General features: G+C 38.0%; 88 protein-coding genes, 5 tRNA genes and 2 pseudogenes (1 of these 95 only partly in view). 33 read left to right on the top strand and 62 right to left on the bottom strand.

Annotation, left to right across the window (positions count from 1 at the left end):
* Positions 1 to 2634 (bottom strand): ESPR-type extended signal peptide-containing protein (locus ACF8D3_RS03305; protein WP_392470130.1); only part of this gene is annotated, 2634 nt, incomplete at its 3' end.
* A 343-nt stretch (positions 2635 to 2977) separates the two neighbouring features.
* On the opposite strand from ACF8D3_RS03305, the gene ACF8D3_RS03300 reads away from it, so the two are divergent.
* Positions 2978 to 3736, top strand: coding sequence for a hypothetical protein (locus tag ACF8D3_RS03300; RefSeq protein WP_392470141.1), 759 nt, complete (start codon positions 2978 to 2980; stop codon positions 3734 to 3736).
* Positions 3737 to 3807: 71 nt separating this feature from the next.
* Here the strand turns inward: ACF8D3_RS03300 and ACF8D3_RS03295 are convergent.
* Positions 3808 to 3967, bottom strand: a pseudogene (locus tag ACF8D3_RS03295) (IS5/IS1182 family transposase); the annotation flags it as partial.
* 134 nt (positions 3968 to 4101) lie between these two features.
* On the opposite strand from ACF8D3_RS03295, the gene ACF8D3_RS03290 reads away from it, so the two are divergent.
* Complete coding sequence (locus ACF8D3_RS03290; protein WP_392470128.1) at positions 4102 to 4767, top strand: hypothetical protein; 666 nt, start codon at positions 4102 to 4104, stop codon at positions 4765 to 4767.
* Positions 4768 to 5789: 1022 nt separating this feature from the next.
* Here ACF8D3_RS03290 and ACF8D3_RS03285 read toward each other — a convergent pair.
* The 4 genes from ACF8D3_RS03285 to ACF8D3_RS03270 form a co-directional block, all read right to left on the bottom strand.
* A complete protein-coding gene (locus ACF8D3_RS03285; protein WP_392470126.1) occupies positions 5790 to 6080 on the bottom strand; it encodes a hypothetical protein in 291 nt (96 codons plus the stop codon).
* A gap of 122 nt (positions 6081 to 6202) precedes the next feature.
* The gene (locus ACF8D3_RS03280; RefSeq protein ID WP_392470125.1) at positions 6203 to 6586 is read right to left on the bottom strand and encodes a hypothetical protein; all 384 of its coding nucleotides are present in this window, start codon (positions 6584 to 6586) and stop codon (positions 6203 to 6205) included.
* 24 nt (positions 6587 to 6610) lie between these two features.
* Entirely contained in the window at positions 6611 to 7375 is a 765-nt protein-coding gene (locus ACF8D3_RS03275; protein ID WP_392470123.1) for a hypothetical protein, read from the bottom strand.
* Positions 7376 to 7465: 90 nt separating this feature from the next.
* Complete coding sequence (locus tag ACF8D3_RS03270; RefSeq protein WP_002159601.1) at positions 7466 to 8074, bottom strand: hypothetical protein; 609 nt, start codon at positions 8072 to 8074, stop codon at positions 7466 to 7468.
* Positions 8075 to 8933: 859 nt separating this feature from the next.
* Between ACF8D3_RS03270 and ACF8D3_RS03265 the strand changes: the two genes are divergently transcribed.
* The 3 genes from ACF8D3_RS03265 to ACF8D3_RS03255 all read left to right on the top strand — a co-directional run bounded on the left by ACF8D3_RS03265 (position 8934) and on the right by ACF8D3_RS03255 (position 10995).
* Positions 8934 to 9287 carry an antitoxin Xre/MbcA/ParS toxin-binding domain-containing protein gene (locus ACF8D3_RS03265; protein ID WP_392470120.1) on the top strand — a complete coding sequence of 118 codons (354 nt, stop codon included), beginning with the start codon at positions 8934 to 8936 and terminating at the stop codon, positions 9285 to 9287.
* A gap of 507 nt (positions 9288 to 9794) precedes the next feature.
* Positions 9795 to 10142, top strand: a complete 348-nt coding sequence (locus ACF8D3_RS03260) for a hypothetical protein (protein WP_392470118.1) — start codon at positions 9795 to 9797, stop codon at positions 10140 to 10142.
* Complete coding sequence (locus ACF8D3_RS03255; RefSeq protein WP_392470117.1) at positions 10126 to 10995, top strand: hypothetical protein; 870 nt, start codon at positions 10126 to 10128, stop codon at positions 10993 to 10995. Before ACF8D3_RS03260 ends, ACF8D3_RS03255 begins: the two co-directional genes overlap by 17 nt.
* 137 nt (positions 10996 to 11132) lie before the next feature.
* Here ACF8D3_RS03255 and ACF8D3_RS03250 read toward each other — a convergent pair whose 3' ends face one another.
* Entirely contained in the window at positions 11133 to 12080 is a 948-nt protein-coding gene (locus tag ACF8D3_RS03250) for a MobA/MobL family protein (protein WP_392470115.1), read from the bottom strand.
* 490 nt (positions 12081 to 12570) lie between these two features.
* On the opposite strand from ACF8D3_RS03250, the gene ACF8D3_RS03245 reads away from it, so the two are divergent.
* Both ACF8D3_RS03245 and ACF8D3_RS03240 read left to right on the top strand, forming a co-directional pair.
* On the top strand, positions 12571 to 13281 hold the full coding sequence (locus ACF8D3_RS03245; RefSeq protein ID WP_392470112.1) for a hypothetical protein: 711 nt from the start codon (positions 12571 to 12573) through the stop codon (positions 13279 to 13281).
* A 236-nt stretch (positions 13282 to 13517) separates the two neighbouring features.
* Positions 13518 to 13820, top strand: coding sequence for a hypothetical protein (locus tag ACF8D3_RS03240; RefSeq protein ID WP_008941996.1), 303 nt, complete (start codon positions 13518 to 13520; stop codon positions 13818 to 13820).
* A 24-nt stretch (positions 13821 to 13844) separates the two neighbouring features.
* Here ACF8D3_RS03240 and ACF8D3_RS03235 read toward each other — a convergent pair whose 3' ends face one another.
* From ACF8D3_RS03235 to efp, 8 genes are all read right to left on the bottom strand, one after another.
* Positions 13845 to 14867, bottom strand: coding sequence for a tyrosine-type recombinase/integrase (locus ACF8D3_RS03235; RefSeq protein WP_392470110.1), 1023 nt, complete (start codon positions 14865 to 14867; stop codon positions 13845 to 13847).
* Between the two features lie 206 nt (positions 14868 to 15073).
* Positions 15074 to 15150 (bottom strand) — tRNA-Val (locus ACF8D3_RS03230).
* Positions 15151 to 15185: 35 nt separating this feature from the next.
* Entirely contained in the window at positions 15186 to 17174 is a 1989-nt protein-coding gene (locus ACF8D3_RS03225; RefSeq protein WP_392470108.1) for a transglutaminaseTgpA domain-containing protein, read from the bottom strand.
* Positions 17175 to 17176: 2 nt separating this feature from the next.
* Positions 17177 to 18094 (bottom strand): DUF58 domain-containing protein, encoded by a 918-nt coding sequence (locus tag ACF8D3_RS03220; protein ID WP_392470106.1) that lies wholly within the window; start codon positions 18092 to 18094, stop codon positions 17177 to 17179.
* 14 nt (positions 18095 to 18108) lie between these two features.
* Entirely contained in the window at positions 18109 to 19068 is a 960-nt protein-coding gene (locus ACF8D3_RS03215; RefSeq protein ID WP_392470104.1) for an AAA family ATPase, read from the bottom strand.
* A gap of 79 nt (positions 19069 to 19147) precedes the next feature.
* On the bottom strand, positions 19148 to 19450 hold the full coding sequence (locus tag ACF8D3_RS03210) for a YbdD/YjiX family protein (RefSeq protein WP_004880492.1): 303 nt from the start codon (positions 19448 to 19450) through the stop codon (positions 19148 to 19150).
* 2 nt (positions 19451 to 19452) lie between these two features.
* Positions 19453 to 21555, bottom strand: coding sequence for a carbon starvation CstA family protein (locus ACF8D3_RS03205; protein WP_392470102.1), 2103 nt, complete (start codon positions 21553 to 21555; stop codon positions 19453 to 19455).
* A gap of 179 nt (positions 21556 to 21734) precedes the next feature.
* On the bottom strand, positions 21735 to 22304 hold the full coding sequence (gene efp, locus ACF8D3_RS03200) for an elongation factor P (RefSeq protein WP_004652839.1): 570 nt from the start codon (positions 22302 to 22304) through the stop codon (positions 21735 to 21737).
* Positions 22305 to 22390: 86 nt separating this feature from the next.
* Between efp and epmB the strand changes: the two genes are divergently transcribed.
* From epmB to ACF8D3_RS03185, 3 genes are read left to right on the top strand one after another with little or no spacing between them, the layout of a single operon-like run.
* Entirely contained in the window at positions 22391 to 23407 is a 1017-nt protein-coding gene (gene epmB, locus ACF8D3_RS03195) for an EF-P beta-lysylation protein EpmB (protein WP_392470099.1), read from the top strand.
* Between the two features lie 11 nt (positions 23408 to 23418).
* The gene (locus tag ACF8D3_RS03190) at positions 23419 to 25170 is read left to right on the top strand and encodes a hypothetical protein (RefSeq protein WP_061392972.1); all 1752 of its coding nucleotides are present in this window, start codon (positions 23419 to 23421) and stop codon (positions 25168 to 25170) included.
* The gene (locus ACF8D3_RS03185; RefSeq protein ID WP_061392971.1) at positions 25152 to 27248 is read left to right on the top strand and encodes an EAL domain-containing protein; all 2097 of its coding nucleotides are present in this window, start codon (positions 25152 to 25154) and stop codon (positions 27246 to 27248) included. Before ACF8D3_RS03190 ends, ACF8D3_RS03185 begins: the two co-directional genes overlap by 19 nt.
* An 89-nt stretch (positions 27249 to 27337) precedes the next feature.
* Here ACF8D3_RS03185 and rpmE read toward each other — a convergent pair whose 3' ends face one another.
* The 4 genes from rpmE to ACF8D3_RS03165 all read right to left on the bottom strand — a co-directional run bounded on the left by rpmE (position 27338) and on the right by ACF8D3_RS03165 (position 31446).
* On the bottom strand, positions 27338 to 27562 hold the full coding sequence (gene rpmE, locus ACF8D3_RS03180) for a 50S ribosomal protein L31 (RefSeq protein ID WP_004880497.1): 225 nt from the start codon (positions 27560 to 27562) through the stop codon (positions 27338 to 27340).
* 197 nt (positions 27563 to 27759) lie between these two features.
* Positions 27760 to 28728, bottom strand: coding sequence for a bile acid:sodium symporter family protein (locus ACF8D3_RS03175; protein WP_061392970.1), 969 nt, complete (start codon positions 28726 to 28728; stop codon positions 27760 to 27762).
* Between the two features lie 139 nt (positions 28729 to 28867).
* Positions 28868 to 29269 carry a lactoylglutathione lyase gene (gene gloA / locus ACF8D3_RS03170; RefSeq protein ID WP_007483719.1) on the bottom strand — a complete coding sequence of 134 codons (402 nt, stop codon included), beginning with the start codon at positions 29267 to 29269 and terminating at the stop codon, positions 28868 to 28870.
* Positions 29270 to 29271: 2 nt separating this feature from the next.
* Positions 29272 to 31446 (bottom strand): AmpG family muropeptide MFS transporter, encoded by a 2175-nt coding sequence (locus ACF8D3_RS03165; RefSeq protein ID WP_392470094.1) that lies wholly within the window; start codon positions 31444 to 31446, stop codon positions 29272 to 29274.
* Between the two features lie 282 nt (positions 31447 to 31728).
* On the opposite strand from ACF8D3_RS03165, the gene ACF8D3_RS03160 reads away from it, so the two are divergent.
* Complete coding sequence (locus ACF8D3_RS03160) at positions 31729 to 34359, top strand: Lon protease family protein (protein ID WP_392470092.1); 2631 nt, start codon at positions 31729 to 31731, stop codon at positions 34357 to 34359.
* Between the two features lie 37 nt (positions 34360 to 34396).
* Here the strand turns inward: ACF8D3_RS03160 and ACF8D3_RS03155 are convergent, their stop codons facing one another.
* From ACF8D3_RS03155 to surE, 3 genes are all read right to left on the bottom strand, one after another.
* Entirely contained in the window at positions 34397 to 35326 is a 930-nt protein-coding gene (locus tag ACF8D3_RS03155; protein ID WP_004880504.1) for a LysR family transcriptional regulator, read from the bottom strand.
* Between the two features lie 131 nt (positions 35327 to 35457).
* Positions 35458 to 36267 (bottom strand): peptidoglycan DD-metalloendopeptidase family protein, encoded by an 810-nt coding sequence (locus ACF8D3_RS03150; protein ID WP_061397775.1) that lies wholly within the window; start codon positions 36265 to 36267, stop codon positions 35458 to 35460.
* Between the two features lie 111 nt (positions 36268 to 36378).
* A complete protein-coding gene (gene surE / locus ACF8D3_RS03145) occupies positions 36379 to 37149 on the bottom strand; it encodes a 5'/3'-nucleotidase SurE (protein ID WP_007483729.1) in 771 nt (256 codons plus the stop codon).
* Between the two features lie 103 nt (positions 37150 to 37252).
* On the opposite strand from surE, the gene ACF8D3_RS03140 reads away from it, so the two are divergent.
* The gene (locus ACF8D3_RS03140; protein WP_004880510.1) at positions 37253 to 37627 is read left to right on the top strand and encodes an MCR_0457 family protein; all 375 of its coding nucleotides are present in this window, start codon (positions 37253 to 37255) and stop codon (positions 37625 to 37627) included.
* Between the two features lie 94 nt (positions 37628 to 37721).
* Here ACF8D3_RS03140 and ACF8D3_RS03135 read toward each other — a convergent pair whose 3' ends face one another.
* Positions 37722 to 38084, bottom strand: a complete 363-nt coding sequence (locus tag ACF8D3_RS03135) for a VOC family protein (RefSeq protein WP_392470086.1) — start codon at positions 38082 to 38084, stop codon at positions 37722 to 37724.
* A gap of 321 nt (positions 38085 to 38405) precedes the next feature.
* Here ACF8D3_RS03135 and ACF8D3_RS03130 point away from each other — a divergent pair, with 321 nt between their 5' ends.
* The 3 genes from ACF8D3_RS03130 (at position 38406) to ACF8D3_RS03120 (ending at position 40706) form a co-directional block, all read left to right on the top strand.
* Positions 38406 to 38807: an MCR_0457 family protein gene (locus tag ACF8D3_RS03130; protein ID WP_392470085.1), complete on the top strand. Its 402-nt coding sequence runs from the start codon at positions 38406 to 38408 to the stop codon at positions 38805 to 38807.
* Between the two features lie 114 nt (positions 38808 to 38921).
* Entirely contained in the window at positions 38922 to 40070 is a 1149-nt protein-coding gene (gene dacC, locus ACF8D3_RS03125) for a D-alanyl-D-alanine carboxypeptidase PBP5/6 (protein ID WP_004880516.1), read from the top strand.
* Between the two features lie 90 nt (positions 40071 to 40160).
* Positions 40161 to 40706 (top strand): gamma carbonic anhydrase family protein, encoded by a 546-nt coding sequence (locus ACF8D3_RS03120; RefSeq protein WP_392470082.1) that lies wholly within the window; start codon positions 40161 to 40163, stop codon positions 40704 to 40706.
* A gap of 15 nt (positions 40707 to 40721) precedes the next feature.
* On the opposite strand, the gene ACF8D3_RS03115 is transcribed toward ACF8D3_RS03120, so the two are convergent.
* Together ACF8D3_RS03115 and ACF8D3_RS03110 are read right to left on the bottom strand one after the other, a co-directional pair.
* Positions 40722 to 41435, bottom strand: a complete 714-nt coding sequence (locus ACF8D3_RS03115) for a nucleotidyltransferase domain-containing protein (protein WP_392470080.1) — start codon at positions 41433 to 41435, stop codon at positions 40722 to 40724.
* 101 nt (positions 41436 to 41536) lie between these two features.
* Complete coding sequence (locus ACF8D3_RS03110; RefSeq protein WP_392470078.1) at positions 41537 to 42058, bottom strand: hypothetical protein; 522 nt, start codon at positions 42056 to 42058, stop codon at positions 41537 to 41539.
* Between the two features lie 176 nt (positions 42059 to 42234).
* On the opposite strand from ACF8D3_RS03110, the gene ACF8D3_RS03105 reads away from it, so the two are divergent.
* From ACF8D3_RS03105 to purB, 4 genes are read left to right on the top strand one after another with little or no spacing between them, the layout of a single operon-like run.
* Entirely contained in the window at positions 42235 to 42723 is a 489-nt protein-coding gene (locus ACF8D3_RS03105) for an NUDIX hydrolase (protein WP_061397771.1), read from the top strand.
* Positions 42724 to 42727: 4 nt separating this feature from the next.
* Entirely contained in the window at positions 42728 to 43861 is a 1134-nt protein-coding gene (gene mnmA, locus ACF8D3_RS03100) for a tRNA 2-thiouridine(34) synthase MnmA (protein WP_392470076.1), read from the top strand.
* An 18-nt stretch (positions 43862 to 43879) separates the two neighbouring features.
* Complete coding sequence (gene hflD / locus ACF8D3_RS03095; RefSeq protein WP_004770483.1) at positions 43880 to 44611, top strand: high frequency lysogenization protein HflD; 732 nt, start codon at positions 43880 to 43882, stop codon at positions 44609 to 44611.
* A 53-nt stretch (positions 44612 to 44664) separates the two neighbouring features.
* Positions 44665 to 46053, top strand: a complete 1389-nt coding sequence (gene purB, locus ACF8D3_RS03090; RefSeq protein ID WP_392470074.1) for an adenylosuccinate lyase — start codon at positions 44665 to 44667, stop codon at positions 46051 to 46053.
* A gap of 60 nt (positions 46054 to 46113) precedes the next feature.
* On the opposite strand, the gene ACF8D3_RS03085 is transcribed toward purB, so the two are convergent.
* A complete protein-coding gene (locus ACF8D3_RS03085) occupies positions 46114 to 46548 on the bottom strand; it encodes a PaaI family thioesterase (RefSeq protein ID WP_392470072.1) in 435 nt (144 codons plus the stop codon).
* A 266-nt stretch (positions 46549 to 46814) separates the two neighbouring features.
* Between ACF8D3_RS03085 and ACF8D3_RS03080 the strand changes: the two genes are divergently transcribed.
* Positions 46815 to 47282: a helix-turn-helix domain-containing protein gene (locus tag ACF8D3_RS03080; RefSeq protein WP_007483747.1), complete on the top strand. Its 468-nt coding sequence runs from the start codon at positions 46815 to 46817 to the stop codon at positions 47280 to 47282.
* Between the two features lie 48 nt (positions 47283 to 47330).
* Here the strand turns inward: ACF8D3_RS03080 and ACF8D3_RS03075 are convergent, their stop codons facing one another.
* The 14 genes from ACF8D3_RS03075 to ACF8D3_RS03010 form a co-directional block, all read right to left on the bottom strand.
* A complete protein-coding gene (locus ACF8D3_RS03075; protein WP_007483749.1) occupies positions 47331 to 48524 on the bottom strand; it encodes a hypothetical protein in 1194 nt (397 codons plus the stop codon).
* Between the two features lie 158 nt (positions 48525 to 48682).
* Positions 48683 to 50323, bottom strand: coding sequence for a thiamine pyrophosphate-binding protein (locus ACF8D3_RS03070; protein ID WP_392470069.1), 1641 nt, complete (start codon positions 50321 to 50323; stop codon positions 48683 to 48685).
* A 39-nt stretch (positions 50324 to 50362) separates the two neighbouring features.
* Entirely contained in the window at positions 50363 to 51829 is a 1467-nt protein-coding gene (locus ACF8D3_RS03065; RefSeq protein WP_392470067.1) for an aldehyde dehydrogenase, read from the bottom strand.
* A gap of 11 nt (positions 51830 to 51840) precedes the next feature.
* On the bottom strand, positions 51841 to 52632 hold the full coding sequence (locus ACF8D3_RS03060; protein WP_392470065.1) for an aspartate dehydrogenase: 792 nt from the start codon (positions 52630 to 52632) through the stop codon (positions 51841 to 51843).
* A 9-nt stretch (positions 52633 to 52641) separates the two neighbouring features.
* Positions 52642 to 53436 (bottom strand): SDR family oxidoreductase, encoded by a 795-nt coding sequence (locus ACF8D3_RS03055; protein WP_031234625.1) that lies wholly within the window; start codon positions 53434 to 53436, stop codon positions 52642 to 52644.
* 22 nt (positions 53437 to 53458) lie between these two features.
* Entirely contained in the window at positions 53459 to 54274 is an 816-nt protein-coding gene (locus ACF8D3_RS03050) for an alpha/beta fold hydrolase (RefSeq protein ID WP_392470063.1), read from the bottom strand.
* Between the two features lie 29 nt (positions 54275 to 54303).
* A complete protein-coding gene (locus ACF8D3_RS03045) occupies positions 54304 to 54825 on the bottom strand; it encodes a cupin domain-containing protein (RefSeq protein WP_004880546.1) in 522 nt (173 codons plus the stop codon).
* A 33-nt stretch (positions 54826 to 54858) separates the two neighbouring features.
* Positions 54859 to 56082, bottom strand: a complete 1224-nt coding sequence (locus ACF8D3_RS03040) for an MFS transporter (RefSeq protein ID WP_392470061.1) — start codon at positions 56080 to 56082, stop codon at positions 54859 to 54861.
* A 40-nt stretch (positions 56083 to 56122) separates the two neighbouring features.
* Complete coding sequence (locus tag ACF8D3_RS03035) at positions 56123 to 57334, bottom strand: NAD(P)/FAD-dependent oxidoreductase (protein ID WP_392470060.1); 1212 nt, start codon at positions 57332 to 57334, stop codon at positions 56123 to 56125.
* A gap of 26 nt (positions 57335 to 57360) precedes the next feature.
* The gene (locus ACF8D3_RS03030; protein WP_392470058.1) at positions 57361 to 58293 is read right to left on the bottom strand and encodes a VOC family protein; all 933 of its coding nucleotides are present in this window, start codon (positions 58291 to 58293) and stop codon (positions 57361 to 57363) included.
* Positions 58294 to 58305: 12 nt separating this feature from the next.
* Positions 58306 to 59070, bottom strand: a complete 765-nt coding sequence (locus ACF8D3_RS03025; protein WP_007483763.1) for an SDR family oxidoreductase — start codon at positions 59068 to 59070, stop codon at positions 58306 to 58308.
* Positions 59063 to 60130 (bottom strand): aromatic ring-hydroxylating dioxygenase subunit alpha, encoded by a 1068-nt coding sequence (locus ACF8D3_RS03020; RefSeq protein ID WP_278394520.1) that lies wholly within the window; start codon positions 60128 to 60130, stop codon positions 59063 to 59065. The genes ACF8D3_RS03025 and ACF8D3_RS03020 overlap by 8 nt, the downstream gene beginning before the upstream one ends.
* Positions 60131 to 60147: 17 nt before the next feature.
* Positions 60148 to 60447, bottom strand: a complete 300-nt coding sequence (locus ACF8D3_RS03015; protein WP_392470055.1) for a recombinase-like helix-turn-helix domain-containing protein — start codon at positions 60445 to 60447, stop codon at positions 60148 to 60150.
* 25 nt (positions 60448 to 60472) lie between these two features.
* A complete protein-coding gene (locus ACF8D3_RS03010; protein WP_004880559.1) occupies positions 60473 to 60778 on the bottom strand; it encodes a non-heme iron oxygenase ferredoxin subunit in 306 nt (101 codons plus the stop codon).
* 275 nt (positions 60779 to 61053) lie between these two features.
* On the opposite strand from ACF8D3_RS03010, the gene ACF8D3_RS03005 reads away from it, so the two are divergent.
* Positions 61054 to 61866 carry an IclR family transcriptional regulator gene (locus ACF8D3_RS03005; RefSeq protein WP_004880561.1) on the top strand — a complete coding sequence of 271 codons (813 nt, stop codon included), beginning with the start codon at positions 61054 to 61056 and terminating at the stop codon, positions 61864 to 61866.
* Positions 61867 to 61995: 129 nt separating this feature from the next.
* Here ACF8D3_RS03005 and ACF8D3_RS03000 read toward each other — a convergent pair.
* The 6 genes from ACF8D3_RS03000 to ACF8D3_RS02975 form a co-directional block, all read right to left on the bottom strand.
* Positions 61996 to 62069: transfer RNA gene (locus ACF8D3_RS03000), tRNA-Trp, on the bottom strand.
* Positions 62070 to 62134: 65 nt separating this feature from the next.
* Positions 62135 to 62219, bottom strand: a tRNA-Leu gene (locus tag ACF8D3_RS02995).
* Between the two features lie 148 nt (positions 62220 to 62367).
* Positions 62368 to 62441, bottom strand: a tRNA-Trp gene (locus tag ACF8D3_RS02990).
* 68 nt (positions 62442 to 62509) lie between these two features.
* Positions 62510 to 62594 (bottom strand) — tRNA-Leu (locus tag ACF8D3_RS02985).
* A 116-nt stretch (positions 62595 to 62710) separates the two neighbouring features.
* Positions 62711 to 63529: a protein kinase gene (locus tag ACF8D3_RS02980; protein WP_392470053.1), complete on the bottom strand. Its 819-nt coding sequence runs from the start codon at positions 63527 to 63529 to the stop codon at positions 62711 to 62713.
* Positions 63504 to 65012 carry a DUF3336 domain-containing protein gene (locus tag ACF8D3_RS02975; RefSeq protein WP_392470051.1) on the bottom strand — a complete coding sequence of 503 codons (1509 nt, stop codon included), beginning with the start codon at positions 65010 to 65012 and terminating at the stop codon, positions 63504 to 63506. The genes ACF8D3_RS02980 and ACF8D3_RS02975 overlap by 26 nt, the downstream gene beginning before the upstream one ends.
* A gap of 178 nt (positions 65013 to 65190) precedes the next feature.
* On the opposite strand from ACF8D3_RS02975, the gene ACF8D3_RS02970 reads away from it, so the two are divergent.
* Together ACF8D3_RS02970 and ACF8D3_RS02965 are read left to right on the top strand one after the other, a co-directional pair.
* Positions 65191 to 66081: an ATP-binding protein gene (locus tag ACF8D3_RS02970; protein ID WP_004880580.1), complete on the top strand. Its 891-nt coding sequence runs from the start codon at positions 65191 to 65193 to the stop codon at positions 66079 to 66081.
* Between the two features lie 99 nt (positions 66082 to 66180).
* Complete coding sequence (locus tag ACF8D3_RS02965) at positions 66181 to 67281, top strand: DUF6670 family protein (protein WP_392470049.1); 1101 nt, start codon at positions 66181 to 66183, stop codon at positions 67279 to 67281.
* A 67-nt stretch (positions 67282 to 67348) separates the two neighbouring features.
* Here the strand turns inward: ACF8D3_RS02965 and ACF8D3_RS02960 are convergent, their stop codons facing one another.
* Complete coding sequence (locus tag ACF8D3_RS02960) at positions 67349 to 67900, bottom strand: TetR/AcrR family transcriptional regulator (RefSeq protein WP_007480051.1); 552 nt, start codon at positions 67898 to 67900, stop codon at positions 67349 to 67351.
* A gap of 92 nt (positions 67901 to 67992) precedes the next feature.
* Here ACF8D3_RS02960 and ACF8D3_RS02955 point away from each other — a divergent pair, with 92 nt between their 5' ends.
* From ACF8D3_RS02955 to ACF8D3_RS02945, 3 genes are all read left to right on the top strand, one after another.
* Entirely contained in the window at positions 67993 to 68535 is a 543-nt protein-coding gene (locus ACF8D3_RS02955) for an HPP family protein (RefSeq protein WP_392470046.1), read from the top strand.
* Positions 68536 to 68675: 140 nt separating this feature from the next.
* Positions 68676 to 69254 carry a TetR/AcrR family transcriptional regulator gene (locus ACF8D3_RS02950; protein WP_392470044.1) on the top strand — a complete coding sequence of 193 codons (579 nt, stop codon included), beginning with the start codon at positions 68676 to 68678 and terminating at the stop codon, positions 69252 to 69254.
* Positions 69251 to 70165: a DMT family transporter gene (locus tag ACF8D3_RS02945; RefSeq protein WP_392470041.1), complete on the top strand. Its 915-nt coding sequence runs from the start codon at positions 69251 to 69253 to the stop codon at positions 70163 to 70165. Before ACF8D3_RS02950 ends, ACF8D3_RS02945 begins: the two co-directional genes overlap by 4 nt.
* A gap of 230 nt (positions 70166 to 70395) precedes the next feature.
* On the opposite strand, the gene ACF8D3_RS02940 is transcribed toward ACF8D3_RS02945, so the two are convergent.
* Positions 70396 to 70896, bottom strand: a complete 501-nt coding sequence (locus ACF8D3_RS02940; protein WP_061392940.1) for a hypothetical protein — start codon at positions 70894 to 70896, stop codon at positions 70396 to 70398.
* A 197-nt stretch (positions 70897 to 71093) separates the two neighbouring features.
* Entirely contained in the window at positions 71094 to 72101 is a 1008-nt protein-coding gene (tsaD, locus tag ACF8D3_RS02935) for a tRNA (adenosine(37)-N6)-threonylcarbamoyltransferase complex transferase subunit TsaD (protein ID WP_392470039.1), read from the bottom strand.
* A gap of 145 nt (positions 72102 to 72246) precedes the next feature.
* On the opposite strand from tsaD, the gene rpsU reads away from it, so the two are divergent.
* Together rpsU and ACF8D3_RS02925 are read left to right on the top strand one after the other, a co-directional pair.
* On the top strand, positions 72247 to 72462 hold the full coding sequence (rpsU, locus tag ACF8D3_RS02930) for a 30S ribosomal protein S21 (protein WP_004652785.1): 216 nt from the start codon (positions 72247 to 72249) through the stop codon (positions 72460 to 72462).
* 29 nt (positions 72463 to 72491) lie between these two features.
* Positions 72492 to 72938, top strand: a complete 447-nt coding sequence (locus tag ACF8D3_RS02925) for a GatB/YqeY domain-containing protein (RefSeq protein ID WP_004880597.1) — start codon at positions 72492 to 72494, stop codon at positions 72936 to 72938.
* A 74-nt stretch (positions 72939 to 73012) separates the two neighbouring features.
* On the opposite strand, the gene ACF8D3_RS02920 is transcribed toward ACF8D3_RS02925, so the two are convergent.
* The 7 genes and pseudogenes from ACF8D3_RS02920 to ACF8D3_RS02890 form a co-directional block, all read right to left on the bottom strand.
* Positions 73013 to 73372 (bottom strand): hypothetical protein, encoded by a 360-nt coding sequence (locus tag ACF8D3_RS02920; protein WP_392470036.1) that lies wholly within the window; start codon positions 73370 to 73372, stop codon positions 73013 to 73015.
* Positions 73373 to 73412: 40 nt separating this feature from the next.
* A complete protein-coding gene (locus tag ACF8D3_RS02915; RefSeq protein ID WP_392470034.1) occupies positions 73413 to 73778 on the bottom strand; it encodes a GFA family protein in 366 nt (121 codons plus the stop codon).
* Positions 73779 to 73838: 60 nt separating this feature from the next.
* Positions 73839 to 74333: a GNAT family N-acetyltransferase gene (locus tag ACF8D3_RS02910; protein WP_392470032.1), complete on the bottom strand. Its 495-nt coding sequence runs from the start codon at positions 74331 to 74333 to the stop codon at positions 73839 to 73841.
* A 64-nt stretch (positions 74334 to 74397) separates the two neighbouring features.
* Positions 74398 to 75774 carry a M48 family metalloprotease gene (locus ACF8D3_RS02905; protein WP_373278703.1) on the bottom strand — a complete coding sequence of 459 codons (1377 nt, stop codon included), beginning with the start codon at positions 75772 to 75774 and terminating at the stop codon, positions 74398 to 74400.
* A gap of 191 nt (positions 75775 to 75965) precedes the next feature.
* Positions 75966 to 76553: a 1-acyl-sn-glycerol-3-phosphate acyltransferase gene (locus ACF8D3_RS02900; protein WP_392470029.1), complete on the bottom strand. Its 588-nt coding sequence runs from the start codon at positions 76551 to 76553 to the stop codon at positions 75966 to 75968.
* A gap of 101 nt (positions 76554 to 76654) precedes the next feature.
* Complete coding sequence (locus ACF8D3_RS02895; protein ID WP_004880609.1) at positions 76655 to 77617, bottom strand: D-glycerate dehydrogenase; 963 nt, start codon at positions 77615 to 77617, stop codon at positions 76655 to 76657.
* Positions 77618 to 77634: 17 nt separating this feature from the next.
* Positions 77635 to 78021 (bottom strand): annotated as a pseudogene (locus tag ACF8D3_RS02890) (hypothetical protein); the annotation flags it as partial.
* Positions 78022 to 78561: 540 nt separating this feature from the next.
* On the opposite strand from ACF8D3_RS02890, the gene ACF8D3_RS02885 reads away from it, so the two are divergent.
* Positions 78562 to 79662: an MBL fold metallo-hydrolase gene (locus ACF8D3_RS02885; protein WP_023012365.1), complete on the top strand. Its 1101-nt coding sequence runs from the start codon at positions 78562 to 78564 to the stop codon at positions 79660 to 79662.
* A gap of 97 nt (positions 79663 to 79759) precedes the next feature.
* On the opposite strand, the gene ACF8D3_RS02880 is transcribed toward ACF8D3_RS02885, so the two are convergent.
* Entirely contained in the window at positions 79760 to 80356 is a 597-nt protein-coding gene (locus ACF8D3_RS02880) for an FMN-dependent NADH-azoreductase (RefSeq protein WP_392470025.1), read from the bottom strand.
* A gap of 99 nt (positions 80357 to 80455) precedes the next feature.
* Here ACF8D3_RS02880 and ACF8D3_RS02875 point away from each other — a divergent pair, with 99 nt between their 5' ends.
* The 3 genes from ACF8D3_RS02875 to ACF8D3_RS02865 all read left to right on the top strand — a co-directional run bounded on the left by ACF8D3_RS02875 (position 80456) and on the right by ACF8D3_RS02865 (position 82264).
* Entirely contained in the window at positions 80456 to 81373 is a 918-nt protein-coding gene (locus tag ACF8D3_RS02875; RefSeq protein WP_392470022.1) for a LysR family transcriptional regulator, read from the top strand.
* Positions 81374 to 81462: 89 nt separating this feature from the next.
* On the top strand, positions 81463 to 81810 hold the full coding sequence (locus ACF8D3_RS02870; RefSeq protein WP_004880614.1) for a helix-turn-helix transcriptional regulator: 348 nt from the start codon (positions 81463 to 81465) through the stop codon (positions 81808 to 81810).
* Positions 81800 to 82264, top strand: coding sequence for an SRPBCC family protein (locus tag ACF8D3_RS02865; RefSeq protein WP_004880616.1), 465 nt, complete (start codon positions 81800 to 81802; stop codon positions 82262 to 82264). Before ACF8D3_RS02870 ends, ACF8D3_RS02865 begins: the two co-directional genes overlap by 11 nt.
* Before the next feature lie 70 nt (positions 82265 to 82334).
* On the opposite strand, the gene ACF8D3_RS02860 is transcribed toward ACF8D3_RS02865, so the two are convergent.
* Complete coding sequence (locus ACF8D3_RS02860) at positions 82335 to 83633, bottom strand: Y-family DNA polymerase (RefSeq protein WP_392470018.1); 1299 nt, start codon at positions 83631 to 83633, stop codon at positions 82335 to 82337.
* A 5-nt stretch (positions 83634 to 83638) separates the two neighbouring features.
* Complete coding sequence (locus tag ACF8D3_RS02855; RefSeq protein ID WP_004880618.1) at positions 83639 to 84250, bottom strand: LexA family transcriptional regulator; 612 nt, start codon at positions 84248 to 84250, stop codon at positions 83639 to 83641.
* A gap of 291 nt (positions 84251 to 84541) precedes the next feature.
* Here ACF8D3_RS02855 and ACF8D3_RS02850 point away from each other — a divergent pair, with 291 nt between their 5' ends.
* Positions 84542 to 84772, top strand: a complete 231-nt coding sequence (locus tag ACF8D3_RS02850) for a hypothetical protein (RefSeq protein WP_004880619.1) — start codon at positions 84542 to 84544, stop codon at positions 84770 to 84772.
* 200 nt (positions 84773 to 84972) lie between these two features.
* Here the strand turns inward: ACF8D3_RS02850 and ACF8D3_RS02845 are convergent, their stop codons facing one another.
* The 3 genes from ACF8D3_RS02845 to ACF8D3_RS02835 form a co-directional block, all read right to left on the bottom strand.
* On the bottom strand, positions 84973 to 85200 hold the full coding sequence (locus ACF8D3_RS02845; protein WP_004880620.1) for a hypothetical protein: 228 nt from the start codon (positions 85198 to 85200) through the stop codon (positions 84973 to 84975).
* 525 nt (positions 85201 to 85725) lie between these two features.
* Positions 85726 to 86340 (bottom strand): MarC family protein, encoded by a 615-nt coding sequence (locus ACF8D3_RS02840; RefSeq protein WP_392470138.1) that lies wholly within the window; start codon positions 86338 to 86340, stop codon positions 85726 to 85728.
* 87 nt (positions 86341 to 86427) lie between these two features.
* A protein-coding gene (locus tag ACF8D3_RS02835) for a hypothetical protein (RefSeq protein WP_392470016.1) crosses the window boundary here: on the bottom strand, positions 86428 to 86713 show its 3' end. It continues 893 nt past the right edge of the window; only the last 286 of its 1179 coding nucleotides appear in the window; its start codon lies beyond the right edge, outside the window; it ends in the stop codon at positions 86428 to 86430.

The raw sequence follows: 86713 nt of genomic DNA, 5'->3' as shown, positions 1-86713 counted from the left end.
ACCTGTCGCTGAGGTTACGCTTGATACGTTAGTACCTGCTGCAACTTCTTCTTGCGATGCTAGAATTGCGTCATGTATGGTGTTTTGACCAGTACCTCCAATATCAGTCATTGTAATTGCGCCATCAGGGTTTAAAGTTGCGTTACCCCCCAATGTAGTCTCTATACTATTCGATACATTTCCTAACACTGCATTCGTAGCATAAAGTTGACTACCATTAATGGCATCTGTACTAGTAGCGGAAATTTCACCTGAACCTACATTCTTAATTTGGCGCTCACTACCAACAGAACCAACAGAAACCTGCATCCCAGGATCAGTGACTTGACCTGCAAATGTGCCATAGGTTAGACCATTCAAGGTAGCTGAAGATTGTTGAGTAGCGTCAGTTGCAGTGGAAGAATCACTTCCTAAGGCTACAGAATTCACTTTTGTCGCTTGTGCACCTGTTCCTATAGCTATAGCATTTTCAGCACTTGCTACAGATTCACCGCTAATTGCAGTTGAGTTAACACCTGAAGCAAGTGCTGCTTTAATGGTATTACCCCCTATAGCAGTTGCTCCATCTGCTAATGCTTGTGCCCCCTCAAACGTCCCAGGTTGACCACCACTACCAATAGCTACAGAATTTGACCCAGTTGCATTTGTAAAGTTACCGAATGAAGAAGCTCCTATACCAGAAGCTGAAGCTGAATTACCAGCAGCAATAGCATTACGAGCAGATGCATTAGCATAATTACCAAGAGCTGTTGCATAATTAGCATTTGCGACTGCTCTCGTACCAAAAGCACCTGCATCTTCACCTTTAGCTATTGAATCAAAACCCACAGCTACGGAAACTTGAGGTACACCATTCAATAAACTACTTTCAGCATACGCATTTTCACCTATTGCTATAGCTCCACCGTTAATCGATTGAGCGTTATTACCAATAGCAACACCAGCTGCTCCTGTGACTAAGTTATTATTACCAAAACTTAATCCACTCTCTCCGTTAACTGTGGAGTTGTTACCCATTACTGAAACTGAGCTTGCTGTTACTGTATTTGTATTACCTACAATTCGTACAGAATCCAGTGTGCCAGTGATAGTATTATCATTACCAAATACACCGCTGTTATTAGCATCAATTGTTCCGTTGTTGTTACCAACACTGTATGTTCCGGTTCCATTAATTGTTGTTGGATCACCAATTGCACCAGATCCTTGTCCTGTAACCACATTGCCAGTACCGATACTAATAGTATCTTTTGCTGTTGCTTGAGCACCAGTACCTATTGCAATACCATTCTCACCGGTGCTATTAGCATTTGTACCTACTGCTACAGCTGAAGAATTTGTTGCTTTTGAATTTGCACCTACTGAAACAGATTGTCTTCCTGAAGAAATTGTACTAGTGACAGAAGTACCATCCCCCTTACCTGCACCTATGGCTAAAGATTCAAAACCCGTTGCTTGAGCATTTGAACCAATCGCTGTAGCTCCACCTGCTGTTGCCTTTGTTTCACGACCTCCAATTGCTGTACTATTTTGACCTGTTGATTCTGATCTACGACCAATTGCAACAGCACTATTACCTGTTGCTTGAGCATATCCACCCAATGCTAAACCAAAATTATTATTTAGTCCTGTTAAAGCATTATAACCAATTGCTATTGAACCAGCGGTATCCGTAGCAGCCCCTGTACCTATGGCAATTTGGGACCCCCCACCTAAAGGTAAAGCATCTGCAACTCCTGAGGTAACATTTCCAGTTTTAGAACCAACACCAAAACTAATATTATTCTGACCAATTGCTTGTGCACCTTTACCTATTACCATCGCATTTGTAGCTAGAATTGATGCATTTGCAGCCTGTCCTAAAACAATTGTATCTGCGGCATTTGCTTTAGAGTCTTTCCCAATTGCAACAGAATTTACAGCACTAGCTATGGCAGCGTGGCCCAGAGCAGTCGCGCTAATTGCAGTTGCTTGAGCATTCGCACCTATTGCTGAAGAAAAATCAGCAGATGCTTGAGCAAAACTGAGTGCTAAAGAATTTGTACCAGTTGCTTTTGCATCTATTCCAACAGCTGTTGCATTCGTTTTATTGGCTAAAGAACCAGAACCTAATGCACTAGCATTAGCTCCAGATGCGATGCTATCTCGACCAATAGATACAGAATTTGAACCACTGCCCAAACTACCTGCACCAATAGCAACTGCACCTTGTTCTGTGGCTTTACTCTCAACACCAATAGCTGTTGCAAAAGTAGTGGCTAATGCCTGATTTCCAAAAGCAGAAGCACCAGCACCAGTTGCTTCAGCAAATGAGCCAAATGCTGTAACGCCTAAATAACCATTCCCATCTGATCCACAACCAGCTACAGCTGAATAATTCCCCGATCCGTCAATAGCTTGCCCTGTTGGCGTACCAGGATTTGTTTTATAAACAATTGTTGAGGTTCCACCGACACAACCACTACCACCATCAGTATTAAAAGTACTTGCTTGATTACTAAAAGAAAGTAGCAGCAATGGTATTGATACTGTAATTCTTAAAGATTTCGTTTTTTTTGCTCTTTTGGTCAGTTCTGAGACAGCAACCCACGCCCCTAAAGAAGCATTCCATATAACTTTGTAAGCTTTATTCATATTATCCACCGTTAAATGTGACATCTATCACAATTAAAGACAAATATAATTTACATTTTGCGCATTTTTCAACTATAAATGCGCTTTTTACGCATTTATTTTGTAAACGTAAGTTTTTACTTAAAAAAAATTTAGCTATAAGTATGATTTACATAACAATAATAATAATAATTACCTATATGATATAATGATCTGTACAGGGTTATATGTAAATTATATTGTTGCAGAGAAAATGAAAGAAAATTTTAAAAATACTGTAAGCTCAATTGCACAATTTGGTCAAAACGCTAAACTTTCTAAAATTAATTCAAATGAAGAGACGCTTGATAGTGTTTTACAAATTATGGAAATTTTAGCAGGCTGGTTAATAAAGTGTGGTATTGGATATAATGAATTCTCTTCGAGTTTACGTATTCTTTTTTATAATCAAGCTATTAAAGAGCTAGAAAGCATTCCACAAAAGAAAACTGATTCTTCGATCAGTCTTCTATCAGGTCTTCCTCGCCGTGATGTTAGTATGTTTCGTCAACAAAATGACGGGCACACAACCATGTCACTCTACCGACGAGATACTTCAGTAAGCGTGCCAGCAAGAGTAATAGGACTGTGGCTTATCAAAAAACTATCATACAAAATACCATTTTCAAATAGCTCGAATAGTTTTGAAAATCTTGTCAAAGAGATATCTTTAGAAAGACATCCTAGATCTATTCTTTTAGAACTAAAAAGGCTTGGTATACTTTTCGAGGAAGATGATTATGTAATTTTAAATACAAACAGTTTTACTCCTTCTCCTGAAAGTTCAGAAATAAATAAAATATTTACCTCTAATGCATGTGATTTTCTATCAGCAGGCATTGCAAATGTTACAAAAAAAGAAAATAAATTTCTTGAACAAGCTGTTTATGCTGATGAACTGACTGATAAATCCATTAATATATTAAAAGAATTTTCCTATCAAATTTGGGAAAATGCATCAGATAAGATCTTATCTAAAGCGATCGAATGTTGTAAAGAAGACGAAGGTCGGAAAGATGCAACTAATCGATTTAAGTTTGGTGTATATGAATACTACGAAAATTACCAATCAGACAACAATTGAGTAACGTTTTTGGAATTTCACGTTGGTAGCCAAATAAATATACAAGCTAAAGCAACTAAATTTTCATAGCCCTACTTTAGCTTGTCATAACATTTGCTATCTCTCTAAATTGCTTTATTTTAGCAGATGTATTCTCGATAAACTCCTGATTTTATATAGGTACTTGTCCATATAATCATTGTTTAGCCGTGTGTTGGATTTCTTTGAGGTGTTTGCCTTAGTAGCTGTTTTTCCTAGCCTAGTTTCAATTAAAGAGATTTTGAAATAAAAATTAAATTTTTATTTCAAAATCTCTTTAATACTTGACATATTATTTTTTTCTAAATAACAATATATATAAATTTAATATATTATAGTAATGCTGAATGAAAATTTTTAATCTTTTAATATTATTTTTTTTATATCCTCTTTATGGATGCGGTGAAAATATTAATTTTTCTGTTGGAGCTACTAAGGGCGGTTCTGGGACGGGTTCATTACCAGCTCCATCTTCAGGTGAGATAGTCCCCCCTTTTACAACTCCATTGCCTTCTGAAGGTGACGATGATGATGATGTGATCTATTACATTAAATCTCAGGGTATGAAAGAAAATATTTGTGAGAATATTAAGATAACGTTACAGCCTTTAGAACGAAAAACTCTGTCTGTAGTAGCCAAAGATCAGAATATACTAATTCCACCATCAAGTGATTCAGAACCTGCTAATCTTTATTTTGAGGTTAAAATTAAAAACTCAAACAATACAGAAGCTTATGAGTATTATCATAATTGTCAACCAAACATAAAACTTCAAAATCAGTATAATGTAATGTTTGAGTCCAACCAAAATTTTATTTGTTTAAATGATGAAATGACTCTAATGATTCAACCAAATGAAACTAAAGTTTTTACTTACAAAGTTACTATCCCTCAATTAGAACATACTTGGAATATTTTATACACCCCCATTTTTTCAATTGGAAATTTAAAAAAATTTCATGAGAGAACACTTTGCCAAACATTAAGTTATGAAATAAAAGTAATAAAATAACCCCTTTACAAACCTTAACCAATTGAATAATAAAAAATTTTCAAAAAAATCAATTAATATATATTTTTACATTGCAGAAGATAAATTTTATGCTATTATAAATATGCGCAATCAGCGCATTTTTAAAACTTAATCATAGTTTAAAGCCCTGTATGTAACCCTGTATTTCCCAGTTACAGGGCTTTTTTTAAGATCTTTGTCATAGTAATTATTCTATGACAATTAATTTTATTTAAAATTTTTAGTTATATAGGATTTTATATTACATGTGAAAAACTGGGTATGTAAAAAATGTGGCGGTTATATTAAATTTTCTGTAAATAGTATTTCTATTGGAACACGTGTCGTATTTAAACTTCATAAAGATGGATTAAATTATTCTGAATTTAATTTTATACATGCTGTAGTTTTAAATATTGATAGCAACTTTTTTTACTTAGTTAGTTACGGAGATTTTTACAAAGTAGATAAAAGTCTTGTCTACCCAGAAAATGCACCAGCTAAAATTATTTACAATATTTTCTGGTCATGCTATTGTTAATAGTTATAGATCTGCTTGTTAAATTCATTCAATCTAACTTAATTTTTTTGTATACTTAAATCTCAGTGAAGCAGATAAAAAGCAACTTCTTATAAAAATAAGAGAATCCAATTTGGCTACTTGAAGAGGATACTTTAATACCCATTTAAAATATTTGATCTATCAAAAAAGATGTGAACCCATTACTCCAATTCATGCATTATATTTCAGAATATATTATCGCCATATAACTAGTACTTTAATTACTGCTATCTGATTCTATACATAATTTTCAAATTGATATAAATATCAAATATGATTTCACATTCTATTTTAAACACCTAATATTTAATTAAATTTCATCATATTTTTTGTAGCATGTCAAAATTAAAACTTGTTGGTTTGAATAACATATCTTACAAATTTTAGTCACATGCCGAGTATAAGGTCTATTCTGTAAAATGTGACGAGTTCCAATTATTCCAAATAAAAATCACCAGTATCAAATATAATATTGCTTTCGTCTTCTAGAATTATGCTTCCAACTTTTCGCAACTTTATAGACATAAGCAGGTAGGTCATCCCATTCTTCAGGCAAGCCCGTACCTCGTGCAACACGAAGTTTTAAAGGATAGTTCTTATATTCAATCAAATGAAGAAAATAAAAACTACGCTCTTGACGTGTGCTGAACTTTTTATGATACACATTTCTCAGATGAGGATATCGTTCTGGTATACCGTCATTAGGATGAGTATTTTCAGGTTGTAGGTACTGAAATTTCAGCTTTTTCATATTGCCTCCTAGGTCACATTACCTAGAAGGGGTCCTCTGCGTAGTAGTTCATTGTTTTAAACCTTTAATTTATCGTTGATCCATTGTTTTTAACGAATTCTCTAAGCTGCCAATCCTTCTCTTTATTTAAAATAATAACTGATGGTCGTATCTTTATGATCTCCCCAGCCTGTCGAGATATTCGTCAATTCAACACCATTTTTCTGGTAACTTTTTACTCGGTATAAATAAGTACGTGGTGGAGAAATATTATTTGTTCGTACTTTCTCAATCAGAATGAAGGTCTTGTCATCTAACCATCTTACTCTTAATGGTAATGGGTCTTGGCATCGCCCTATTTCTGCATACATTGCAGCATCTTTTCCATTCTTGGAAAAGGACAAGCCTGCACATTCTACATCGGGTAAATCTAAGACTAGTCGTTTACCAACTAAACTTTCTTTTACACCTGCACTAGCCAAGGTTGAAAGACTTAAACATAATCCTGCAAATATTAATTTTTTCATTTGAATAGACTCTTAATTTAGTTGTTAAAACACATTGTCAATAAAGCCACACTGTAAGATGTGTTGTGATGGATTTACTGGATTGTCATAAAGGCTAATAAAAGCAATCATGTCATTCGGATCAGATACATCTCGTTTATAGGGCTGGCTATAGATATAAATTTGTTTGGGGGTATAGACCTTTTGATTATGGAAAACCTCTCCATCAAAGACCTTTAAATGTGGATATTGTTGGAAGACTTTGTGGGTTTTGCTTCTGTTTTGATCATCATGCATTGAAGCTTTATCCCACTGCTGTTTAAAGCTTTTCAATTGTTGTCCGCTATAGCGGCTAAATTGAATATTTAATCCATCCTCAATCTTTTGTTTGGTGTTATTAATGTCATCAGCACGATAGATCGCGGTTCTTGCCCCTGCAACACTGACGTGTACTAAGGTTTCAATTCTTTTGATGGGATTGCTTTTGCTATTGGGTAAATAAACTTCTGTTTCAGGACAATCTTCACAGAAATTTTCATCATCAGGATCATTGATGACGCTGCTCTTTTGTTTGCGGTACTGCTGTTGAAATTGTTGCTGTAATGACTTGATTCCAGAAGGCCATTTCATTTCGGTGCCCATCAAGGCTAAGCGGTTACTCATAGATTGTTCTTTCTTAGCCCAATCCAGACAAGTTAAGCCCTGCTCTAAAGTGAATGGCTTAGATGTAGACAGGGGTTGAGCCGTCACAGTCTGCATCATCAACAAGGTCATACTGCTAATCAGTAGAGGTTTAAATCGAAATTTCATTTTAATAATCCTCGCATCACCTACGGGCTTTGCTGCCCGCAAGAAATGCTCGTGTAAAATACTTATTTATTTTTAATCATTTAACATCAGTTATTGATAATGATCTGCTGATAGTAGCTGACGGATTTCACTGGCCATTTGTGGACTACGCCAAGGAAATAGGACTTTTAGGCTGTAATTCGGTTTGAACGGATCTCGTGTACCGATATTGACTTGAAACTCTCGTTTCATCGGTGTGCGATGAACCTGTTGGTTGACATGTGTTCCCATCATTGGATTGCTGATCACAGTGGTCGTGGTTCTAAAGTTATCTTCGACTAAGTTGTAGTGTCCAACGGAGGTGATGTAATCAAAGGGATATTTGACGAGGCGTTGATCTGGCTGATCAAATAGAATAATGGTTTTATCTTGGCTGTTAATCCAAACACCACGGTTTTGATAATTAAAAGTTTCTCCTTGACGTTTGAGTTGTTCAGTCATTCCGTCAAAGTAGGTATTTCCATATTCATAAAGGTAGTAAAGGATCACAAACCAGAACAGGTCAAAGCCAAAGAAGATGTAACCGAAAGCACCAAAAGAGAAGATTTTGGCAACGATAAGAAAGATCACGATGGGTAAGACCACACATTTTATAAAGAGCTTAGATTTTTGTGGACGGTGTTCAATGGGTATGATTTTGGGTTTGCTTAATTCAGTCATGGTTGTTTCCCGCATGTTCAATGCAATGCACAATCACCAGCAGATATAAAAAGGTTTATTTTTATAGGCGTGACTTAGCCATCCACCGTTGGATTGTTCTTGTAAAAGTGTTGTTTGAATACAGACGAATAATAAAAATTAGCCGTATCGCCCTCGTTGCAAAGCACAACAAGGTTGAACATGGGGTGAGGCTAAAATATGAAAAGTTAAATGCACCATGAGCGGTAACTCCTTTGTTTAAATAAAGGTTCTACCAAATCACTGTCAATTGATGGTGGCAGAACGAAAGAGGGTTGACAGACTGGTAAACAAAGAAACCAGCACGCACAAAGACGTCCCCCTTCCGCCCTACCATAGAGAAAAGAGGGACGAGTGGGTACAGCAGAATACAAAGTCAAACTTTGTACTCTTTCTTTGTTTACAAAGGGCCTGTCAAAACCCGCTGGCAATGTAGGCCAGCGAGCCCATATTAATTTTATCCTGCGCTTTAGTCAATTTTACAAAGCGCTAAAATCTAGACAATTAGATTCGCCAAATGTAATCGCATTAAGTCTTTGATTTTTCCCATGAGGTCAAATTAGTCCAATCGATCGGCTCATTTTGCTTTGATGGATGAGGCTAAAATGGACTGTTGTTCTCTATTAAAATAAAACAATAAAATAAAGAATTAAAACAGGATCAGTTCAGCTTTTACATTCGAAGTATTGAGATGAATTAATGCCTAATGAGCTATTAATGAGAAGGTTGCGATTTACTCAGGCTGATTTAAAGCGATCAAACTGAAGTTCCCCTCTTCTTCAGTAATATCCTATTAAATGCGATAGAATAAATAATCAGCAAAGCTCAGCAGGTCGCATGGATGAACTCAGCCAGTACAGCATCGATTTTAGCAGAAGCCGTATTGAAAACTGCGGATTTACTCGGTCTTAGCCAAACACAACTCGCTGCTGTGATGGGTCTCGATCTCGCGTCAATGAACCAAATCGAATTCTCAGCTGTATTAGAACCCACTTCTGCACAAGGTGAAGCTGGATTATTAGTGATTCGCCTTTATCAAAGCTTATCAGCACTCACGGGCGGTGACTCGGAATGGATTGATTATTTTATGAATGCATTCAATACTGCAACCAATGGTGTCCCCATTCAGCAAATTCAAACCAGAGAAGGCTTAGAAAAAGTCTTAACGGTAGTTGAAGCCCTGAACAATCGATGATTTATTTAACTCATTCTTTTAGCGAATCAGCCTCGATTTGATGGATTAGAAATTCTGATCATCATTTTCATCACTTCTTTTAAAAACACAGCAAACATTAAAGTTTGTGCTCAATACGCCACTATAAACATGGTTCACACCCAATTTTCTAGCCGTCAGAAATTAAAAATATCTTCAGCAGAATCAATAAATTAATTAATGTTAAGATATGTAAAAAGATCCAATCACAGCGTTGACAGCTTAAGCGATACCCAGTTAAGCTAATTGGACACAGCAAAATCTGTGTTCAGGCGTAGGAAACCTGATAATATCACTGAGTGCAAAATAAAATGTCGCACTAGCGGCTATTTTTTTGCCTACTGTTTAGCAGTCGTTTTGGCAGCTTGACAGGGCAGCCTTGTGCTGGCCGAACTCAGTGATCGGTATTTCCTACCCTTGTTAAGCTGCCACCATCACCGTAGGAAAGTGATGTTGGTAAGTATTTAAACTTATCACTGAGAAACGACTATGAACGCAATTCTTCATGGTGCAAACACTTGCACACCTAAAAAACAAGCCTCGCAACTGATTGTTGAACTTGGCAAATCAATTTCAAATCCTCAACGTCAAACACTCGCCAATCTTTATATTGCTGTTGACACTGCAAACTCCTTACTCAACGAGCTTGAGCAAGCGCATCAAATTATTCGTCAATGCATGCATGAAATGAATGATGAGCAAATTCTTGAAGTTGCAAAGCTCAATCAAAATAACAATTTATCGTCGCTCTGGGCATTTCGTACACATCAACGTCACAAGATGATTGAACGTGCACAACGTGTTCTACGTGGGGCGAATCATGTCCAAGACCAATAAGAATAATAAACTCCTCATTACTGGAGACTATCCTCTGATTGCTTCGCCAACGCTTGCCAAAGCGTTTGGCGTGGCTGCCGCCAATTTTTTACAGAAGCTGCATTACTTTCTAGAAAATAACGAAGGAAAAACCTTTAATGGAAAAAAATATTGGTTCCATAGTTATGAACAGTGGCAAACCACGCTCGGTGTGTATAGCATCTCAACGATTAAAAGAATTGTGGCCAAATTAAAACGGACTGGAATTTTAGTGATTGAAAAGTTAGCACAGAATAAATGGCTGCAAACCAATTTCTATACGATTAACTATAAGAAACTCAAACAACTCATCAAAGTCGACAGTCAACAAGATCATCAGGCTAAAGAGAAATCACCCATTTCTGCTCCAGTCGCTGCACCAAGATTACAAAAGCCAGCACCAGCACATACTGTTCATCCGAGTACACTAATTAATTCGATTCAACAGGCATTTCAAAATATTAAGGTTAGATCAAATAGATTTGAACCAACATTAAAAGTGGCAAAGGAATCCCGTCTACGCCCCGACTTTGTCACGCGTGAATCTTATTCAGTAGAAGGATTAAGCCAGCCACTCCACCCTGCGGCATCCAAGGAAATATTAAAAAATATGGATATGGACTACCGCTGCTTTTATCAAGCACTGAGGCAACAACGGGTAGATATTGCTTATGATGATCAGCTTATTCAACAACTGTTAAAGTATCAGAAGCGAATTCTTCAACATATTGTATATATCAAACAAAATTTTGCAGGACATGAGCGTTATCAATGGCACACACTTGAACAATTGCAAATGGAAAACTACTTTAAGAAATTGGTCAAATTGCGCTAAGACCAATTCAGTTGATCCGTCCATAGAGAGTATATAGACAGATCAACTGATTTAATTAAAGGCTGAAGGAGGAATAATACATTCCATTGAGCTTGCTTGTGAGCAGTCATCATCTTTGGTTTATTAATGAGGATATATTAGAAGTCAAAATCAAATTTTTTAGATTGATCAAGTTGTGGCCTATTCTGATTTTCCTGTTCACGTTTTTTCGCCAGCGCTAGCTCATAGTCATTTTTATAAAGTTCATATAGGTTATTTTGACGAACTTCCCGAATGTTCTTTCTATATTCTGCTACCTTGTCTTGATCTTCAGGATCAGTGCTATAGAGTAATGACCTCGGAATTTGTGGGACATCTTTTAAATTGGTTCCATGTTTTTTATTATAATCTTCATTAGATAAGCACGATACTGCACTGCTCACTTCGATTTCCATACCATGAATTTCTATAATTTTTGTGGGTGCATATTTTTCTAAAAATTCATTTATTATTTTTTCAGTTTTTGTTCGGTAGTGAAATAATATATTACGACCAAATCCAAGGACATCAGCCGTGATTTTTAATGCACCTCCTTTTTCAGGATTTTTTTGACGATATTGCTTAAAGAACTGCTCTGGGGAACGTTGAATATTATCCAACATACTTTTTTCTGAAAATAATAAATGTAAATGTGGCTGTTCTGACTGCCCATCGAGCGCAGCCACATGATTATGAATTGCGATTGTTGATGGCATTTTATATTGACCACAAAACTCATACATCAGTCTCTCAGATAATTCGATACGTTTATTTCTATCCAGTTCTTTTGGCAAAGCGATTGTAATATGTGATGAGGTTCGTCTAGTCTCACTTGTATATTGATCTGCTGCATACCAAAACTTTTCAGGATGGTTTTCAGACCAAATCGGCATATTATAAGACGCACAGTATTCAAGTTCTTCAATCTCACTTTTATGCTTTGAAAAATATAAAGTACGCGTAATATAGTGATATGCACTTTTTGAGAGTCGATACTTTGAATCACCATCACTCAATTTTATTTGATTATCACCTTTAACGTTGTGACTTAAATGAAAATAATACATTTTTACTTCCGATATTAATTTAACTGGAATATCGGATCCTACAAAATTTTAAAAATTCATGATTCGTTTCGTGAAGAAAAATGAAAAAAATATTTTTAAATTAAAACGCATGAACAATACCACTCCCATAGTTTCAATTTATATAATAAAAACAATAATTTAGTTGTGTGTTTTTTTGTATGTAGAAACAGTAAATCTAAAACATGAGTAGCGCATAAAATATATAATAATCAATTACTTAAAACTAAAAGTGCTGCGCAGCACGAGGAGAAGTGTCTTTTAAAGAGAGCGAAGCGAAATTTAAAAGACACGGAAACGAGATATAAAAAATCTTTTTTGCATTCGCAAAAAAGATTTTTTATCTGTCCCACCATTAACAGCCAAAAAAACTAACAGAAGAGTAGTTTTTTTTGAAAAACTCAACATATGTCGATTTTTTTTAAGACTCTGTGATATACCAACATTTTCTTAAATGCAGATGGTTTAAAAAATGGTTAGAGCTAGATTAACAGTAGATGAAATTATTTTAAGTGTTGAAACATACTTAAGGCAAATAGCAAAACGTACTCATTCAGATGAGTTAATACTACAATTGATTCGATCAAAAACTGCAAATCAATTTACAGAAGAAGACATTAAAAATTTGAGGAATAAATATCATAAAGTTTTAGAATTAAACAGATTAGAAGAAGTAATGGACGCTATCTGCTTAATCAAAAAGAGTGATCGCTCTGATATTGAAAAGGACATTGTTGATTTTAGTGGATATGAAGACCCTTTCTCTCAAACTGATGAAAGATTAAAAATAGCCTTAAGGATGCTAAAAAATTACAATAGAAAAATTCCAGCTGAAATTAAGCAAAAAGCACACAATGAAATTAAAAAAACTTTGAATAATTCGTATAAGCAAAGAGATCAGAAGATAAAAGATCGAAAGCAAGAGAATCATGAGAAATTTTTTCTTGGAAGTGTGCTTATATCATTTTTTAAATCACAAAATATTGATATGAATTATCTTGAGAATACACTTAAAATGATAGAGCTTTATCAAACTAAAGATTATTTTAGAAAAGAGCTGTTTTTAGAATCAGAAGTTAATGAATTTAAATTCTCAAAAGAAGGAATAGATTTTAATAATAAGAAAAATATTATTTTGTCTGACCCTAAAAATCCTTTTTTTTATAAAAAATCCATAGATTAAAAGAAAAAGTAGTATACGTTAGCTCATTTATTTTAAATGAGCTAAGCAGTCGACGTTGTTATTACCAACAACGAACAAAAGATTATTTACTGATACAATAAAAAAATAAGTATTTTTTTGATTTTTTAAACATATCTCATCTTTTTTTTAATTAATTTGTTAAAGTCAATTTCTGATTAGTTGTATTGCTGACCCTCTGCAACTATTTTTAAATCTATTTTCTAATTGGAAATAATATGGGAATTATAAACAAATATGTCATGGTGATTGAATCTGATGAACCTCCACAAGTTTTCCTAAATGATACTATTCCAAAAGTCGGGAAAGTCATTGAACTTAAAACAGAGCAACTACCCAACCGCGTAGATGCAGCGTGGTTACAAGAAAGATTCAGTATCTCGCGCAAAGCACTTATTGAAAAATTGAGAATTTTTAACAGAGGTACTGATACTAAACATCTTTACGATCCGAAAGAAGTCATACCAATTTTAGAGAATTTTAATGTCACCAGTAGACGTGGTGCACATCGAAAGAAATAAGGGAGCAATTGCTCCCTATTTTCTTTAAGATGCGTTCATCATTTTAGCAATGTCTGAAGCGGTCGGATTATAATATGTATTAATCAGAGTTTTAATATCCCTATGTCCTGTAACTTTAGCCAAGATTTCCACAGGTAATTTGCGTTTATTCACAAATCGAGTAATAGCTTCATGCCGTGTATCATGAAAATGAACTACATTATGCAATTCTGTTTTCCCAATTGCTCTTTGCCAAATTAATCTAAATGAATTTGAATTATGTGGAATTAATTTTACTCTATCCATGTAAGGGATAAGGTTTAGAAGATCAAGGGCTTCTTTAGATAAGGGAACATCACGAGCATCACCATTTTTTGTGATTGGCAAATGTATGTAGTCAGGATAGATATTGTTACACGTAATCCCTAGAATCTCCCCTTTTCTCATAGCAGTTTCAATCGCAAAAAGAAAAGTCCACGCAACATACTGTCTTGGTGTTTGTGGCCTTGTTCCAATTTTATAATTAAGCGCCTTAAGTATGATTTCAATTTCACTATGACTTATTAGTCGATTACGGGCGGGAGGCTTAGTTGGCTTAGTGACCTGTGCGAATGGATTGTCTTCAATCAAGAAAAGTTCATTTTTGGCGTAATTAAAAACTGATGTGTATAAACACATTTGTCGATGTACTGTCCCAGGTGCGACTTTCTCTAAACGTTTATCTCGCCATTTTTTTACGTCAATAGGTTTAATTTCATAAATTGACTTTTCAGCAAGTTCACCAAAATAATTTTTAAATGTTTCTCTTTTTATTTGTTGCTTTATGAAGGATTTACCTCTTTTCTTATATCCAACTTCATCATAATATTTCTGACAAAGGACAAAGAATGAAAAATATGGTTTTTGCATCTGAGTTTTTTTAGGATCATACTCAGCTTTCATTTCAAGTAAACGAATAGCAGCCCATTGTTCACACTCTCGTACAGTATCACGTGTGACACTGTCTCTAAGATTTTTATAGCGTACTTGAATACGCCAAGCATTGCCGCGCTTCACTGGTTTTTGCATAAATCCACCTTGGTGTCGTAGCAGCACCAAACACAAAACCCAAGTCTAAACTTGGGGGCGTTTTGGTGCTAAAACGGAAATAATAAGGTGTTTTTGACGCAGATTTTGACGATTTTAAACCATCAAGCTGACCAATTTAGCATTAAAAACTCTTAAATTACCTTAATTTTAGCGACTTAACTACTTGATAATTAAGTATAAAATTTTGGTAGGTATATCCAGACTCGAACTGGAGACCTCTACGATGTCAACGTAGCGCTCTAACCAACTGAGCTATACACCTAGAATGTAAAGCATCATATTCATTTTTCAGAAGGTTCACAAGTTTTTTTGAGATCGTTTTATCGCAATCGCACAGTCTTTAAGCAACTTCTTAAACAATTGCTTATCACTTGGACTGTAACTCTCTATAAAAACAATTTTTTGATATAACACAATTACTTGCTCGAATGATTTATGATCTTCAACAGAATTCATTAAACGTTGCATCCATGTTTGGAAGGTTTCAGCTTGGCGCTTATGCAACGGCGTAGGTAACTGTTTTTGAAAATTAAAAATTAGACGCTGGTATTCTGCTAGTTGTTGGCGTTGTCTCCACCAATAAAAACCGACATAGAACAATAGCACACTACCAATACCAACGATTAGAATGATGACATATCCATATGTGGAATCTAAACCTAAACGAGATAACCAACTCTTTTGCTTTTTCACATCGTAACCGACAACCTTACTCTGCCATTGATAACTTAAATAATCACTCCAAATCCGAACATTTTTTAGAAATTTGAACTGTTGCAATCGCCACCCTTGCGCTCTCTCATCTCCCCAAACCATCTGATCTTGAGCGAGATAATCTTGCATACCCGTATCAATCCGTTGCGGAGCAATCATGGCTGTTGGATCAATTCTTTTCCATTTACCATCGATATAAACTTCGCTCCATGCATGCGCATCGAGTTGACGTACCTCCCAACTCTGTCCATCGATCGCAAGCTGCCCCCCTTGATAACCAGTTACAATACGAGCAGGAATGCCAACAAAACGCATCAACATCACAAAACTTGAGGCGTAGTGTTCACAGAAACCCTTACGACTGGAAAATAAAAATTGATCAATTCGATCCCCTCCTAATGTTCCGGGAGTCAAGGTATATACAAAACCATTTTTTCGATACCATTTAAGTACAGTTTGGATGTATTCTTCAGGTTGATTTTGACTTTGCTCAAAAAGCTGATGTGCTAATTGTTGTGCCTCTGGGTCCTGAGTTTTTCCATATCGAGTATTTAATTCAAATTGTTTTGTTGACAATACAATGGGTTCAGATGTTGTCCGTCCTAACCATTGCATTTGTATTGGTTGATTACGTTTAATCAATTTACTTGGACGAATACTATCATCCTGATAAAGCTGTAAATATCGTTCCTGCGGAATCGAATACTCTAATCCCATAATCCAATTAGATTGTTCATCTGCTGGTAGATATTGATAATCAACATATCGAGATGCTGATGATGCTGTCTTTAATTGCTGATTGAAAAAACTACTCGTCCAAGTACGACCATCATATTGATCTAGTACCAATGCTCGCCAATATAACTGTTGCCGATTAGGAAGTTGAGACATATCTGCAATCACACGAAATGCTAAAGCTGATGATTGAGACAACTGAGCAATATCACCTGGTGACATTGTGTCACTAATTCCAGTTGTCGCTCGGTCGTTCTGAATAGGTATCGCCCAAAGCGGTGGCAATCGTGGAAAGAAAATAAATAGTAAAATAAAAAATGGTGTAGCAATACCAATGAACTTAACTATTTGCTTTAGATCTTGCTTAAGTTGTCCAGAAGATAATTGACTTTGGCTAAATGCTGCTGTTTGTATTCGATACAGTCCCATCAAGCACATTACAAATGTCAAAAATACAATGACTGCCATCCAAAATGCTTGACTATGCAGTAGCAAACTTGCGCTGACAAATAAAGCAAAGTTGAAGACAATCAAAAGATCGCGTGTATTTTTAGCTTCAAGGCTTTTTGCAAATAAACAAGTGCTGAGAAAAGCCACCCCAGCTTCAACCCCAAATAAAGTCTGATAATTGATATAAATCAGCCCCAATGATAACAAGCTAAATAAAACCAATATTAGCTTTGGGAACGGAGTAATAACTTGCTTGTTGTATCTCCAGACCAAAATCAGCCAGATTACCCCCCACACCCCACTCAAAGTGATTGGAGCGAAAGCAACTTGGCCAAGTAATACTAGCGCTAAGGTAGACAATACACAGAAATAAATTTGCTTCGTCATGATTAAGCCTGCGCTAATAAAAGTTTTGCTTGAATCAATTGTGAATACCCTTGCCCACTTTCTAATCGTGCATGAGGTAAAATTAACGCATAGTCATCACCCAGCTGCTCACATTGCTCAACTAAGCCCATTATAAAGCTCAACTTTTCCTCGTGCCCTAGTGCAGGAATCTGTTGATAATCAATTTCCAAATGCTGATGGTTCGCTTGAGCTTCAAACATTTTAATAAAGAATCCTTGCCCTCGAGCAACTTGTTTCCAAGCCACATTCTGGTAGGAATCTCCCTGTCGAAAAGCACGTAATTCTTTAAATTCATCCAAACTATCATGTGCTGACGTCGACTGGTTTTTATGTTCCTTTTGCCAATCATGAGCTTTAGGTGCAATCCATATTTTTTGTTTAGGATATAAATACGTCCAAGCTCTGACCAAACCCAAAGGATAAGTCGAATAGACTTTGATCACCCCAAACTCATATAGGCCACGTTGTTGAGGCAAAACAGGAAGTTCGACAGTTTGTTGAACTTGATTCAAAAAGATCATTTGTTCTTGTTGCGATGATTCTATCCGTAAATATCGTACCGTCTTATCTTGTTGTTTTAACATTAACCTAATAATTGATGGCTGATTAACCTGACCAACCTCAGGCATGACAATTTCAATTTTTAAGTCATGTAATTGTTTAAACGTTAAATAAAAACTAATACAAAGAATCGCACTTAATAAAAAGCAAAAACCGAGAATCAAGTTATTACCGTAGTTAATTCCAGCGATAAAAGTAATCAGAATCAGAATCAGATAGAGAAAACCTTGTTTGTAAATAAAAACTAAAACATCTTTCTGTAATAGTGTTTTAACACTATCCACCTGAAAACGCTTTGCAATCCATTGACTAACTTGTTGCTTAAGTCCTTTTTGCATGTGCCTTCTCTCAACTACATGGCTTCAACCGACTGCAAAATCTGTTTTGCTTCAACTTCACCAAGACTCAAACGGTGTGCAACTACAGCAACAAAAACAGATTGAACATCATCACTAGTGACAAATCCACGCCCCTCAACCAATGCATAAGCTTGAGTTGCAGCTTTCAACGCCAATACACCTCGTGTTGAAAGCCCATGTCTTTGTTTACGGGTTTCAGCCGCCAAATCTAAAATATAATTCAGCACAGCATCACTTAAATAAACCTGTTTTGCTAACTCTCTTAAATGGAGAATATCTGCTTGCGTAAACACAGCATCTAACTGATGAATTAAAAACTGACGGGAGTTTTGCTGTAATAACAATTTTTCTGCTTGGCGAGAAGGATAACCCAGTGATAGCCGCATCAAAAATCGGTCTAATTGAGATTCAGGTAATGCATAGGTTCCACTTTGGAATAACGGATTTTGTGTTGCGAGTACCCAAAAAGGCTGCGGTAATTCATAGTTCACAGCATCAACGGTAACAGCTCCTTCTTCCATTGCTTCTAGTAACGCACTCTGCGTTTTTGGGCTACAGCGATTAATTTCATCAGCCAATAAAATCTGCGTAAAAATAGGGCCTTTTTTAAACTCAAATAAATGTTCTTTTTGATTAAAAATATTAATACCGATGACATCACTCGCTAGCATATCGTTGGTAAATTGAATTCGTTGGAAATGCAAACCTGCTAAACGAGCCAAGGCACTAGCCAATGTAGTTTTACCCAATCCTGGTAAATCTTCAAACAATACATGGCCACCTGCCAACAAACAGCTTAATGCCAATTTTGTTTGCTGGGGCTTATCTAAAATGAGTTGATTAATCTCAACTAAAAACCTTTCGATTTTAGGGCTAAAGCTTTGAATATCTTGTTCAAGTTCTCGATTTTTTAATTTTTCTTCCTGAACAACAGCTTTGTCAGTACTCCACATTATATTTTCCCCAAAATAAAAACAGTGCATGATTCAACATACACTGTTTTGTTTTTTTTTCAAAGAAATCAAAAGATTTCTAGCAAGGACACTTCTTCATATTTCCACCTGAAGATGGATAACGCGCGTCGATACAATGACGATAAAACGTCTTCGCATCCATCGGTGTCAGATCGGGATGATGTGTCTGCATATGTTTTAGATACGTCTCATAATCTGGCACACCAACCATCAACCGAAAGCTCTGTTGTAAACGTTGCCACAAAATCGCAATCCGAGACCAATTGCTAGGTGAAAAAATCAAATGTTTCTGTGACATGATGGTAAATTTGATGATCTTTACAATCACCGCACCACCCTGTCGAGCAATTTTAAAATCCATGCTTATTCTCCTTTGATGCTATTTGCAGTCATTGGAACATCAGAATAAACCGCTGGCGCTTCATTCACTGTCGGTGTTGGGCTTGCCAAAGCTCGACGAACAATTCCAATCGATGCAATTACCATTACAACAGCCACAATCATAAAGAACGCACACAAAGCTGCATTGATCTGATTTGACATCACAATGGTCTGCATTTCGGCAACAGTTTTAGCAGGTGCAAGTACCTCACCGCGTGCAATCGCATTCGAAAAACGATCTGCCTGCGCAAGGAAACCAATTTTTGGATTTTCATGGAAAATCTTTTGCCAACCCGCTGTCATTGATGTAATGAATAAGAAAATCGTTGGGACAATAGTGACCCACACATACTTCTCTTTTTTCATTTTGAATAAAATCACTGTACCTAGAATCAAAGCCATTGACGCTAAAATTTGGTTACCGATACCGAATAATGGCCACAACGAATTAATCCCGCCAAGCGGATCAACAACACCTTGATAGACAAAGAAACCCCAACCAGCAACAGCAATAAAAGTACCGATTAAATTACCAACAAATGAGCTAGATTGTTTCACTGCAGGTACGACGATCCCAACTGTATCTTGCACCATGAATCGACAAGCACGTGTCCCCGCATCTACTGCAGTTAGAATAAATAATGCTTCGAACAGAATTGCAAAGTGATACCAAAATGCCATCATTGAACGATTATTAAAAATCTCAGAAATGATATGCGCCATACCAATCGCAAAGGTTGGTGCACCGCCAGCACGAGATAAAATTGAACTTTCACCCACTTCATGCGCTAAGACAGTCAACATTTCAGGACTAACAACAAATCCTAAATTACGAACTGCTTCAGCAGCTGTATCAACACTTGTACCTAAAATTGCAGCAGGCGTATTAATCGCAAAATAAACACCAGGATCAAGTACAGTCGCACAAATCATTGCCATAATACCGACAAATGATTCCATCAACATGCCACCATAGCCAATCATACGGATATTCACTTCGTTATCGACTAATTTAGGTGTTGTACCTGAGGAAACAAGTGCATGGAAACCAGAAATTGCACCACAAGCAATTGTAATAAATAAGAAAGGAAATAAACTTCCTGCAAATACAGGACCAGTACCATCAACAAATTGTGTCACCGCAGGCATTTTCAATTCAGGCATGGCAAAAATAATACCAACCGCCAAACCAGCAATAACACCAATTTTGAGGAAAGTAGATAAATAGTCACGCGGTGCAAGTAGCAACCACACAGGTAAAACTGATGCGATAAAACCGTAAATGATCAGTGCCCATGTTAACTCTGTGCCGCTTAGGGTAAACAACTGTCCCCAATAAGGATCTTTTGCAACATCACCGCCATATACGATTGCCATCATCATCAAGACAAAGCCGATAATTGAAACCTCAGCAATTTTTCCTGGGCGCAGATAACGCATATAAACACCCATGAATAATGCAATCGGAATGGTAGCCGCAATACTAAATACGCCCCAAGGACTGTGAGCTAAAGCTTTCACAACAACCAAGGCAAGCACAGCAAGAATAATAATCATGACACCTAATGTACCAAGCATCACGATCACACCCGCAAAAGTCCCAAGCTCTTGCTTTGCCATTTCACCTAAAGAGCGTCCATCTCGGCGGGTCGAAATAAACAGTACAAGAAAATCTTGAACAGCACCCGCGATAACCACACCTACCAACAACCAAATTGTTCCCGGTAAATATCCCATCTGAGCGGCGAGAATAGGACCAACTAATGGACCCGCGCCTGCAATTGCAGCAAAGTGATGACCAAATAATACGTATTTATTGGTTGGAACATAATCTAAGCCATCTGCTAAACGATGTGCGGGGGTTAGACGTCTTGGGTTTAACTCAAAAACTTTGTTTGCAATAAATAAACTATAGAACCGATATGCAATGCTATAAACACAGACTGCAGCGAGGACGAGCCAAACAGCATTAACATGCTCACCACGACTGACAGCCAATATCCCAAATGAAATTGCCCCGACAATGGCAACCAAACTCCATAGGAGTTTTGAGGGAAGTGTTGACTTTGCTTGTGTTGTCTCCATTCAAAACCTCTCAAATACATAACTTGTGGTTATTGTGATTTCCCTTTCTATATTTTCTGTAGAAGAAATATCTTTGTTAGCTTACCTGTTATAAAAAATGATTTATCTAATACTTTGGCATAAAAAAAGGGATGATTCTTCATCATCCCTTCGATAATCGTATACTTTGTGTTTAACGATTATGCACGCTCTAAATAGTCACCAGTACGAGTGTCTACACGAACGCTTTCTTCTTGCTGTACGAATAATGGAACACGTACCACAGCACCTGTTTCAAGTTTCGCAGGCTTACCGCCACCGCCTGAAGTATCACCACGAACACCTGGATCAGTCTCAACGATTTTAAGTACAACGAAGTTCGGCGGGCTTACTGTTAAAGGCACACCATTGAATAACATAATTGTACATTTTTCATTTGAATCGTCTTTTAACCATTTTGCAGCATCGCCCATTGCTGTTTTGTCAGCAGCGATTTGCTCAAAAGATACAGGATCCATGAAGTTCCACATTTCGCCATCGTTGTAGAGGTAATCCATTTCAACTTCTACAATATCAGCTGCTTCTAAAGAGTCACCTGACTTAAATGTTTTTTCTAATACTTTACCAGAACGAAGGTTACGTAATTTCACACGGTTAAACGCTTGACCCTTACCTGGTTTTACATATTCATTTTCCATGATTGAACATGGGTTGCCATCAAGCATAACCTTAAGGCCTGCTTTAAAATCATTTGTAGAATAATAGGCCATGAAAGGCGCACTCCAAACTTAAAACTCAAATCTATTAATGTTAGACTGGGCGCACAGCTTCGGCTAACACTATTTTAACGTATGGCATGATAAACTATTTACATCAAGAGCAAAACTGGCAATCACAACTCAGTGACCTAATTACTGATCCTCTAGAGCTGTTAAATTTACTTGAGCTATCCACCGATCAGCTATTATCAGGTGCAATCCTTGCCTCTGAACAGTTTAAATTACGCGTACCTCGTGCATTCGTCGGAAAAATGAACATCCGCGATCCTCTCGATCCATTACTTCTACAAGTACTCCCCCACCATTTGGAACTTGAAGAACATCCTGAGTTTGTCACCGACCCTTTAGGTGAGGAAGCCGCAAACCAAATGGCTGGCGTTTTGCATAAATATCAATCACGCTTTTTGCTTACCTTGACTGGGGCATGTGCGATTCACTGTCGTTATTGCTTTCGCCGTCATTTCCCTTACCAAGAAAATCTACCTAAAAATGATGATTGGGAAAATATTAAGCAGTATATTGAACAAAATACGCGTATTAATGAAGTGATTTTAAGTGGTGGAGATCCATTAACGCTGAATAATCGAAAAATAGCGTTATGGTTAGAACGTCTAGCATCTCTCCCCCAGATCAAAATATTGAGAATTCATTCACGAGTTCCTATTGTTATTCCAAATCGGATCGACGACGAACTGATTTCTATATTAAAAAACAGTAGGCTACGCATTGTAGTGGTGGTACACTCAAATCATGCAGCTGAACTTGATGACTTCACCTGCTCAAAGTTATTACAGTTATCACTACATCATATAACAGTGCTAAATCAGGCAGTTTTACTCAAAGGTGTGAATGATTCTGCAGAAACTTTGAATGAATTAAGTCTTCGTTTATTTGATGCACGAGTAATGCCTTATTACTTACATGTATTGGATAAAGTAAAAAGTGCTCAGCACTTTGATTTAGATTCTTCAAAGATAGATCAAATATATAGTGATGTATTAGCGAGTTTGCCGGGATATTTAGTCCCTAAACTCGTCAGGGAAATTGCGGGCGAAAAAAATAAAACACCGCTTTTTGGGGTTCAAACGTTCTGAGATTGATTACAATGATGAATAATGCATTTTCGGATATTTTTCAAATTCCAACTGTTCTCACACGGGACAAACTCAGCTTTTGTGATGCAAATACCAAAAGTATTAACGAATGGATTTCAACACTCTCCATCATGCAATTAGGCGACACGTCTAAAGCCTTGTTTGCAGCACTGTTAGAATTAAGTGAATTAGACTGCCCTGAGACGCTACGTTTCGATTTGATCCAAACACTTCATCCAACGATAGAAAACGTCTTAGGCAGCCTTGAGAAAAACTTTTTTAATCAAGGTGTGATTAGCTCAGATCGCAATGAACACATTATTGAATTAGCTATGTTGTTGCGTTGCTACTTCGCTGCAATTTACATCAATATTGTACGACGTAGTAATGATCAAATAGATCATCAAAAGTTTTCAATCTTTGCGCTCAATCAGAAAAAAAATCTACAAACAGCAAGAACACTCGCCACATTTCAAGCTTTACAGCAACTCACTCAACTCTTATATCAACAACATATGCTCTATAGTGAGCCTGTTGCTGGCCAGTGGCTCATTGCACATCAACTTTATGATGCAGCGATTACGCACAAATATCAGCATACCAACATAGAACAGACCTCAGGTAAGCCAAGTTTAAACAATATCAGTCAGGCATATGCTCAACTGATTTTGATGGATATTTTTAATACCAATCAAATACGCCAATCAGAAATTCAAGCCTTATTTCAATGTAGTTTTGACTGGGCCAAAATGGTTCAGTTATTACCAAAAGAAACTGATTTAACCAAGTATGTCGTTGATACAAGCAAAGATCACCCACCGATTTATAATAAAAAGCAAAGTTCTGGTTTTAATCCAAATATTTTCATCAGTACTCACGGTTTACTTGAACACGTTACTGCGACTTTACATAAAAATGCAGAATATATTTCCAAGAATGAGAAAATTTATCTAACACCTGCATTAAAGTTCCACGTACAAACCATTTTAGGCACAACTGCTGAACGACGCCACGAACGATATGAATATTCAGCTCAGCTTCATATTTGCTTTGGTTTACTGACCGCTCACTTTTACTTATCGAAAGCAAAAAATTTCTCAGAAACATTAATGCTTGAACATGGGTATGGCTTACAAAGTGAATCTAAGTTTTTATCGACATGGGATAAAAAAGAGTCTTCAGGCAACCAAGAGTCCTCTATTCAAAGACTAAGCAGAGAAAGTAAGGCTGTTTATCAAGCTGATATTCTTGATATTAGTGTTAACGGTTACCGTATTAAATGGTCAGGAGAAGCACCTAAAAACTTAAGAACAGGTGAATATATTCTTGTGAAAGAAACATCTCATGGGCATTGGCGTGGAGGTGTAATTCGTTGGTTAAAGCAATCAACTGAAAAAAGTTTAGAGTTAGGTTTAGAAGTATTGGCGCAAGAGATATTCCCATGCGCCGTACGTATCCAATCTGATCGTCATGTAAGTAACTATCATCCAGCACTTTTATTAAAAAACCAAAATTTGGATGAAACAAAAACAACTTTAATTTTACCAGGTTCACAAATTTTTAGAGAACAGCAAGCTGTTCATTTACGATTGGGGAAAGAGGAAGTAAAAGTGTATTTATTAACGGCACAACTAATTACCCAGAGCTTTATTCAATTTGATTTTGAACTATTGAATGATGAAGAACAGCCTGTTCTACAAAAATTCATGGCACAAAATAATATGGATACAAATGATCAAGATCTATGGGAAGCATTGAAGTGAGAAATTCTTTACTCTCTAAAAAGTTAAAACGTACAGAAACACGCTTATTAATTATTGATGATAACCAACTCCGTTATAATCAAGTCTTAGAAATATTTGCCTCACAAGATCATCAGGTGAAAGCAACACTACTAGATGACTTCAAAGCTTTTGAAAAACAACTCAACTTACCTTGGGACATTGTCATTTTTGGGCGTGCCTACGATTTAAAAATTGAACAAACACTGTCCTTAATTCAAGCATCAGCTCAGCCAAGCTTGCCCGTTTTATTATTAGAGCCAGAAAATTACAGTGCTGATCAATATCAAAGCTACATTCATAAAGGCATTTACGATGTCTTAAACCTAAAAGCACCTGAAGCGTTCTATATCAGTATTGTTCGTGCCCTCTCATACAGTCGTTTAGTTCAAGCTGAACATCGTTTATTGAATGAATTAGAGGCCGCACAAACTCAAGCACAATCCTTAGCTGCTGAGAGCCACAAAGCCGTTGCTCTTTTGCAAGAAGGTATTCACATGAGTGCCAATGCAGAATATGCAAATTTATTTGGCTTCAACAGCGAAGATGATCTGATTGGTTTACCAATTCTTGACGTTTTACAACCAGAAGATTTAGCTCAATTTAAACTCCGCTTTAAAAAGATTTCACAAGGTCAATTTGAGCATGGGCGTTTTGAACTTCATACTCAAAATCCAACTGTCAAGAATAATCCTTTGCAAGTCGAGTTTATTCCTTCTGGCGATGAAGATGAAATTCAACTCAATATCGAATGTGGTTCATCAATTAGTATATCAACACCTACTAGTTCAGCTGCACCAGTCGTGGCAGAGAAAGTTTCAAGTCTAAATACTGCCTTACAACAAATTAATCGCCATTTAACCAACCACCCAGCGAATGTAAATGCTTTAGTTTTATTTAGTTTAAATCACTGCCCAAATGAGGTTTTCCAAAATGACTGGCGTGGAACTAAAGCGTATTTTTCAAACATTCAAAACTTCATTAAAGAGCAAGTAAATATTCCTATTTATCAGATTGAAAAATCACTTCATGCAGGTTTACTACAAGCCGAATCAAAAGAAGTTTTAGATTCGCTACTGATTGGTTTAAACAGTCTACAAAAGCCGCAATTGCTAGCGACTGAACAATACACCTTCCCTTTACAGTTGAAACTGGGATATAGCGAACTTCCAAAACAGATTAGTGATGAAACTGCATTCGAACAAATTCTGACGAAAGCATTCTCATCACAATTACCAACATTGAATACACCAAAAATTGATGCTGACATTGGTCTTACAACAGAACATATTCCAAAGGCTGTTCAATTAACATTATTACAAGAGTTAAAACAAAAACTTGATGCTGGCGATATTCATCTGAAATATCAGCAGCTCTATGACAAACAAGATCAATATACGCATACCTATGAAGTCACTGGTGGGTTTATTCATAACAATCAGTGGCAGGATTTAAATGATCTTGGTGATTTAAAAGATGATCCTGAGTTATCTGTACAATTAGATCGCTGGATCTTGGTTGAGGCATGTAAGCAATTACACAACTTCATTACCCAATATCCGAAAGCCAAGCTCGTTGTTAACCTCAATCATCATATTTTGTTGACTGACAAGAAACTACCTGAATTAATTGCAAAATTACTCACCATTATTGGAAGTAAACAAGCACATCCATTAATTCTTCAGTTCTCAGAATTGGCTTTACAACAGAATTTATCTCAAGCACAACCTCAAATCGCTTTACTTCGTCAACACGGTGCTGAAATTTCTATCCGTAACTTTGGTAATTCACTGTATAGCGAATCCATCCTCAATCAGATTGATACACAATATTTGAGCTTCGATAATAAGCTAACCAAACAATTGGCTTCAGATAAAGATATGGCTACGCTGCAAGAAAAAATTCTACATTTCATAGGAATAAAATCTGTAGAAATTCTCTTAATTGATCTGAATGATATGAATCTTTTTGCGAATGCATGGAATGTTGAAGCGCGTTTCTTACAAGGTAATTATTTCCAAAAGAAACTTGACCGCTTGACTGACGTACAAGACCAATAAAAATCAGCCTCAACCCTCTTTTTTTAAAAAGAGGGTCAATTAAAAGGCACAAAAAAACGGGCAAATTGCCCGTTTTTTCTTTCTCGATATTAACGTTTGATAGAACGTGACATACCAGAGAAACGTTGTTTGAACTTGTCGATACGACCGCCAGTGTCCACATTCTTTTGTTTACCAGTATAGAATGGGTGGCAAGCTGAACATACGTCAAGATAAAGAGTTTCTTTACCAAGAGCAGATTTAGTTTCGATTACGTTACCACATGAACAAGTAGCAACTAATTTTTCGTATTTTGGGTGAATATCGGCGCGCATGGTCGATGCTCCTAATTAACAAGAAAGGCTTAAGCTGTTATCGCAATTGATCACTCTCAAAATGAGGAAAGCAAAGTTATTCAACTTGCAGACCAACACCATAACAGACCATTTCTTTTGACCCACCGAGACCTTTAAGATCAGAGCAAAGCCAACAAGTGGCGAGCATTATACGCCAACAAATCAAATTATGCGAACTATTCTTGCTTCGGTTTTGCCCAATGATTCGCAATCACACCACACACCATTAACTGGATTTGGTGGAAAATCATGATAGGTAAAACAATCATACCTAATGGTTGGCCAATAAATAAAATTTGCGCCATGGGTACACCACTCGCTAAAGTTTTTTTAGAGCTACAAAAGAAAATCGTCACTTGATCAGCACGATTAAAACCCAGCCATTTCGGTAGATATAAAGCAAGCAACATCACAATCGTTAAAAGGACTGAACAAGCAAGTACCAGATAAAGCAAAGTGATCCCATTCACTTGATGCCATAGACCAGCTACAACAGCGCTGCTAAATGCACCGTATACCACCATCAGAATTGAGCCTTGATCAAATGCTTTCACTAAGCTTGGCACTTTTACCATCAATGGGAAAATATAAGGTCTTAATAATTGTCCCAAAATGAAAGGAACTAACAGCAATAAAGTAATTTGAATAATAGATTTTGTTGGGTCAAAACCATGTTGGCTCTGACCTAAAATGAAATAACTCACTAAAATCGGTGTAATAAACATACCGATGATATTAGAGAAAGAAGCACTACACACCGCCCCAGCGACATTACCTTTTGCAATTGACGTAAAGGCGATTGAAGACTGCACTGTTGATGGCAAAAAGCACATAAACAAGAAGCCCCAATAAAGCTGCTGGCCTAAAAGTGGCTCTAAAATTGGTTTAGCAAGTAATCCGATCATGGGAAAAATAAGAAAGGTAAAAGCAAAAACTAAAGCATGCATTTTCCAATGTAACATGCCTTCCACAACCGCTTCTCGAGAAAGCTTCGCACCATGTAAGAAGAAAAGTATTGCGATTGCAGCGGTCGTTAAAATATTGAAATAGGATGCTAGTTGGCCTGAAACAGGCAGAAATGTTGCGAGTAACACCATCGCAACCAAGAATATTGTAAAGCGATCCAATGCCAAAAGTTTCAACATAACTTTTTCCTATTCATCCACTAATTATGATAAAGCCCAATATAATATTGTTGACCATTTGATCAACACATCATACTGGGCTATATAAATAATGCTAGCGCTTTTAAATGAGAATTCTTCAGCTTAAGATGAATTCAAATTAGTTATTACGTGCATTTTTATCCTGTTGAATTAATTCAACCTTGTAACCATCAGGATCTTCAACGAATGCTATTACCGTTACGCCACCTTTCATTGGTCCAGCTTCACGCACAACTTTACCACCACGCGCCTTGATCTCTTCACATGCTTTATAAGCATCATCAACACCAATCGCAATATGTCCGTATGCATTACCTAATTCATAACTAGATGTATCCCAGTTATGGGTGAGTTCAAGCACCGTATTGTTTTCTTCGTCGCCATAACCAACAAAAGCCAAAGTAAAACGCCCTTCTTCATAATCACGTTTGCGTAGCAATTTCATACCAAGCACTTCAGTATAGAACTTTAAAGATTGCTCTAAATTGCCTACTCGTAGCATCGTATGTAACATGCGCATATTTATTCACCTGCCTGTTGTGTTGTTTGGTTCTCATGGTCACGTAAAAGTTTAGCAACCCAAACCACGAGAATTAAAATAGGTATACCAATTAAAGTTGTCATCAAAAAGAAATTCGGATAACCAATATTGCTGACAATTGTGCCCGAATAACCGCCTAACAGTTTTGGTGTTAAGGTCATTAATGAGCTGAAAATGGCATACTGAACCGCTGTAAATGAAACACTGGTTAAACTCGATAAAAATGCAATAAATGCGGCACCAGCCAAACCAGAAGCTAAATTATCCATAATGATGGCCATGTAAAGCCATAAGGAACTATAGGTTTTGATGACTTTACCTGAAAGCTCGACTGAACCTTGCTGATCAGGACTTATGACCGCAACGGGTTGAATGTCAATATCCAAAGCAGAGTTCGCTGGAGCTGTTGTATTGATTTGATATTGTCGCGTAGCCAATAACTGATTGCCGTTATTATTTGTCAAATTCGCTAAAGCTGTAATTGTTCTAGTTGATGATACTTGTAAAGCCTTACCATCAATTACACCATTAAATAAGCCACTCTGATCAACTTTTGCGACAAACTCTTGCCCATCTAACTTTAAGACAACAGGTCTATCAGCATCTAAATCTGTTATGGATACATTAGCCAACTGTCCTTTGACAACCAAACTTTGCTTCAATTCATTTGCGGTTAGCTGATCATCACTGCTAATTGGCAACAATTGAATTTGGGGCTGCGTTGTTTCAATTAAATATGGAACTTCAAGTTTGATTTTTGAGTCAGCCTGATTTTGATATTGAGTGCTTACTTGTACCGAGTGAGCATTTAACAATTCTTGATTCGGTACTTGTAATTTCCAATATCCGACTTCATCAGTTTTTACTTGATAATGTTTATCCCCGATTTGCAATTCAACTTGATCAAGCGGCTTACCAGACTTTACTAGACCAATAAAAATCAAATTGGTCGAACTCGCTAAAACTGCACCAACAAACATGAGCTTCATAATATTCATGCGTTGTGCTAATAAGCCACCTAAGAAACCACCAACCAAACTGAATAAAACACCATAAATTTTAACCGCTTCAGCAATTTGCTCTTTACTGAAATTTAAATCTTGATAGAACACATTCGAGATTACACCCGCAATAATGTCTGAAATACGGAAGAAACCGATCAGCAATAAAAGTACAAGTGCAAGCTTAACACCATACCGTTTAAAGAAATCTAAAATCGGCGCAACCCATGTTTCATGCGCCATTTGCTTATTCACTACACCTAGTTTAATTAATAAAGAAGCGACAAAAATAGCACCAGCACCTGAACTGAGAAAACGAACTGCTTCCATCAAAAATTTCAGGATGCTGTCATTGATTTTCCATTGGGTTTGCAAATACTGAATAATGTCATCCGAATAAATATAACAACAGACAAAAGTTGCAACAGCAATAAAGAAAACAAAGACCAAGCGGTAATAATCTGTGGTTTTATAATGCTTATAAACGCGATTAACCTGAGGTTCAAGGATACTGAGTGTGGTGATGATACCGATTGCCATCACGGCTGCCATCGCTAAGTAAGTATATTTCCAAGCCTCGTAAATATAATTACCTTTTGCTGTACCCAAATAGGCTGCTAAGAATAATGCCCCAGCCCCAGCAACAATCATCCCAATTCGATAACCTGCATTGTATGTTGAAGCTAACACTGTCTGCATTTCTGTTTCAGCAAGCTCAATACGATAGGCATCAATCACAATGTCTTGAGTAGCAGCAGAGAAACCAAGTAAAACTGCACCAGCCGCCATTTGAATTAAATAGCTTTGCCCAAGCGCTGGATCAGAAAAGGCCATAACACAAATGGCACAGATAATTAAACACTGTGCAATTAACAGCCAAGCACGTCGACGACCTAACAACTTCGTCAAAAATGGTACAGGTAACTCATCAATCAATGGCGCCCAAACAAATTTAAATGAATACCCTAATGCAGCCCAACTAAAAAAAGTCACTGCACTTTTATCAATACCAGCCTCACCTAGCCACAATGATAAGCTAGAAAAAATCAATAGAATTGGTATCCCCGCAGAGAAACCAAGAAATAACATAATCAGAGCACGGCGATCTAAAAAAGCTTTAAATGCAGCTGCCCAACCAGAGGCTTGAGTCGTCATTGCTTATTATTTTCCATGAATATGCGTGAATGTGCTTATTCAATCGTTTCTTGTGATTGCTTGCAAGTTGCTTTATGCAACCATTGTTTTGTTTTGTCGATAAAAAACACAAGTTCGCTTGATCTTTAGACCTAAAACTGTATACCTTTAAGAGAGTCGATTGATACTTCAAATATGCTTGCAACCTAGTTCAAAAATAAAGCAAGTTTTTGTCAGTCATATAAGCATATCTGGAATATCAAATGACCAAACCCTCAACTAACGTTTATTTGTTGGATAGCAATGACCCAAAAACTCGATCAAATGACTGCAACAGCTTTATCATCAACACCAACAAACACGATTACAGCAACACTTAATTCATTCCCAAGCGCTTTTGAACAGACGGAAATCAAACCAACACTAATTAAAACAGCTTTAAAATCAGAACAACTGACACATATTCCAGATTTATTAGAAATTCCAAGCTCGACTAGACGTATCAAACCGCTCAATAATTTTCTTGGGCAAGATCGTGCACGCGCGTCTGTTGAGGCTGGTATTTCTTTACCTTATTCTGGCTACAACATATTTGCAGTCGGTACAGCAGGGCTAGGCAAACGCACAATGATTAAACGTTTGTTACAGCAACATGCCAAGACCATGCAAACTCCAGATGATTGGGTATATGTCAATAACTTCAAAAATCCAAGACAACCGATTGCTCTACGCTTCCCTGCTGGACAAGGGACAAAATTTCAAAATGCTTTACAACAAGCATGGCAGGTTATTTTAAAACAGCTCGAACGTCGCTTTAGCGCTGAAAGTTATCACAATCGTATCGAACGTATTCGCCAAGCGACAGGTGAAGTTCAACAACAAGCATTGGTTGAACTGACTAAAGAAGGTGAAGATCTAGACCTTAAGCTTATTTCTCGTAATGACAAACATGTCTTCATTCCAATGCAGCTTCGAGATGATGAATATCATGAGTTGACGCAAGAAGATATTGATACGCTTAGCAATAAAGAACGCGCTGAGATCACCTCCAATATTCGCTATATGGAAAAAAAATTAGACCGACTTGGTCTACATCTTGGTGATTTGGAAGATGATGCGCGAGATCAAGTGTCTAGCCTTAATCGAGAAATTGCGACTCAAGTGGTTATGCCGCGTGTTGACCTGATTCTAAACAAAAACAAAGAAGTTAAAGGTTTAGAGCAATTTCTTAAACAATATGCAGATGACATTATCGATAATGTTGAACTGATTTTAGAACAGGAAGAGGATGACTTTACGCCCGCTTTATTTAATCGGGTCCCTTCTCGTTATCAAGCCAATGTCATCGTATCGAATAAACCAAATAGTGGTGCGCCTGTTATTTTTGAGGATTTCCCAACTCACTATAACTTACTTGGGCATGTTGAACAGCTTACTCATAATGGTACGATCACGACAGACTTTACCTTAATCCGTCCGGGTTCATTACATCAAGCGAATGGTGGCTTCCTCATGCTTGAGGCTGAGCATTTGCTTGAACAACCTTATGCTTGGCAAGGTTTAAAACGTGCACTTAAATCAGGGCAACTTAAGCTTTCTTCGCTTGAACATATGCTGACATTAACTGGCAGTATTTCAATTGAACCTGCTTCTGTTCCTTTAGATCTCAAAGTCATACTTCTTGCTGAACCTGAAATCTATTATGAAATTTTAGAAGTTGAGCCTGAACTCGGTAGTGTTTTCAAAATTCGTGCTGATTTCACTGATACATTACAACGTAACGACAGTAATGAACAAGCATATATGCAGTTGATTGCAGACTACGTACAAGCAGATAAGTTACTTCCATTTGATCGTTCGGCTTTAGCCGCTTTGCTCACCGATTCAAGTCGCCAAGCAGAAGATCAAAGTTCACTTTCATTACATGCGTCTACGCTGGGTGATTTAATCCGTGAAGCACATCATCATGCTTTCAAAAGTGGCGATAAAATCGTAACGGATCAGCATGTGAATCAAGCTCTCCATCATCGCCAATATCGCTTAGGATATTTACGAGAGCTTTACTGGCAAGATTTATCTCGCGGTACTCAACTGATAGAAACCTCAGGTCATCGTCTAGGTCAAATTAATGCTCTATCTGTAATTCACTATGCTGATGTCGAATTTGGCTTACCTTCTCGCCTTACTGCCTCAGTTTATCAAGGTGGTGGTGATATCTTAGATATCGAACGTAGTGTCGAGCTAGGTGGTTCATTACATGCTAAAGGGGTATTGCTCATGTCGAGCTTCCTTAAAGCACACTTTGGTCGTGAACAAATTCTGCACTTCTCAGCAGCATTAGCTTTTGAGCAAAGTTATGGACAAGTGGATGGTGATAGTGCAACTGTAGCTGAACTTTCTGCACTCATTTCTGCGATTTGTCAGATTCCAATTGATCAATCTTGGGCAATTACTGGATCAATGAACCAATTAGGACAAGTTCAGCCAATTGGTGGCGTAAATGCCAAAATTGAAGGCTTCTACGATGCTTGTAAGCTGCAAGGACTCACAGGTAAACAAGGTGTCATCATTCCTCGTCAAAACATGCAACACCTCATGTTACGTCAAGATGTTATTGATGCCGTTGAAAGTGGGCAATTCCACGTACATGCGATTGACACCATTGATCAAGCTTTAGAAATTTTAATGGCTCGTCCAGTAGGAACACTTGATAAAAAGGGTCGTTACAGCAAAAACTCAATCTATGCTGCGGTGATGGAACAACTTGAGTACTGGCAAGCGATAGAAGATGGTGAAGCTGTAGAAGAGGATGAACCAAAGAAAAAGAAAAAACGTAAGAGGTCTAAAAAAGATGAAGCCGATACCAAAGCTTCTGAGGAAGCTCTTGCTGAGGCTAAAACGCTAAAACCTCTCAGTAAAAAGAAACATCGTTAAAAGAAAAAGCCATGTTCCTCGGAACATGGCTTTTTTGTTAGGCTACCCCTTGCAAGGAACGGCCTCCAGGGAGTTGTGCAAAATATTGCTTTAACGCATCAATACAACGATGCACTTTCATTGGATATTGTTCACGTTTAGACGTTAAAGCATGCAAGGTATAAGATGGCATGTGCCAGTCAGGCAAGACCTCGACCAATGAACCATTGATTAGCTCTTTTTGTATATCCATATAAAGAATACGTGCAATACCATGTCCTTGTTGGCAGAGTGACTTTGCGACAAAAACGTTATTTGTACCCAAACGTGTTTTCATATCTACATTCACCACTTCACCACTCAACCCATGACGAAATGCAAAATGTTGATAATTTTGCATTAACGTTACTGGAAGCAACTCATGATGACGTAAGTCTTCAGGTCTTGTAATTGGCAAAGATTGATTCAGATAGCTTGGCGAAGCAACCAATACTTGATCGACACGAGCCAGTGGAACTGCTGTTAGATTATGATCATCCATTTTTAGACTCATTCTAACAGCGATATCAATACGCTCTTCAATTAAGTCGATATAACGATGATCTGCTTCAAAATGAATTGCCAAGCCCTTATGCGCTGACATCCAATGAGAAAGTGCTGGGATAACATGTAATGCACCTAACTCAGGTGTAGTCGAGATTCGTAAATCACCCACCAGATCATCACGTAACTCATTAATACGAATTTTACCTCGTTCAGCCGCTGCGAGCATTTCTTGACAACTTAAAAAGAATGCTTGCCCTGCTTCAGTAAGACTAAGCTTACGCGTTGAACGATGTAATAAAGTGACATCCATTTCTTGTTCTAAAGAACGGATTTGTTGACTGACTGCACTTGTTGTAATTCCTAATTCTCTCGCTGCACCACTGAAAGAACTTTTCTCTACAACACACGCAAAGACCCCCATTGCACGCAATTGATCTAACATAGACTTCCCTCTATTTATTTATATGCTTATTGTTCTAATTAAAGCAATCTATAAGAGTATACAGAGAAGTCTAGTCTTAGACCAGTGATTATTAACAATTTGTTGAAAGTTTGTTTTGCCAAAAAGAAAAATTAATTTGGTAAAACTGTAGTTGGATTGACTGGTTTACCATCTAAACGAACTTGGAATTCCAGCATCACGCGAGTCGCACCTGAAGAACCCATTTCAGCGATTTTCTGACCAGCGGTAACGTTATCACCACTCTTCACGAGCATTTTGCTGTTATGTGCATACGCTGTGATATAGCCATCAATATGCTTAACCAACACTAAGTTCCCATATTCTTTTAGACCATCGGCAGCATAAACAACCTGACCATTGGCGGCAGCAAATACTGGATCACCTTCATTTCCACCGTAACGTGTTCCTTTGACATTACTCGCCAAATTAAATGTCTGAATCACAGGGCCATTTGATGGTTTAACCCAACGTAGGTTTGAAGCTAGATTCGATGAAGTTGGATTTACAGGAACGACTGGAACCACAGGTTTCGGTGCTACAGGCTGTTGCGTAGGCAACTGAATGCTCTGACGTTGAATCGGCGCAGTTTGAGTAATCGTCTGCGTTGATGTTGTACGTTTAGATGCTGAACCTTTCAAACGTAAAGATTGGTTTACATAAATTCGATAAGGCGGTGCAATATCGTTAAGCGCAGCAATATCGAGATAGTTCATTCCATAACGATTTGCAATGCCACTCAATGTATCACCTGATTTTACAGTGTAATAATTTGGAGCTTGAGCAAAACGCGTTCCGCCGTGGATTTGCGGTTTAGATGCACAACCAGTCACAATAGCCGCCGTTGTTGCTACCGCCATAGACAATACGATTGTTTTAATCATCTTCTGTGATAGAAAAATCGAGACTTGGTTTAAGTGCATCTTCACCCCCATCTTAAAAAAGCTTAATTTATTTCGGCCCTAGAGTACCAAAATAGTGAAAAAAAACGAGTTTTCACATTCTATATTCACAAAGTTATAACAGAGCCACCGCTAACCATTTACAAGAGCATGTAAATCATCAAGCACAGCATAATTTGTTGCATCCATCTGAATCGGCGTAATACTGACATATCCATTCGATACCGCAAAGAAATCAGATTGAATGTGACTCGAAGCGGGTTGAGGTTCTGTTACAGCTTCACCTGCGAGTCCAATCCAATAAACTTGTCGACCACGCGGGTCTACATGGCTAGTGATCGGTTTTGACTGTGCTCTACGCCCTTGATAAGTAATTTGAGCACCTTTGATTTCTTCAACATCAGGAATATTAATATTGAAAATATGACGCGGCGGTAAAATAGGTAGACCTTTAGCAATAAAATCATGCACCCATTTTGCTGCTTGTGCATATGCTTGAGGGTGTTCATAAGAACGTACATTTGAACCAGATAATGAGACTGCAATTGCTGGATGTTTCATTAAACGGCCTTCAAATGCAGCGCCTACGGTACCTGAATATAAAACGTCATCGCCTAAGTTAGCACCGCTATTGATACCACTCACGACTAAGTCAAATTCAAAATCAAACAGACCATTCATAGATAAATAAACACAGTCTGCTGGTGTACCATTTACCGCCCAGACATCTTCCGAAATTTGTACTGGACGTAAAGGACGATCAAGCGTTAAAGCACTTGAAAAGCCACTGCGCTCGCTTTCAGGTGCAACTACAACCACTCGACCTAAAGGTTTCAAAGCATGTGCTAAAGCCTGAATACCAGGAGCGAAAACACCATCATCATTTGCAATTAAAATATTCACTAAAATCCTATCTCTTCAAATATTACTGCTGAGTTTTTTCAATTGAATTATTCATTGAATTATATATATTTATTACTTCTTAGTATTAGAAATTTAAGTAACTATGAGACATTTATCTAATTTTATTCGAGTTTTTGGGGTGAGTTTCGCACTTCTTACTGCACCAACGGTTTTTGCTGACGAGGCAGTTTCAGCAGCTGAAGCGGATGCATTGATTAAAGATGATATCGCGAATGCACAAGTACTGATCGAAATGTGTCCAAGCATTATTGGTAAAAATGCAAAGTTTGATCAAAATATTAAGAAAATTGTTAATTCTTATTTAAGTAACTACTCAAATAAGTCCACGACTTTAGACAGCTTGCAAAAAGATAGCGAGTTCCAAAATCTACTGACAGATGCGCGTCAAGCAGCAAAAGAAGTCGGCCAAGCTGAGCAAAAATCAGTTTGTGAAGATGTATTGAATTACGAAGAGTAATCCTCTAAAAGCATCAATGTGGTTTTAAAATATGGCACTTTAAAACCACATACCTAATCTGTCGATAACATGAATACTGGCGCTACTAAAAAAACTACCATGCATCAGGTTCACGAACCATATGAACAATATTGGCTGGGCTACTAATCCAACCTCCTCGAAAACCTTCAGCTAAAGGTTCAATCGCATCACAACGCACTACCCCAGCGTCTCTCAAATATTCAGCAGCTTCAGAAAAATTATCAGTAAATAGTTCAAGCCAAAGCTCAGCCTGACTCATTCCCGATGCAACATCAATCCATAAATTGACAGGGCCAAATTCAAAACCTATTGCTGTGCCTTTTTCTGTAATTTGTTTAAGGCCAATCACATCGCGATAGAATACGACTGTTTCTTCAAATTGATGTGGTGGAAGTTTAAGGGCGATATCAATACCACCTGTGAATTTTGTCTTCATTTTATTACTCCTGTTCGATAGAAAGTTGTTATTTTCACTCGTCTTTTTATCTAACTTAGTTATTTAGAGGACAGTTCTATTAACCGCATCCACTTTTATAATAATACGTAAAGTAAATTCATCTCTATTTAGATAGATTAGAAAAACTAAAGCTTATAAAGCTATGTACAATTTAATCTCAGCATCGTTGCAATGTCTGAGATTATGAAAATTTAAAACCACATTTTCTCCATGGTTCCTACAGCAAAGATACAATTTTTAATTTACTTTATGCTATAAGTTATTCAAATTCTTTAAGTCTTGTTTTGAGTTTGGTTTCTTATGAAGAAAAATGTTTTTAAAACACTAGGTTTATCATTTCTCATCGTGTCTAGCACTTTATCTCCTACAGTTTTTGCAGCTGACAAAAAGTCTGAGACTGAGAAAATTGAAGTTACTCCAACAACTGACAGCGTCACGCCTCAAGAGCTTGCTGCGATCTATGTCATTTCTGAGACTTGCCCTAAATTAATCGGAAAAGATCTCAAGTTTAATAAAGCTTATGAAAACTTAGTTAAAGCTTATTTAAACAACGATCCAAATGCTGTTGAAGTCCTCAATAAACGCGCAAAAAGCAAAGATTTCCAAGCTGCCTTAAAAGAAGCACGTGCAGATGCAAAGGCAGCTTCTGAAGAAGATAATCGCCAAATCTGCGATGATGTTCGGAATTATTATTCTAAGTAACCGATTCGTTACAATACTGTATGAAAAAGCCGACTTCGCCCATAGAAGTCGGCTTTGCTTTATCCTAAAATGCTAGGCTCTACTGCTTCACACAAGATATTGGAACCACTTAGAATGACTCAAAAAAGCGCTCTTGCTGCATTACTACTTTTGCCAAGCTTTTCTTATGCAGCAACTGTCCTATCTGCTCCACCAGAATTAAATAATAAATCCTATGTACTCATGGACTATGAGACTGGACAGATTCTCGCTGCAAAAAACGAAAATGAAAAACTTGCGCCTGCCTCAATGACTAAAATGATGACAAGCTACATCATTGAGCAGAAACTTTTGAAGGGTGAATTAACTGAAGACGAAAAAGTACGCATGAATGAATCTGCGTGGTGTCGTGGTAGCAGTTCTGAATCATGTATGTATGTTCCATTAAATGGCACTGCAACAGTTCTAGAAATGTTACGCGGCATCATTATTCAGTCAGGTAACGATGCGTCTAAAGCAATGGCTGAACACATTGCAGGGAATGAAGGTACTTTTGCTTATATGATGAACCAAGAAGCAAAACGTGTTGGTATGGTGAATACAAACTTCATCAACTCGACAGGTATGCCTGCTGATGGTCATTATTCTACTGCGAAAGACATGGCTGTTCTTGCTCAGCACATTATCAAAGACAGTTCAAAATATTACCCAATTTATTCAGAAAAAGAATTTACCTTTAATGGTATTAAGCAAGGCAACCGTAATGCCCTACTTTACACTGACCCAAGTGTTGATGGCTTAAAAACAGGTCATACAAATGAAGCTGGTTATTGCTTAACGACTTCAAGTAAACGTGGGCCAATGCGTTTGATCTCTGTCATCTTCGGCACACCAAGCATGAATGAGCGTGCAAGCCAAACACGTACTTTACTTGCTTGGGGTTTTGCAAACTTTGAAACTGTTAATGTTCAACCTGCAAACCAAGTACTTGCTAAAGCCAAAGTTTGGTTTGGTAAAGAAGATGAAGTTCAAATTGGCTTAGCTGAGAACTTCAGCGTAACGATGCCTAAAGGTCGAGCGGATAACATTAAAACCCAACTTGTAGTTCAACCTAAATTGAACGCGCCTTTAGCGAAAGGTCAAGTTGTAGGTAAATTAGTTGCAAGCCTTGATGGTAAAGTGATTGCTGAGAAGCCACTTGTCGCTTTAAAACCTGTTGAAGAAGCTGGTTTCTTTGCGCGTATGATCGATCATATCAAAATGTTCTTCAGTAACTTATTCTAATTTTAGAATAGTGAAATCAAGCACTCATGCTATTTAGCTTGAGTGCTTTTTTATTTTATAATTCTGTTAAATCTTCAATTGAATACTGCTATGTCAAACAACATTCGCCCTTATCTAGACCAAAAACCTGATATAGATTCAAGTTGTTACATTGATGATATGTCAGTGGTAATTGGTGATGTAAAACTTGCTGAGAATGTCTCTGTCTGGCCTTTTGCCGTGATTCGCGGTGACGTAAACTCAATTCAGATTGGCAAAAATAGTAATGTACAAGATCATTGTATGTTGCATGTCAGCCATAAAAACCAATCTAAACCAAATGGTTCACCTTTAGTGATTGGTGAGGATGTGACCATTGGTCATCATGTAACATTACACGGTTGTACGATTGGTAATCGTGTCTTGATCGGCATTAATACTGTGATTTTAGATGATGTGATCATTGAAGATGATGTAATGATCGGTGCTGGAAGTTTAGTACCGCCACGTAAAGTCTTAAAAAGCGGTTATCTATATGTGGGTAGCCCTGTCCAGCAAGTCCGCCCTCTCACAGATAAAGAAAAAGCATTTTTACCTTATTCGGCGCAGAATTATGTAAAAGTGAAGGATAATTATTTAGATCAATCACACGACTAAACTAAAAAAACAGTACTAAACGAGATGAGCCTCTACCCAAGTATAAATCTCTCTTAGCCTATTAAGAGAGATCTCATCGATTGACTTAGGGTTATTAAGCTCTTTAAATAAGAAGTAGAGTTCATCTTTTTGTTGAGGATAAACCTGTATTGCTTGATCAATGGTGTCGTTTAAACTTAATGGCCACTTTTCAACATGCTGTAAGGTTAAAGGTAGCAATCGGATTATTCTTTTAATTAAAGATTTTTTTATATTGCTCAACTCTTCTAGAGGCTTTTCTTTTAATTCTAACCAATCAAAATAGCGGTGTATCTCTTCATAATGTCCCTCGTTAATTGCCTGAATTACCTCTCTATCAATCTCTATATCTTGAAAAAAACAGGTTAAATCTTGGCCGTAAACAGCTGTACAAAAAAATTTAATCCATGCACCCCAACTCTTCCTATTCTGTTGATCTAGGATCTCTTTTAAATAGCCAACATCAATATCAATCTTTGGGATAAATGGGTAACTAGTAATCAAGCTTGATTTTATGTTAGCGAGTTTTTGATCCAGATCCTCAATTTGATGCTTAAAGACCACACATATATCTAAATCTGACTGACCAACAACCGCTTTTCCTTGCGCAACACTTCCATAAACGTAAAGGCTATCAAGCTCCGTCATGAATTCTCTAGTAAAAACCGAGATTAGATCTTCTAAAATTGGCTGATATGCCTTTTGAATCATATTTATATCTCTACGCAGGAATATATTAAAAAGACCATCACTGTCTATTTTTATTTAATAAATACCCTATATTTATTTGTTAATAAATCTTATGACTAACTTTAAGCATTGCTCCACTTCTTATCTAAAACCTTTAATTCATTAATAGCCTGTTCAAATTGTGCAAACTGAAATGTTAACTCTGGCGTAGTTTTAGGATGTTCCCAAAGAACAGAAGTCACGATATCTTGAAGATTTCCAAAAGCCTGACCAAACCTTACCCATTTCACTTCTATGTCAGTGACAATTTGCTCAACCACAATGACACTACATATCAAATCTAGATCATCAGGACAAACTAAAAGTGGAACAATTGTAGAAGTTGGTCCATATTCAGAAAAATTGGGGGTTAAAAGTTTCCAAGCATGACTTAATGCTAACTCACTCTCAAAGTCATATAGCCAGCCTTGAGCTGGAACCAAATTATCTGCTCGCTCAAAAATATTCGTATTCTCATGCACCCATAAGTTTAGAGGCACATCATCAATTGCAAGAATTGGAAATGGGTTTAAATTATTACTTGAGTCATGAATACACCCATGAATTGGATGTTCATCTAGGAAAATAGCTGAAATTGACTGCATACGTTTCTAAAGATAGGGGAAAATATAAGATTTATATTAAACACTAATTGATTCATGCATAAGTTTACAACAAAAACATAACTTTTAGTGGTAGTAAGAAAATTGCTCAACGACATCAACTAGCCACCGCGCCCCAAATTTTGTAGAATACGTTTTTTAAAACCATGGTGCTTTCTATGACCGCTTGGACACCTCATGTCACAGTTGCCACTGTTGTCGAAAAAGACGGACGTTTTTTGTTTGTTGAAGAACACAGCGAAGGCTTTGTACACACGGTGTTTAACCAACCAGCAGGTCATGTCGAATGTGGTGAAACCATTATTGAAGCAGCGATCCGTGAGACCTTAGAAGAAACAGGTCATCATGTTGAAATAGATCATTTGCTTGGAATCTATACTTATACCCCACCAATGTTCCCAGATCGTACTTATTATCGTTTTTGTTTTTTAGCACATGTCGCATCAGTTGAAGAAAATGCGCAACTGGATACAGGCATTATCGGTGCGGTTTGGATGAATTTGGAAGAACTGCAAGAATCTGCTCGTGCGCGCAGCCCATTGGTTTTAAAAGCTGTTGAAGATGCCCAAGCTGGCAAAAAATATCCTTTATCGCTTATTTATGAGCACCCTTTCTCTCCCTCACTCACTTCTCATTTGGATGCTTAATTAGATGCAACAACGTGTCATCGTCGGTATGTCTGGTGGTGTAGATTCTTCTGTTTCTGCAGCGCTATTACTTCAACAAGGATATCAAGTTGAAGGTCTTTTCATGAAAAACTGGGAAGAAGATGATGGAACGGAATATTGCACAGCACTCGAAGATTTAGCGGATGCTCAAGCCGTTGCAGATAAAATCGGCATTAAGTTACATACCGCCAACTTTGCCATGGAATACTGGGATCGTGTCTTTGAACACTTCTTGGCTGAATACGCAGCAGGTCGTACACCAAACCCAGATATTCTCTGTAATAAAGAAATTAAATTCCGTGCGTTCCTCGACCATGCCATGACTTTAGGTGCAGATTTTATTGCAACAGGTCACTATGCACGTCGCGGTGCAAGCACACAAAACTCTCGTGGTGAAACCTACGCACCATTATTACGTGGTGTGGATAATAATAAAGACCAGACTTATTTCTTACATGCAGTGCATGGTCGTGAAATTAACAAGACCCTATTCCCTGTTGGTGAAATTGAAAAACCAGAAGTTCGCCGCATTGCAGAAGAACTTGATTTAGCTACAGCGAAAAAGAAAGACTCGACTGGAATCTGCTTTATCGGTGAACGTCGCTTTACTGATTTTCTTAAACAATATCTCCCTGCGCAAGCTGGAAAAATTGTTTTAGAGTCAGGTAAAGAAGTTGGTGAACACCACGGCTTAATGTACTATACGCTCGGTCAACGCGGTGGTATTGGTATTGGTGGTATGAAAGATGTGCAAGAAGGCGCATGGTTCGTGCTGCATAAGGATATTGCCAATAACCGACTGGTGATTGGACAAGGACATGAACATCCATTGATGCAAAGCACACAGCTTTGGAGTGAGTCGATTGACTGGGTGGCTGGCGAACAGGATATTCCAACGACTGGTTTCCGTTGCACAGCAAAAACCCGTTATCGCCAACCTGATCAAGCGTGTACAATCTACCGCGATGAACAGACTGAAAATGGTGTGCGTGTTGAATTTGATGAACCGCAACGTGCGGTGACTCCAGGACAAAGCGTCGTGTTCTACTCAGGAGAGGTTTGCTTAGGCGGTGGTGTGATTCACCATACTAATGCACCTGAACCAGATTTTATTTAAGGAAATTGGAAGCGAAGCATGGTCGAGTTACCCTTTCAGCACACTCAAGCGTTGAATGTTAGACAAAACCGTGCTTTGGCATTGGCGGCAGTCTTTCAGGCAACTCAGCTAACGCATATGACAGCGATGGCGGGTCAACAAAGCATTGGTGATAGTGGTAATTTTTATTTTGAATTACTGATCAAGGCCAGCCTAAACATCCGCCCGACTTCAAATAAGGCGACTCAAACGCTCGATTTCTTTAATCAGCTTGCTGACATTTCTCTTGGTTTAAAAACTTTAGAAGGCTGCATTACCCAGCCTTTTAATACTGCACCGAAATCTCGTGTGCCAAAAATGTCGACTGCCAAGTTGCCAATGTCCTATGCAATGGCTTTATTGCAACTGGAAAAGAAAGTCTACAGCAATCCTGAATACGTCAAAATTATTGAAACTGCCCAACAGAAAATCTTAAAACAGCTCTCTTTTTTCGATAATAATTATTTGCATCCAAGCATTATTGCCAACCTCGCACAAACCTATGTTGAAACCGCAGGCCAAATTAATCCGCGCATTTTAGTCCGTGGTAATGCGGAAGCATTTAAAGACATTAATCATACCAACCGTATTCGAGCCTGCCTGTTTACAGGCTTACAGCTGGCCCATTTATGGAAACAATCTGGCGGCAGCTCGTGGAGTATGATCTTTAGTAAACGCAAATTATTGCAAGATATTCAAGCTCTCGCTCGTTTGCAGTATCAGGTGGTATAGCCGATGCGCCAACGATTTTATTTTTATGTTTATTCCAAAATTAAGGAATCTGTATGAATGCTTTAACCGCACTCTCGCCACTTGATGGACGTTACGCTAGCAAATGCGATGCCCTACGCCCTTTTTTGTCTGAGTTTGGTTTAATCCACGCTCGTGTCACGGTTGAAGTGCGTTGGTTACAAGCACTTGCAAATCGTGCAGAAATCATTGAAGTTGCACCATTCTCAAATGAAACCAATGCAGCGCTAGATGCGATTGTGACCAACTTCTCTGAAGAAGATGCAAATCGCATTAAAGAAATCGAACGCACCACCAATCACGATGTAAAAGCAGTTGAATACTTCCTTAAAGAAAAAATTGCCAACATTGATGAATTAAAAAATGCTGGTGAATTTATTCACTTTGCATGTACGTCTGAAGACATCAACAACTTGTCTCATGCTTTAATGCTTAAAAATGGTCGTGAAGTTTTAGTTACAAGCATGAAGCAAATTTTGAATGCGATTTCTGCTCTAGCAACAACTCATGCTGAACAACCAATGTTATCTCGTACTCATGGTCAAACTGCTAGCCCTACGACGTTGGGTAAAGAAATGGCTAACGTTGCTTATCGTTTAGCGCGCCAAATCAAGCAATTCGAAAACGTAGAATTACTTGGTAAAATTAATGGTGCTGTAGGTAACTATAATGCTCACCTTTCTGCTTACCCTGAAATTGATTGGGCTGCACATGCTCAGGCATTTGTTGAATCTTTAGGTTTAGCATTCAACCCATACACAACTCAAATTGAGCCACATGATTATATGGCTGAATTGTTTGATGCATTACGCCGTTACAACACGATCTTGATCGACTTTAACCGTGATGTTTGGGGCTATATCTCTCTTGGTTACTTCAAACAAAAATTAAAAGATGGTGAAGTTGGTTCTTCAACCATGCCACACAAAGTGAACCCTATCGACTTCGAAAACTCAGAAGGTAACTTGGGCATTGCCAATGCTGTATTGGGTCACTTAGGTGAAAAACTTCCAGTTTCTCGTTGGCAGCGTGACTTAACTGACTCAACTGTTCTTCGCAATATGGGTGTTGGTTTTGCACAAAGCTTGATTGCTTTTGATGCTTGCTTAAAAGGGATCGGTAAACTTGAACTCAATGCGAACCGTTTAAATGAAGATTTAGACCAAGCACAAGAAGTTCTTGCTGAACCGATTCAAACAGTAATGCGCCGTTATAATGTTGAAAAACCATACGAAAAATTAAAAGCCCTTACTCGTGGTCAAGCAATGACACGCGACATGATGGTGAACTTCGTAAATGGCGATGAATTATTACAGGTTCCTGCTGAGGAACGTGCTCGTTTAGCTGAACTTACGCCTGCGACATATACAGGTAATGCTGCTGAACAAGCAAAACAAATTAATGATTTGATCAGCAAAATCTAAATAGTATTAAATCAAAAAAAGCAAAGCTTCGGCTTTGCTTTTTTTATGTTTAAAAATAAATTAACGGCGAATAATCATGTTGGTTGCCGTTGCATGTGCATAAAGCTTTCCCTCTTCATCACGAATATAACCTTCAGAGATCACTAAGTTACGTCCCGCATTAATCACCTTTCCTTCTGCAATTAACTGCTTATTAAATGGCAACGGACGACACATTTTCACATTCAGATCTGTTGTGCCATACCCTTCTCCAGCAGCAAGAACGGTATGTGTTGCACAACCTGTCACAGAATCCAAAACCGTCGCAGCAAATCCACCATGCACGCCACCTAAAGGATTGGTATGTCTTTCATCTGCAATTGCAGTAAATACGATGCGTCCATGTTCTACTTCTAGTGGCTTCATTGGCATTGTTTTTGAGATCCCAGGTTCAGGAACTAAGCCTTGAGCAAATGCTTGCATCATTTCCAAACCTGTCATTTCTAATGGATTCATTAATCTTTCCTCAATTACTTAGATTAGGGCAGAATTTACCCAACCTACAAATGCTTAGCTGTTCCGTTTTATCAAAGCTAAATCTTTCAACACAATTTAGATCACACTCACAAATGTAGCAGATATACTTAAGTTCTTTTTTAGAACTTATTATTCATACCATAACTATGCTAAGATAAATTGTCAACGTGATGATGTATTTACACGTATGACTTTACAAACTTGGCAATATCTTTTGTCTAAGGTGATATCAGTAGAGGTAAAACATGAAATGGCATGAATTGGGTGAAATGAGTTGTCCAATTGCTAGAAGCTTATCGATTTTTGGTGATCGATGGACACTTTTGATTATCCGTAATGCTTTTTTAAGAACACGCCGTTTTGACGATTTTCAGAAACAACTGGGTATTACTCGTCACTTACTCACTGAACGTTTAAATAGACTTGTAGATAATAAAATTTTTGAAAAAGTGCTGTATCAAGAAGCACCTAAACGATATGAATATAAGCTAACTGAAAAAGGCTTGGCTTTATACCCGATTATCATGGCGGTCACAACTTGGGGCAATTACTGGCATAACGAAGACAATAAATATCCAGTGTTAGAATACATGCACAAAGATTGTGGATATAAAACAAAAGCATTGATGAGTTGTGAGCATTGTCATAAAGAATTAACGGCAAAAAATACATTGCCTTATTACGACAACATCAGCCAAACTGCTGAGAAATAAATCTGAGATGAAGAGCAGCACATAGCCCTCTTCATCTCCTATTTTCAATTAAAAACTAAAACCAATATTCAAATTAATTCGATATAACCATTTATCACTATTTGGTGATACCGTAGATGTAAATCCAGTGGCATTGGTTGCTCCGCCAATAATATTGGAGTTTTTACCCCACGTATAATCTGCCCAAACCATAAATGGTGAAGCAATAAACATCATACCGGTTGTATTCATTTGTGAGTCTGACCAATCATCGCGTTTTTTATCTAAGTAACTATAATCATTATAGAAACGAATTGCTTTTAATTTGCCCATATCTTGCACAGGTAAGGTATAAGCAAGGTTCAGACTGGCAACTGTTCCTTCAGATGCAATGAAATAAGCAGGCGTTAAACCATTTGCACCCATCAGTGTCATATCATCATTTACCCCATCAGGGTTTTTCGCATCGTATTGATAATGAATCACTGAGCTTTGTAAATTAAATCGTTTGTAATTGTTATCGGTATGCAATCCAACTGCATAATATTTGCCGTTTTTATCGGTCGTCTTATTATGTAGTTGAGCAATTGCACCTGAAACACCAAACTCTTGCTTACCAAAATCCGTTTCCAATTTTCGGACAATACGTGTGTTAAGTTGGTGACGCTTTTCATTTTGATAAGCACTTTGGGTTGGAAATGCATTCTCAGATAAATCATCATAAGTCGCGCTTTCAGGTGAATATCGCAAATTGGTTGAAAGCATCTCTGGATAATAGCCTAGCTTGAGATCCCAATCTTTATTGTGAAAATTCCAATTTATACCTGGCGCGATATTGTTGCCATAACCGAGGAAAAATGGAATGTGGTAAGTCCATCCATTTTGCGGATAAGGATAAATTGCAAATGGTTTGTAGACAAAACCTGCTTCAATGTTATTGTTTTCATTCAGGTTATATCCAACATAGGCTTTTTCAATTGATCGTTTCTCTTGATCTTGAAAAAGATAACTGGCATTGAAATAGGCATCATCAAATTTACCTTTTAGATCAACCCTAAAAATATCAAAATGGAGTTTCCCAAAACCACCATTCTCACCTTCCCAGTTTTCATAACGCTGGTTAAGTCGAACTACCCCACCTAACTGAACAGAATCTGTTCCGTCTTCACTTTTCCACTGTAATGCTGAGCTCTGTGCAAATACATTAGACATCCCACCTAAATAAACTGCGCCTAGCATCACAACCATAGCTGTCTTTTTCATTTCATATTCCTTCGGTTTTTTACCAACAATCCTATTGGTTTGGTTTTTGTTTTACCTATAAAACATAGTTTTTATTGTTTTTTAGGCAAAAAATTTTTACCTGCTGTAATTTAATGGACATTCGGCTTCATCGCCCAATGACCGAATGCCCAAACTGGTTAATACAATTTCTTCTGCGGTGGTCCTGCAAAATTAAGTGGCCCAATCGAATTCATATCGAGTTCAATCACTGTTGGCCCTTGGAAATCAATTGCCTCTTGAATTGCCGTTTTGAATTCATCAGCACTGCCTACTTTCCAGCTTTTCACGCCCATTGCCTCACCTAAAACTTTGTAATCTGGTGTATGCAATTCATTGAAATACTGACGACCACCGAAGTAATTGTTTTGAATACCTCGCATTACTCCATAACCACCATCATTCATGATCATGAGTACCATATTGGTATTCTCTTGAGCCATGGTAGCGATCTCTCCGATCCCCAACATCAAGCCACCATCACCAACTAAACCGATCACTTTTTTGTCAGGATTGGCAATTGAGGCACCAATTGCAGTCGCTAAACCAAGACCAATTGCTCCTGCCAATGAATGAATATTTTGATTTGGTGCTTGTACTGGGAATAATCGACTGCCCCATGTACTACCTGACTTCGTAATATCACGAACAAAAATTCCATCTTGTGGCAAAGCTGCACGGAGGTGATCACAGATCAATGCATATTGATCAAGCTGTGTACGTAATGCATTGATTGCTGCCTGTTTCGCGGCAACAACTGCTGCATCATATTCAGTATCTACTTTAGATACGTTCGCTAAGCCTGTGAGAATACGTTGCAATACATCTTTTGCATCACCACAAATAAAATTACGAATTTTGTAATTACGTTGTTGTGCAACAGGGCTGGCATCGATTTGAATAATATTGTCAGGGAACTGCACTGAATAGGTTTTGGTTTCATTACTACGTAAACGAGAACCCACAACAACCAATAAATCTGCATCTTTTAAAAGTTGCTCAACGCCTGTTGAGTTATGAAATGCACCTAAGCTACGGGGATGCTCATCTGCCAATACACCGCGTGCATGGGTTGAAGACACTACTGGAATACCAAGATCAGCAATTGCTTTAACTTCATCAACACTATTGAGCGTACCACCGCCGATCCAAAAAATTGGACGTTTGGCTTTCTTGATTTCATCAATGATCAAATCAACTTCGGTCTGATCAGCTTGAGGCAATTCAAGTGCTTTGACTGGTCCTAAATTCAACGGTAAATCAATTTCAGCGGCTTGAACATCAATCGGTAGCTCAACACTAACTGGCCCCATTGGCACAGTAGTCGCGACACGAATCGCTTCACGAATTACGCCGACCGCATTGTCAGGGCTAGTAATACGAAATGCTGCTTTGCTCGATGCACGTAAGAAAGTCAGCTGATCTTTAGTTTCGTGAATGAAACTTGCATCGCGATCTAAATATTCACGTTCAACTTGACCTGTTAAATGCAAAACTGGACTACCCGCATTCATCGCTTCAATCAACGAACCCACCGCATTACCTGCACCTGCACCAGTGCTGGTTAAAGCAACGCCCAAACCTTTAAAGCGTGAATGACCATCTGCCATCGTCACTGCACCTGCTTCACCACGCGCCGCGACAAAGCGAATTTTTTCACGGCGACCTACGGCATCAGCAATTGGTAAATTGTGAATTGAAATAACGCCGTAGATACTATCAACTTGGTGCGCCTCTAAAACACGAGCGATTGCTTCGCCTACATTTACACGTTCTGTCATTACTATATTCCTCAAAAACTTGTTCTTTCCATGAATTTATCAATCGCACCAAGGATTTGGCTGTTCGCTTAATCCCATATAAATGCTTTTCTGTTGCATATACGCCAAGATGCCTAAACGACCTTTTTCACGTCCAATTCCACTTTCTTTGAAACCACCAAATGGTGCTGAGATTGAGAATTTTTTGTAGGTATTGATCCAAACTGTTCCCACTTCTAAAGCACGTGCTAGTTGCCACGCTTTGCGATAGTTTTCCGTCCAAATCCCCGCTGCCAAGCCAAAACAACTGTCATTGGCTTGGGCAATTAAATCTGCCTCATCGTCATATTTCATGACCACCAACACAGGGCCAAAAATTTCTTCCTGACAGGTTTGAGCTGAGTTATTTAGACCTGTGATAATGGTCGGTAAATAGAAGCTACCTTTTGCTAAATCACCTTCAGTCAATGCCTCACCGCCGACAAGAACCTGACCGCCTTCTTTTTTGGCCAATTGAACATAAGCATCAACAGAAGCTAAATGTTTAGGATTGATCAACGAACCCAAATGCATCCCTGCTGTTTCAGGGTGTCCAACACGTAAACCCTTGGTGATTTCAACTAGACGATTTAAGAATTGATCGTAAATGCTGTGATGAACGAATAAGCGTGATCCTGCAATACATGCCTGACCTGCTGAGCTAAAAATGCCATAAGCCACACCTTTTGCTGCAAGCTCAATATCAGCATCTTGCATCACGATTGTTGGCGATTTCCCACCAAGTTCTAAAGATGTAGTGATTAGCTTATCTGCTGCGATGTGTGCTAAATGACGCCCCGTACTCGTTCCACCCGTAAATGAAATTTTGCGTACCAATGGATGCTTTACGATTGCATCACCAATAACTGAGCCACGACCAACCAACACACTCAATAAACCTTTAGGTAAACCTGCTTCTTCAAAAATTTTGGCAAGTTCTAAAGCGATCAGTGAAGTCACTTCTGCTGGTTTGAGCACTACAGCATTACCGCCAGCCAATGCAGGAGCTAACTTTTGCACTTCACTGGCTATCGGTGAATTCCATGGTGTAATCGCTGCTACAACCCCAACAGGTTCATGCACACTCATGGTCATAAAATCTGGCGCACGTTGTGTGGTTAACTCATCATTTAAGGTTTCACACGCCGCTGCGACATAACGTGCTGTTGCAGCCGCACTCAAGGTTAAGGCACGCGTCTCAGCCAGTGGTTTACCGTTGTCTCGGGTTTGTAGCTTTGAAAGTTCATCAACACGCGCTTCAATAATGTCAGCCACTTTATATAAAATTCGTGCGCGTTCGTGAGGCATACTGTTGCGCCATGAAGACTGTCGCCAAGCAAGATCCGCTTTTTCTACCGCTTCATTGACATCATCCAAACTCGCCGTTGAAATCTCAGCATTCACAGATTGATCTGCTGGAAACAGACTTTGAATCGTGTCACCTCGACCTAATCGCCATTCACCAGCGATATAAATTTCCTTTACCATGATCAAATCCTTTAAATCTGAATTGCTTCAACACTATTTCGACATGCACGAATTACACTTAGTGCAGCCAATGTCGAGGTTTTTGGGTTACTTGCCAAAGGTACACCCACCAGTTCAATCGTCATTTCGCCGAACAAACCTTCTGCCACGATGGTGTGTTTGTTCTTATTAATCGTTGGATCGACAGTTAGCTCGACCAAGGTTTGATCCATTCCCAAACCAGCTAAAGCAATCGTTGCCGCAACATTGGCATTTGCTGGAAATTTAAGTGCTGCCTCTCTTGCTGTTCCACGAAAGAACACCGTTGCTTCACTCACTAGATCAAGATCAACCAACTGTTCTGCGTAGCTTCCACGCCAACTGTTTGGACTTTTACAACCCTTATAAGTCACCTTTTCCAAGCCACCTTCTTTGGCAGCTGAAATACCATCAATACCCGCAATTGCACCTGCTAAAAGATGTAAATGGGCATCATGTTGCTCAGCGGTATTTTTTAACTGAATCAAAAACTCGTTATCAGCCAAAGTCCCAACTGAGATCAACCCAATAGTCCAGCCTTTTTCCAATACCTTTTGTGCATGCTCTTTCACCGCAGCTTGACCAGCAACCTCAATCACGTAATCAGGTGTGCCCTGACATTCATCAATTGAACTAATTACTTGCACTTCGGGAGCAACTTGTGCCTGAACTTTTTCAACACTCCGTGCTGGCACTACAATCCATTTAAGTTGTAAGTCTTGCGGCATATGGGCATACACTTCTGCTGCTATTGCGCCAAAACCAATCATCATCAACTGTTTCATGTGCACACCTTATACATGCTTATTAAATCCGCCAGAAACATCTAGGGTTGAACCTGTGGTATAGGATGCTAAAGGTGATGCGAGAAAGACCAAGGCACGAGCTGGTTCTTCTGGCTTGCCTAAACGATGCATCGGAATACCACGATTTTTTGCAATATTACCTGTCCATTGTTCCCATGACAGATTTGGGTCTGAACGTGTTTCAAAGCGGCGTTTCCACTGTGCCGACTCGACCATACCGAGTAGGATTGAATTCACACGGATACCATATTGAGTAAATTCATGTGCCAGTGAATGCGTTAAATTTAATAACGCCGCACGTGCAGATGACGTTGCGATCATGTGAGGCTCAGGTTGCAATGCCAACAATGAATTGACATTGGTAATTGAGCCACATGCTGAATCTTTTAAATCATTTAAAAATGCGCGAACTGGATGCAATACACTGAAATATTTAAGTTCGATTTCTTTCATCCAATCTTCGTCTTGAGTATTTTCAAAATTCGACACACGACCTTGACCTGCGTTATTGATCAACATGTCGACATTGCCTAAGTTTTGCTTCACATCATGTGCAAATCGTTTTACATCTTCTTTGTCCAAAACGTTGCAGATGCTGGTGTAAATATTGGCATGTGGATATTTTTCTAAAATATAAAGCTTTGATGATGCTAACCGTGCTTCATCTCGACCACACCATGCCACCTTTGCACCTTCTGCAACTAAAATTTCTACAGCAGCCAAACCAATGCCTGACGAGCCACCTGTTACAACTGCTACTTTTCCTTCAACTTGGAAGCTCATATCCATATCTCTCGTTTAAATCTTAATTTGCCGATAAAACAATGTCGTTAAACTGATCAGGTTGATCGACATAACTCAGATGACCTGCATCTGTAATGAGATGACATCGGCTCAATTGCATTTCCATCGCCAGTTCCATGATGGCTTGAGCAGGTGTTATTTCATCCTTGTCACCCGCAATCACCACACATGCAACTTTGATATCTGTTAAATAATTTCTAATCTCGTCATACGCCAACAAATACGATGCTCGCGTAAAACCGTCTAAAGTGAGTTGCCCCATCACCTTACTGACCAATGCCAGTGCTTGTGGGTCTTGTTTATAAATTAAATGTGGTCCACGACTCGCCGCCATCCCAGCATTCCCCAAGCTTTTCAACATATTTGGGCGTTTTTGATAAACTTGTGCTTTGGTTGCTTCATCTGATCGTTGATAGCCTTGTGCAGCGTTAGCAATGATTAAAGTTTCAACTCGTTCAGGATAAAGATGGGCAAAGGCACTTGCCTGTAATGCGCCTAATGAATGACCGACGATAATGGCTTTAGAAATTGCTAATGCATCCATGATCGCCAGCACACGCTGAGCATAATCAGTTGCAATTGGCTGCTCAGTATCTAAGTTCTCAGATAAGCCATAACCCGGCGCATCCCAAGCAATGACATGAAAATGATGACTGAGCACATCGAGCTGATTGACCCAAGATGCAGAACCTGAGCTGATACCATGCAACAGAATCAGTGTTTGGCCTTGCCCTGCTTCACGATAGGCTTGCAACTGACCATTGATCTCAATGGTTTGCACTGGGTATTTGGCTAATGTGTCAATCAAAGTCATCATTTCATTCCTTTTACAGTTAATCGCGTTGATTAACGTTTAATTTGAGACAATGGATGCTCAGGTGGATAGTTCGGAATGGTTGGTTTTCCAGCCCCTAACATCACACACATCAAGGCATCTTCTTGACCAGGATTAAACAAACCACGGTAAATACCTGGTGGAATTGAAATCAGATCACGCTCTTTCAATTTGGTCTGGAATTTTTCACCGTTATGCTCAATGAACAGATCAATCTCACCACGTAACATGAAAAACACTTCTTCCACATCGTGATGAATGTGCAGTGGTCCTTCACATTGGGCAGGTAAAACCATGGTTGAAAAAGTGAAGTTTTCAGCTGGAACGGTGTTGCCATCATTCACCACACCCGTTGCACCAGTACCCATATAACGCATTTGTGCACGGCGATATTTAGGGTCATAGTCAGCTTGGAACTTCAGCGCATCAAAGTCATATTTACGTGTTTCAAAACGTGCGATACGTGTATTTAACCAATCTTCTAAATTCGTGCCTTCTGGCTGTGTCCATGATTCAAATTGTTGAGTAGACATTTTTAACTCCTAGGTTTTTGATGAATAGTTTGATTAATAACGTTTCAATAAAGGAACCAAGAAGAACGACCCAATAACGGCGACTGCTGCTAAGAAGGTAATTCCTAAATTAAAACTGTTGGTTTGCATCACGATGTAGCCGATTAGAACTGGCGCAATCGCACTGGCAAAATTACCCAATCCATTGAAAATTCCTCCTGCTGTTGCACCGACATCAGCTGTTGTCACACGGGCAAGTAAGGCAAATACTGCTGCGACACCGAAGCCCCAAGCCATTGCACTTAAAGACATTGCTGCGATCACTAAATGAGGTTCAGTCATTAACACCATCACGTACATAAAGATGCCCGCAACCAATAAACCACCGAAAACTTGCACTGCTCGGCGACCTAACTTGTCTGAAAGGAATGCACCGATCACTTCACCAATCAACATGGCGATGAATGGGAAACTTGAATAAATACCGAACTCTTTAAGATTGAAGCCTTTGTCTTGGATTAAATAAGAAGGAACCCAACTGTTTAATCCCCAGAGGTAAGTCATCAATGCAATGTTGAAGATACACACCAACCAAAAAGAACTGTTCTGCAATAAAATCTTGGTGTTTTGAATATGGCCTTTGAAGTTGATACGTTTACTGGTCGAATCAAGTTCAATGGTTTTCTTGAGCTGTAAATTGCGTAGACCAAATACGATGGCAATTAATGCAATTACCGTTAAGCCAGCCATCACAAAGAATGTGGTATGCCAATCATGTTTTGCTAAAACTGCCGCTGTAATTGGGAAACCCAAGAATGCACCGATTGGTGTTCCTAACAGGAACATGGTGGAAGCTCGTGCTTGCTGACGATCAGTATAGGTTTGCTTCACGATGGTATATGCCAAGGCAAATAATGGACCTTCAGCTAAACCGAGCAGAACTCGAAGCACTAACATTCCTTCGTAGTGTGTGGTAAACCCCATGCAAAACATGAGCACCCCCCAAGACGCAACGCTCCAAAACAACATTTTCTTTGGATTGAAAATATCGCCCAAAAAACTCAGAAAGACAGATGAAAAACCGTAAGCCAATAAGAAGCTCGTCATTAACCATCCAAGTTTTGCTTTATCTTCAGCAATCCCCATCGCACCTTGGAAATGTGGATCTGCAAATAACACAGCAATACTAATCTTGTCGAAAAACGCGAGAACAACACACACCATCAGGACAAAAGCAGGAACCCAATGCTTAAATCCTCTTTTCTCTTCATTACTCATACTTCATTCCTTCGATTGCGTAATGAACCGGAATCAATGTTTACGGTTTTAATTTCATGACATTAAATTCAGGGTCTGCTAATAGTTTTGGGTCTAAAATGGTGTTGGATTGCATCCAACGTTTTGCCAGTTTGACCAGTTTCGAATCATTGATTGCAATCATGTTGATCAAACGATTTTGATCATCAAGATAGAGGTAACTACATTGATCTGCCGCACTTTTGCGCACCACAATCTGTTCTGTTCTTTCAGGTTGGTAAGTTCCCAATATCTGAATATTGAAGTGATATTGATCAGACCAAAGCCAAGGAATGTCAGCATATTCTGTTTCCATGCCCAACATCGATTTTGCTGCTGCAATCGCTTGGTTTTGTGCATTTGCCCATGACTGAATGCAATAACCTAAACTCGGATGAATCGCGACATCACCAGCAGCATAAATATCTTGATCAGAAGTCTGTCCAAAACAATTTACGACGATACCGTCTTTCACTTCTAAGCCTGCATTTACACCAAGCTCTTTAGCAATATCAGCTCCAGCACCCACCACCACACAATCAAATAGCTCACTTGCATTTGGATGATTTACAACTTCAACTTTTTGCTGACCTGCTTCAATCAAATGTAGGTTTTTACTATTTAAATGAATCTGTGTGCCTTGTTGCTCATGCATATCTTTTAAAAATGCTGACACATCAGGACTCACGCTACGCGCACAAAGTCGATCACCATATTCAAAGATATGAACTTCTTTACCTTGCTTGCGTGCAGTTGCAGCAATTTCCAAACCGATCCAACCACCACCGACTACCGCCAATTTCTGAGCATGCTGCAAAATTTCAGCAAGACGTTCGCAATCTTGTACATTACGCAGCGTGACGACATTAGGAATAAACTGCCACGTATTTACGGGTACACGAGCGCGACTTCCTGTTGCAATCAATAGCTTGTCATAAGGCAAAATTTGACCATCATTTAAGATGACTTGTTTGTGTTGACGATCGACTTGAGTTGCTAAAGCAGGCTTATGCCATTGAATATCGAACTCCTGCACCTGCTCTGGAGAAAACAGATGTAAACTTTCATAACTGGCTTCTTTAGACAGCACTTGTTTAGAAAGCGGTGGACGCTCGTAAAACACACGATCTTCATTAGAAACCACATGAATTTCGCCCAAAAATCCATTTTGACGTAAGGTACTGACTGCCCAACCAGCGGCCTGTCCAGCCCCTACGATTACGATTCTTTCCATAGCATTTCTCCCTGCTTCGTCACGCTTTATGCAGGTTTCACTTGACGACGTGTATGGTCATCCAAACCGCCTTCAATTGCCCATTCAGTAAATAGTTCTAAACGATGTTCCTCTACACGCGGCTGCCATTCTTCAGTCAAATAATCATCATTGGTGTAGTACTCAAAAGCACCACCCAACGGTGAATTTACATACCAAAAGTATGCTGAAGAAATAGGATGACGCCCCGGCCCGATAAACGTTGACCATTCAGAACGATTCATATTCAAACCACCGCCAATCACTTCATGAATGTCACGAACTACAAAGGCAACATGGTTTAAACCTGCAGGTTTGTTTGGAATCGATAATAAGAACAAATCATGGTGATAACCCTTGCCACGACAACGTAAGAAAGCACCACGATTACGATAAGCATCAGATAAGAAGAAACCTAATTTCTCAATATAGAACTTTTCAGTTTTTTCTAAATCTGGGGTAAAAAACACCACATGACCAATTGCAACTGGCTGACCTTTTTCATAGACAGGACTTGCTGCATTGACACGATTAATGCTGCCGTACTGGTTAATGCCTTCGGTTTTTAATTGCGGTAGTTCTTGCACAAAACTTTTTTGAAATCGAATGGTCATACCATTTGGATCAATGCATTGCACCATATCTGCTATAGACTGATAACCATCAACATCTTTTAAATGATCAGCCAAATCTGCTAAATCTTGAGCTGGATTGTCCAACCCCCAAGTCACTTCACGTAAGGTTGAACCTGATTCAATCGCTTGTGGTAAACGAGCATCATCACAGTCAAATATATAAATCTTACTGCCATTTTGTGTTTGATAAAGATCAGTACCTTCAATGTCAGATGTCGTATTCTTTAGACCAAAATCTGCCAAAAATTTATTCGAAGCAGCTCTGTCCTCAACACCAAATTTTAAAATCTCAATCCCTGTAATCATGAGACAAACTCCTTAATTAAAGACAAAACCGCCATTTACTGGAATATTTTGACCTGTCACGAATGAAGACAAATCCGACAGTAAATACAGTGCTGTGCCGTTTAAATCCTGTGGTAGTTGCTGACGCTGAATCGCTCGACCATTCACATATAAATCATGACGTTCTTGCGGTACATATTCAGTTGCTTCTACAAGTGTTAAACCTGGTGAAAGTGTATTGATACAAATATTGAATTGCCCAAGCTCTCGCGCCATCGAACGTGTCATCGCAACCAAAGCACCTTTACTCGCCACATAAGCCATTAGATTCGGTGCGCCCCACAAAGCTGTGTCAGAAGCAACATTAATCACTTTCCCAGCATCAGCCTGTTTCAGATATGGCACACATGCTTTAGTGACCAACCATGTCCCTTTCACATTGATGTTCATGACTCGATCCCAGAGATCAGCATCGTAATCCATCAAACTTTTACCGCCGACATTGGTTGCAAGCGCAGCGCAATTCACTAAACCATCTATTCCGCCTAGGGATTCAGCAGCCTGCTCGACAGCCTGCTGAATTGAGACAGCATCAGCCAAATCGATTTGTACAGCATCGACCTTTAAACCTTGTTGCTGCAATTCAGCCGCTTCTTTTTGAACAAGATCATCCAAAATATCCGCCATGACGACCTGAGCACCTGCTTCTGCAATTGCTTGCGCAAAGTCTCGTCCCAAGCCTCTTGCCGCGCCTGTGACAAGGACTTTTTTGCCTTGTAACAATGCAACATTAGCCATGTGCTTCTTCCTGCATTTCAATACGATTTGAAGTATTCAAAGCTGCAATTTTCTTTAATTGCTTTTCAGCTTCTTTTTTCATTAAACGACGTAAGCGTGATAAGCCCACATCATGTTGGTAGAGAAATTCTTGTTGACGTGCATTTGGTGCAAGATTTTCCAAGATAATTCGATCTTGCTCTAATACATCCCAATGCAATTTTTCTAAGTGATTACGGTAAAGGAAGCGCCAGACGTTACGTTGCCAACCACTCACTTTACGGCAACGCCAGAAGAATACGCGTGTATTGTCTGCATCAATTGGTGTTGCATATCCAACAATCCAGAACTCGCCGCCCGGCCCAAAATCTTTACGATAAGGAATAGAAAGGCGTAACCAGCTTGCACCTGTATTGGCGTATTCAACCCAATCAAAGTTCACACCAATTTGACCTTCTTTCTCAAAAACAAAACCATGTTCAGTTGAACGATGTTTCATTTCTGCGGTGCGATCACCTTCAGCCATTGAGTGCGAAGTACAGTGCAAATAACTACCGTGCATAGGGTCCATGACATTATCAATTGCATATTGATGATTCACTTTCCAATCAGCTTGGCAAAGGAATGCACTCCAATCTTCACTCGCGAGTTGTTCAGGAAAATCGAGGGCTTTAGGTGCTTCATTAGGATCAATACCGAACCAAAGGAAAATCGCACCATGTGCTTCGATTACTGGATAGCTTTTTATACATTGAGTGCCTTTCATTGGACAGTCATGTACAGCTGGTACATCTTCGACCACACCATCATGGCGAACTTCAACACCGTGATACCAACAAGCTACGCGATTTCCAAGATTCCACCCCAAAGAAAGACGTGCTCCACGATGCGGACAACGATCTTCTAAAGCATGGACTTGACCTTGGTCATCACGCCAAACCACAATATTCTCACCCAAACGAGTGATACCGACTGGATTTGCTGCAACTTCCCAGCTCGCAAGAACTGGATGCCATTGATCACGTAGACCCAAATCTAAATATTCTTCAACACTTGGTGTAGCTGACACTGCTGCGTTCATAATCGTTCTTCCTTGAATCAATAACCCAAACGTTGCATTTCTTCTGAAAAGCTTTCAGAAGTCCAAAGCTCACCAGACTCACAACGGAAACCTTGTTGATTTAAAGTCTGAACTACGTCTGCAAGCTCGGTGACACCTGCTGCAAAGGCTTTAATCAAATGCTGAACAAAGTCTTGCTCGTAAACTGTTGGTTCTTTATAGCGAGTTTGCCAAATCAATAATTCTGGCTGGCCCGGAACTTGGATATTATTAATCCCTGCTTCCGTTGCTGGCACTGCATGAATCCAGTTGGCTAGCTTCTCATTAAATGTTTTCACGCGATTCCTTCCTTCTAGTTAAGACCTATAGTTGAATTTGGATATCTGTTCCTTCAACTCGTACAGGATATGTGCATAGATCACGACATCCTGGTCCACTCTTTAGCTCACCCGTTTGAATATCGAAAATCGCTTCATGTAATGGGCATTCAACGGTTTGATCTTCAATAAAGCCTTCTGTTAATAAGGCGAAGGCATGTGGGCATACATTTTCAATGGCAAAGTAGTTTTCTTCGATGAAAAAAACGCCAATTTTTTTACCGTCAACTTCAATGGCTTTTGGCTCGTCTTCGGTTACTTCGTCTTGCTGACAAACTGAGATCCAACTCATTCCTATAGTCCTCGAATATGTTTTATATGCAAAACTTTTGTTTATTTCCAAAACATATGAAAAGAATAATATTAATCCAGTTTTTATGTCAATATTATTAACACTATAAAGTTCATATACTTATTCAAAAAATTATATTTAGTTACGTTTCTAATAGAAAAATGTGTTTTGCATATAAATCTTTAATTGTGTATTTTGATCTATTAAATAGATCCAAAATAAAGCAGTATGCACCATTTAATTTCATCACTTTTAGATGTAGGAATTTCAACCAAATGAACATGATCATCGATGAAGATTTGCAAGAAAATGAAGAAACAAAAAACGATGACCGCTATCTTGTTCCAGGGCTTGTACGTGGATTAGCAATTCTGCAAGCTTTCAATAAAGAAGCCAAAGAAATGACGATTTCAGAAATTGCTGAAATATTAGATGTGAACCGTTCTAGTGCGTTTCGTCTCATTTACACCTTAGAATCTTGTGGTTTTTTAAGAAAAGCTTCGCAAAAAACTTATGCGCTTGATTCAAAGGTCATGGAACTCGGATTTAACAGTTTAGCGAAGCAATCTCTGCTAGATTTAGCGACGCCGTTGATGAAAGAACTACGTGATCAGACACAACTTGCAGTGCATCTTTCGATCTTAGAAGGTACTCATATTGTTTTTATCAATAATGTTCAGTCCAATGGAACATTTACCAGCAACATCGGTTTAGGCACACGCTGGCCGGCTCATGCCACGGTGATAGGACAAATGATGCTTGCTGATCTAAATGACACTGAAATTCGTGATCGCTATAAAGGTTTTAATCAATGGGAAACCTTTTCTGAACTGACCCCGAAGAACCTGAAAGAGCTACTTCAACGCTTAAGCTTTGTAAAAACACAGCGCTCAATGGTCAGTTGGGGACATTACAATCACGATATGGCCGCATGTGCAGCACCTATTTTTAAACAATCCACAGGAAAAATGGCTGCTGTTTTATCTGTAAGCTGTCCTCTGGGCACGTATGATGAGCATTATTTTAAAAATGAAATCGCTGAAACCGTGATTCAAACGGCGGAAAAAATTTCTAAGTTCATTTATTAATATTCAGTTATTAATTTTACTAGAGTAAGGTATTCGTAAAAACCACACCACGAATACCTTATTTTTATTAAATACAAAGCAATAGACCATAAAAAAGCCCTTGTAATCACAAGGGCTTCTTCATTTGTTTGGCAGAGGATCAAGGACTCGAACCTTGACGAACGGTTTTGGAGACCGTCATGCTACCATTACACCAATCCTCTATAACTGCGTGATTAAACCATTTCTGACTTAATCATAAAAAGTAAAAATATTTACTTTTTAAATTTGGTGGGGGCGAAGAGACTCGAACTCTTACACCTTGCGGCGCTGGAACCTAAATCCAGTGCGTCTACCAATTTCGCCACGCCCCCGATGGATGTGTATATTAGTGATAAACTTTCTTGCTGACAAGCCTTTTTTATAAAAAAACCATGCATCTGAAAGCTAATGCTTTTTTCGTATACAAATGAAAAATACAGCAATAAAAAAAAGAGACTTTAAAAAGTCTCTTTTAAAATTTGGCAGAGGATCAAGGACTCGAACCTTGACGAACGGTTTTGGAGACCGTCATGCTACCATTACACCAATCCTCTATAACCACATGATTGAGCCATTTCTAACTTAACCATAAAAAAAGCAAGATATACTTGCTTTTTAAATTTGGTGGGGGCGAAGAGACTCGAACTCTTACACCTTGCGGCGCTGGAACCTAAATCCAGTGCGTCTACCAATTTCGCCACGCCCCCGATGGGTATGCATATTAGTGAGAAACGTACTTTATGACAAGCCTTTATCCGTAAAAATTGAGTTAAATGAACATATAATATTCAAATCAAGCATTTATGTTTATTTTTACAACAAGTTAAGTCATTTGTAGAACATCTATAGCATCATCGGCAGATGGAACACGCAATGTCACATGCTTCTGTAAAAGACCATTGAGCAGAGGTAGAAACTGCTTAAACCGATCAGGTAATTGTATCTGCAATTGCTGACAGTGCAACACTGCCCAGTCTTGATAGGTCTTGGCGGTTAATCGTGATTGTGTCAGCCATTCATAAAGAATGATTCCAAAGGCATATAAATCACTTTGCACAGTTTTAGAAATACCATGAAACAGCTCAGGTGCCATATAGTGTGGTGTGGCATTCAATGATGTTTGATTATTGCTTTCCTGAACAAAACTTTGCTCTAAATCAATTAGTCTGCAGGTATTTTCAAAGTATCGAAAATGTTCAGCTTTTAAGTCTCCATGCCCCCATCCCAACTTATGAAAAGATTGTAATGCAGACAAAGCAGAAAGAATTTTTTGTTGAATCACATCTATCTCTTGATGCGCAGAAAGATCAGAAAAGAAATCCTCGGAATCAGGTAATAGCAGCCCTTCCCCATGTTCTATTAAATCTTGAAAAATAATGTGCTCTTGAAAGTGAATTATGTGATGTGGCAATAGAAATGATATTTCTCTATTTTCATACTGTTTGTAAAAACTCAATTCATTTTGAAAAGATTGCTCCAAAACTGAGTGAGTGTCAGCAAGATGATATTTAAGCCAGTATCGCTGTTCAGCATTTTTAAATGTATATAAACGTCGACCAAATTCATAACTTTTATTTTTTGTTTTTAAAGTTAATTCAGTGGGTTGAAAATTATGATCAAAGATCGACGTAATAATACTCATTGTGCTGCTTTTCTTCCTGCTTACGTAGTGATGCTAAACAATGTTCAATAGTTTTACCAATACGTGCATGCGTTTCGATTGAGGCAATCTTAGGCCATGTCGCTCGTTCACCTTCCTGCTGCAATATTTTAAATAGTTTCGGACGAGGATTTTTAAGCATATAGCTATAATGGCGCAAACCATAATGGGCAATAATATTCACATCACCATAATAGCGTTGCCCTAAGATACCGTATCCATGATCTAAAACACGACGGATTGGAAAAAAACTTCCCATATAATTCCGAGTTAAATCCATCATATCCATCGCGATTGCTTTACCTTGATGACGGATAATTCTTTCAGGCCAGATCAAGACATCTCGACGGAATCGCTCTGTATCACTTTGCATAAATGGCACGATATGCGGATTGACCTGACTCGCTATCGTATAATTAATATTATACAACCGAGCCATTTTTTCCTGAGGGAAATCACTACGCATACTGCCATCTACCCATTTGGTATTTGCCATATAAGGCGTATGCTGACCATCGTAGCGCTTACTCGTCAGATGCACTGGTGGAAATAAAACAGGCACAGCACACGAAGCCAAAACTGCACTCCATACCAAAACATTCGGTGCGGTTAAGGCATTCATAATACGTGGGTTTTGAGCTGTGTTATAAGGCGCGACTACAATATTAATATGGCGTTTAGATTGTTCATAAGCTTCAGCAAATGTCAGATCACCCAAGTTTTGCATCAAAAACTTTTTAAGAAACATCACATCTGCAATTCCACCATGCCCTTTGATCAAATCTGAGATTTTTCTGAACTTAAAAGCATCACTAAAAAAATGCTCTCCATTCAATAAATCTGGGACTTTATCACTAGCGGATACACCTAACATCCCCGTCATAATTGCCCCAGCACTTGAACCAGAGAGTACTCTTGGCATCAAATCTTGTTCGAGTAATGTCTTACAAACGCCTGTATGGAACAAACCAAGTGTTGCACCACCTGAAAACATCAGTGCTGGCTGACCATAGGCTTTATGGCATTCATCAAAGAACTGGATTTTTTCTTTCAATTGGAAGGTAATACATTCACTCGATGCGAGGTATTGCAGACAATTACTGACTTCTTCTACATAGTTTTCAATGATTTTTTTTGTACCAATATAGGTTTCTGCAAACAACATTGGATGACCAATGTTAGCAAAGTCGTAAGACAAACCTTCACGCAGAACATAAATCAGATCCAATATACGGCGTTGTGTGCGGTATTTTTTTAATAAGTTATAGCGTTTTGAAAGGACTTCCGCATCAAAATAAGGCGACTGATTATCGTACTTCCACTCTTCTTTACCTGACTCTTCATCTAATTTAAGTGCGATCTCTTTCCATTCAGCATAACTGCTTGCATGCTTTAAGCTTTCATGTAGGACATCAATTCTATGTTTTTGATATGTATTCTTTTTTTCTTGAATTTTAACTAACATGATTGATCCTAATTTGTCTTCATATTTTTTCTATTCTTGCACCTATACAATGCAAAAAGCTCGGACAACAATCAAGTATAAAATCTATTTATTGCATTCTTTTGATGATATTTCCTTTATTTTAGTGATAGCAATGATAGTATCCATATTCATTGATCACTGAGTTTGGTTTGTATTTATGGCTATATTGGAATTACCTGAATCTATTCTCCAATCGTTATCCAGTGTTTTAACACAGTTGCAGCAAGTCCTCCCAGCACCCAAACAAGCGACAGATTTTTCAGCGATTGCATTTCGTTGGGAAAATCAACAATTACTCGCAGTACAACAACCTAAAAAAATGCATTTGGAAGACTTAAAAGGGATTGAACGCCAAAAAGAAAAGATTATTCAAAATACCTTACAATTCCTGAATGGCTTACCTGCAAATGACATTTTATTGACTGGATCACGTGGAACAGGAAAATCTTCTATCGTTCGTGCCCTGCTGACCGAATATTCAGCTCAAGGTTTACGCTTGATTGAGATCGAGCGTGATGATTTATCCGACCTTCCTAAAATTCAAAAACTCATTGAACATCGTCCTGAGAAATTTATTGTCTATTGTGATGATTTGGCCTTTAACGCTGAAGATGAAAACTATCGTAGCCTCAAAAGTGTCTTAGATGGTTCACTGCAATCTGGTTCAAGCAATTTTATTATTTATGCGACCAGTAACCGTCGTCACTTACTGCCTGAATTTATGCATGAAAATACCCCTGTGCGTAAAGTAGATGTACCGCAATATACAGAGTTACACCCTCAAGAAGCGATTGAAGAAAAAATTTCACTTTCAGATCGTTTTGGGATGTGGCTTTCATTCTATCCAATGGATCAACAGCTTTACCTCACCATCGTCGAGCACTATATTCATAAGGCACATTTAGAATATAACGATGAAGTTCGTGCTGAAGCCTTGAGATGGTGTCAAGCACGCGGGCAACGTTCGGGTCGTGCAGCCTATCAGTTTTCAAAGCATTGGATTGGTTCGCAAAAGTTAGAAAAATTGTCTAACAATCAAAAAGGATAATGTCCTGAAAAGCCGTAGCGTTGTCCTTATTTCCGCTTAGCAAAGGCAATTGTTTCTCATACCCTACTTTTCGATAAGGAAAGAATTGAGGAAACAAAGATGAAAAAACAATTGCCACCGACTTCCCTGACCAGCAAATTTTTAGGTAAAAGCCTGTTGTTGACACAGAGAGCTTTAGATCAAGCCGTAAAATTCTCTACTATTCCATTTTCAGAACCCGATATTATTCGCCCAAGAACTCAAGAAAAATTCTACACTTGGACACACTACGGCATTTTCTTTCCTTTACTGCCTGAGCCACATCGTTATTTAAATATCATGATCTTATTGGGTACACCTGGCGCACTCGCTTTTGATCATGATGACATCACGCTTGGAGATCCGAGACAAACAGCAACATTATTTTCCAGTACCGCTGCTGTTGATGAGCATCTGTTAAAAGCCTACATCATTCCTGAACAAACCAATATTCAAGAAAATGGCAGTTTGATTGAACTCGGTGAAGAAGTTTCAATCAGTGGAACATTACCAAATATTCATCTACAGGGTGCATATCATGGTTTGAGTTTTGATTTTGAACTTGATGTCAGTAAGCAAATCTCATGGTTTATTAAAACACCTATTTACGATCATTTTAGTTTATTGGCAAATTTCAAAGGTCAACTTGAATACAAAGGACAAGTGACTCCAGCTGAAGGCTTATGTACCTATGAATACGCACGAGCGACGGGCGCGCATGGCCTCGTTAAAAAGCTGCTACCTGTAGCATATAAATTGCCGTTAGATTTCTTTACTTATCAAATCATCAACTTAAACGAGACAACGCAACTACTCCTCACCAAAGCAGATATCCTAGGTCAACCCGCTGCTTATAGTTTACATGTTCGTCATACGGATAAAGCTGCTGAAATCTATACCAATGTTGAATTTAAAGTCATTGCTCATCAGGTAGATGACTATGTTTCGCCAAGCGGTAAAAAGATGCGTCTACCACAGCTATTCTCTTGGTCTGTAAAAGATGCTTCAAATGAAAAAGTCTTAGAAATTACTGCGGAGATTGATAGTCCATACCGTTATGGACATGGCATTGGCTATGCAAGTGCTTATACTTTTACAGGTAAATACCGCAACAATCCGATTGAAGGTCGCGGTTATATTGAATATATTGATGTAGAAAACCAAAAAGTGTTTAAGGAATAAATTCATCCAAATTTTGCAATAAGATCGTCTTGTTCTAAACGAGACGATCATTCAAAGCATCACTAGATTAAGAACTATAAATATCAATCATTTGGTTAATTGAATTCTTTATATTCTCAGCAATTTTTGCATCATACCCTTCAACCAAAAAGCGACTGATTAAACCTTCAATTAAGGTATAAATCATCTCAACTAAACTGTCAGTTTTTGGATCACTTTGAAGATAACTGGTGATAAGATTTCGAATCCAAATCTTATGAGCTTTAGACACACCAATAATATCTTGATCACTATGATGTGACTCTGCTACTGCTCGAACAAATAAGCAACCTTTAAAGTTATCCTCTTGAAACCACGACAAATGCCAATCAATTAATTTATTCAAAGCCTCTCGTCCTTTTGCATCAGCCACATAACTAAGCAAACTTTGTCGAAATTTTTCGTCTCTAGCTTCAAGAACAGATTTCACCAACTGATTCTTATTTTTAAAATAGGTATACATCGTTGTTTTAGAACAACCAGATTCATCCCGAATTAAGTCAACACCAACCCCGACGAAATTATTTTCATAAAATAATTTTTCCGCAGTATTTAAAATTTTAGTTGCTGATTTAGACATAAAATTTTACCTAATTAAAAATAGTACAGATCTGTACTATTTTTAATTTTAGTTTTATTATCACTGGAAATCAAGACATCAGTGAGAAAACCATGTTGGCTTTATTCAAAGGTAAAGAACATCTAGCACCACTACCCCAATATATTGATATCATTAGAAGTTTAATCGGCGGGACATTAAGTATTTTGATCTTAATTCTGCTCAGCAAATTAACAAATAACTTATTTATCATGGCACCGTTTGGCGCGACTTGTGTCATCTTATATGCAGTCTCTCAATCTCCATTAGCTCAACCACGTAACGTTATTTTAGGGCATTTTGTCTCGGCTTTTATTGGCTTATTATTTTTAAAGACCTTTGGTGTTTCAGCATTAAGTATTGCGTTATCAGTTGGTTGTGCAATTTCTGCCATGCAAATTCTTCGCTGCGTGCATCCACCTGCTGGTGCAAATCCATTGGTGATATTACTCACTGCACATACCATTCAGTACCAGTGGAGCTTTCTATTTTTCCCAGTTCTTTTAGGTTCAATTGCTTTGGTACTCGTCGCTTGGCTAGTCAATAACTTCAAAGCTGAAAAGAAATGGCCAATTTATGGGCTAGCAATCATTCACAGTAAAAACAATTATAAATAAATTTTTGAGTTGATTAAGAAGATACACGTTTTCTTAATCAACTTTTATTCCCTTTCCTTCCATCAATTGAATTTTATCTTGCTAATTCATTTACTTTTCCATAATATTAGGTAGATCGGTATACCTAATAAAATTTTATTATGAGCACGAAATCAGCAAAACAAAAAATCTTGGATGCAGCAGCAACATTGTTTTATAACGATGGAATCGCAAACACAGGTATCAACAGCATTACAGACAAAGCTCAAGTGGCAAAAATGTCGCTATATAACAACTTCCCCACCAAAGCTGATTTGATTAGTTGTTATATCGAAGCTCGTCATCAAGAGTGGCTAGATTTATACGAACAAAGAAAGCATCAGATCAAAACACCTATTGATGGAGTTCTAGCAATTTTTGATGCTTATCAAGACCATGCCGAATTTGCCTATGAAAAAGGCTTTCGTGGTTGTGGTTTATTAAATGCAGCAGCCGAATTTCCAGCACACAGCCCTGAGCGCTTAGCCGTAAAAAGTCATAAAGATGAAATCGAAAGCATCGTTGCGAATCATTTAAATCAAATGATTACTGATCAACAACGAGTACAGGAATTGGCTTTGCTTATTTCATTTATCTTAGAAGGTTCAATTGCTCGTGCTGGTTTAGAAAGTACCAGCACTAAAGTATTTGCAGCTAAGAAAATGGTTCAGACCATGTTAGAACAAGAGATTTCAAATTGAATAACTCCCTTAACCTCAGCTCATATTATGGATTTATTGCTGTTTTAGTTGCTTCAATTTTATGGGGAACGACGGGAACAGCTGCATCTTATGCTCCCAATCTCAGTCCTTTAGCTATTGGGGCAATTGCCATGGGTGGCGGTGGTTTACTGCAAGCACTGTTAGCCCATAAAACAATTCTGAATCATTTACCACAAATTCGCTCATATTATCCTTTGCTACTGATTGGAATGATTTCAGTTGCGATTTATCCACTCGCCTTTTATACGTCTATGCGAATGGCAGGTATTACCATCGGCACTGTTGTTTCGATTGGATCAGCCCCTTTATTTACAGCATTATTAGAAAAATTTTTCGATAAAAAAGCACTTTCTGGAAAATGGTTCATAAGCTTTGTCTTTGGCGTTGCTGGCGTACTTTTATTATCGCTTGGAGAATCTCACTCACACGGCACAACGCAAACGATTGCAGCGGATCAGAAAACCATAGGCATCGTTCTTGGGCTAATTGCCGCACTCACTTATTCTTTATATTCGTGGGCAGCTAAAAAAATGATTGATCGTGGAGTCGACTCTAGAGCATCAATGGGTCTTATTTTTGGTTTTGGCGCATTAATCTTATTACCAACTCTATTTTTTACAGGCTCAAATTTATTTGATGAGCCAGTTAATCTTTATGTTGTTAGTTATATGATGCTGATCCCAATGTTCTTAGGCTATTTACTTTTCGGCTATGCCCTAAAAACAATTTCTGCTAGCACAGCAACGACACTTACTTTATTCGAACCACTGGTTGCAGCTTTATTTGCTGTGTTATTAGTTGGCGAGCAACTGGCACCGATTGGTTGGTTAGGTATGGCTTTGATTTTTGTTTGTTTAGCCGTGTTGTCTAAAGCAGACAAGACACAGTAATTAATCGACTTATAAGAGCCATTAAAATGTGTGAATGTCGAAAAATAAAATCTTTTTTTTGCTTGCCCAGATGATTTTAATGTGTTCATTATGGATGTTAAAATTTGGCACTTAAAAATATTAAAATTTGTGTCAGCCACTTTTGTTAAAACAAGCTCACCTATCAAATAATTGATGCAGAAAAATCAGATTTTCTGCATCTCACTTTTATGCGTACTAACGTACTAATATCAATATTCTTCAGCTAATTTTTCCAATGTAATGAGCATTTTTTTTACGATTGCTCTTTTATGTTGCAACATATTCTTGATATTCGCTGGATTGAAACCTGTCAGTTTTGCAACACCTCGACTCGTCATGTATTCACCAGTTTTCTCAAAATGCTTTTCACTCAACAACGTTTTTGCATTAGAGAATCGAACTGCTAACTTATAATCATTAAATTCAGACCATGCACCTGTCTTATATTCTTGAAAATCAAAATCTTTCTTCTGTTGAACAGGTTTATCTCGAAGAATATTATTCAAACGATTGATCACGATTTTTTCTTCACTTTGTTCAATCAATTGATAAAGTTCAGTTTCCTCAAATGACCGTCCCACAGAAAGATCTTTTTTATATTGTTCAATGACTTTCTCTTTTGATGCCGTCTCCTCACCTTGTTGAGTGAGGCATAGAATCTTATATAAAGACTCTAATCGACCACATGTAAAAATATAAGAAATTTTCAACTTTCGTACTCCACAATGCGTTTGAACGCATTGAAATAAATAATTTATCCAATACTTTAATACGATAACGTAGATAACAAACTTGCTATCGATATAAATTAACGATTTAGTTTTAAAGATAAGAATCATCAAGTAAATCTAGAAATAATCCAGATTTACCGACTCACTAACAACACATAAAAATGACGAAATATATCTTAGGTTGGCTGTAACTCAGTCATCGGCCATCTTGGTGTCGTTGTTACAGCTAAACCATCATGCTGACCAGCTTTCAAACGCTGATAGCCTGCAAAGGCAATCATTGCCCCATTATCTGTACATAATGCAGGTTCAGCATAATAAACTTGCGCTTTGATCTTTTTCAAAGAGGTTTCTAATTGCTCACGTAAGCGAACATTCGCACTCACACCACCCGCAATCACTAATCTTTTTAGACCTGTTTGCTTAAGCGCTTTGACAGATTTTTTAACTAAAGTATCCACAATTGCTTCTTGGAAAGATGCTGCAACATCAGCATCACGATTTTCCTCACCCAATTTTTTCAATTGAACAGAAACAGCTGTTTTTAAGCCACTGAAAGAAAAATCCAAGCCCTGATGTAAGATCGGACGTGGAAATTCAAAAGCTTGTGCATCGCCTTGTAAAGCAAGTTTTGCAATATTTGGCCCACCTGGATAAGGCAGCTTCATCATTTTAGCAACTTTATCAAAAGCTTCACCTGCTGCATCATCAATAGATTCACCAAGCAACTCATATTGACCAATACCATATGCAGCCATGAGTTGAGTGTGACCGCCCGAAACCAATAATGCGACAAACGGAAATTCTGGTGGAGTTTCTGAAAGTAATGGTGCAAGCATATGACCTTCCATATGATGTACACCGATCGCAGGTTTATTAAACGCAAAAGCTAAAGTGCGACCAAATAAAGCACCTGTCATCAATGCGCCCATGAGTCCAGGGCCACGCGTATAAGCAATAGCATCTATCTCTTGCTTAGTAACACCACTTTGCCCAAGCAATTGATTTATCAATGGAATCATTTTACGAACATGATCACGTGAAGCCAATTCAGGCACAACACCACCATATTCCGCATGCAGTTTGATCTGGCTATAGAGAACCTGTCCACGTAAGCCGAGCTCGCTATCATAGAGTGCTAACCCAGTTTCATCACACGAAGTTTCTAAGCCCAAAACAATCATTAAACTGCCTTTACAACGATCAAAAATAATATCGAAGCTATTATAGACTTGTGATCTGAGTTGTAAATGAGTAAAATACTGACCTTCACTTGCGATCTAGTGCAATCGTGCGTTAGATCTTATCCATAATCTTAGAGGATTTTACATGCCACAAGTTAAGTTGAAAGAAGGCGAACCAGTAGACGTAGCTATCCGTCGTTTCAAGCGTTCATGCGAAAAAGCTGGTGTTTTAGCAGACGTTCGTAAGCGCGAATTCTATGAGAAACCAACTCAAGAACGTAAGCGTAAAAAAGCTGCTGCAGTTAAGCGTTATCAAAAGAAATTGACTCGCGAATCTGTACGTACTACTCGCCTTTACTAATTAATTTGTGATTGACTGCTGAAAAGACTATGACGACTTTAAAAAACCAAATTACTGACGTGTTAAAAACTTCAATGCGTGCCAAAGATATGGCAACAGTAACGGTTATTCGCGGTCTACAGGCAGCAATTAAGCAAATCGAAGTCGATGAGCGCATTGAGCTTGACGATGCTCAGGTTCTTGCGGTCATTGAAAAGCAAATTAAACAACGTAAAGAATCGATTAAGGCCTTTCAAGGTGCTGGTCGAGAAGATTTAGCTAGTAAAGAACAAGCCGAAGTTGAGGTTATTTCTCAATTTCTACCAGAAGCTATGACTGAGGAAGAGCTTGATTCTATCATTGAGCAAACGATTGCTGCTCAAGAAGCTACTAGCATGAAAGATATGGGTAAGGTGATGAATTCTCTACGTCCGATCATAGCCGGGCGTGCCGATCCTGCACAAGTATCTGCTAAAATCAAAGCAAAATTAAGCTAATCTGCTTAACTCCTTTTATATTCCCCTATTTTTTAAATTGGATTCATTTTAACAATGAACCCAAGGTCTTTTTATTATCTAAATTCACACTGAACATTATATTTTGCCAGCATTTGCATTTCTTTTGACTCAACCACTTGCTTGATTAAATCTTGCTTAGTCATACTCGCGTATTGTTGTGGTAGTGATGATCGATTTTTCTCAATCGCATCTGACATGTCTTGAATATAGCGCTGATTAATCTGGCAATATTTAGCCTGCTGCTCATGTGTAAATTGTGTTGTTTGAGGATTTAAACTTCGTAAAAAACCCCGAATATCCTGTGCGTAGACCCCGCGAATTTTCTCAACTGAATTTACATATTGCTCAACTGATGCTGCAATACTCATCCCCGCCGCACTGAATGCGAAAATAAAACAAAAAAATTTCTTCATAAATATTGTAACTTCTCAGCTTTTCTTTACGCCAAATATCTTAGCTTAATTCAATAAAATTTGGCTTATGCTCGGTAAAAAATTCTTCAGTTGGCGCAGGGATATTTCCGTCTGTCACCGTACCTAAACGTAAGCGAATGATATTGGGTAAATCCTTACGATATGAATAAATTGGACTAGCACAGTTTTGACAGAATACTCGTGCTTTATTCGGTGTATGAAAATATTCTTTCAATTGCTCCTGTCCAGAAATGAACTCAAACTGAGTTTGATCAAGTGGACTATTCCATCCGCCTAATGCACCTTGAGCCTGTTGGCAATCCGTGCAATAGCATAGGATACTATTTTCAATCTCTCCCAGATATTGATATTGTACAGCCCCACACAAACACTGCCCTTTGATCATAATAATCCCCCTAAATTTTATAACTATAAGTGGTCTTTAACTTTTATCGTTTAGTATAAATCAAATAACGCTTTGCTTTAGCTCAAGTATTTCACCTGGAAGCCCATCATAATCTTTAAACTCTTTATGAATAAAGCCCTGACTAGTTAATATTTTACGTGAGGCTATATTTTTAGGATCAATAATCGCAAATATTTTATTAATCAAATTTTGGCTTTTGGCATCTTCAAGTAAATTCTGACTAACTTTACGAGCGATACCTTTTCCCCAAAAACTTGGTAAAAGCATATATCCCAGCTCAGCTTCTCTGTCACACAAACTCTTAATTTCTAATTTAGCTAAGCCTATATATTCATTAGTACTAGCATCTAAAATCTTAAAATGACCAAAGTTTGGATGTAATTGGTTATTCGCTAAAAGTAATTGAAAATCGCGCTCCGCCTCTTCCGTAGGTATCGCTCTTTCAGTGATCATAGCCATCACTTCTTCATTACCAACCAGTTGAAAATAATCATCAAAATCTTGAGCGTGAAACTTTTCTAATTTGATATTCATAAAGCTGTTCTGTTCTCTGACCCGAGTATATTCTGAATGAAATAACTCAATTTAATATTTTCGTTTAAAGTCTCATCCGACGTTCATCTTGCATCTGTTTTAAACGAGATTCAATCTTTGCTGACATCGCGATATTACCTTTTGCTAACCGTTGTGCATGTAGCATCGACTTAATCGCATTTTCTTCATAACCAGACCAATATTCTGCTTCAGCACGATATCCCAAAACATTAATAGCTTGTAACGATGAACTTTTATCTAAATTCGCAGCTTGTTGTAATAGCTGCCAACCTTGTATGTCTCTTTGATTTTTATGGATAAAGCGCTGTACTAGTGTTTGAGCTTCCATAATTTGCCCTTGTCTAATCAGAACCTCAGCCAATTTATAAGACAACGCTCTATTTTCAGGCATTGTTTTTTGAACAGAATTAATACTGTTAAATGCCTGACTTAATTTATTTTGCCCAAGATAAATATCAGTTTGAATCAAAGGTACAAGCACATGATTCTTAAGTTTAACCTTTACTAAATCCAAATTCGCTTGTGCTTGAGTATAGTCACCTTGCTCAAGATAGAACTTACTAAGCGCTAATTGTGCTGCGGTATTTTTCTGATTCGCCAGCGACTGTAATTGAATTTCAGTAGCCTGATTTGAAACCACCAAGGTATAGAGTTTTAGGATTTCAAAATCGAGATCATAAATTTTAGATCTGACTTTAGGTAGTTGATTAGCGCGTAAACGAGCTTCGCTCATTCGCTCAGTCGTTAAAGGATGAGTAAACCAAAAGTCAGGTAAGAAACTGACACGACTAGTGGCACGATGCATGGTTTCAAAATAATCCGCCATACTCTGAGGGTTATAACCTGCGGCATACATAAATTGCATCCCGATACGATCCGCTTCACGTTCTTGATTACGGCTATAACTCAATTGCTTATCCATTAGTGCCGCTTGAGTCCCCATCATTACAGCTGCACCCGCATTACCATCGGCCTGAGATGCAATAGCAGCACCGACAAGAATTCCAGCCAATGCAAGTAAACCTTGCCCCTTAAATGCTTCTTGAGAGCGACTATAGTGTCTTTGTGCAACGTGTGCAATTTCATGTGCCATTACACCCGCAATTTCATCAAGATTTTTTGCTGAAGTAATTAAACCTGTATTCAATGCAAATAAACCACCAGGAACAGCAAAGGCATTAATTTGAGGGTCTTTAATAATGACGAGACCAATGGGTTGCCCCAATTGCGTTTGGCTTAAAATACCTGAAAATACTTGTAGGAATTGATCTTCCAACCATGCATCTTGCACAGTTGGCATTTGACGATGAACTTCACGATAAACTTTTTCACCGATATATTTTTCTTTTTGTTGATCGAGTAAACCTATACCGCTTCCAATCTCAGGTACTTCTGTTTGCGCAGCCGTCACCGTTGGCAAAAAGACCTGAGTATGACTAAGTTGAGTCGTGGCAAATAAGCCACATGCAAGCAGCAATGATCTCAAAGAGTTTCTCTATGATTTTAATGAAAAAATTTAATATAGCATTGAAAAAAGGAGAAATTTGCAACAATGTGTTATAAAAGGCAGGAAAATCCCGCCTTATTTTATGAGTTTTGAAATCGGCGTAATTATTTAGCCGAAGTATAGCGCTGATCTACGCTGAATTTTTCAGGAAATTTAGCATGGATTTCCGCGTAAAAAGCCATAATTTCAGTCATGTCTTTTTCAAAATCCCCTGTAGGATAAATGATTTTCCCCACACCCGTTTTTTTCTTAGCATAATCCATATAAGCCAATGCAATCGGCACACCTGCTGTCATTGCAACATGATAAAAACCTGTTTTCCATTGTTCCTGTTTAGCACGAGTACCTTCTGGTGTGACTAACATTACAAGCTTTGGATGAGTCTTGAAAAGATCACTCATCAACTGGACCATACTTGGTCGCCCTTGGCCTTGTTGTTTGACGCTTCGGTCGATTCCAATTCCGCCCATTGCACGTACAAAAGGGCCAAATGGAAACTTCATATAACTGTCTTTAATCGTTAAACGAACATTTACACCTAAAGCTTTTAGCGCCAAACGTGCATACAGTGCATCCCAATTGCTTGTATGAGGAGCTGCGATCATGACACATTGGTCGATATTTAAATCCCAATGATTGTCGATTTCCCACCCCATTAATCCTAAACTTTGTTCAGCTAATTTCTCAAACACAGACGCCCCAAGATAAAGTCATCAAAGGGCGCAAGTGTATCAATATTGATTTTTTTAAATAGATAGCATCGCTGATTAATTCAGCAATTAAATCGGTTTTATCAGAACTGAGGATTCACCAAGTAACGAGGTGTACGATCCTCTAAAGCATCTACTAAATTTTGATAAGCGAGATTCACCATTTTCTGGCGTGTCTCAGCTGTCGCTGAGCCAATATGCGGAGCTGTGACAACATTTTCTAATTCAAATAATGGTGATGTTTGCAAGGGTTCTTTGGCATAAACATCTAAACCAGCTGCAAAGATTTTCTGTTGTTGTAAAGCTTCAATCAAAGCATTTTCATCAACCACTGAACCACGAGCAATGTTAATAAATACCGCATGTTTCTGCATGAGGTTAAACTGTTCAGCACCCATCAAGGCTTTTGATTCAGCATTTAAATCAACGGCAACCACGACAAAATCAGATTGTTGTAGCAATTGATCTAACTCTCGGTACTCTGCATTAAATGCCTGCGCAATTTCGATCTTTTCACGGCGGTTATGATACAAAATGTTCATGTTGAACCCATGAAATCCGCGTCGTGCTATTGCAGCACCAATATGACCTAAACCAATGATCCCAAGGGTTTTACCAAAAACATCTACACCAAATTGCTCAGTAGAAACGGTACGTTTCCATTCCCCCTGTTTGGTCCAAGCATCAAGTTGCGGAATTTTACGAGCAGCGCTGAGTAATAAGCTAAAAGCTAAATCAGCAGTCGTTTCCGTAAGAACATGAGGTGTATTTGCAAGCCAAATTTTCTTTTGATTTAGATAGTTCACATCATAATTGTCATATCCAACAGAAACCGTTGAAATGATTTTGAGTTTTTGTGCAGGCGCTAAATTACTTTCATTGAGTAAACGTCCTGCTCCAATCATCGCATCAGCATCCACGACTTCGTTACGAATCTGTTCATTGATGTCACCAAGCTTGGGATTTAATACAACAACTTGATAGTTCTGCTGTAGTTTTGCTAATACTTCTCGATCAATTTGGCTAAATACAACGACTTTCTTCATGATTGGATTTCCGAACCTTATTGCATAAGTTGCCACAACCGTTTTTTCAATAATGGTTGTGCGATCATTTCTTCTAAACTCGCTAAATATAAGAGATTTGAATGTTGTAGAAAATCAAGTTGGCCTAGGCAGAGTATTTTTTTGTTATTTGCCGATGCATCTAAGAACCCTTGGATGTAAGAAGATAAGCCTCTACTCTCTTGGAAACCAGCCAATGGAAATGGCCATTTCAGCTCAGCATATTGTCCAAGTTTTGCTTTTTGAATATTACGCCAAAGTTGTCGTTGTTCATCATTTAACTGGCTACTTTCTACCAAAATGGCAGTATTTTCTAGCACATACATCTGCAACTCAAATGCTTGCACAGATGCACTAACGACAACCTGTTCTTTTTCAGAAATCGCCTTTTGAACAGATGCTTGTTCTGTAATTTCAACTTGAGGAGATTCAGCTTGTTTTATTTTTTGTGGCTGTACTTCATTTGTTTGAATTTCTGGTTTGAGTGTTTCAGTCTCAAAACTCATTTGTGGTATTTGCGGAGTTTCTTCAACTGCTTGATCTCGCCAAATGCTTGAGGCAGTATTTTTTTGGCACACTACATCTCTAGGAATCCAAACATCTATTCCCAAAGCTGCCAATACATTTCTTTGCTGCCCAATCATTTCGCCTACTCATTTCGTTAACTTACAGTATTTTGAATGACTGTAATGTCGAATAGTCTAACATAAACCGATCACCTCTAAATGGCTTCGTTTTGTTCAATCACAACACCCACCAAAAATCCTAAAAGCCATTTCTCATATCTCGTTAGATTAGGCAAATATTAAATAAGAATAGGCAATCTTTCATTCGTCGATTTTTAGACAATATTTCATCATTTTGTCGCTTTGACTTTTTATTAATGTTGTTAATCGAATGCTCAAATGAAAAGGTTAATTCTATCTATGCTAATTCTTTTTGCTATCGTTGTTGTCTTGCTACTAGGTAGCAGCATTTTGTACACACAGCACCCATTGTTTGGTAAAAATCCAACAGGTGAACGATTACAATTGATTGAAAACTCTCCCAACTATCGCCAAGGTCAATTTAGAAATTTAATGGAGAAATCTGGTATCGCTGAAGATACAAGTATTTTCGTTGAACTGTATAGAACTTTCATTAAAACCATCCCACACCGTAATCCCAAAGACCCTATCCCCTCTATTCAAACCAATCTCAAAACATTAAATCCCAAACAAGATGTGATTGTATGGTTTGGGCACTCTTCTGTGTTTATGCAATTACATGGCAAAACCTTTCTAATCGATCCTGTCATGAGCGGTAAAGCAACACCTTTCCCATGGGGAACTCGAGCATATAAAGGCACAGATATTTATAGCGTTGAGGATTTGCCTGCAATTGATTACTTACTCATCTCACATGATCACTACGACCATTTAGATTATGAAACAGCACTCAAGCTCAAAGACAAAGTTCGATATGTCATTACAGGATTGGGAGTCGGTGAGCATTTTGAATATTGGGGTTATCCCAAAGATAAACTGATTGAAAAAGATTGGGGCGACCGAATCGAATTTGATGACGGGATTACCATTATTACCGAAACCACACATCATGATTCTCGACGTGCGTTCAATGGTGGCAAAAATCTTTGGGTCTCATTTATTATTCAATCCCCTAAAAGAAAAGTTTTCTATACAGGTGATGGGGGCTATGACAAACACTTTGTAGAGATCGGAAAAAAATATGGGCCTTTCGATTGGGCATTAATGGAAAATGGTCAATATGATGCTGCTTGGCGCTCAGTACATTGTCATCCCGATGAGGTTGCTCAAGCAACTGAAGAACTCAAAGCACGTAATATGATTCCAGTACACCACTCTAAATTTAGCTTAGCCAAACATCCTTGGAAAGAGCCAATCACACGTATCGTTCAATACTCACAAAGAAGAAATTATCGACTTGCCACCCCAATGATTGGGGAGTTAGTTGAGCTCGATAATGATCAACAAAACTTCAAACAATGGTGGAAAAATATTCACTAACCTTGTTCTAACATCCATTAGAAAGACTTTTATTCACATTAAAAGAATTAGATAAATGCTCTAATTCTTTTAATACTTGAAATATTTGTTCAAAAAATCAGACTGCGAGTTTTAGTATCTGCGTATGTGCGGCTTTTAAAGCATTTTCACGTAATGGTGGAATATCCATACCCTCAGCATAAACAAACTCAACATTATGAATACCAATCAAACCTAACACTGATGTTAAATAAGGACTTACAGCATCTGTCGGCTGTCCTAAATGTACTCCGCCACGGCTACTGACCACAATTGCATTTACGCCGTCTACCAACCCTTGCGGATAAGTTTCGGTATATCTGAAGGTATGACGAGCACGTACAACCAAATCAAACCAGTTTTTCAATTGCGTCGGTACATTCAAGTTATACATCGGCGCACCGATCAACAATAAGTCAGCCTGCTTTAATTCTGCAATCAATTGATTAGACAATTGCACAATCTTTTGGATTTGCTGTGAATCATTTTCGGCACCACGTAGCGCATGAAAAATATCAGCATTTAATACAGGTAAATTCAGCGTTGTTAAGTCATGTGTAATCACATCATCTTGAAAGCCATGTTCAGCTCTTTGCTTTAAAAGCTGCTCAATGAGCTGATTCGTCTGAGATTGCTCACCCATCATGCTTGATTTAAGTACTAACACCTTTGTCATATCTATGCCCTATTAAGTGGATAGCACCATATTACGATCACAATATTTTCAACAAAAGTGATATTATTTCCTAAAATTGATTCCAAAAACTCCACAATTATGCATACTGAACTGAATACTATTGCGATTTTTGTCACTGTTGTTGAGGCGGGTAGTTTTACAAATGCTGCTGAACAATTGCATCTCACTCGATCTGCGATTAGCAAAAGTATTGCTCGTTTAGAAGAACGGTTAGGTGTGACCTTATTTAAACGTACAACACGATTACTGAGCTTGACTGATGAAGGTGCACTTTTTTATGAACATAGCCGTAAAGCTATCGCTGAAATTCATACTGCTGAACATTTACTGGATCAAGGCAAAATCTCAGCCACAGGTTTATTACGAATTTCTGCACCCGTTTTAGTCGGCCAGCTATTTATTACGCCGTTAATTGTTGAATTTGCTCAACAACATCCTGACCTTCAAATTGAACTTTCCTTCAATGATCGAACTATCGATCTTATTGAGGATGGTTTTGACCTCGCCATACGGATTGGTAACTTAGCTGATACCCACCAACTGATCGCTAGAAAGTTAGGTGATCATCGTATGCTGCTGTGTGCTACCCCTGATTATCTTGCAAAACATGGTGAAATTAAGCATTTAGATGATCTGAAAAATCACACCACGATCACCTATCCACACACGGGTTATTTACAAAAATGGCATTTGCAGACAGAAGATCAGCAACTTATTTCGATTAAACCGAAAGCCAAATTTATGCTGAATGACATGCAAGCAATCAAAAATACAGTTTTATTGGGCGCTGGTGTTGCATGGCTACCAGACTGGCTCATTCAAGATGAACTGCAACAAGGAAAGCTGATACAAACACTGTCTGATGTTACAACCATCAACTTTCCTATACATGTAGTTTGGTCATCACAATCATTTATGCCGTTAAAAACACGCTTGGCTATTGATCACTTAGTCAAACATTTATCTAAACAATTTAGATCAGAATCAACATCTTAATTTTTTAATCTAAAATACGCCAAACAAAACTTAGCTATTTGGATAAGTTTTTCTTGACTTGAATATTTTTTAGCACAATACTTACCCTTATGGCTAAGTATGATTCACAACTCGATCTGTTATTTAATGCTTTAAGTGATCCAACACGCAGAGCAATATTGACTCGTCTGTCGCATGGCGATGCAACCACAACATCATTGGCAGAAGAACATGCAATGGCTCTTCCTTCTTTTCTTAAACATTTAAGAAAACTAGAAGAAGCTGGGCTCATTACAACCCTAAAAAATGGCCGAGTCAGAACATATGCACTTAGCCCCAATGCGTTAAATCCTGTGCAACACTGGTTACATGAACAACAAGCCATGTGGGAAACGCGCTTAAATCAATTAGAAGACTATGCACTCAATTTACAAAGGAAAAGAAAAAATGAATCTTGATCCCCAAACAGATCTAAAACTAGAAAGAACTGTTGCTGTACCCCGCGCATTACTTTGGGAATGTTGGACGACTCCAGAACATATTAAACATTTCTTTATCCCTAAACCGCACTCAATTGAATCATGTGAAATTGATTTAAAAGTAGGCGGAAAATTTAATACCTTATTTAATGTTGATGGCAATCTGATTCCAAATAACGGCGTATTTTTAGAAATTATTGAGGGCGAAAAATTAGTTTTCACCGATGCCTATACTGAAGATTGGAAACCGAGTGAAAATCCATTTATGACAGCGATGATTATTTTTGAAGACCTTGATGATGGATCTACAAAATATACGGCGATTGCACGCCATCGTACTCCTGAGGCAAGACAACAACATGAAGACATGGGTTTCTTTCATGGTTGGGGTACTGTCGTAGATCAATTAGAATCTTATGCTCAAAAGCTCTAAATCACGATATCCCAAAATATAAAACAGACAGGATAAAACCTGTCTTTTTATTGAGAGCAATTCATATATGCTAAGAAACTTTTAAAATATCACTCCATTTCGTAAGATAACTTGGAGATTTAAAGCTTTGCGTCATCGCCCATGTGCGCCCATGCGGTGTAATCAGTCTTCCGAGCGTCATCACATCACGTCCAAATTTTTGATTGATATAATCAAATGTCGCTGAAAGATTTTGTCGTTCGATCATTTCCTCAGTGTTATGAAACAAATCAACGGCATAAGCGTGTTGTGGAATAATATCAAGCAAAATTACCTCCGCTTTCTTATAACGATGTCCTGCTTGATAAATACGATCAAGTCCTTGTTGAACTGCCTTGATAATGTCTAGGCGATCATCACTATAGTCTGACAAATAAACGGTTGTATAAGGACGATAATATTCATTTTTATTAAAGCGATTGGTGCGAATACTTATCCCAACAGCTTTGCACAATAATTTTTGTTGTCGCAAACGCTCGACTGCTCGCAAGGTAAATTCAGTTAAAGCACCACTTAGACTATTCTTATCTTCAATTGGTTGCCCAAAGGATCGGCTACTCAGTACTTGGCGACGATCTGGAATTACATCCTCTATTTCTAAACAAGCAATTCCTCTTAATTCTTTGACTGTATTTTCCAGTACAACCGAAAAGTGCTGTCCAATCATCTTTGGGTCAGCTTCGACCAAATCCATCACCGAATGGATATTCATTTTTTCTAAACGCTGTCGAATCTTTCGTCCAACGCCCCAAACCTCACCTACAGGCAAATACGTTAATAAATCCTCGATGATACAAGGATCCTCATCCACCATGTTACAAACACTTTGGAAACATGAATTATTTTTTGCTAAATGATTCGCAAGTTTTGCTTGAGTCTTGGAATACCCTATTCCAATACAACATGGTAAACCTAACCAATTCTTCACAGTCGATAAAATCTGCTGCGCATAACTGGTTAAATCATATTGATCGTGATAAGCGGTGAACTCTAAAAAGCATTCGTCTATCGAATATACTTCTTGCTCACATGGATCAACAAAACTCCCTAAAATGTTCATAAAACGGCGAGACATTTCCGCATACAACGCATAATTACTGGAAAAGACTTGTACTTGATGCTGTCGAACCAAATCTTCGATCTGAAAAAATGGCACTGCCATTTTTATGCCGAGCTTTTTCGCTTCATAAGAACGAGAAACCACACAGCCATCGTTATTCGACAAAACCACCACAGGACGCTGTTCTAGCTTTGGATTAAACACACGCTCACAACTGACATAGCAGTTATTCACATCGATCAAAGCAAAAATTCGTTGTGGCAAACTCATCTAGTTCACCTCATCGGTTTTAGGTTATAAGTGACAACACCCCAAATCACCAGTTCTTGACCCTCAGTGATATAAATATTTTGATAATCAGGGTTTTCGGCTTTGAGCCATACTTTCGGAGGGCTGAAATGGTGATCAATCATTAAACGCTTGACAGTAAAATCATTATCAATCAAGGCAATCACAATATCACCTGACTTAGCTGGAATACTACGATCAACCACGAGCGGATCATCAATATCAATTCCTACATCCAACATCGACAGTGAATTTGCTTTCACGATAAACGTTGAATTTTCGTTACGAATTAAAAATTCATTTAAATCCAAAGCTTGTTCAACGTGGTCCTGTGCTGGTGACGGAAAACCAGCAGCAACACGTTCCGTTGCCAGTGGAATATGGTAAATTCGATCATTCTTCGCTTGAACATTCTGAATTTTTAGCGAAGTACTTAGATCGCTACGTGCACCTGTTTTGACATTATTCAGTAACCAACTTTTGATGAAATCAACTTGAGACTCAGGAACACGAATCACTTTGGTGGGTTCACTGAATTGCGCTTTACGTCCCGCATTTGCTCTGGCACCACCATGCTCTGATTCAGTTTTTTTAGCCATAAATCCCCCTTACCCAAGTTTTAATTGCTTGAAAATAATTTAACTTGAAAAAGTTACAAATTCAAGTTGACGAATAATATTTTTTGCATAAGAATAAATTTCATAGATCAGATTTTAGCTTGTTTGATTTAAACAAGGATGTAAACAAACTAAAATTAATGCTTTAAAATTAATTACTTACAGATTTTAACTCAACATTAATTCTGCTAAGTAATTGATCTAAAAAGTAATATATCTGGTCTCTCAGCGGTTAGGTTTTATTCAAATATTTTTGATGTGGAGACATGAAAAATGAACAATCGACGTGATGCTATTCTTGGCTATGCTGATGAACAACATGCTTACTTTATCCGTCTGATCGAAGACAATAATGTTCTTGGTAATAGCTATGGTTTATTTTGTGAAAGTCCAAATAGTGAAGCAGCAGAAAGTATTATGACGACGCTCTTCTTAAAAAAATCCTTTTGGTTAAATGGTTCAGAATTTAACGATATTGTTAAAGGACTTAATCTGATTAGTTAGTCAAAATTTAATTTATTGCTCTAGTAAAAGCACTGGTTTTAATTCTGTAAGGATTCAGATTATTTTATCTTCCATTAAAATAAATCAAGAAAATCTTGATAAAAATACTGAACAATACCTTTAAAATAATAATTATATTCAGTTATAAAAAATCCACCTATTAAACAATAGGTGGATTTTATTTTCAAATTCAACATTTTTTAAATAAACCTTTTATCATCCACAGCTGAGACCAAACGATAAACCTTACCATCTTCTTCATTTTCAAAAAGTAAATCCATATTCGGGAAAAGAACTTCACCTTCAACTTCAATATGCTCTACTCTTTTGAAAAATGGCAGATCATGATCCTCAAAATCATTTAGCTGTGCCATTACAATAGATTCATTCTCTTCTTGATCCTTAATAATTACCGTGACTCTTTCCATAATACCCTCACAAAGTGCCTTTTATAAGACTATGGGAAAATTTATGAAGATTGTCGACCTAATCGTTGTAACAAGAGTTATAAGTATTATACTTTTATTAATTATGCTGCTAACACACTGAAATTAGCTGATTTAATTATCAGTTTATTTACGTTCTAGTTACAATTAATTTGTAAAAATTAAAATATTTCAAGAGTGATGAATTAAAGTAAAAATCAAAGTTCAGCAACTTGTATATAATTGAGCACATGCAAACTGCTCCAATTTGACAGGGAAATCCATACGCCAAGAGAAAAATGCCCAATCTTTAACCACCACATATTAGCCATTAGTCTTGGTACACTCATCAAGCACTCCATTTATTGATAAAGTTAGCGCACGGTTTGATACACCTACTATGGTGCCGCATATGAGTTCAACTTGTGTGCGGCATTTTAATTTAATCACAGTCAATTGTTCGTTAAAAAAGCATAAGTCTCATAGCGAATAAAGCACAACTATTTCATCAACTAATTTTGAATTGCCTCACTGCTGCTCGATTAATCTAATAACCCCTGTAACAATCATATCTATGGCAATTGTGCCGATCAGCAAAGCTGCCAATCGACCAGCAATATCAAAATAGCGATCAATATGCTTTGCATGTTTATATCTCAAATGATCATGCGGAAACTTCATTAAAATTAATATACTGCATGACACAAATAGCGTAAGCCCAATGACTGCTGCCGCCTCTAAAAGATTCATTTTCATACCAGCGACAACGGCTGCACTAATCGTTCCTGGACCAATCATAAACGGCATCGCAATTGTGCCAGCTAAATGTTCAGGTGCTCCTCTCATTTCACCAATCGTGTCCGCACCTTGAAATACGAATCGGTAACCAATCACTAAAAAGATGAGTCCACCAAAAATTTGAAATGATTCAAATCGTACATTCAAATATTTATTAAAGATTGCCTCCCCACCCCAAGCAAAAAGAATGAAAGCAAGATAAGCAATCAAAGCACCTTGTATTAACCCTTTATTGAAGCTCTTTGTCTCCGTATGGCGAATAAGACCAATCATGTAGACACTCATGAGAAAAGGATTCAATAATGAGAAAAATAAAATAAAAGTATGAATATATGGAGAAGTCACTGCTTTCATTACCTAAAATTTTTCAAGAGGCAGTCAAACCTCTTGAAAATTGTTGACGGAACAAGGTTAAAAAATTAAAAGCGCCCTTTAAAACGTATAGGTAAAAATGACATTCGCTAGCTTATTCCATTTATTGTCATCACCTGCTGCAAATGAATCAGCATTACCGCCAATAAATACATCATTTTTACTCATGACATATTCTGTATAAACAGCAATATTCTTATAGTTCCAAGCCGCACCTATGATATTACGTTGTGAATCTTTATATCCTTTTTGGTCTTTATTGAAACCACTTAGCACGAGATAAGGCGTAATGTTCAAGTTGTCTCTCACATTTTTAAAGGCATAATTGACATCAACTGAGTAAAAC

Source organism: Acinetobacter sp. YQ_14 (assembly GCF_043102985.1).
GTDB classification, from domain to species: Bacteria; Pseudomonadota; Gammaproteobacteria; order Pseudomonadales; family Moraxellaceae; genus Acinetobacter; species Acinetobacter venetianus.
This window is presented reverse-complemented; position numbering and strand designations above follow the sequence as displayed.

Bases quoted from the DNA above. Each gene is read 5' to 3' on its own strand.
- ACF8D3_RS03070 (WP_392470069.1), bottom strand. From the start codon at position 50,323: ATGACAGAACGTGTAAATGTAGGCGAAGCAATCGCTCGTGTTTTAGAG.
- ACF8D3_RS02855 (WP_004880618.1), bottom strand. From the start codon at position 84,250: ATGGCTAAAAAAACTGAATCAGAGCATGGTGGTGCCAGAGCAAATGCG.
- ACF8D3_RS02865 (WP_004880616.1), top strand. From the start codon at position 81,800: ATGAATCTTGATCCCCAAACAGATCTAAAACTAGAAAGAACTGTTGCT.
- ACF8D3_RS03135 (WP_392470086.1), bottom strand. From the start codon at position 38,084: ATGAAGACAAAATTCACAGGTGGTATTGATATCGCCCTTAAACTTCCA.
- ACF8D3_RS02895 (WP_004880609.1), bottom strand. From the start codon at position 77,617: ATGAAGAAAGTCGTTGTATTTAGCCAAATTGATCGAGAAGTATTAGCA.
- ACF8D3_RS03220 (WP_392470106.1), bottom strand. From the start codon at position 18,094: ATGCAAAAAGGACTTAAGCAACAAGTTAGTCAATGGATTGCAAAGCGT.
- ACF8D3_RS03060 (WP_392470065.1), bottom strand. From the start codon at position 52,632: ATGAAACAGTTGATGATGATTGGTTTTGGCGCAATAGCAGCAGAAGTG.
- ACF8D3_RS03025 (WP_007483763.1), bottom strand. From the start codon at position 59,070: ATGGCTAATGTTGCATTGTTACAAGGCAAAAAAGTCCTTGTCACAGGC.
- hflD (WP_004770483.1), top strand. From the start codon at position 43,880: ATGGTCGAGTTACCCTTTCAGCACACTCAAGCGTTGAATGTTAGACAA.
- ACF8D3_RS02965 (WP_392470049.1), top strand. From the start codon at position 66,181: ATGAAAAAACAATTGCCACCGACTTCCCTGACCAGCAAATTTTTAGGT.
- purB (WP_392470074.1), top strand. From the start codon at position 44,665: ATGAATGCTTTAACCGCACTCTCGCCACTTGATGGACGTTACGCTAGC.
- ACF8D3_RS03190 (WP_061392972.1), top strand. From the start codon at position 23,419: ATGATGAATAATGCATTTTCGGATATTTTTCAAATTCCAACTGTTCTC.
- ACF8D3_RS03045 (WP_004880546.1), bottom strand. From the start codon at position 54,825: ATGTCTACTCAACAATTTGAATCATGGACACAGCCAGAAGGCACGAAT.
- ACF8D3_RS03150 (WP_061397775.1), bottom strand. From the start codon at position 36,267: ATGCACTTAAACCAAGTCTCGATTTTTCTATCACAGAAGATGATTAAA.
- ACF8D3_RS02980 (WP_392470053.1), bottom strand. From the start codon at position 63,529: ATGAGTATTATTACGTCGATCTTTGATCATAATTTTCAACCCACTGAA.
- ACF8D3_RS03185 (WP_061392971.1), top strand. From the start codon at position 25,152: ATGGGAAGCATTGAAGTGAGAAATTCTTTACTCTCTAAAAAGTTAAAA.
- ACF8D3_RS03130 (WP_392470085.1), top strand. From the start codon at position 38,406: ATGAAGAAAAATGTTTTTAAAACACTAGGTTTATCATTTCTCATCGTG.
- ACF8D3_RS03075 (WP_007483749.1), bottom strand. From the start codon at position 48,524: ATGAAAAAGACAGCTATGGTTGTGATGCTAGGCGCAGTTTATTTAGGT.
- ACF8D3_RS02880 (WP_392470025.1), bottom strand. From the start codon at position 80,356: ATGACAAAGGTGTTAGTACTTAAATCAAGCATGATGGGTGAGCAATCT.
- ACF8D3_RS03175 (WP_061392970.1), bottom strand. From the start codon at position 28,728: ATGTTGAAACTTTTGGCATTGGATCGCTTTACAATATTCTTGGTTGCG.
- ACF8D3_RS03275 (WP_392470123.1), bottom strand. From the start codon at position 7,375: ATGAAATTTCGATTTAAACCTCTACTGATTAGCAGTATGACCTTGTTG.
- tsaD (WP_392470039.1), bottom strand. From the start codon at position 72,101: ATGATTGTTTTGGGCTTAGAAACTTCGTGTGATGAAACTGGGTTAGCA.
- ACF8D3_RS03020 (WP_278394520.1), bottom strand. From the start codon at position 60,130: ATGAACGCAGCAGTGTCAGCTACACCAAGTGTTGAAGAATATTTAGAT.
- ACF8D3_RS03120 (WP_392470082.1), top strand. From the start codon at position 40,161: ATGTCAAACAACATTCGCCCTTATCTAGACCAAAAACCTGATATAGAT.
- ACF8D3_RS03030 (WP_392470058.1), bottom strand. From the start codon at position 58,293: ATGATTACAGGGATTGAGATTTTAAAATTTGGTGTTGAGGACAGAGCT.
- ACF8D3_RS03040 (WP_392470061.1), bottom strand. From the start codon at position 56,082: ATGAGTAATGAAGAGAAAAGAGGATTTAAGCATTGGGTTCCTGCTTTT.
- ACF8D3_RS02975 (WP_392470051.1), bottom strand. From the start codon at position 65,012: ATGTTAGTTAAAATTCAAGAAAAAAAGAATACATATCAAAAACATAGA.
- ACF8D3_RS03300 (WP_392470141.1), top strand. From the start codon at position 2,978: ATGGAAATTTTAGCAGGCTGGTTAATAAAGTGTGGTATTGGATATAAT.
- epmB (WP_392470099.1), top strand. From the start codon at position 22,391: ATGATAAACTATTTACATCAAGAGCAAAACTGGCAATCACAACTCAGT.
- ACF8D3_RS02955 (WP_392470046.1), top strand. From the start codon at position 67,993: ATGTTGGCTTTATTCAAAGGTAAAGAACATCTAGCACCACTACCCCAA.
- ACF8D3_RS03250 (WP_392470115.1), bottom strand. From the start codon at position 12,080: ATGTATTATTTTCATTTAAGTCACAACGTTAAAGGTGATAATCAAATA.
- ACF8D3_RS02850 (WP_004880619.1), top strand. From the start codon at position 84,542: ATGAACAATCGACGTGATGCTATTCTTGGCTATGCTGATGAACAACAT.
- ACF8D3_RS03245 (WP_392470112.1), top strand. From the start codon at position 12,571: ATGGTTAGAGCTAGATTAACAGTAGATGAAATTATTTTAAGTGTTGAA.
- ACF8D3_RS03260 (WP_392470118.1), top strand. From the start codon at position 9,795: ATGAACGCAATTCTTCATGGTGCAAACACTTGCACACCTAAAAAACAA.
- ACF8D3_RS03265 (WP_392470120.1), top strand. From the start codon at position 8,934: ATGAACTCAGCCAGTACAGCATCGATTTTAGCAGAAGCCGTATTGAAA.
- ACF8D3_RS03290 (WP_392470128.1), top strand. From the start codon at position 4,102: ATGAAAATTTTTAATCTTTTAATATTATTTTTTTTATATCCTCTTTAT.
- ACF8D3_RS03285 (WP_392470126.1), bottom strand. From the start codon at position 6,080: ATGAAAAAGCTGAAATTTCAGTACCTACAACCTGAAAATACTCATCCT.
- ACF8D3_RS03215 (WP_392470104.1), bottom strand. From the start codon at position 19,068: ATGTGGAGTACTGACAAAGCTGTTGTTCAGGAAGAAAAATTAAAAAAT.
- efp (WP_004652839.1), bottom strand. From the start codon at position 22,304: ATGGCCTATTATTCTACAAATGATTTTAAAGCAGGCCTTAAGGTTATG.
- ACF8D3_RS03240 (WP_008941996.1), top strand. From the start codon at position 13,518: ATGGGAATTATAAACAAATATGTCATGGTGATTGAATCTGATGAACCT.
- ACF8D3_RS02845 (WP_004880620.1), bottom strand. From the start codon at position 85,200: ATGGAAAGAGTCACGGTAATTATTAAGGATCAAGAAGAGAATGAATCT.
- ACF8D3_RS03005 (WP_004880561.1), top strand. From the start codon at position 61,054: ATGAACATGATCATCGATGAAGATTTGCAAGAAAATGAAGAAACAAAA.
- ACF8D3_RS02915 (WP_392470034.1), bottom strand. From the start codon at position 73,778: ATGATCAAAGGGCAGTGTTTGTGTGGGGCTGTACAATATCAATATCTG.
- rpmE (WP_004880497.1), bottom strand. From the start codon at position 27,562: ATGCGCGCCGATATTCACCCAAAATACGAAAAATTAGTTGCTACTTGT.
- ACF8D3_RS02920 (WP_392470036.1), bottom strand. From the start codon at position 73,372: ATGAAGAAATTTTTTTGTTTTATTTTCGCATTCAGTGCGGCGGGGATG.
- ACF8D3_RS03065 (WP_392470067.1), bottom strand. From the start codon at position 51,829: ATGGTAAAGGAAATTTATATCGCTGGTGAATGGCGATTAGGTCGAGGT.
- ACF8D3_RS03205 (WP_392470102.1), bottom strand. From the start codon at position 21,555: ATGGAGACAACACAAGCAAAGTCAACACTTCCCTCAAAACTCCTATGG.
- ACF8D3_RS03280 (WP_392470125.1), bottom strand. From the start codon at position 6,586: ATGAAAAAATTAATATTTGCAGGATTATGTTTAAGTCTTTCAACCTTG.
- ACF8D3_RS02910 (WP_392470032.1), bottom strand. From the start codon at position 74,333: ATGAATATCAAATTAGAAAAGTTTCACGCTCAAGATTTTGATGATTAT.
- ACF8D3_RS03110 (WP_392470078.1), bottom strand. From the start codon at position 42,058: ATGCAGTCAATTTCAGCTATTTTCCTAGATGAACATCCAATTCATGGG.
- ACF8D3_RS03085 (WP_392470072.1), bottom strand. From the start codon at position 46,548: ATGAATCCATTAGAAATGACAGGTTTGGAAATGATGCAAGCATTTGCT.
- ACF8D3_RS03055 (WP_031234625.1), bottom strand. From the start codon at position 53,436: ATGAGCTTCCAAGTTGAAGGAAAAGTAGCAGTTGTAACAGGTGGCTCG.
- rpsU (WP_004652785.1), top strand. From the start codon at position 72,247: ATGCCACAAGTTAAGTTGAAAGAAGGCGAACCAGTAGACGTAGCTATC.
- ACF8D3_RS02950 (WP_392470044.1), top strand. From the start codon at position 68,676: ATGAGCACGAAATCAGCAAAACAAAAAATCTTGGATGCAGCAGCAACA.
- ACF8D3_RS03035 (WP_392470060.1), bottom strand. From the start codon at position 57,334: ATGGAAAGAATCGTAATCGTAGGGGCTGGACAGGCCGCTGGTTGGGCA.
- ACF8D3_RS03115 (WP_392470080.1), bottom strand. From the start codon at position 41,435: ATGATTCAAAAGGCATATCAGCCAATTTTAGAAGATCTAATCTCGGTT.
- ACF8D3_RS02885 (WP_023012365.1), top strand. From the start codon at position 78,562: ATGCTAATTCTTTTTGCTATCGTTGTTGTCTTGCTACTAGGTAGCAGC.
- ACF8D3_RS03050 (WP_392470063.1), bottom strand. From the start codon at position 54,274: ATGATGACTTTGATTGACACATTAGCCAAATACCCAGTGCAAACCATT.
- ACF8D3_RS02970 (WP_004880580.1), top strand. From the start codon at position 65,191: ATGGCTATATTGGAATTACCTGAATCTATTCTCCAATCGTTATCCAGT.
- ACF8D3_RS03010 (WP_004880559.1), bottom strand. From the start codon at position 60,778: ATGAGTTGGATCTCAGTTTGTCAGCAAGACGAAGTAACCGAAGACGAG.
- dacC (WP_004880516.1), top strand. From the start codon at position 38,922: ATGACTCAAAAAAGCGCTCTTGCTGCATTACTACTTTTGCCAAGCTTT.
- ACF8D3_RS03270 (WP_002159601.1), bottom strand. From the start codon at position 8,074: ATGACTGAATTAAGCAAACCCAAAATCATACCCATTGAACACCGTCCA.
- ACF8D3_RS03255 (WP_392470117.1), top strand. From the start codon at position 10,126: ATGTCCAAGACCAATAAGAATAATAAACTCCTCATTACTGGAGACTAT.
- ACF8D3_RS03165 (WP_392470094.1), bottom strand. From the start codon at position 31,446: ATGACGACTCAAGCCTCTGGTTGGGCAGCTGCATTTAAAGCTTTTTTA.
- gloA (WP_007483719.1), bottom strand. From the start codon at position 29,269: ATGCGCATGTTACATACGATGCTACGAGTAGGCAATTTAGAGCAATCT.
- ACF8D3_RS03080 (WP_007483747.1), top strand. From the start codon at position 46,815: ATGAAATGGCATGAATTGGGTGAAATGAGTTGTCCAATTGCTAGAAGC.
- ACF8D3_RS03140 (WP_004880510.1), top strand. From the start codon at position 37,253: ATGAGACATTTATCTAATTTTATTCGAGTTTTTGGGGTGAGTTTCGCA.
- ACF8D3_RS02870 (WP_004880614.1), top strand. From the start codon at position 81,463: ATGGCTAAGTATGATTCACAACTCGATCTGTTATTTAATGCTTTAAGT.
- ACF8D3_RS03155 (WP_004880504.1), bottom strand. From the start codon at position 35,326: ATGTTAGATCAATTGCGTGCAATGGGGGTCTTTGCGTGTGTTGTAGAG.
- ACF8D3_RS03225 (WP_392470108.1), bottom strand. From the start codon at position 17,174: ATGACGAAGCAAATTTATTTCTGTGTATTGTCTACCTTAGCGCTAGTA.
- mnmA (WP_392470076.1), top strand. From the start codon at position 42,728: ATGCAACAACGTGTCATCGTCGGTATGTCTGGTGGTGTAGATTCTTCT.
- ACF8D3_RS02925 (WP_004880597.1), top strand. From the start codon at position 72,492: ATGACGACTTTAAAAAACCAAATTACTGACGTGTTAAAAACTTCAATG.
- ACF8D3_RS03160 (WP_392470092.1), top strand. From the start codon at position 31,729: ATGACCCAAAAACTCGATCAAATGACTGCAACAGCTTTATCATCAACA.
- ACF8D3_RS03235 (WP_392470110.1), bottom strand. From the start codon at position 14,867: ATGCAAAAACCAGTGAAGCGCGGCAATGCTTGGCGTATTCAAGTACGC.
- ACF8D3_RS03210 (WP_004880492.1), bottom strand. From the start codon at position 19,450: ATGGATTTTAAAATTGCTCGACAGGGTGGTGCGGTGATTGTAAAGATC.
- ACF8D3_RS03105 (WP_061397771.1), top strand. From the start codon at position 42,235: ATGACCGCTTGGACACCTCATGTCACAGTTGCCACTGTTGTCGAAAAA.
- ACF8D3_RS02960 (WP_007480051.1), bottom strand. From the start codon at position 67,900: ATGTCTAAATCAGCAACTAAAATTTTAAATACTGCGGAAAAATTATTT.
- ACF8D3_RS02875 (WP_392470022.1), top strand. From the start codon at position 80,456: ATGCATACTGAACTGAATACTATTGCGATTTTTGTCACTGTTGTTGAG.
- ACF8D3_RS02860 (WP_392470018.1), bottom strand. From the start codon at position 83,633: ATGAGTTTGCCACAACGAATTTTTGCTTTGATCGATGTGAATAACTGC.